Origin of the sequence: Magnetospirillum sp. WYHS-4, from assembly GCA_039908345.1 — a bacterium.
Classification (GTDB): Bacteria; Pseudomonadota; Alphaproteobacteria; order Rhodospirillales; family GLO-3; genus JAMOBD01.
The window spans coordinates 113,005-225,053 of the sequence record JAMOBD010000001.1 but is presented as its reverse complement, the minus strand read 5'-3'; the positions used below and the strand labels follow the sequence as shown (position 1 = coordinate 225,053).

The 112,049-nt window shown below is 65.8% G+C and carries 111 protein-coding genes, 1 tRNA gene and 2 pseudogenes (2 of these 114 only partly in view); 46 read left to right on the top strand and 68 right to left on the bottom strand.

Going from position 1 to position 112,049, the window contains the following annotated elements; translation table 11 throughout:
• The 3 genes in view from cobU to cobN are tightly spaced (at most 34 nt apart) and all read left to right on the top strand, a layout consistent with a single transcriptional unit that may run on beyond the window.
• Positions 1-259, top strand: the final stretch of a protein-coding gene (gene cobU / locus H7841_01105; GenBank protein ID MEO5335480.1) for a bifunctional adenosylcobinamide kinase/adenosylcobinamide-phosphate guanylyltransferase. Its footprint begins 284 nt before the window's first position; 259 of the gene's 543 nt are visible here — the last part of the coding sequence; its start codon lies beyond the left edge, outside the window; it ends in the stop codon at positions 257-259.
• A 34-nt stretch (positions 260-293) separates the two neighbouring features.
• The gene (cobW, locus tag H7841_01100; GenBank protein ID MEO5335479.1) at positions 294-1,295 is read left to right on the top strand and encodes a cobalamin biosynthesis protein CobW; all 1,002 of its coding nucleotides are present in this window, start codon (positions 294-296) and stop codon (positions 1,293-1,295) included.
• Position 1,296: 1 nt separating this feature from the next.
• Complete coding sequence (gene cobN, locus H7841_01095; protein MEO5335478.1) at positions 1,297-5,019, top strand: cobaltochelatase subunit CobN; 3,723 nt, start codon at positions 1,297-1,299, stop codon at positions 5,017-5,019.
• Here cobN and H7841_01090 read toward each other — a convergent pair.
• On the bottom strand, positions 4,992-5,369 hold the full coding sequence (locus tag H7841_01090; protein MEO5335477.1) for a type II toxin-antitoxin system VapC family toxin: 378 nt from the start codon (positions 5,367-5,369) through the stop codon (positions 4,992-4,994). The genes cobN and H7841_01090 overlap by 28 nt on opposite strands.
• Positions 5,366-5,620, bottom strand: a complete 255-nt coding sequence (locus tag H7841_01085) for a type II toxin-antitoxin system prevent-host-death family antitoxin (protein ID MEO5335476.1) — start codon at positions 5,618-5,620, stop codon at positions 5,366-5,368. The genes H7841_01090 and H7841_01085 overlap by 4 nt, the downstream gene beginning before the upstream one ends.
• A gap of 239 nt (positions 5,621-5,859) precedes the next feature.
• Here H7841_01085 and ccmA point away from each other — a divergent pair, with 239 nt between their 5' ends.
• From ccmA to H7841_01060, 5 genes are read left to right on the top strand one after another with little or no spacing between them, the layout of a single operon-like run.
• Positions 5,860-6,498 carry a heme ABC exporter ATP-binding protein CcmA gene (ccmA, locus tag H7841_01080; protein ID MEO5335475.1) on the top strand — a complete coding sequence of 213 codons (639 nt, stop codon included), beginning with the start codon at positions 5,860-5,862 and terminating at the stop codon, positions 6,496-6,498.
• Positions 6,495-7,172 (top strand): heme exporter protein CcmB, encoded by a 678-nt coding sequence (gene ccmB / locus H7841_01075; GenBank protein ID MEO5335474.1) that lies wholly within the window; start codon positions 6,495-6,497, stop codon positions 7,170-7,172. The genes ccmA and ccmB overlap by 4 nt, the downstream gene beginning before the upstream one ends.
• 1 nt (position 7,173) lies before the next feature.
• Entirely contained in the window at positions 7,174-8,367 is a 1,194-nt protein-coding gene (locus H7841_01070) for a glycosyltransferase family 9 protein (GenBank protein MEO5335473.1), read from the top strand.
• Positions 8,364-9,044 carry a class I SAM-dependent methyltransferase gene (locus tag H7841_01065; GenBank protein ID MEO5335472.1) on the top strand — a complete coding sequence of 227 codons (681 nt, stop codon included), beginning with the start codon at positions 8,364-8,366 and terminating at the stop codon, positions 9,042-9,044. The genes H7841_01070 and H7841_01065 overlap by 4 nt, the downstream gene beginning before the upstream one ends.
• Entirely contained in the window at positions 9,041-10,297 is a 1,257-nt protein-coding gene (locus tag H7841_01060) for an AmpG family muropeptide MFS transporter (GenBank protein MEO5335471.1), read from the top strand. The genes H7841_01065 and H7841_01060 overlap by 4 nt, the downstream gene beginning before the upstream one ends.
• 286 nt (positions 10,298-10,583) lie before the next feature.
• On the opposite strand, the gene H7841_01055 is transcribed toward H7841_01060, so the two are convergent.
• Genes H7841_01055 through hisB form a run of 7 tightly spaced genes read right to left on the bottom strand, consistent with a single transcriptional unit; the run spans position 10,584 to position 14,361 of the window.
• Positions 10,584-10,955, bottom strand: a complete 372-nt coding sequence (locus H7841_01055) for a histidine triad nucleotide-binding protein (GenBank protein MEO5335470.1) — start codon at positions 10,953-10,955, stop codon at positions 10,584-10,586.
• Positions 10,952-11,275: a phosphoribosyl-ATP diphosphatase gene (locus tag H7841_01050; GenBank protein MEO5335469.1), complete on the bottom strand. Its 324-nt coding sequence runs from the start codon at positions 11,273-11,275 to the stop codon at positions 10,952-10,954. The genes H7841_01055 and H7841_01050 overlap by 4 nt, the downstream gene beginning before the upstream one ends.
• Before the next feature lie 2 nt (positions 11,276-11,277).
• Complete coding sequence (gene hisF / locus H7841_01045) at positions 11,278-12,039, bottom strand: imidazole glycerol phosphate synthase subunit HisF (protein MEO5335468.1); 762 nt, start codon at positions 12,037-12,039, stop codon at positions 11,278-11,280.
• Positions 12,040-12,042: 3 nt separating this feature from the next.
• Positions 12,043-12,768 (bottom strand): 1-(5-phosphoribosyl)-5-[(5-phosphoribosylamino)methylideneamino]imidazole-4-carboxamide isomerase, encoded by a 726-nt coding sequence (gene hisA / locus H7841_01040; protein MEO5335467.1) that lies wholly within the window; start codon positions 12,766-12,768, stop codon positions 12,043-12,045.
• On the bottom strand, positions 12,765-13,409 hold the full coding sequence (gene hisH, locus H7841_01035; protein MEO5335466.1) for an imidazole glycerol phosphate synthase subunit HisH: 645 nt from the start codon (positions 13,407-13,409) through the stop codon (positions 12,765-12,767). Before hisH (H7841_01035) ends, hisA begins: the two co-directional genes overlap by 4 nt.
• Positions 13,406-13,762 (bottom strand): DUF2628 domain-containing protein, encoded by a 357-nt coding sequence (locus H7841_01030; protein ID MEO5335465.1) that lies wholly within the window; start codon positions 13,760-13,762, stop codon positions 13,406-13,408. The genes hisH (H7841_01035) and H7841_01030 overlap by 4 nt, the downstream gene beginning before the upstream one ends.
• Complete coding sequence (gene hisB / locus H7841_01025) at positions 13,762-14,361, bottom strand: imidazoleglycerol-phosphate dehydratase HisB (GenBank protein MEO5335464.1); 600 nt, start codon at positions 14,359-14,361, stop codon at positions 13,762-13,764. The genes H7841_01030 and hisB overlap by 1 nt, the downstream gene beginning before the upstream one ends.
• A gap of 379 nt (positions 14,362-14,740) precedes the next feature.
• On the opposite strand from hisB, the gene pyrF reads away from it, so the two are divergent.
• From pyrF to hslU, 3 genes are read left to right on the top strand one after another with little or no spacing between them, the layout of a single operon-like run.
• The gene (gene pyrF, locus H7841_01020; GenBank protein MEO5335463.1) at positions 14,741-15,472 is read left to right on the top strand and encodes an orotidine-5'-phosphate decarboxylase; all 732 of its coding nucleotides are present in this window, start codon (positions 14,741-14,743) and stop codon (positions 15,470-15,472) included.
• A 54-nt stretch (positions 15,473-15,526) separates the two neighbouring features.
• Complete coding sequence (gene hslV / locus H7841_01015; GenBank protein MEO5335462.1) at positions 15,527-16,075, top strand: ATP-dependent protease subunit HslV; 549 nt, start codon at positions 15,527-15,529, stop codon at positions 16,073-16,075.
• On the top strand, positions 16,072-17,400 hold the full coding sequence (gene hslU, locus H7841_01010) for an ATP-dependent protease ATPase subunit HslU (GenBank protein MEO5335461.1): 1,329 nt from the start codon (positions 16,072-16,074) through the stop codon (positions 17,398-17,400). Before hslV ends, hslU begins: the two co-directional genes overlap by 4 nt.
• Here hslU and H7841_01005 read toward each other — a convergent pair whose 3' ends face one another.
• Together H7841_01005 and nth are read right to left on the bottom strand one after the other, a co-directional pair.
• Positions 17,401-17,790 carry a helix-turn-helix domain-containing protein gene (locus H7841_01005; GenBank protein MEO5335460.1) on the bottom strand — a complete coding sequence of 130 codons (390 nt, stop codon included), beginning with the start codon at positions 17,788-17,790 and terminating at the stop codon, positions 17,401-17,403. It lies immediately after the preceding gene.
• Positions 17,787-18,419 carry an endonuclease III gene (nth, locus tag H7841_01000; protein ID MEO5335459.1) on the bottom strand — a complete coding sequence of 211 codons (633 nt, stop codon included), beginning with the start codon at positions 18,417-18,419 and terminating at the stop codon, positions 17,787-17,789. The genes H7841_01005 and nth overlap by 4 nt, the downstream gene beginning before the upstream one ends.
• A gap of 32 nt (positions 18,420-18,451) precedes the next feature.
• Here nth and H7841_00995 point away from each other — a divergent pair, with 32 nt between their 5' ends.
• Positions 18,452-19,783, top strand: coding sequence for an HD domain-containing protein (locus tag H7841_00995; protein ID MEO5335458.1), 1,332 nt, complete (start codon positions 18,452-18,454; stop codon positions 19,781-19,783).
• Here the strand turns inward: H7841_00995 and dapB are convergent.
• Positions 19,780-20,577, bottom strand: coding sequence for a 4-hydroxy-tetrahydrodipicolinate reductase (gene dapB / locus H7841_00990; protein ID MEO5335457.1), 798 nt, complete (start codon positions 20,575-20,577; stop codon positions 19,780-19,782). The genes H7841_00995 and dapB overlap by 4 nt on opposite strands.
• A 129-nt stretch (positions 20,578-20,706) precedes the next feature.
• Here dapB and H7841_00985 point away from each other — a divergent pair, with 129 nt between their 5' ends.
• The 3 genes from H7841_00985 to leuB all read left to right on the top strand — a co-directional run bounded on the left by H7841_00985 (position 20,707) and on the right by leuB (position 23,420).
• On the top strand, positions 20,707-21,534 hold the full coding sequence (locus H7841_00985) for a metal-dependent hydrolase (protein MEO5335456.1): 828 nt from the start codon (positions 20,707-20,709) through the stop codon (positions 21,532-21,534).
• Between the two features lie 124 nt (positions 21,535-21,658).
• Positions 21,659-22,270: a 3-isopropylmalate dehydratase small subunit gene (gene leuD / locus H7841_00980; protein MEO5335455.1), complete on the top strand. Its 612-nt coding sequence runs from the start codon at positions 21,659-21,661 to the stop codon at positions 22,268-22,270.
• A 34-nt stretch (positions 22,271-22,304) separates the two neighbouring features.
• Complete coding sequence (gene leuB / locus H7841_00975) at positions 22,305-23,420, top strand: 3-isopropylmalate dehydrogenase (GenBank protein MEO5335454.1); 1,116 nt, start codon at positions 22,305-22,307, stop codon at positions 23,418-23,420.
• Positions 23,421-23,512: 92 nt separating this feature from the next.
• Here leuB and H7841_00970 read toward each other — a convergent pair whose 3' ends face one another.
• Positions 23,513-24,379 (bottom strand): EF-hand domain-containing protein, encoded by an 867-nt coding sequence (locus H7841_00970; GenBank protein ID MEO5335453.1) that lies wholly within the window; start codon positions 24,377-24,379, stop codon positions 23,513-23,515.
• A gap of 186 nt (positions 24,380-24,565) precedes the next feature.
• Here H7841_00970 and H7841_00965 point away from each other — a divergent pair, with 186 nt between their 5' ends.
• Genes H7841_00965 through H7841_00955 form a run of 3 tightly spaced genes read left to right on the top strand, consistent with a single transcriptional unit; the run spans position 24,566 to position 25,934 of the window.
• Entirely contained in the window at positions 24,566-25,141 is a 576-nt protein-coding gene (locus H7841_00965; GenBank protein MEO5335452.1) for an RNA polymerase sigma factor, read from the top strand.
• Positions 25,138-25,467 carry a hypothetical protein gene (locus H7841_00960; protein MEO5335451.1) on the top strand — a complete coding sequence of 110 codons (330 nt, stop codon included), beginning with the start codon at positions 25,138-25,140 and terminating at the stop codon, positions 25,465-25,467. The genes H7841_00965 and H7841_00960 overlap by 4 nt, the downstream gene beginning before the upstream one ends.
• A complete protein-coding gene (locus H7841_00955) occupies positions 25,467-25,934 on the top strand; it encodes a periplasmic heavy metal sensor (GenBank protein MEO5335450.1) in 468 nt (155 codons plus the stop codon). The genes H7841_00960 and H7841_00955 overlap by 1 nt, the downstream gene beginning before the upstream one ends.
• Here the strand turns inward: H7841_00955 and htpG are convergent.
• Positions 25,931-27,799 (bottom strand): molecular chaperone HtpG, encoded by a 1,869-nt coding sequence (gene htpG / locus H7841_00950; GenBank protein MEO5335449.1) that lies wholly within the window; start codon positions 27,797-27,799, stop codon positions 25,931-25,933. The genes H7841_00955 and htpG overlap by 4 nt on opposite strands.
• A 162-nt stretch (positions 27,800-27,961) precedes the next feature.
• A complete protein-coding gene (locus H7841_00945; GenBank protein MEO5335448.1) occupies positions 27,962-28,960 on the bottom strand; it encodes an adenosine kinase in 999 nt (332 codons plus the stop codon).
• Between the two features lie 154 nt (positions 28,961-29,114).
• Here H7841_00945 and H7841_00940 point away from each other — a divergent pair, with 154 nt between their 5' ends.
• From H7841_00940 to H7841_00930, 3 genes are read left to right on the top strand one after another with little or no spacing between them, the layout of a single operon-like run.
• On the top strand, positions 29,115-29,780 hold the full coding sequence (locus H7841_00940; GenBank protein MEO5335447.1) for an EI24 domain-containing protein: 666 nt from the start codon (positions 29,115-29,117) through the stop codon (positions 29,778-29,780).
• 7 nt (positions 29,781-29,787) lie between these two features.
• Positions 29,788-30,381: a polymer-forming cytoskeletal protein gene (locus tag H7841_00935; GenBank protein MEO5335446.1), complete on the top strand. Its 594-nt coding sequence runs from the start codon at positions 29,788-29,790 to the stop codon at positions 30,379-30,381.
• 18 nt (positions 30,382-30,399) lie between these two features.
• Positions 30,400-30,864, top strand: a complete 465-nt coding sequence (locus tag H7841_00930) for a hypothetical protein (protein MEO5335445.1) — start codon at positions 30,400-30,402, stop codon at positions 30,862-30,864.
• On the opposite strand, the gene H7841_00925 is transcribed toward H7841_00930, so the two are convergent.
• From H7841_00925 to H7841_00915, 3 genes are all read right to left on the bottom strand, one after another.
• Positions 30,861-31,436 (bottom strand): Smr/MutS family protein, encoded by a 576-nt coding sequence (locus H7841_00925; protein ID MEO5335444.1) that lies wholly within the window; start codon positions 31,434-31,436, stop codon positions 30,861-30,863. The genes H7841_00930 and H7841_00925 overlap by 4 nt on opposite strands.
• Position 31,437: 1 nt before the next feature.
• Complete coding sequence (locus H7841_00920) at positions 31,438-32,580, bottom strand: murein transglycosylase A (protein ID MEO5335443.1); 1,143 nt, start codon at positions 32,578-32,580, stop codon at positions 31,438-31,440.
• A 64-nt stretch (positions 32,581-32,644) separates the two neighbouring features.
• Positions 32,645-33,343 carry a Tim44/TimA family putative adaptor protein gene (locus H7841_00915; protein MEO5335442.1) on the bottom strand — a complete coding sequence of 233 codons (699 nt, stop codon included), beginning with the start codon at positions 33,341-33,343 and terminating at the stop codon, positions 32,645-32,647.
• Between the two features lie 127 nt (positions 33,344-33,470).
• On the opposite strand from H7841_00915, the gene secB reads away from it, so the two are divergent.
• Positions 33,471-33,962: a protein-export chaperone SecB gene (gene secB / locus H7841_00910; protein ID MEO5335441.1), complete on the top strand. Its 492-nt coding sequence runs from the start codon at positions 33,471-33,473 to the stop codon at positions 33,960-33,962.
• A 1-nt stretch (position 33,963) separates the two neighbouring features.
• On the opposite strand, the gene dnaQ is transcribed toward secB, so the two are convergent.
• From dnaQ to H7841_00885, 5 genes are read right to left on the bottom strand one after another with little or no spacing between them, the layout of a single operon-like run.
• Positions 33,964-34,641, bottom strand: a complete 678-nt coding sequence (gene dnaQ, locus H7841_00905) for a DNA polymerase III subunit epsilon (GenBank protein MEO5335440.1) — start codon at positions 34,639-34,641, stop codon at positions 33,964-33,966.
• A gap of 15 nt (positions 34,642-34,656) precedes the next feature.
• Complete coding sequence (gene coaE, locus H7841_00900) at positions 34,657-35,268, bottom strand: dephospho-CoA kinase (protein ID MEO5335439.1); 612 nt, start codon at positions 35,266-35,268, stop codon at positions 34,657-34,659.
• Entirely contained in the window at positions 35,265-36,113 is an 849-nt protein-coding gene (locus H7841_00895; GenBank protein MEO5335438.1) for a shikimate dehydrogenase, read from the bottom strand. The genes coaE and H7841_00895 overlap by 4 nt, the downstream gene beginning before the upstream one ends.
• On the bottom strand, positions 36,113-36,706 hold the full coding sequence (locus tag H7841_00890; GenBank protein MEO5335437.1) for a Maf family nucleotide pyrophosphatase: 594 nt from the start codon (positions 36,704-36,706) through the stop codon (positions 36,113-36,115). The genes H7841_00895 and H7841_00890 overlap by 1 nt, the downstream gene beginning before the upstream one ends.
• Positions 36,700-37,518 (bottom strand): kinase/pyrophosphorylase, encoded by an 819-nt coding sequence (locus H7841_00885; GenBank protein MEO5335436.1) that lies wholly within the window; start codon positions 37,516-37,518, stop codon positions 36,700-36,702. Before H7841_00885 ends, H7841_00890 begins: the two co-directional genes overlap by 7 nt.
• A 429-nt stretch (positions 37,519-37,947) precedes the next feature.
• Between H7841_00885 and hemE the strand changes: the two genes are divergently transcribed.
• The 4 genes from hemE to rho all read left to right on the top strand — a co-directional run bounded on the left by hemE (position 37,948) and on the right by rho (position 41,882).
• Complete coding sequence (hemE, locus tag H7841_00880; GenBank protein MEO5335435.1) at positions 37,948-38,976, top strand: uroporphyrinogen decarboxylase; 1,029 nt, start codon at positions 37,948-37,950, stop codon at positions 38,974-38,976.
• A gap of 19 nt (positions 38,977-38,995) precedes the next feature.
• Positions 38,996-39,988: a ferrochelatase gene (hemH, locus tag H7841_00875; protein ID MEO5335434.1), complete on the top strand. Its 993-nt coding sequence runs from the start codon at positions 38,996-38,998 to the stop codon at positions 39,986-39,988.
• A 3-nt stretch (positions 39,989-39,991) separates the two neighbouring features.
• Complete coding sequence (gene hemJ / locus H7841_00870; protein MEO5335433.1) at positions 39,992-40,432, top strand: protoporphyrinogen oxidase HemJ; 441 nt, start codon at positions 39,992-39,994, stop codon at positions 40,430-40,432.
• A 193-nt stretch (positions 40,433-40,625) separates the two neighbouring features.
• Positions 40,626-41,882, top strand: coding sequence for a transcription termination factor Rho (rho, locus tag H7841_00865; GenBank protein MEO5335432.1), 1,257 nt, complete (start codon positions 40,626-40,628; stop codon positions 41,880-41,882).
• Positions 41,883-41,889: 7 nt separating this feature from the next.
• On the opposite strand, the gene H7841_00860 is transcribed toward rho, so the two are convergent.
• The 5 genes from H7841_00860 to H7841_00840 all read right to left on the bottom strand — a co-directional run bounded on the left by H7841_00860 (position 41,890) and on the right by H7841_00840 (position 46,219).
• Entirely contained in the window at positions 41,890-42,477 is a 588-nt protein-coding gene (locus H7841_00860) for a hypothetical protein (GenBank protein MEO5335431.1), read from the bottom strand.
• 31 nt (positions 42,478-42,508) lie between these two features.
• Complete coding sequence (locus H7841_00855; GenBank protein MEO5335430.1) at positions 42,509-42,688, bottom strand: hypothetical protein; 180 nt, start codon at positions 42,686-42,688, stop codon at positions 42,509-42,511.
• Positions 42,689-42,785: 97 nt separating this feature from the next.
• Positions 42,786-43,763: a quinone oxidoreductase gene (locus H7841_00850; protein MEO5335429.1), complete on the bottom strand. Its 978-nt coding sequence runs from the start codon at positions 43,761-43,763 to the stop codon at positions 42,786-42,788.
• The gene (locus H7841_00845) at positions 43,760-44,215 is read right to left on the bottom strand and encodes a methylated-DNA--[protein]-cysteine S-methyltransferase (GenBank protein MEO5335428.1); all 456 of its coding nucleotides are present in this window, start codon (positions 44,213-44,215) and stop codon (positions 43,760-43,762) included. Before H7841_00845 ends, H7841_00850 begins: the two co-directional genes overlap by 4 nt.
• Before the next feature lie 15 nt (positions 44,216-44,230).
• Positions 44,231-46,219, bottom strand: coding sequence for a thioredoxin domain-containing protein (locus H7841_00840; protein MEO5335427.1), 1,989 nt, complete (start codon positions 46,217-46,219; stop codon positions 44,231-44,233).
• A 114-nt stretch (positions 46,220-46,333) separates the two neighbouring features.
• Between H7841_00840 and H7841_00835 the strand changes: the two genes are divergently transcribed.
• The 6 genes and pseudogenes from H7841_00835 (at position 46,334) to H7841_00810 (ending at position 52,546) form a co-directional block, all read left to right on the top strand.
• Positions 46,334-46,573: a DUF6489 family protein gene (locus tag H7841_00835; protein MEO5335426.1), complete on the top strand. Its 240-nt coding sequence runs from the start codon at positions 46,334-46,336 to the stop codon at positions 46,571-46,573.
• Between the two features lie 94 nt (positions 46,574-46,667).
• Positions 46,668-47,999: a tRNA uridine-5-carboxymethylaminomethyl(34) synthesis GTPase MnmE gene (mnmE, locus tag H7841_00830; protein MEO5335425.1), complete on the top strand. Its 1,332-nt coding sequence runs from the start codon at positions 46,668-46,670 to the stop codon at positions 47,997-47,999.
• Between the two features lie 307 nt (positions 48,000-48,306).
• Positions 48,307-50,172, top strand: a complete 1,866-nt coding sequence (gene mnmG, locus H7841_00825; protein MEO5335424.1) for a tRNA uridine-5-carboxymethylaminomethyl(34) synthesis enzyme MnmG — start codon at positions 48,307-48,309, stop codon at positions 50,170-50,172.
• An 82-nt stretch (positions 50,173-50,254) separates the two neighbouring features.
• Entirely contained in the window at positions 50,255-50,881 is a 627-nt protein-coding gene (rsmG, locus tag H7841_00820; GenBank protein ID MEO5335423.1) for a 16S rRNA (guanine(527)-N(7))-methyltransferase RsmG, read from the top strand.
• A complete protein-coding gene (locus H7841_00815) occupies positions 50,862-51,677 on the top strand; it encodes a ParA family protein (GenBank protein ID MEO5335422.1) in 816 nt (271 codons plus the stop codon). The genes rsmG and H7841_00815 overlap by 20 nt, the downstream gene beginning before the upstream one ends.
• Positions 51,677-52,546, top strand: a pseudogene (locus H7841_00810) (ParB/RepB/Spo0J family partition protein). Before H7841_00815 ends, H7841_00810 begins: the two are co-directional and overlap by 1 nt.
• A 374-nt stretch (positions 52,547-52,920) precedes the next feature.
• Here H7841_00810 and holA read toward each other — a convergent pair.
• The 4 genes from holA to H7841_00790 all read right to left on the bottom strand — a co-directional run bounded on the left by holA (position 52,921) and on the right by H7841_00790 (position 57,801).
• Complete coding sequence (holA, locus tag H7841_00805; GenBank protein ID MEO5335421.1) at positions 52,921-53,958, bottom strand: DNA polymerase III subunit delta; 1,038 nt, start codon at positions 53,956-53,958, stop codon at positions 52,921-52,923.
• Positions 53,955-54,566, bottom strand: a complete 612-nt coding sequence (gene lptE, locus H7841_00800; protein ID MEO5335420.1) for an LPS assembly lipoprotein LptE — start codon at positions 54,564-54,566, stop codon at positions 53,955-53,957. The genes holA and lptE overlap by 4 nt, the downstream gene beginning before the upstream one ends.
• Positions 54,553-57,156 carry a leucine--tRNA ligase gene (gene leuS, locus H7841_00795; GenBank protein ID MEO5335419.1) on the bottom strand — a complete coding sequence of 868 codons (2,604 nt, stop codon included), beginning with the start codon at positions 57,154-57,156 and terminating at the stop codon, positions 54,553-54,555. Before leuS ends, lptE begins: the two co-directional genes overlap by 14 nt.
• 78 nt (positions 57,157-57,234) lie before the next feature.
• Positions 57,235-57,801, bottom strand: coding sequence for a DUF3576 domain-containing protein (locus H7841_00790; protein MEO5335418.1), 567 nt, complete (start codon positions 57,799-57,801; stop codon positions 57,235-57,237).
• Positions 57,802-57,966: 165 nt separating this feature from the next.
• Between H7841_00790 and H7841_00785 the strand changes: the two genes are divergently transcribed.
• On the top strand, positions 57,967-58,830 hold the full coding sequence (locus H7841_00785) for a sulfotransferase (GenBank protein MEO5335417.1): 864 nt from the start codon (positions 57,967-57,969) through the stop codon (positions 58,828-58,830).
• Positions 58,831-59,006: 176 nt separating this feature from the next.
• A complete protein-coding gene (locus H7841_00780) occupies positions 59,007-60,227 on the top strand; it encodes a porin (protein ID MEO5335416.1) in 1,221 nt (406 codons plus the stop codon).
• An 82-nt stretch (positions 60,228-60,309) separates the two neighbouring features.
• Here H7841_00780 and H7841_00775 read toward each other — a convergent pair whose 3' ends face one another.
• Entirely contained in the window at positions 60,310-60,918 is a 609-nt protein-coding gene (locus tag H7841_00775) for a thiamine phosphate synthase (protein MEO5335415.1), read from the bottom strand.
• 27 nt (positions 60,919-60,945) lie between these two features.
• On the opposite strand from H7841_00775, the gene H7841_00770 reads away from it, so the two are divergent.
• Positions 60,946-61,614, top strand: a complete 669-nt coding sequence (locus H7841_00770) for a YggS family pyridoxal phosphate-dependent enzyme (protein ID MEO5335414.1) — start codon at positions 60,946-60,948, stop codon at positions 61,612-61,614.
• Here the strand turns inward: H7841_00770 and H7841_00765 are convergent.
• The 4 genes from H7841_00765 to ribA form a co-directional block, all read right to left on the bottom strand.
• Complete coding sequence (locus tag H7841_00765; GenBank protein MEO5335413.1) at positions 61,611-62,348, bottom strand: YkgJ family cysteine cluster protein; 738 nt, start codon at positions 62,346-62,348, stop codon at positions 61,611-61,613. The genes H7841_00770 and H7841_00765 overlap by 4 nt on opposite strands.
• Before the next feature lie 40 nt (positions 62,349-62,388).
• Positions 62,389-62,898 carry a L,D-transpeptidase family protein gene (locus tag H7841_00760; protein ID MEO5335412.1) on the bottom strand — a complete coding sequence of 170 codons (510 nt, stop codon included), beginning with the start codon at positions 62,896-62,898 and terminating at the stop codon, positions 62,389-62,391.
• A 6-nt stretch (positions 62,899-62,904) separates the two neighbouring features.
• A complete protein-coding gene (locus tag H7841_00755; GenBank protein MEO5335411.1) occupies positions 62,905-63,870 on the bottom strand; it encodes a hypothetical protein in 966 nt (321 codons plus the stop codon).
• 133 nt (positions 63,871-64,003) lie between these two features.
• Positions 64,004-65,152 (bottom strand): GTP cyclohydrolase II, encoded by a 1,149-nt coding sequence (gene ribA / locus H7841_00750; protein MEO5335410.1) that lies wholly within the window; start codon positions 65,150-65,152, stop codon positions 64,004-64,006.
• Between the two features lie 116 nt (positions 65,153-65,268).
• Here ribA and H7841_00745 point away from each other — a divergent pair, with 116 nt between their 5' ends.
• Positions 65,269-65,958, top strand: a complete 690-nt coding sequence (locus H7841_00745; protein ID MEO5335409.1) for a response regulator transcription factor — start codon at positions 65,269-65,271, stop codon at positions 65,956-65,958.
• On the opposite strand, the gene H7841_00740 is transcribed toward H7841_00745, so the two are convergent.
• Both H7841_00740 and H7841_00735 read right to left on the bottom strand, forming a co-directional pair.
• Positions 65,959-66,771: an exodeoxyribonuclease III gene (locus H7841_00740; protein ID MEO5335408.1), complete on the bottom strand. Its 813-nt coding sequence runs from the start codon at positions 66,769-66,771 to the stop codon at positions 65,959-65,961. It abuts the gene before it with no gap.
• A 5-nt stretch (positions 66,772-66,776) separates the two neighbouring features.
• Positions 66,777-67,547 (bottom strand): hypothetical protein, encoded by a 771-nt coding sequence (locus tag H7841_00735; GenBank protein ID MEO5335407.1) that lies wholly within the window; start codon positions 67,545-67,547, stop codon positions 66,777-66,779.
• A gap of 256 nt (positions 67,548-67,803) precedes the next feature.
• On the opposite strand from H7841_00735, the gene H7841_00730 reads away from it, so the two are divergent.
• Genes H7841_00730 through H7841_00720 form a run of 3 tightly spaced genes read left to right on the top strand, consistent with a single transcriptional unit; the run spans position 67,804 to position 71,999 of the window.
• The gene (locus H7841_00730; protein ID MEO5335406.1) at positions 67,804-68,970 is read left to right on the top strand and encodes an aminotransferase class I/II-fold pyridoxal phosphate-dependent enzyme; all 1,167 of its coding nucleotides are present in this window, start codon (positions 67,804-67,806) and stop codon (positions 68,968-68,970) included.
• Positions 68,971-68,995: 25 nt separating this feature from the next.
• A complete protein-coding gene (locus tag H7841_00725; protein MEO5335405.1) occupies positions 68,996-71,377 on the top strand; it encodes a DNA translocase FtsK 4TM domain-containing protein in 2,382 nt (793 codons plus the stop codon).
• A gap of 13 nt (positions 71,378-71,390) precedes the next feature.
• A complete protein-coding gene (locus H7841_00720; GenBank protein MEO5335404.1) occupies positions 71,391-71,999 on the top strand; it encodes an outer membrane lipoprotein carrier protein LolA in 609 nt (202 codons plus the stop codon).
• A 9-nt stretch (positions 72,000-72,008) separates the two neighbouring features.
• Here the strand turns inward: H7841_00720 and H7841_00715 are convergent, their stop codons facing one another.
• The 7 genes from H7841_00715 to trxA form a co-directional block, all read right to left on the bottom strand.
• Entirely contained in the window at positions 72,009-72,515 is a 507-nt protein-coding gene (locus H7841_00715) for a hypothetical protein (protein ID MEO5335403.1), read from the bottom strand.
• A 4-nt stretch (positions 72,516-72,519) separates the two neighbouring features.
• Entirely contained in the window at positions 72,520-72,678 is a 159-nt protein-coding gene (locus H7841_00710) for a hypothetical protein (protein ID MEO5335402.1), read from the bottom strand.
• A gap of 193 nt (positions 72,679-72,871) precedes the next feature.
• Complete coding sequence (locus H7841_00705; protein ID MEO5335401.1) at positions 72,872-74,152, bottom strand: MFS transporter; 1,281 nt, start codon at positions 74,150-74,152, stop codon at positions 72,872-72,874.
• Between the two features lie 514 nt (positions 74,153-74,666).
• Positions 74,667-75,041: a DUF971 domain-containing protein gene (locus tag H7841_00700; protein MEO5335400.1), complete on the bottom strand. Its 375-nt coding sequence runs from the start codon at positions 75,039-75,041 to the stop codon at positions 74,667-74,669.
• Positions 75,038-75,235 carry a Trm112 family protein gene (locus tag H7841_00695; protein ID MEO5335399.1) on the bottom strand — a complete coding sequence of 66 codons (198 nt, stop codon included), beginning with the start codon at positions 75,233-75,235 and terminating at the stop codon, positions 75,038-75,040. The genes H7841_00700 and H7841_00695 overlap by 4 nt, the downstream gene beginning before the upstream one ends.
• An 11-nt stretch (positions 75,236-75,246) precedes the next feature.
• Positions 75,247-75,894 (bottom strand): LON peptidase substrate-binding domain-containing protein, encoded by a 648-nt coding sequence (locus H7841_00690; protein ID MEO5335398.1) that lies wholly within the window; start codon positions 75,892-75,894, stop codon positions 75,247-75,249.
• Positions 75,891-76,817 (bottom strand): thioredoxin, encoded by a 927-nt coding sequence (trxA, locus tag H7841_00685; GenBank protein ID MEO5335397.1) that lies wholly within the window; start codon positions 76,815-76,817, stop codon positions 75,891-75,893. The genes H7841_00690 and trxA overlap by 4 nt, the downstream gene beginning before the upstream one ends.
• Before the next feature lie 132 nt (positions 76,818-76,949).
• Between trxA and H7841_00680 the strand changes: the two genes are divergently transcribed.
• Positions 76,950-77,024 (top strand) — tRNA-Gly (locus H7841_00680).
• 81 nt (positions 77,025-77,105) lie between these two features.
• Here the strand turns inward: H7841_00680 and H7841_00675 are convergent.
• Positions 77,106-77,471, bottom strand: a complete 366-nt coding sequence (locus H7841_00675; GenBank protein MEO5335396.1) for a hypothetical protein — start codon at positions 77,469-77,471, stop codon at positions 77,106-77,108.
• Positions 77,472-77,668: 197 nt separating this feature from the next.
• Here H7841_00675 and H7841_00670 point away from each other — a divergent pair, with 197 nt between their 5' ends.
• Positions 77,669-82,372: an NAD-glutamate dehydrogenase gene (locus tag H7841_00670; GenBank protein ID MEO5335395.1), complete on the top strand. Its 4,704-nt coding sequence runs from the start codon at positions 77,669-77,671 to the stop codon at positions 82,370-82,372.
• A 5-nt stretch (positions 82,373-82,377) separates the two neighbouring features.
• Here the strand turns inward: H7841_00670 and H7841_00665 are convergent, their stop codons facing one another.
• A complete protein-coding gene (locus H7841_00665) occupies positions 82,378-83,298 on the bottom strand; it encodes an NAD-dependent epimerase/dehydratase family protein (GenBank protein ID MEO5335394.1) in 921 nt (306 codons plus the stop codon).
• A gap of 482 nt (positions 83,299-83,780) precedes the next feature.
• Here H7841_00665 and H7841_00660 point away from each other — a divergent pair, with 482 nt between their 5' ends.
• The 3 genes from H7841_00660 to H7841_00650 all read left to right on the top strand — a co-directional run bounded on the left by H7841_00660 (position 83,781) and on the right by H7841_00650 (position 86,864).
• Entirely contained in the window at positions 83,781-84,119 is a 339-nt protein-coding gene (locus H7841_00660; protein MEO5335393.1) for a P-II family nitrogen regulator, read from the top strand.
• A gap of 47 nt (positions 84,120-84,166) precedes the next feature.
• Positions 84,167-85,432 carry an ammonium transporter gene (locus tag H7841_00655; GenBank protein MEO5335392.1) on the top strand — a complete coding sequence of 422 codons (1,266 nt, stop codon included), beginning with the start codon at positions 84,167-84,169 and terminating at the stop codon, positions 85,430-85,432.
• Positions 85,433-85,640: 208 nt separating this feature from the next.
• Positions 85,641-86,864 (top strand): ammonium transporter, encoded by a 1,224-nt coding sequence (locus H7841_00650; protein ID MEO5335391.1) that lies wholly within the window; start codon positions 85,641-85,643, stop codon positions 86,862-86,864.
• Positions 86,865-86,867: 3 nt separating this feature from the next.
• Here H7841_00650 and hisH (H7841_00645) read toward each other — a convergent pair whose 3' ends face one another.
• From hisH (H7841_00645) to cysC, 4 genes and pseudogenes are all read right to left on the bottom strand, one after another.
• Entirely contained in the window at positions 86,868-87,506 is a 639-nt protein-coding gene (hisH, locus tag H7841_00645; GenBank protein ID MEO5335390.1) for an imidazole glycerol phosphate synthase subunit HisH, read from the bottom strand.
• Positions 87,503-88,291 carry an imidazole glycerol phosphate synthase cyclase subunit gene (locus H7841_00640; GenBank protein MEO5335389.1) on the bottom strand — a complete coding sequence of 263 codons (789 nt, stop codon included), beginning with the start codon at positions 88,289-88,291 and terminating at the stop codon, positions 87,503-87,505. Before H7841_00640 ends, hisH (H7841_00645) begins: the two co-directional genes overlap by 4 nt.
• Positions 88,261-89,577 (bottom strand): N-acetyl sugar amidotransferase, encoded by a 1,317-nt coding sequence (locus tag H7841_00635; GenBank protein ID MEO5335388.1) that lies wholly within the window; start codon positions 89,575-89,577, stop codon positions 88,261-88,263. The genes H7841_00640 and H7841_00635 overlap by 31 nt, the downstream gene beginning before the upstream one ends.
• A gap of 43 nt (positions 89,578-89,620) precedes the next feature.
• Positions 89,621-90,181: pseudogene (gene cysC, locus H7841_00630) on the bottom strand (adenylyl-sulfate kinase).
• 200 nt (positions 90,182-90,381) lie between these two features.
• Between cysC and H7841_00625 the strand changes: the two are divergent.
• Together H7841_00625 and H7841_00620 are read left to right on the top strand one after the other, a co-directional pair.
• Positions 90,382-91,002: an SIS domain-containing protein gene (locus H7841_00625; protein ID MEO5335387.1), complete on the top strand. Its 621-nt coding sequence runs from the start codon at positions 90,382-90,384 to the stop codon at positions 91,000-91,002.
• Positions 91,003-91,018: 16 nt separating this feature from the next.
• The gene (locus H7841_00620; GenBank protein ID MEO5335386.1) at positions 91,019-92,221 is read left to right on the top strand and encodes a hypothetical protein; all 1,203 of its coding nucleotides are present in this window, start codon (positions 91,019-91,021) and stop codon (positions 92,219-92,221) included.
• On the opposite strand, the gene H7841_00615 is transcribed toward H7841_00620, so the two are convergent.
• From H7841_00615 to H7841_00540, 16 genes are all read right to left on the bottom strand, one after another.
• Entirely contained in the window at positions 92,206-93,561 is a 1,356-nt protein-coding gene (locus H7841_00615) for a hypothetical protein (GenBank protein ID MEO5335385.1), read from the bottom strand. The two genes, H7841_00620 and H7841_00615, sit on opposite strands and share 16 nt — an antisense overlap.
• 71 nt (positions 93,562-93,632) lie before the next feature.
• Positions 93,633-95,489, bottom strand: coding sequence for a GGDEF domain-containing protein (locus H7841_00610; GenBank protein ID MEO5335384.1), 1,857 nt, complete (start codon positions 95,487-95,489; stop codon positions 93,633-93,635).
• A gap of 123 nt (positions 95,490-95,612) precedes the next feature.
• Positions 95,613-97,181, bottom strand: coding sequence for a bifunctional phosphoribosylaminoimidazolecarboxamide formyltransferase/IMP cyclohydrolase (gene purH / locus H7841_00605; GenBank protein MEO5335383.1), 1,569 nt, complete (start codon positions 97,179-97,181; stop codon positions 95,613-95,615).
• 136 nt (positions 97,182-97,317) lie between these two features.
• Positions 97,318-99,156 carry a polysaccharide biosynthesis protein gene (locus tag H7841_00600; GenBank protein ID MEO5335382.1) on the bottom strand — a complete coding sequence of 613 codons (1,839 nt, stop codon included), beginning with the start codon at positions 99,154-99,156 and terminating at the stop codon, positions 97,318-97,320.
• Positions 99,157-99,236: 80 nt separating this feature from the next.
• A complete protein-coding gene (locus H7841_00595) occupies positions 99,237-100,202 on the bottom strand; it encodes an NAD-dependent epimerase/dehydratase family protein (protein MEO5335381.1) in 966 nt (321 codons plus the stop codon).
• Complete coding sequence (locus tag H7841_00590; GenBank protein MEO5335380.1) at positions 100,199-101,419, bottom strand: glycosyltransferase family 4 protein; 1,221 nt, start codon at positions 101,417-101,419, stop codon at positions 100,199-100,201. Before H7841_00590 ends, H7841_00595 begins: the two co-directional genes overlap by 4 nt.
• A gap of 25 nt (positions 101,420-101,444) precedes the next feature.
• Positions 101,445-102,419, bottom strand: coding sequence for a glycosyltransferase family 4 protein (locus tag H7841_00585; protein ID MEO5335379.1), 975 nt, complete (start codon positions 102,417-102,419; stop codon positions 101,445-101,447).
• A complete protein-coding gene (asnB, locus tag H7841_00580) occupies positions 102,410-104,257 on the bottom strand; it encodes an asparagine synthase (glutamine-hydrolyzing) (GenBank protein MEO5335378.1) in 1,848 nt (615 codons plus the stop codon). The genes H7841_00585 and asnB overlap by 10 nt, the downstream gene beginning before the upstream one ends.
• Position 104,258: 1 nt before the next feature.
• Positions 104,259-104,984 (bottom strand): class I SAM-dependent methyltransferase, encoded by a 726-nt coding sequence (locus H7841_00575; protein MEO5335377.1) that lies wholly within the window; start codon positions 104,982-104,984, stop codon positions 104,259-104,261.
• A complete protein-coding gene (locus tag H7841_00570) occupies positions 104,981-105,937 on the bottom strand; it encodes a Gfo/Idh/MocA family oxidoreductase (GenBank protein ID MEO5335376.1) in 957 nt (318 codons plus the stop codon). Before H7841_00570 ends, H7841_00575 begins: the two co-directional genes overlap by 4 nt.
• Complete coding sequence (locus tag H7841_00565; protein ID MEO5335375.1) at positions 105,934-106,995, bottom strand: NAD-dependent epimerase/dehydratase family protein; 1,062 nt, start codon at positions 106,993-106,995, stop codon at positions 105,934-105,936. Before H7841_00565 ends, H7841_00570 begins: the two co-directional genes overlap by 4 nt.
• On the bottom strand, positions 106,995-108,239 hold the full coding sequence (locus tag H7841_00560; protein ID MEO5335374.1) for a class I SAM-dependent methyltransferase: 1,245 nt from the start codon (positions 108,237-108,239) through the stop codon (positions 106,995-106,997). Before H7841_00560 ends, H7841_00565 begins: the two co-directional genes overlap by 1 nt.
• Positions 108,236-108,715, bottom strand: coding sequence for a cupin domain-containing protein (locus H7841_00555; GenBank protein ID MEO5335373.1), 480 nt, complete (start codon positions 108,713-108,715; stop codon positions 108,236-108,238). Before H7841_00555 ends, H7841_00560 begins: the two co-directional genes overlap by 4 nt.
• Positions 108,716-108,735: 20 nt before the next feature.
• Entirely contained in the window at positions 108,736-109,431 is a 696-nt protein-coding gene (locus tag H7841_00550; GenBank protein ID MEO5335372.1) for a glycosyltransferase family 2 protein, read from the bottom strand.
• A gap of 68 nt (positions 109,432-109,499) precedes the next feature.
• Entirely contained in the window at positions 109,500-111,281 is a 1,782-nt protein-coding gene (locus tag H7841_00545) for a hypothetical protein (protein MEO5335371.1), read from the bottom strand.
• Between the two features lie 7 nt (positions 111,282-111,288).
• Positions 111,289-112,049: the final stretch of a glycosyltransferase family 39 protein gene (locus tag H7841_00540; GenBank protein ID MEO5335370.1), read on the bottom strand. 1,138 nt of this gene lie beyond the right edge of the window; 761 of the gene's 1,899 nt are visible here — the last part of the coding sequence; its start codon lies beyond the right edge, outside the window — the gene reads right to left on this strand; the stop codon is at positions 111,289-111,291.

Genomic DNA, 112,049 nt, shown 5'->3' with positions numbered 1-112,049 from the left:
GTCCAACCTGATGGAGGCCGGCCGAGACCCCGAAGCCGAGACCCGCTGCCTGATCGCCTGCCTGTCCGACCTCTCGGGGCCGGTGGTGCTGGTTTCCAACGAGGTCGGCCTGGGCGGCATCTCGTCCAACCCCCTGGCGCGGGCCTTCGCCGATTCCCTGGGCCACCTCAACCAGGCGGCGGCCATGGCGGCCGACCGGGTGGTGCTGGTGACCGCCGGCCTTCCCCTGGTCCTGAAGGATGTCGCCCAAAAGGACTGACAAGGACGGCCTCGCCGTGCTAGGGGATGGGGCCATGCAGAAGATTCCCGTCACCGTCGTCACCGGCTTTCTGGGTAGCGGCAAGACCACCCTGATCCGCCACCTGCTGGTCAATTCCGGCCGGAAGATGGCTTTGATCGTCAACGAGTTCGGCGATCTGGGCGTGGATCGCGACCTGCTGCTGGGCGGGCTGAAAAGCGCGTGCTGCGCCGACGACGTGATCGAACTGGCCAACGGCTGCCTCTGCTGCACCGTGGCCGACGAGTTCCTGCCGGCCATGGAGAAGCTGCTCGACCGGCCGCAGCCGCCCGACCACATCCTGATCGAGACCTCGGGCCTAGCGCTGCCCAAGCCGCTGGTCAAGGCCTTCCAGTGGCCGGCCGTGCGGGCGCGGGTTACCGTGGACGGCGTGGTGGCGATGATCGACACCCCGGCGGTGGCGGCCGGCCGCTTCGCAGACGGACCGGGTCCCGATTCGCCGCCCGACCACGACGCGCCGCTGGAGGAACTGTTCGACGACCAGTTGGCCGCCGCCGATCTGGTCATCCTCAACAAGCGCGACCTGATGGACGCCAAGGCCTACCAGGCGACCGGGGCCTTGGTGCGCGCCCGGCTGCGACCGGGCGTCAAGGCGGTGGAGACGGCCAATTCCTGGCTGCACCCCGACCTGGTGCTGGGCCTCGCGGCCAAGGCGGAGGACGCCATCGACGGCCGTCCTTCGCGCCACGACGGCGAGGAAGGCCACGACCACGACGATTTCGAAAGCTTCGTGGTGGACCTGCCGCCCGTCGAAGACCCCGACCGCTTGCGCCAACGGCTGATGGCGGCCGTCGCCAGCCACGACATCTTGCGCGTCAAGGGCTTCCTGGAGGTGCCGGGCAAGCCCATGCGCCACCTGATGCAGGCTGTGGGCCAACGCATCGAACATTACTACGACCGCTTCTGGCTGGAGGGGGAACCCCGGGCCAGCCGCCTGGTGGTGATCGGCCTCAAGGGGCTGGACCGCGTCGCCATCGAGGCGGCGATCCGGGACTGACATGCACCTGCTCGCCGCCAAGCCGGGCGAGATCGCGGACGGCACGGGCGCCGTCGACCTGGGCCAGACGCCGGGCGACATCGTCGTCCTGTCGGCCGCCGATTCGGACCTGTCCTGTCTGGCCACCGCCCGGGCCGCCTGTCCCGACGGCTTTCCCTCCCTGCGCCTCGCCAACCTGATGCGCCTGGGCCATCCGTTGTCGGTGGACCTCTATGTGGAAAAGATCGTCGCCCATGCCCGCTTGGTCGCGGTGCGGGTGCTGGGGGGGCGGGGATACTGGGCCTACGGAGTCGAACAGATTGCCGGTGCTTGCCGCGACGCCGGCATTCCCGTCGCCTTCCTCCCCGGCGACGACCAGCCGGATGCCGAACTGACCGGCTTTTCCAACCTGCCTCACGAGGCCGTCCACCGGCTCTGGCAGTATCTGGTGCAAGGGGGCGTCGACAACGCCCGTGCCTTTCTCGCCTACGCCGCCCACCTCATCGGCCATCCCGTCGATTGGCAAGAGCCCCGGCCCCTGCTGCGCGCCGGTCCGCACGGCGACTTCGTGCCCGACCCCACTCGCCCGGTGGCGGCTCTCGTCTTCTACCGCGCCCTGGTCCAGGCGGGGAACCTGAAGGCGGTCGACGCCTTGATCGAGGGCCTGCGCGACACGGGGCTCAATCCCTTGGCGATTCACGTCGCCAGCCTCCGCGATCCGGTGGCGGCGGCGACCTTGAAGCGCCTGCTGGCCGATCATCCGCCGGCCGTGGTCTTGAACGCCACCGGCTTCGCCGTCGGCATGGCCGGAGCGGAAACGCCGTTCGCCGCCTGCGACTGCCCGGTGTTGCAGGTGGTCTTCGCCGGCACCTCGCGCGAGGATTGGGCGAAGGGTACCCACGGCCTGGCGGCCCGCGACATCGCCATGAACGTCGCCCTGCCCGAGGTGGACGGGCGCATCCTGTCCCGCGCCGTAGCCTTCAAAGGAGTGGAACGGCGGGACGAACTCACCCAGTGCGACCTGACCGCCTTCGAGCCGGAACCGGACCGTATCGCCTTCGTCTGCGCCCTGGCCGCCAACTGGGCGCGGCTGCGCACCACCCCGCCCGCCGAACGGCGCGTCGCCCTGGTGCTCGCCAACTATCCCAACCGCGACGGACGCATCGGCAACGGGGTGGGCCTCGATACTCCGGCGGCGGCGGTGGGCGTTCTTCGCGCCCTGGTGGCGGCGGGCTACGACGTGGCGGGCATCCCGGACGACGGGGACGCCCTGATCCGCCATCTCCAGGAAGGCCCGACCAACGAAGGCCGGTCCTGCCGGCTGGTGCGGGAAAGCCTGTCGATCGCCGATTACCGCCCCGTGCTGGCGGCGTTGCCCGAGGCGGCCATGCGCCAGCTGGTCAAGCGCTGGGGCCCGCCCGAAGCCGGGCCGTCCCTGATGTGCAACCTGAACTTCGCCCTGCCGGTGGCCCGCTTCGGCAAGGTGGCCGTCGCCGTGCAGCCGGCGCGCGGCTACAACGTCGATCCAACCGCCAGCTACCATGACCCCGACCTGCCGCCCACCCACGACTACCTGGCCTTCTACGGCTGGCTGCGCCGCGTCTTCGACGCCCATGCGGTTATCCACCTGGGCAAGCACGGCAATCTGGAATGGCTGCCGGGCAAGGGCGTGGCGCTGTCGGCGGGATGTTATCCGGAAGCCGCCCTGGGCCCGATGCCCCATCTTTATCCCTTCATCGTCAACGATCCGGGCGAGGGGACCCAGGCCAAGCGGCGGGCGGGCGCGGTGATCGTCGACCACCTGACGCCGCCCCTGACGCGGGCGGAAACCTACGGACCCTTGCGCGATCTGGAACGCCTTGCCGACGAATACTACGAGGCGGCAGGGAGCGACATGCGCCGGCTGAAGGTGCTGAGCGAGGAAATCTTCTCGCTGATGCGCGCCACCGGCCTGGACGAGGACCTGGGCATCGGCCGCGAGGAGGCGGGCGAATCGGCACTCGCCAAGCTGGACGCCCATCTCTGCGAATTGAAGGAGATGCAGATCCGCGACGGCCTCCACGTCTTCGGCGAGGCCCCGCGGGGACGCCTGCTCGCCGACCTGCTGGTTGCTCTGGCACGGGTGCCGCGCGGCCGGGGCGAGGGACCGGATGCCTCCTTGCACCGGGCTCTGGCCGCCGACCTGGGGCTCGGCTTCGATCCCCTGGATTGCGCCATGGGCGAAGCCTGGACCGGTCCCCGCCCGGCCCTGCTGGACGATGGCACGGCCGATCCCTGGCGCAGCCACGGCGACACGGTGGAACGCCTGGAACTGCTGGCCGCCCGCCTGGCGGCGGGCGAAGGCCAAGCGCCCGGCCCGGCCTCGCGGATGGTTCTGGACTGGATCGCCAGTACCCTGCGCCCCGCCGTCGAAGCTTGCGGCGCCGCCGAGATGGCGGGCTTGCTCAGGGGCCTGGACGGCCGCTTCGTAGCCCCCGGACCTTCGGGCGCCCCTACCCGCGGCCGGCCCGAGGTCCTGCCCACCGGGCGCAATTTCTATTCCGTCGATACCCGGACCGTGCCGACCCCCGCCGCCTGGACTTTGGGCTGGAAATCGGCGGACCTGTTGATCCGCCGCTACCTTCAGGACCGGGGCGACTGGCCGCGCGCCATGGCGCTCACCGCCTGGGGCACCTCCAACATGCGCACCGGCGGCGACGACATCGCCCAGGGCTTGGCCCTGATGGGGGTGCGGCCCACCTGGGACGCGGCCTCCCGTCGGGTGACCGGATTCGAGATTCTGCCCCTGGACCTGCTGGACCGCCCACGGGTGGATGTCACATTGCGGGTTTCCGGCTTTTTCCGCGACGCTTTCCCCGGCCTGGTCGACCTGTTCGATTCGGCCGTGCGGGCCGTGGCGGCCCTGAACGAGCCGGCGGACCGGAACCCGCTGGCGGCCCGTGTACGGGAGGAACAAGCGAAGCTGGCCGCGGCCGGCATCCCCGAGGCGGAGGCGGGGCGGCGGGCTGGCTTCAGGGTCTTCGGTTCCATGCCCGGCGCCTACGGGGCCGGCCTGCAGGCCCTGATCGACGAAAAGGGCTGGGAAACCGACGCCGACCTCGCCCGCGCCTATGTGGCCTGGGGCGGCTACGCCTATGGGGGCGGAACGGGGGGCGAGGCGGCCCACGGCCTGTTCGAGGCCCGCCTGGGCCGCATCGAGGCGGTGGTGCAGAACCAGGACAACCGCGAGCACGACCTGCTCGATTCCGACGATTACTACCAGTTCGAAGGCGGCCTGGCGGCGGCGGTGCGTAACCTCTCGGGCAGCCAGCCGCAGGTTTTCCACGCCGACCACGCGCGGCCCGAGACTCCCCGCATCCGGACGCTGGAGGAAGAAGTCGCCCGCGTCGTCCGCGCCCGCGCCGCCAATCCCAAATGGATCGCGGGCGTCATGCGCCACGGCTACAAGGGGGCGTTCGAGATGGCGGCGACCGTGGACTACCTGTTCGCTTTCGCCGCCACGGCGCGCTGCGTCAAGGACCACCAGTTCGACGCCCTGTTCCAGGCCTACCTGGAAGACGAGACGGTCCGCGCCTTCCTCGCCGCCCACAACCCGGCCGCGCTCCGCGAGATGGCGGCCCGCTTCCTGGAAGCGCAGGATCGCGGCCTCTGGCGCCCGCGCCTCAACTCGACGCGGGCGTTGCTGGAAAGCTTACGGCACTCGCCCACGGGGTGGGTTCATGTCCATAGAACGGCGACCGAATAGGGCTCCATGCGCCGATCCGCCGTTACCAGAGTCAGGCCCTCGCAGCGGGCCTGGGCGATCAGCATGCGGTCGAACGGGTCCTCGTGATGGGGTGGCAACCGAGCCGCCTCGGCCGCATGACCGAAGCCGATGGGCAGCTTCCCGAATCCCGCCAGGTCGACCTGTTCCTCGACGTCACCGTCCAGGCGTAGTTTGCCGAGTGTCGACTTGATGGCGATCTCCCAGGCCGAGACGGCGCTGACCAAGACCTTCACAGCCGGATCGGCGATCATCCGCCGCGGCGCGCCGCCCAGGCGCGGATCGTCCTGCCACCACCAGACCAGCACATGGGTGTCGAGCAGCAACCTCACGCGGGGTCGTCTCCGCCCCCTTCGAAGGCAACTTGAACGGCGTCCGGCATGGGATCGTCGAAATCGTCGGCGATCCAGATCCTTCCCTTGAGCTGTCCGGGCTGCCGCGCGGCCCCGGCGGTTTCGACCGGCATCAGGCGGACCTTGGGTTTGCCGTTCTTGGCGATCACCACTTCCTCGCCCGCCGCGACCGCGTCGACCAGGCTGGAAAGATGGGTCTTGGCCTCGTAGAGATTGACGATCCTGTTCATGGCTCCATTATCCTACCCGGCGCCTGGTTGGTCAAGTTGGTCAAGCGGCCCGGTCCGTAGTCCCAGGGACCCTTGATGCCCTAATCAAGCCACAATCCGGTGCTTATATGGAGGGTAACAGAGACCCCCTCTCTGTCCCCTCGGCCGGCTCCCAAGCCGGCCCGGCGGCCGGGCTCCCCCCCCTCAGCCCGGCCGCCTTCGCTTTTCAAGGGCCGCTCTTTCGGATAGGGTGCGCGGCCATGAAGGGTTTTTCCGGCACCTCCCTGTCTTGCATCCGCGGCGAACGCGTCGTCTTCACGGGCCTCGACTTCGCCCTCGAGGCGGGGGGGGCGCTGGTCCTGATCGGCCCCAACGGCTCGGGCAAGTCGAGCCTCTTGCGCCTGATGGCGGGGCTGCTGCGCCCGGCGGCCGGCGTGCTGGCCTGGGACGGCGAGGCGGTGGACGAAGATCCGGAAGCCCATGGCGCCCGCCTCCATTACGTCGGCCATCACGATGCGGTGAAACCGGTGCTGTCGGTAGCCGAGAACGTCGCCTTCTGGGCTTCCCTGCGGGGCTTCGGGGCCGAAAGGGTGGAAGCGGCGCTGGCGACCTTCGCCATGAAGCGCCTGGCCGAGGTGCCGGGCCGCTTTCTTTCGGCCGGCCAGAAGCGGCGGGTCAACCTTGCGCGCGTCCTGGCCGCGCCCGCCCCCCTCTGGCTGCTGGACGAACCCACCACGGCGCTGGACAAGGCCTCCATCGCCGTCCTGGAACGAACCATCGCCCGGCACCGGGCCGAAGGCGGCATGGCGGTGTTGTCGACCCATGCGGAAATCCTGCTCGAAGACCCCCAGGTCCTGGATCTCGCCTTCTTCCAGCCCGGTCGGGAGAAGGCGGCATGAGCGGCACCTTCGCCCGCATGGCCGCCATCTTGAAGCGCGACCTGCGCCTGGCGTTGCGCCAGGGCATGGACAGCATGATGGTGGTCACGTTCTTCGTCCTCGCCGTGGTCCTGTTTCCCTTCGGCGTGGGGCCGGAGCCCAACATCCTGGCCCGCATCGCCGCCGGAGTGATCTGGGTGGCGGCGCTCATGGCGTCCATGCTGTCCCTGGAACGCCTGTTCGCCATCGACCACGAGGACGGCAGCCTGGAACTGCTGACCCTGGCGCCTCTGCCGCTGGAAGCCGCCGTGGCCGCCAAGGTTGCCGCCCACTGGCTGACCACCGGCCTGCCGTTGATCGCGGCCGCGCCCCTGCTGGCCCTGCTGCTCAACATGGACCTGGCGGGGTTCGCCATCCTGGTGCTGGCGCTCGCGCTCGGCACCCCCACCCTCAGCCTGATCGGCGCCGTGGGCGCCGCCTTGATCCTGGGCTCGCGTCGGGGGGGGGTGTTGCTGTCGCTGCTGGTGCTGCCGCTTTACATCCCGGTGCTGATCTTCGGCGTCAGCGCCGTGGACGCGGCCATCGCCGGGCTGGCCTTCAAGGCGCAACTGCTGATCCTGGCCGCCCTGCTGGCCGGGGCGGCGGCCCTTTGTCCCTTCGCGGCGGCGGCAGCCGTCCGCCAGGCCGTCGAATAGCATGATCGGGCATCGCCTCGCCGGCCACCGTTTCGAGGCCAACGCCTTCTGGCGCCTGGTGCCGGGCGGCATGCCGCGCCGCTGGTGGCTGTTCCGCCCCTTCGACTGGCTGGCCCGCCACTGGCCGGTGGGGCGTTCGCGCCAGGGGCTGCTGGTGATTCGCATGGACGGCATCGGCGATATGGTGCTGTTCCGGTCCAGCCTCGACCATTACGCCGAGGCCTTCGGCGTTCCCCGCGAGGACATCGTCGTGCTGGGCTGCAAGGCCTGGGGCGAACTGGCCGAAACTGTCTTTTCCGGCTACCGGACGATGGTCATCGACGAGCACCGCTTCGCCAAGCGGCCCTGGTACCGGTTCGGCGTCGCGCTGGCGGTCCGGCGGCTCAATCCGGCCATTACGGTCTGCGACCAGTTCTTCCGCCGGCCCCTGATGGCCGACAGCCTGGCCTGGATCGCCGGGGCGCCGCAAACGGCAATGTCCCTGCCCTACATCAACGAGGCGACGCGATCCACCTTCGCCTGGTACCTGAGCCAGGCGAGCCGGGTGGTCTTCACGGGCCATTATCCCTTGCACGAGGTGGCCCGGCATTACCGCTTCGTTTCCGAGATCCTGGGCCGCGAGGTGCCCGCCGTACCGCCGATGCTGGAATGGCGCGAGCGGGAACCCAAGGTCCCCAAGGGCGCCCCCTACGTGGTAGTCAACCCCGGCAGCAACGCTCCGGGCCGGCGCTGGCCGGTGGACAACTACCTGAAACTGGCCGACCGCCTGCATGCCATGGGTTTTCGCATCGTGGTGGTGGGCACCAGCGGCGAGAAGGCCGATGTGGAGCGCCTGAAGGCCTTCGCGGAAACGTCGGGCGTCATCGACCTGATCGGGCAGACGACCATGGACGAACTGATGGACCTTCTGAAGCATGCCGCCCTGGTGCTGACCAACGATTCCGGGCCCGCCCATCTGGCGGTGGCCTTGGGCGTCCGGACGCTGGTGGTGGTCGGCGGCGGCCATTTCGGCTGCTTCTTCCCCTACCCGGAAGGAATCGCGCCCGCCACGGTCCGCTTCGCCTGGACGGCGATGGACTGTTATCACTGCTTCTGGCGTTGCCCGAAACGGACCGACGACCGCGACGCCTTCCCTTGCGTCGCCGCAGTGACCCCGGAACAGGCCTGGGCCAAGGTTGAGGAGTTGCTGGCATGAGCGAGTTCTACGGCAGCTACGACGCCTTCAAGAACTACCGGCGCCCGGTCCTGAAGGCCAAGCACGTCCGCCGCTACGACCGCGAGTTCTGGGAACCGATGGCCTGCCGAACCCATATGGCGGTGCTCGAGATCGGCTGCGGCACCGGCCTGTTCCTCGCCTACCTGAAGGCCAAGGGCGTGGCGGAATTCCTGGGCATCGACCTGGACCCGGCGCTCGCCCCCCATATTCCGCCCGAGGCGGCCGACCGTTTCCGGGCCGGCGACGTCCGCGATTTTCTTGCTGCCGATGCCGAGGGGCGGCGCTTCGATCGGGTGGCGATGTACGACGTGCTGGAGCATTTCACCCACGAGGACGGCGCCCATTTGCTGCGCTCCCTGGGCGCGGTGCTCAATCCGGGTGCCCGGGTGCTGGTCAAGGTTCCCAACATGGGTTCGCCCTGGGGCGGGCAGTACCAGTTCGGCGACATGACCCACAAGGCGGCCTACAGCCCGTCCAGCCTGCGCCAGCTCGCGCTCGCTTGCGGCTTCGTCTGCACGCGCTGCCTGCCCCACCGGCTCGGCAGCCCCAGCCGGCAAGTCTTCGACCGGATGCTGCACGGGGTCCTGGGGCGGCTGGTCATGACCCCGCCCGAGATATGGTCGGCCAACGTCTTCGCGGTGTTCGACAAGTCATGACCGGCTGGGCCGACGCGTTCCGCATCTATCTCGACCGCCGCATCCTGACGGTCTTCCTTCTGGGCTTTTCCAGCGGCCTGCCCCTGGCGCTGACCGGCGCCACCCTAGCGGTACGCCTGACCGAGGCCGGGGTGAGCCTGGCCGCCGTGGGGCTGTTCGCCCTGGTGGGGCTGCCCTATACCTTCAAGTTCCTCTGGGCGCCTATCATGGACCGGGCGGGCCTGCCCATCCTCACGCCCCTGTTCGGCCGGCGGCGGGGCTGGATGCTGGCGACCCAAGGGGCTCTGATCGCGGCCCTGCTGGCGCTGGGCGGCGTCGATCCGGCCGGCCATCCCTGGGAAACGGCGGCCCTGGCCCTGCTGGTGGCCTTTTGTTCGGCCAGCCAGGACATCGTCGTCGACGCCTACAGGGTGGAAATCCTGGACGAGGCCCAGTATGGCGCCGGGGCGGCGGCGGTGCAGTTCGGCTATCGCCTCGCCATGCTGGCGAGCGGGGCGGGGGCCTTGTGGCTCGCCGATGCCGTGCCCTGGCCCACCGTCTATGCCGCCATGGCGGCGCTGGTGGGCGTCGGGGTGGCGACCGTGCTGGTCAACCGCGAACCGACGACGCCGTTGGCGGCAATCGGGCATCCCCGTTCCTTTCTGGCCTGGACGAAGGACGCCTTCGGCGGGCCCTTCCTCGACATGATCCGCCGCCACGGCAAGGGCGTGGCGCTGATCCTTGTCTTCGTCGTGCTTTACAAGTTCGGCGACGCCATGGCCGGGGTAATGGCCAATCCCTTCTATGTGAAGATCGGCTTCACCAAGTCCGAGATCGCCTCGGTGTCCAAGGTCTTCGGATTCTTCGCCACCATCCTGGGCACCGCCCTGGGCGGGGTGCTGGTGGCGAAGCTAGGCATTTTCCGGAGTCTGCTCGTCTGCGGGGTCCTGCAAGCGGCATCGAATCTGATGTTCGCCGCCCAAGCCGTGGCCGGGGCCGACCTCCAGTTCCTGATCGCCACCATCGGCATCGAGAACCTGTCGGGCGGCATGGGCTCGGCGGCCTTCGTCGCCTACATCTCGCGGCTCTGCAACATCGGCTATACGGGGACGCAGTACGCCCTGTTATCCTCCCTGGCGGCGCTGGGGCGGACGGGGCTCGCGTCCTGGGGCGGGTTCCTCGCGGAAAGCCTGGGCTGGGTCGATTTCTTCCTGCTCAGCACGCTGGCCGCCCTGCCGGGCATCGCGCTGATCTGGTGGGTGAGACGGGTGTAAATCTTCCGGCGCAATAGGCGCAGAAGCGGGGCCCGGAAGGTAGCCCTTCCGTTCTATGTTCCAACACATACGGCCACGGAATCGCCGGTGTTTACCGAATCCGGGGACACATGGGAATCCGGGGACGGAATCCAGGGAATCCAGGGACACAATACTAGTTTTCGATTCCAATCGGCGGACGCTTACGTCGCTACGATCCCCAGGACGTCTTCAAGGTCCTGACTCTCCCGATGCCCCCGGGCAAGGGCGAGAAACGAGAGCCGGCTCCGTCATTCCAGGATCGGCCCTAGACCTGCGATGGCCGGCTGAGCATCGGCCCCAGGCGTTTGCCGCCGAAGATGTGGACGTGCAGGTGGGGGACCTCCTGATGACCGTTGGTGCCCGTGTTGGCAAGGAAGCGGTAGCCTTCCCCGTCCAGCCCCAGGATGCGCGCCGTCTCGCCCACCGCCCGAAAGAAGCCGGCCACCAGTTCGGCCGGGGCATGGGCGGTGAAGTCGTCCATGGAAACATAGGGCCCCTTGGGAATCACCAGCACATGCACCGGCGCTTGGGGGGCGATGTCGTGGAAGGCCAGGGCGAAGTCGTCCTCGTGCACCTTCCTGCAGGGAATTTCCCCCCGCAGGATCTTGGCGAAGACGTTGTTCGGATCGTAGGTCATGGCGTCTCCTTCCGGGCCGCCTTTTCGGCCAGGCCCGAGGTTCCTTCCCGCTTTTCGAGGATCGCCCAGACGTCCTGCGGCCCAACCCCGGCATCGGCCCATAACACCAGCAGGTGATAAAGCAGATCGGCGCTTTCCGATGCCACCTGGGCCGACGTTCCCGCCGTTCCGGCGATCACGGTTTCCACCGCCTCCTCGCCCAGCTTCTGGCAGATCTTGGAGCGGCCGTCGGCGAACAGCTTGGCCGTGTAAGACGCCTTCGGATCGGCGCCCCTGCGGCCGGCGACGATGGCGAACAGGCGGTCCAGCACGTGGTTCATGTTCAGTCGATCCTGACGGCGACGCCCGCCGCCCGCATATGTTCCTTGGCCTGGCGGATGCTGTGGGTGCCGAAGTGGAAGATGGAGGCGGCCAGCACCGCCGAGGCATGGCCTTCGAGCACCCCTTCCACCAGATGGTCCAGGGTCCCCACCCCGCCGGACGCGATCACCGGGATCGTCACGGCGTCCGAGATGGCCCGGGTGAGAGGCAGGTTGAAACCCTGCTTGGTGCCATCACGGTCCATGGAGGTGAGCAGGATTTCGCCCGCCCCGTAGGCCGCCATGCGCTTCGACCATTCCACCGCGTCCAGGTCCGTCGGATTGCGCCCGCCGTGGGTGAAGATCTCGTATTTGCCGGGCGCCACGGTCTTGGCGTCCACCGAGACCACGATGCACTGGCTGCCGAATTTTTCCGCCGCCTCGCGCACGAATTCGGGATTCTTCACCGCCGCCGTGTTGATGGAGACCTTGTCGGCTCCGGCCAGCAGCAGCTTTCGGATATCTTCCACCCGACGCACCCCGCCGCCCACCGTAAGCGGCATGAAGCATTGTTCGGCCGTGCGGGCCACCACGTCGTAGATGGTGTCGCGGCCTTCATGGCTGGCGGTGATGTCGAGGAAGGTCAGTTCGTCGGCGCCTTCCCGGTCGTAGAGCCGGGCCTGTTCCACCGGATCGCCCGCGTCCACCAGATTGACGAAGTTGACGCCCTTGACCACGCGGCCGTTGTTCACGTCCAGGCAGGGGATGATGCGGGTCTTCAGCATGGCTCAGGCCCTCAGGAACGCGACGGCCGCGGCCGGATCGATGCGGCCGTCGTAGACGGCCCGGCCGCTGATCGCCCCTTCCAGGATGTCGCCGCCCGCCGCCTTCAGCGCCGCCAGGTCCGCCATGGACGACACGCCGCCCGAGGCGATGACGGGAATCGAGACCGCGCGGGCCAAGGCCACCGTGGCTTCGGTGTTGGGGCCCTGCATGGCGCCGTCGCGGGCGATATCGGTATAGACGATGGCGGAAACGCCCGCGTCTTCGAACCGGCGGGCCAAGTCGAGAGCGGTCATGGCCGAAACCTCCGCCCAGCCTTCCACGGCGACGAAGCCGTCCTTGGCGTCGATGCCCACCGCGACGCGGCCCGGATGACGGCGGCAGGCTTCCTTCACAAGATCCGGGTCGCGTAGCGCCACGGTGCCCAGGATGACCCGCGCCACTCCCTGGCCGAGCCAGAAATCCACGGTTTCCAGGGTCCGGATGCCGCCGCCCAGTTCGATTTTCATGGCGACGGCGGCCAGGATCGCCAGCACCGCGTCGGCGTTGACCGGCCGGCCGGCGAAGGCGCCGTTCAGGTCGACCACGTGCAGCCACTCGCAGCCGGCGTCCTGGAATTTGCGGGCCTGGGCGGCGGGGTCGTCGCCGAACACGGTGGCCTTGTCCATCTCGCCGCGCAGAAGGCGGACGCACTGGCCGTCCTTGAGGTCGATGGCGGGCAGGAAGATCATGGCGTCCACTTCAGGAAATTGGCGATCAGCTTGAGGCCCACGGCTTGGCTTTTCTCGGGATGGAACTGGGTGCCGACCATGTTGTCGCGCCCCACCACGGCGGTCACCGGGCCGCCGTAGTCGGCGACGGCGAGGATATGAGCCCGATTCTGGGCGCGCAGGGCGTAGGAATGGACGAAATAGACGTGGCTGCCGTCGGCCAGGCCGGCAAACAGCGGATGGTCCGCCGCCTCGAGGCGCAGTTCGTTCCAGCCCATGTGCGGTATCTTGAGGGCGGAATCGGTGGGCTCCAGCGCCTGAACCACGCCGGGAATCCACCCGAGGCCGGGAAAGTTGCCATGCTCCAGGCCACGCGTCGCCATCAACTGCATGCCGACGCAGATGCCGAAGAAGGGCCGGCCCTTGCCCAGGACTTGGCGTTCCAGGGTCTCGATCATGCCGGGCAAGGCTTCCAGGCCCCGTCGGCAGTCGCCGAAAGCCCCGACGCCGGGCAGCACGATACGATCCGCCGCCGCCACCCGGCCGGGATCGGCGGTGACCACCACGGGGACGGACAGGCCCAGGTCGGCCGCCGCCCGCTCGAAGGCCTTGGCGCAGGACCTGAGGTTGCCGGACCCGTAATCGACGATGGCTATGGTCATCGGAAGAGTTCCGGATGCTGGTCCAGGAAGCGGAATTCGGCGGCCTCGCGGTTCCGGCCGGCCACCACGGCGGCGAAGCGCCAGCCCCGGCGTTCCAGCATGTGGCGCAAGAGATCGTTGGCCACCGATCCCAGCAAAGCCGCCAACCCCAGCGACAGCAGGGCCTGGCCGTCGAGGCCGACGGGAACCAGGGTGATGGCGGCGATCAAGGTGGCGATGGCCACCCCCGTCGCCCACATGCCGTGCCACAGGGCCCAGGCGGGCAGGAACAGGAAGGCCGGCCAGGAAAAGCCTTCCTTGATGACGGCCAACGTCCCGGCGCGAGGTTCCAGGTGCACGGTGAACAGCTGCATCACAGGCTTCCGCCCAGCACGCCCTTGGTCGAAGGCACCACGTCCGCGCGCCGGGGATCGATCGAAACCGCTTGGCGCAGCGCCCGGGCCAGGGATTTGAAACAGGATTCGGCGATATGGTGGTTGTTGTCGCCGTAAAGGCATTCCACATGCAGGGTCAGCCCGGCCGCCTGGGCGAAGGCCTGGAACCATTCCTTGAACAGTTCGGTGTCCATCTCGCCCAGCTTGTCGCGGACGAATTCCACCTTCCAGACCAGATAGGGCCGGTTGGAGGCATCGAGCGCCACCCGGGTCAGGGACTCGTCCATCGGGGCATAGGCGGTGCCGTAGCGGGCGATGCCCTTGCGGTCGCCCAAGGCCTTGGCGATGGCCTCGCCGATGACGATGCCCGAATCCTCCACGGTGTGGTGGAAGTCGATGTGCAGGTCGCCGTCCGCCTTGCAGGCGATATCGATCAGGCTGTGGCGCGATAGCTGTTCCAGCATGTGGTCGAGAAACCCGATGCCGGTCCCGATGTCGTAGGTCCCCGTGCCGTCGAGAGCGACGGTGGCGGCGATGCGGGTCTCGCGGGTCTTGCGTTCCACCGTGGCGGTGCGCATGGAAGGCTCCTCGTCTTTTCCTGCAGTGTCTTCTATCAGGAACCTCGGGCGGCTTCCAGCGATCCGATGCCCAACACAGGGGGATGTGTGAGGTCTCCCGATTGGACGCTATTGATAGTTCGCCATAACTATCCTATAGGAACGTCAATCATGTCTCGAAAAAAGAACCCTATCGAAACCATTTCCAACGGCGGAGAGACCGGTATCCCGGGGTATCGAGACGTTGATCCGAGAAGGTTCGTTGCGAGCCCTCGTATAAGGGCGTAGCGATAGGAATTGAGGGTCGGGCATGGTCCCGTTCCGTTTTTCCGGGCCGACATGAAGATGCCAAGTCGGCCATGACATGCCTGACGGCAATGCATTACATCGGGGTACCACGATGACCGGGTCCAAACTGTTGCTTTCCCAGAAGGCTATCGATCCCCGGGATCGGTTGATCCTCGCCCTGGACGTTCCGAGCGTCGAAGATGCCAAGGCATTGGTCGAACGGCTGGGCGATGCCGTATCCTTCTACAAGATCGGCCTGGAACTTTTCATGACGGGAAGTTATTTCGAGCTTCTCGCATGGCTGACCGAGCGCGGCAAGAAAGTCTTCGTCGATCTCAAGTTCTTCGACGTTCCGCAAACCGTGGCTTCGGCGGTTCGCCAGTTGCATGGCCGCGGGGCTACGTTCGCTACCGTACACGGTAACGACGCCATCCTGCGGGCGGCTAGCGAAGCGAAGGGCGACACCAAGATCTTGGCGGTCACCGTACTGACCAGTCTGGACCGGGGCGATCTCGACGCCCTGGGGTTTCGCACCGATGTCCGGACCCTTGTGCTCTCGCGGGCTAAGCGCGCATTGGAAATCGGGTGCGATGGAGTGATTTCTTCCGGCATGGAGGCCGAGTCCCTCCGCCAGGAACTGGGGGATAGATTTATCATCGTCGTTCCCGGCATTCGTCCGGTGGAAAACAAACCCGCGGACGACCAGAAGCGAACCGTCGATGTGGAAGAGGCCCTCGAGAAGGGAGCCGATTATATCGTTGTCGGGCGTCCTATCCGCCAGGCGCCGGACCCACGCGCCGCCGCCGAAGACATCCAGCGGCGTATCGCGGCGCTATTCGGCTGACAAAGGTCGCTTCTGTTTCTTTCGTTGGTCGACGCTGGACGCTATAGTCCCTCCATGACACAGAATGACACTCCCCTCTGGCACGGCACGACGATCCTGATGGTCCGCAAGGGCGGGCAGGTGGTGATCGCGGGCGACGGGCAGGTCAGCCTGGGCAACACGGTGGTCAAGGCCAACGCCAAGAAGGTCCGGCGCCTGGGCGACGGAGGGGTGATCGGCGGCTTCGCCGGGGCCACCGCCGACGCCTTCACCCTGTTCGAGCGCCTGGAAGGCAAGCTGGAGCAGTATCCGAGACAGCTGGCCCGCGCCTGCGTCGAACTGGCCAAGGATTGGCGCACCGACCGCTATCTGCGGCGCCTGGAAGCCATGATGATCGTCGCCGACAAGGATGTTTCGCTGGTTCTCACCGGCACCGGCGACGTGCTGGAACCGGAAGACGGGGTGACCGCCATCGGTTCGGGCGGCAACTACGCCCTGGCCGCCGCCCGCGCGTTGATGGACCGCGACGATCTGGACGCCCGTTCCGTGGCCGAAAGGGCCATGCGCATCGCTGCCGACATTTGCGTCTTCACCAACACCAATCTTGTCATCGAAACGTTATGACCGTACCGGGAATCGCCTTCACGCCGCGCGAGATCGTTTCCGAGCTTGACCGGTTCATCGTCGGCCAGAACGACGCCAAGCGCGCCGTCGCCGTGGCGCTGCGCAACCGCTGGCGTCGCCAGCAGCTTTCCGATGCGCTTCGCGAAGAGGTGGTGCCCAAGAATATTCTGATGATCGGACCCACCGGCGTCGGCAAGACCGAGATCGCCCGCCGCCTGGCCAAGCTGGCCCAGGCTCCCTTCATCAAGGTGGAAGCCACCAAGTTCACCGAGATCGGCTACGTCGGACGCGACGTGGAGCAGATCGTCCGCGACCTGATCGAGATCGCCATCCACGAAGCGCGCGACCGGCTGCGCAAGGAGGTGCGCGCCAAGGCCGAGCTGCGGGCCGAGGAAAGGGTGCTGGACCTGCTGGTCGGGGAAGCCGCGAGCCCGGAAACCCGTCAGAAATTCCGCAAGATGCTGCGCGAAGGTCAATTGGATGATCGCGAGGTGGAGGTGCCGGTCGAGGAATCCTCGGGCCTGTCCATGCCGACCATCGATCTCCCCGGCATGCCGGGGGCGCAGATGGGCATGCTCAATCTGAACGACATCTTCGGCAAGGCTTTCGGTGCCCGCACCAAGCCCAAGAAGATGACCGTATCCGAATCCTACGAGGTTTTGCTGACCCAGGAAGGCGACAAGCTTCTGGACGAGGACAAGATCGTCAAGGACGCCATCGCCGCGGTGGAAAACAACGGCATCGTCTTCATCGACGAAATCGACAAGATCACGGCCCGTTCCGATGCCAAAACGGTGGGCGCCGACGTGTCGCGCGAAGGTGTGCAGCGGGACCTGCTGCCGCTGATCGAAGGCACCACGGTCTCGACCAAGCGCGGCCCCATCCGCACCGACCATATCCTGTTCATCGCCTCGGGCGCCTTCCATATCGCCAAGCCGTCCGACATGCTGCCCGAACTGCAGGGCCGCTTGCCCATCCGGGTCGAACTGCATCCCCTTTCCCGCGACGATTTCGTCCGCATCCTGACCGAGCCCGAGGCCAGTCTTATCAAGCAGTACAAGGCCCTGATGGCGGTCGAGGACCTGACGCTCGACTTCACCCCCGAAGCCATCGGCGAAATCGCCGACCTGGCCGCCGAGATCAACGCCAGCGTGGAAAACATCGGCGCCCGCCGCTTGCATACGGTGCTGGAAAAGCTGGTGGAGGAAATCAGCTTCACCGCCTCGGAGCGATCCGGAGAGACGGTCGGCCTGACCGCCGAGGACGTGCGCCGCAAGGTCTCCGACCTGGCGAAGAAGGGCGATCTGAAGAAGTTCATTCTCTAATCAGAAACGCGGCCCTTCCGGCCGCTTGCGCCGACCGACGGCGCCTTCGATTTCGGCGACGATCCAATCCAGGGTCTGGTCGTCCAGGCGGCCGATGGTTTCCGACAGCAGGTTGGCCAGTTCGGTCGCCTTGGGCGACAGGCCGGCGGTTTCCACCTTGATGCGGGGATGGGACAGTTCGGCCAGGCGCTTCAGATCTTCCGCCTCGTCCCAGATCAGGCCGAAATAGCCGCAGATCTGCAAGACCATGCCGGGGGCGGGACGGCCCCGGTTGCCGTGTTCCAGGGCGGACAGGTACGCCGCCGAAACGCCCAGGGCCGCCGCCATGTCCTTTTGACGGAGACCTTTGCGGGCCCGAAGATCGCGCAGCCGGTGGCCGAAGGGGGTCATGCCGTTTTCTCCGGAAAGGCGCAGAGATCGGCCACCGGGCAGGCCGGGCAGGCCGGCTTGCGGGCCTTGCAGACATAACGGCCGTGCAGGATCAGCCAGTGGTGGGCGTGGCGCTTGTATTCCGCAGGCGTAACCTTCTCCAGGCCCTGTTCCACCGCCAGGGGGGTCCGGCCGGGCGCCAGGCCGGTGCGGTTGGCCACCCGGAAGATATGGGTATCCACGGCAATCGTGGGTTGGCCGAAGGCCACGTTCAGCACCACGTTGGCGGTTTTCCGCCCGACCCCCGGCAGGGCTTCCAAGGCCTCGCGATCGGCCGGGACCCGCCCGCCGTGCCGTTCCACCAGACGGCGGGACAGGGCGATGATGTTCGCGGCCTTGGCGTTGAACAGCCCGATGGTCTTGATATGCTCCTTCAGCGCCGTTTCCCCCAGCGCCAGTATTCTTTCCGGCGTGTCCGCGACGGGAAACAGGCGCGCCGTCGCCTTGTTCACGCCCTTGTCCGTGGCCTGGGCGGAAAGGACCACGGCAACCAGCAGGGTATACGGACCGACGTAGTCCAGTTCGCTGCGCGGTTCCGGCCGCAGGGCGGCCAGACGGCGGTAGAATTCGGCGACATGGGGCTTTTTCACGACTTGCGGCCTTCGCCGTTCAGGATCAATTCATGGAAGCCAGTCTACACGGGTCCGTCAAGGCCGCCAAATCCGGCAAAAGGTCTTCCATGCACGGCAACATTCATCGACGGCTCGTTCCCCGGCTGGTCATCGCGGCCGTGGCCCTGGCCGGTTTGTTGGGCTTTGGCGTCTTCTACCACCAGCTCGAACAGGTGGACGACAGGTTGGTCGGCTTGGCACGAACCGAATCCGACCACCTGATCCGGCGCATCCTGCCGCATATGCCGCCGCGGTCCGCTCAAGACGCCGCGGCGGTGGAATCGGCCTTGCGGGACTTCGTCATCTCGCCCCGCGCGATCCGGGAAGGCCGTTTCGTCTTCGGCGAAGTCTACGACCCCGACCGCCGTCCGGTGGCCGAGGTGGTCGAGGCGGACAAGCGGCACCTGGAAGCGGAAATGGACAGGGGGGGCCACAAGTTTCCCAAGGTCGACGTCTGGTATCGCAAGATCCGGATCGCCGAAGAACTCTATCTGCAGGCCGTGGTGCCGCTGCGGGCGCCCGACGGCCGGGCGGTCGGGTTCTTCGAGGGCGTCTATCGCGTCGACCCCGACACCCTGGCCGCCATCGGCGGCGCCACCACCGCCAGCGCCATCCTGGTGGTCGTCGCGACGTTGCTGACCGCGGCGTTGCTCTATCCCGTGGTGCTGGGTCTCAACCGCGACCTGATCGCCCGGTCGCAGGATCTCCTGCAGGCCAACCTCAATACGCTGGAAACCCTGGGCGACGCCATCGCCAAGCGCGACAGCGATACCGGCGTCCATAACTACCGGGTAACCCTGTTCGCCATCCGGCTAGGCGAGGCGGTGGGGCTGGGCGAGGCGACGATCCAGGCCCTTATCAAGGGGGCTTTTCTGCACGACCTGGGCAAGATCGGCATCGGCGATGCCATCCTGCTCAAGCCCGGCCGGTTGACCGAGGACGAGTTCGAAGTCATGAAAACCCACGTCGGCCACGGGGTGGACATCGTTTCGCGCTCGGCCTGGCTGGAGGATGCGGCGGATGTGGTGCGCTATCACCATGAAAAGTACGACGGCTCCGGCTATCAGGGCGGTCTGAAGGGGGAAGACATCCCGGTGACGGCCCGGGTCTTCGCGATCGTCGACGTCTTCGACGCCCTGACCTCGCGCCGCCCCTACAAAGCCCCCCTGGGCCTTAAGGAAAGCCTCGATATCCTGCACAAGGGGCGGGGCACCCATTTCGATCCCCGTCTGCTGGACGCCTTCCTGGACTTGGCGCCCGGCCTGCATGCCGCCTATGGGGGGCGCGAGGACGCGGTGGTCGAAAAGGACCTGCAGGCCCTCATGCAACGCTATTTCGGCTAAAGGCCCAGCACGTCTTGCATGGAATAATGGCCGGGATGCCGGTCGGCGCACCAGAGCGCCGCCCGCACCGCGCCGCGAGCGAAGATGGCGCGCGACCCGGCCTTGTGGGTCAGTTCCACCCGTTCGGCCGAACCGGCGAACAGCACCGTATGCTCGCCCACCACGTCGCCGCCGCGCAGGGTGGCGAAGCCGATGTCGCCCGGCTTGCGCTCGCCCGTATGGCCGTCGCGCACTTTCTGCCAGACCGTCTCCAGCGCCACGCCGCGCCCCTCGGCAGCGGCGCGGCCCAGCGCCAGGGCGGTGCCCGACGGGGCGTCCACCTTGTGACGGTGGTGCATCTCGGCCACCTCGATGTCGAAGTCCTCGCCCAGCATGGCCGCCACCTGGCGCGTCAAGCCCAGCAGCAGGTTGACGCCGACGCTGAAGTTGGCCGCCTGGACCACCGGTACCGCCAGGGCCGCCGTCGCGACGGCTTCCTGTTCGAGCACCCCCAGGCCCGTGGTACCCAGCACCAGGCAGGTCTTATGGCGCGCCGCCAGCAAGGCATGCGCGACGGTGGCGCCGGGCAGGGTGAAATCGATCACCGCGTCGGACAGCCGGAACAGGGCTTCGGGGTCTTCGGTCACCGTCAGGCCGCAAGGCTTGTCGCCCGCCAGAACCGCCACGTCCTGCCCGAGGAAGGGGCTGCCTTCCCGTTCCGAACCCCCGGCCAACCCGGCCCCCGGCGTCTCCAGCACGGCCTGCACCAGCATGCGTCCCATGCGGCCGGCGCATCCGACGATTCCGATCTTCATGGCGTCCCCCGGTCGGCGGTTGGCGATTCGGTATCAGGTACCAGTTTCGAGGCGCCGGATGCAAGCGGCCTTGCTCCCATTTTCCCAAGGGGAGTAGGATGGTCGACGCAACAATCGAGAGAGGCTGCCATGCTGTCGTTTCGTTTCCGTCGCGGGCTCGCCGTCCTGGCGACGATGATTCTGGTCGCCGCGGGTGCCGAGGCCACCGAGCTGACCTGGTACGGCCATTCCGCCTTCAAAATCGTCACGCCATCGGGCAAGGTGCTGCTGATCGATCCCTGGGTCGTCAATCCGGCCAACAAGATGGGCAAGGAGGACTTGGCCGGCCTTTCCCGCGTGGATCTGATCCTTGTCACCCACGGGCACAACGACCATATCGGCAATGCGGTCGAAATCGCCAAGACGACGGGGGCCAAGCTGGTGGCCGGCTTCGACCTGTCCAAGGCCCTGGTGCAGTACCGGGGCTATCCCAAGGACCAGGCGACGGCCGCCACGGCCGGGCATTTCGGCGGCGAGATCGCCCTGCTGGACGGGGAGGTCAAGGTGGCTTTCGTGCCCGCGGTGCACGGCTCCGAAGTGGAAACCGGCCCCGGCATGCCGAACGAGGGCTCGCTGCAAACCGGCGGCCCGGCCGGGGCCTTCCTGGTCAGCGTCAAGGACGGGCCCGCCATCTACCACACGGGCGACACCGACGTCTTTTCCGACATGGCTCTGGTCAACCGCTTCCGCAAGGTGGACGTGATGATCGCCTGCATCGGCGACAAGTTCACCATGGGCCCGGAACGGGCCGCCCTGGCGGCCCGCTTCGTCGATCCGGCGAAGATGGTCATCCCCATGCACTATGGCACCTTCCCGGCCCTGACCGGCACCCCGGCGGCCTTCGGAGGGGCCCTGGCCGGGGAAGGGGTCAAGGCGCCGATGCGCGAGATGAAGGTAGGCGAAACCCTCAAGTTCTAAAGACTTCCCGGTTTCATACCCCCGGCACGCCCATGGCGTGCCGGACAGGCGGAATCCGCAAGCCCCGATCCGTTGCGGCTGGTAACAAAATGGTCTAGTACGACCTTCCTGGAGGAATTCCACGATGCAGAAGTTTACCACGCTTACCGGCGTCGCCGCGCCACTGGCCATGATCAACGTCGATACCGACATGATCATTCCCAAGCAGTTCCTGAAGACGATCCAGCGTTCGGGACTGGGCAAGAACCTGTTCGACGAAATGCGCTACACGCCCGACGGCAAGGAAATCCCGGATTTCGTTTTGAACCGGGCGCCCTATCGCGGCGCGGCCATTCTGATCGCCGGCGAGAACTTCGGCTGCGGCTCGTCGCGCGAGCATGCGCCCTGGGCGATCCTTGATTTCGGCATCCGCTGCGTGATCGCGCCCAGCTTCGCCGACATCTTCTTCAACAACTGCTTCAAGAACGGCATCTTGCCGATCCGCCTGCCGGTGGCCACCGTGAACGGCCTGCTGGCCCAGGCGGAGAACGGTGCCAACGCCACCTTCACGGTGGACCTGGAAAGCCGGACCATCGCGGCGCCCGACGGTTCGGTCACGCCGTTCGAGGTCGATCCCTTTCGCCGCCACTGCCTGCTGAACGGCCTGGACGATATCGGCCTGACGCTGCAGAAGGCGGGCGACATCGCGGCTTTCGAGGCTCGCCAGAAGGCCCAGCAGCCTTGGCTTTATGCCTGACCTGCCCCATTCATCCGCCCAGAAAGGTCTCGTCATGTCCACGAAGAAGCCCTTGAAGATCCTCGTCCTGCCCGGCGACGGCATCGGAACCGAGGTGATGAAGCAGTGTCGGCGCGTGATGGACTGGCTGGAAAAGAACAGGGGCTTGATCTTCGACGTTTCGGAAGGCCTGATCGGCGGCGCATCCATCGATGCCCATGGCGTGCCTCTGACCGACGAGACCCTGGCCGCCGCCATGGCGGCCGATGCCGTGTTGCTGGGCGCGGTCGGCGGCCCCAGGTGGGACGACATGCCGTTCGACAAGAAGCCGGAACGGGGCCTGTTGGGCCTGCGCAAGGAAATGGGCCTGTTCGCCAACCTGCGCCCGGCCAGGGTGTTCGACGCCATGGTCGACGCGTCGACCCTGAAGCCGGAAGTGGTCAAGGGCCTGGACATCATGATCGTGCGCGAGCTGACCGGCGGGCTCTATTTCGGCGAGCCGCGCGGCATCGAGGACCTGCCCGGCGGCGGGCGACGCGGCTTCAACGCGCTCAGCTACACCGATACCGAGGTGCGGCGTATCGTCCGGGTCGCCTTCGATCTGGCGCGCAAGCGGAACAAGAAGGTCTGTTCGGTCGACAAGGCCAACGTCCTGGTGTCCATGGTCATGTGGCGCGAGGAGGCCGAGAAGGTCGCCAAGGACTACAAGGACGTGGAACTCAGCCACATGTACGTGGACAACGCCGCCATGCAGCTGGTGCGCAACCCCCGCCAGTTCGACGTCATGGTGACCGAGAACATGTTCGGCGACATCCTTTCCGACGAGGCCTCCATGCTGACCGGCTCGCTCGGCATGCTGCCGTCGGCCAGCATCGGGGAAGCCGACGCCAAGGGCTTCCGCCGCGCCATGTACGAGCCGGTGCACGGGTCCGCCCCGGACATCGCGGGCAAGGACATCGCCAATCCGCTGGCGACCATTCTCAGTCTCGCGATGATGCTGCGTTATTCCTTCGACCTGGGCAAGGAAGCCGACCTGATCGAGACGGCGGTGGAAAACGTGCTGAACGGCGGCTTGCGCACCGCCGACATCATGCAGACCGGCATGGCCCGGGTGTCCACTGCGGTGATGGGCGAATCGGTTACCCGCGGGCTCGACAAGCTGGCCGGCTGAAGAAGCGCCTCCGGTCACCCGCAGGGGTGGGGGCCGGGGGGCTTGGACGGCGGCCGTCCGATGAGGGCGGACGACCGCCGGGGACGCCGGGGTCAGGCGGCGACCGAAGTGGTCGTATTGGCGAGTCCGGCCAGGCCCGACTTTTCGTAGCTCTTGACCGCTTCCAGCAACATGGCGATCAACCGGTTGTCGAGGGAGGGGGCTCCGTCTTCGGTGCCCGCCCCGCCGTCGGATCGTCCCGCGGCCATACCGGCCACGAACTGTTCCTTGGTCAAGGCGCCGGAGCCTTCCCCATCCATCTCTTCGAACATGGCGGTGGCTTCCTCCTCGCCCAGTTCCGGGGGCTGGCCGGCCAGCCATTCCGACAGCGATACGACCCCGTCCTGGTTGGTGTCCAAGTCGTCGAAGAAGGCCGAGGCCTGGCTGTCCTCGTCGTCCCTGCCGCCCGAGGCGCCGCCCGGAGGCGGACCGCCGGCCATGGGAGGCGGCGCGGCATCCTTCATGGCTTCGGTAAACTGCTCCTTGGTCAGGCTGCCGGTTCCTTCGGCGTCCAGTTCGTCGAAGAAGGCGTTGGCGTCCTCCTCGCTCACTCCTTCGGGGCGGCCGGCGACGAATTCCTCGCGGCTGACGTCGCCGTCGCCATCGTCATCCAGGCTGTCGAAGAACCGGGACGGATCGGGCGGTCCCTTGTCTTCCTGCTGCTGGATCAGGGCCGCCTGCATCTGGCTGTGCATCTGCTGGAAGGCGCCAAGAAGGTCGTTCTCGGTCAGCGCGCCCGTACCCTGGGGATCCAGGGTATCGAACAACTGGCCCGCCTTTTCCGAGGAGTCGGCGTCGGGCGCGCCGGAGACGAATTCGTCGCGGGTGACCTTGCCGTCGCCATCGGTGTCGATGCGGCTGAACAGGTTGCGGATCTGCGACGCATCGGGGGCGCCGTAACCGCCAATTCCTTGCATCATGGGGATCTCCTTGTCCGGGGCGCGAGGGCCGGGGGGGCCTCGCATATCCGTTTCACGGGCGGGTATTACCGATCCATGCGCCCTCGCGAAAATTTTTTTCGTCGGCATGGTTAATTTTTCGCAAGGATTTGCCCCGCCGGTCCGTGATAAGGCCGAGAAGGGTAATTCAGGAAGCGGTGGGGCCGGTTGGACCGGAACGACCAGGAAAACGACGACGCGTTGCTGACCGCCATCGCGGCGGGCGACCGGGGAGCCTTCCGGCGGCTGATGGAAAGGCATGCGCGTCCGGCCCTGGCGCTGGCCCAGCGGATTTCCGGCAACGCCCAGGATGCGGACGACGTGGTGCAGGAGGCGTTTCTCAAGGTCTGGGCCGTGGCCGCGGGCTGGCGAAGCGGTGGCGAGGCGCGATTTTCCACTTGGCTCTACCGGGTGGTGGTCAACCTTTGCATCGACCGCCGCCGCCGCAGGCCCCTGGCGCCCCTGGACGAGGCTGGCGATCCCGCCGATCCGGCGCCGGATGGGGCGGATACTGCGGCAGCCGGCCAGCGCCGCCGGCTGCTATTGGAAGCCATGGCCCAATTGCCCTCCCGACAGCGGACCGCCTTGGCGCTATACTATTTCGCCGAGGTCGACGGTCCCGAGTCGGCTTACCACCTGGGTCTTACCGTATCCGCTCTCGAGGCCCTGCTGGTACGGGCCCGCCGGGGACTGAGAGGATATCTGCTGCGTCGAGGATTGAAGAATTTCGGAGACCTGCCATGACCGCTTCCTGGGAACGTGATGAGTCTTTCGCCAAATGGCTGCGGCAGGCCTTGCCGCCCGTGGAAATCGAAGCCGAGCGGACCGATCGCCTGATCGCGGCGGTCTTGAACCGCGTCGAGACCCCCGAGATGGCCGGAACATCGAAGGGAAGTTGGCTGGCCCGGCTCTGCCCGCCCGCCTGCCTTGAGGTCTCGTTGCGCTTCGCCGTCCCCATGGCGGCGGGACTGGCGGTCGGCGTCCTGGCCGGAAGCTGGCTGGAAGCGGCCGAGCCGGCGGGACTGCTACCCCACCTCCTGACGCCGGCGTTCGGGATGGAGATGCGCTGATGCCTCTCAAGACCTGGATCCTGCCCCTGTCGCTGGCGGCCAACGTTTCCCTGGTCACCATCGTCGGCATGCATGCCACCGGATTGGACCAGGCCCCTTACCGCCATCCGCCGCCGGGTCCGCCCGATTTCATCCACATGGCGGAACGCATGGCCGACGACATGCCGGCGGAAGACGGCCGGCGGCTGGTCGCTTCCTTCAAGGCCCGGGCCCGGGAATTCGACCGGGGACACGAAGCGATGCGCAACGCCAGGGACGCCATCAAATCGGCGATCGCCAGACCGGATTTCGATGCCAAGACCTTGAAGACCGCCTTGGACGGCGTGCGGACGGCACGCGACCTGCTGGACGAGACCATTGCCCAGGCCATGGTGGAAGCCGCCGCCGCCATGTCGCCGGCCGGCCGTGAGAAGCTGGGCGCCGGCCCCATGCCGGGCGGCCCGCCGCCCCCGCCGCACAAGCGTTAGTCCAGGCCTTTTTCCATCGCCGCGGCCAGGCGCCGGGCGAAGGCCTGGGGATCGGGTACCGGTTCCCCTTCCAGGATGCGGGCCTGATCGAGCAGCAGGTGCGCGGCATCGGCAAGGGCCGGGCCGGCGGTCTTGGCCTGGATGGCCAGACGGCGGATCAGGGCGTGGCGCGGGTTGATTTCCAGGACGCGCGGGCTCAGGTCGTCCAGGCGCTTGTGCTGCTTGAGGATGCGTTCCAGGTGCATGTCGAGCCCGTCTTCGGCCGCCACCAGGCAGACCGCGCTGTCGGTCAGGCGTTCCGAGATGCGCACGTCCTTCACCGCGCTTCCCAGCGCGTCCTTGAGGGCGACCAGCAGATCGGCCAGGTTCTCGGCCGGGGCCGATTCCTCCTTCTTCTCCTCGGTGGCCGGCTCCGTCCCCGCGACCTTGCCCAGGTCGACGCCACCCCGGGTCACCGACTGGAAGGGCTTGTCGCGAAAATTGGCGATGGCAGGAATCCAGAACTCGTCCACCGGATCGGCCAGCAGCAGCACATCCACGCCCTTCTTGCGGAAGCCTTCCAGTTGCGGGCTGCGCGCCAGTTGGTCGGCATCCTGACCGGTAATGTAGAAGATGGCTTCCTGGCCTTCCTTCATCGCTTCCACATAGGTTTCGAGCGAGATGGCGCCCTCGGCGCCCGTATGGCGGAAACGGGCCAGCGGCAGCAGCTTGTCGCGGTTCTCGAAGTCCTCGTAGAGCCCTTCCTTGAGCACTGGGCCGAAGGACTCCCAGAACGCCGCGTAGTCCTCGGGCGCCGCCTCGGCCTTTTTCTTCAACTCGCCCAGCACCTTCTTGACCAAGCCGGCCTTGATCTTGGCCAGCTTGGGGTCCTTCTGCAGCATCTCGCGGCTGATGTTCAGGGACAAATCCTCGGAATCCACGATGCCGCGCAGGAAGCGCAGGTAGGGCGGCAGCAGGCCCTCGCAGTCCTCGGTGATGAAGACCCGGTTGACGTAGAGCTTGACCTTGGGCTTGCGCTCGGGATCGAACAGGTCGAAGGGCTTGGCGGTCGGCACGAACAACAGGTGGGTGTAGGAAAGCACGCCCTCCGCCCGGCCGTGCAGGGTCATCCAGGGTTCGTCGAAGGCATGGGCCACGTGGTGATAGAATTCCTTGTACTGTTCCGCCGTCACTTCCTTGGCCGGCCGGGTCCAGAGGGCGGAGGCGGTGTTCAAGGTTTCGTCTTCGCCTTCCTTGCCCCCCTTCAACAGGATAGGGATACCGATGTGATCGGAGTAGGTCTTGACGATCCGTTTCAGGCGGTTGTGGTCCAGATATTCCTTGTCGTCCTTGCGCAGGAACAGGGTCACCGTGGTGCCGGCGGTATCGCGGACGGCCTCCTCGATGGTGAATTCGCCCAGACCGTCCGACACCCAAAGCCAGCCTGCCGCCTCGCCCGCCTTGCGAGTCACGACCTCGACCCGTTCCGCGACCATGAAGGAGGAATAGAAGCCGACACCGAAGCGGCCGATCAGGTCCACGTCCTTGCGGGAATCCCCCGACAAGCCGTTGAGAAAGGCTTGGGTTCCCGACCGGGCGATGGTGCCCAGGGTCTCGACCAGGTCGTCGCGGTTCATGCCGATGCCGTTGTCGGCGATGGAGAGCGTCTTCTTCTTGGCATCCGCCGTCAGTTCGATGCGAAACCCGCCTTCGCCCGGTCCCAGGTCCGCCTGGGTGAGCGAGAGGTAGCGCAGCTTGTCGCAGGCGTCGGAAGCGTTGGAGATCAGCTCGCGCAGGAAGATCTCCTTGTGGCTGTAAAGCGAGTGGGCGACGATATCCAGCAAACGGCTGACTTCGGCCTGGAACGTGAATTTTTCCTGCGACATGGCGATCCCCTCCGGTGACGGTCGGGGGTGATCTAGGCCGGAAGGCCGAATTCCGCAAGGGCCCGGCGGTACTGGTCGGCGGAGGCAGCGCCGAAACAGCAGAAAATCAACGTATCGAGCGCGGCCGGGGCCTTGGCCCATGCCGTCGTCACGGCGGCAGCGTCACAGCGGCCCCAGCCGGGCTTCGGCCAAGGGGCGCAGCGGCGTTTCGGGCCGGGCGCCCAGGTGGGAAATGATTTCGGCCGCGGCGATGCCGCCCAGCCGGGCACAGGTCGCCAGATTCTTGCCCGCGGTCAGGCCGAACAGGAAGCCGGCCGCATAGGCATCCCCGGCCCCGGTGGTATCGACCACCCGTATCACCGGCTCGGCGTCGACGACATGAAGTTCCTCGCCGGCCACCACCACCGAACCCTTTTCGCCCCGTGTCAGGGCGGCGATTTCGCAGTGGCCCCGCACCTGCTGCAAGGCCGCGTCGAAGCTTTCGGCCTTGTAGAGGTGCTTGATTTCCGCCTCGTTGGCGAACAGCACGTCGACATGGTCGGCAAGAAGCGTCAGGAAGTCGTCGCGATGGCGGTCGACGCAGAACGGATCGGATAGCGACAGGGCGACCTTGCGACCGGCCTCCTTGGCGATCCGGGCCGCCTTGACGAAGGCGTCCTTGGCGTGCGGCGGGTCCCAAAGGTAGCCCTCCAGATAGGTCACCTGCGAGGCGGCCACCAGGTCGGGGTCGATGTCGTCGGGATAAAGTTGCGTGCAGGCCCCCAGGTAGGTCTGCATGGTGCGCTGGGCATCGGGCGAAACCAGGACCAGGCAGCGGGCGGTGGAGGGACCGCCCGCCAGCGGGGCGCTGCGGAAGGTGACGCCCAGGGCCCGGATGTCGTGGGTGAAGACCTGGCCAAGTTGGTCGGTCGCCACCTTGCCGATGAATGCCCCCGCCCCGCCCAGGGACGCCAGGCCGGCGATGGTGTTGGCGGCGGAGCCGCCGGAGCATTCGATGGCGGGCCCGATCTGGTCGTAGAGCCGGCCGGCCATGGCTTCGTCGATCAGGGCCATGGTCCCCTTGGCCAAGCCGTGGCCCGCCAGGAAGCCGTCGTCGGCATGGGCCACCACGTCGACGATGGCATTGCCGATCCCCAGTACCCCGTAACGAACCTCGACCATCGTATCCTCCCGGTATTGATGAAGGCGGCAGTATAACGGGCCGAAGCAGCCCCGCAAGGTTCGGCTTGCCGACGGGGGCGGGACGGGGTACACCGACGGAGACGTCTGGCAAAACGATTCCGGATTCAACATGATATCTGCTTTCGTTAAGGGAGTGCATCAATTAACCGATCCGGCCACCCGCCAGGTGGTTTGGCTCGCCCTGGGGTTAGCCACCCTCGCCCTGGGGGGATTATGGACCGCCGTGGGCTATCTGTTGGCCCACACCGCCGTCTTCGACGCCGGATGGATCGAGACGGCCGTCGACCTGTTGGGAGGCCTGGCTACCCTGGTCTTGACTTGGCTATTGTTTCCCGCCGTGGTCAGCGGGGTGATCGCGGTGGCTCTCGACGCGCTCGTTACGGCGGTGGAACGGCGGCATTACCCCGATCTGCCGACGGCATCCGGTCTGACCCTGGGGGAGGAACTGGCTGCGGCGGGGATTTTCCTTCTGGTCAAGGTCGTCGTGAACCTGATGCTGTTGCCCTTCCTGTTGCTCGGGCCGGTGTTTCCTTTTGTGTTCGTGGCGGCGAACGGCTATCTTCTCGGGCGGGAGTACTTCGAACTGGTGGCGCTCCGGCGGTTGCCGCGCGAGGAAGCCAGGGCCCTGCGCAAGTCCCGTTCCTGGTCGGTTACGGCCGCCGGGAGCCTTTTGGCCCTGATGATGGCGATTCCGGTGGTCAATCTCGTGGCCCCCGTGATCGGCGCGGCGGCGATGGTGCATCTGTTCGAGACCTGGCGCCGCGCACGCGCGTCCGAACCCACGCTGGCAAAGGGATGAGGTTTCCATGTTCCGCAAGAAGGATGACGCGGGGTCCCCGGGACCGAAGGACGGCGAAGGCGACATGTCCGCGCCGCCCCTGAAGCCTTTTTCCAAGCGCGGCTCCCATACGCCGCCCAAGCTGCCGTCCAAGACGACCTTCACGCCCACCGAAGCGCCGCGTCGCGCCGTCGAGTTGCCCAGTCTTTCGGCGCCCCGGCGCCTGGATCGGCCACGCTTGGGCGACGCCGACAGCAAGCGCCTGACCGTCGGCCGCGAGATCTGCCTGTCGGGCGAGATCACCTGCTGCGACAAGCTGGTGGTCGAGGGCCGGGTCGAGGCGACGCTGTCGGACGCCCGTGCCATCGAGGTGGCGTCCTCCGGCTACTTCAAAGGTCGGGCCGTGGTCAACGAAGCGGACATCAGCGGGCGTTACGAAGGCGACCTGATCGCCCATGACCGCTTGGTCGTGCGGGCCGGGGGGTTGGTGACCGGGTCCATTCGCTATGGCCGGATCATTATCGAGTCCGGGGGCAGGATTTCCGGCGACATGCAGGCGCTGGCCGACGTCGAAGGCGCGGACGAGCCCCCGGTGCCGCAGGGTACGCCTTCCACCTTCTGACTCGGGGGAGAATACCGCATGCCGCGTCGTTTCGGAATGCTGGCGGCGGCGGTCTTGATTCTCGGGGCTTGTTCCGGAATCGTCGCGACCGAGGACGACCCTCCGGCGCGTCCCCAGGAAGAACAGGCGGCACCGGCCACCACTCCGCCGGACGAGAATCAGGCGGCCCTGCCCCCGGCCGCCGACGTCCCGCCCGCCAGATCTTCCGTGGCAAGCCCGGATCATTTCAAAGGCATGACCCAGGGCGAGGTGACCGAGGCGATCGGGACGCCCGATTTCACCCGCAAGGATCGGGCCGCGCGACTCTGGCAATACAACGGCAAGCGCTGCGCGCTGGATCTCTTTCTCTATCCGCAGAAGGACGGCATTCTGCGGGTTACCCATGTGGACGTCCGGGTGCGCAGTCCTGAGATCGTAGACTGGCCAACCTGCGTGGCCGAGATTTCGACTGCCCGCCAGAAATCCAAGACATCAAAGGGTTAGCGTTTTCTCTTCAACAAGACATAGAAGGCGCCACTGCCGCCGTGGCGGGGCTGGGCCGGAGCCACGGCCAGAATTCGGGTGCGCAAGGGCGCCTCGTTCAGCCAGCGCGGGACCATGGCCCGAAGGACGCTGCCTCCCGTCGTTCGCCCCTTGCCCGTGATGACCAGGACACAGCGCCGCCCTGCCGTCTGGGAGCTTAGAAGAAAGATGTCCAGGGCACGGTGGGCCTCGTCCTGGGTATGGCGATGGAGATCGATCGCGCCGTCCAAGGACATTTCGCCCTTGCGGAACCGTTCCGCGGTACGCTTGTCCACTCCGGCCGTGCTGCCGACTGTCAGGTCCGGCGGCAGCTTGGATACGGGCGGTGGCGGCGGTATCACGAGAATCCGGGGTCGTTCCGTGCACGACGAAGTCGCGGTCTCCGGGTCGGGAGCGGAAGTCGCCGCAGGGATCGCCTGGGCCTGGCGGCGGCGGCGGCGCAGAGGTTTGACCGAAGCCACCACGTGAGCCCATAGTTCTTCTTCGTCCGGCGCCAGGACACGGTGGCGGGATTTTCCGGGTTTTACCGTCATTTCAGGAGCTTGGCGGAATAGGCTGCGCAATGGCTTGCGGGCGTTTCGGCAACAGGAGGAAATATCGTCCCTTTTGTTTCATATGGCCCGCCCTGGCCATGGCCTCGGGCCCATGGCCCCAGAAGACATCGCCGCGCACCGGCCCCGTAATGGCCCCGCCGGTATCCTGGGCCACTAGAAGCCGTCTCAGGGGCCGGGATGGGTCCAGAGGATCGGAGGTTTCCAGCCACAGCGGCGCGCCGTAGGGCAAAAACCGCTTGTCCACCGCCAGACTGCGGCCGGGAGTAAGGACCACGCCCTGCGCCCCGATCGGACCGTCGCCCTCCACGGTCCGGAAAAAGACGTAGGAGGGATTGGCGTTCAGCAGGCCGGCAGCCTGAGTCGGGTTGGCGGCAAGCCAGGCCCGGATCGCCGGCATGGTGATGTCTTCCCGCCGCATGACGCCGCGGTCGGCCAGTTCGGCGCCGATGGCCCGGTAGGGATGGCCGTTGCGCCCCGCATAGCCGACGCGGACGGTCCTGCCGTCGTCGAGGGAAATGCGGCCGGAGCCCTGAACATGCAGGAAAAACAGCTCGATCGGATCGTCCACCCAGAAGAGTTCCTGGGCTTTACCGTCCAGGAACCCCGAAACGATTTCGTTCCGGCTGGCGTAGGGTACGAGGTGGCCTCCCTGCAGGCGGCCGTTCAGCTCCTGGCCTTTCCAATCGGACTTGAATCGACCCAGGTCTGCGGTCACCAGATCCTTTGGACGGGCGTGGACGGGATGTCGGTAGGGGCCGTGCTTCTTGCGGGAGCCCTTTAACTCGGCCTCGTAATATCCTGTGAAAAGGCCTTCTTCCCGGTCGTTGTCCGCCACCAGGAAGGGAGAGAACCAGGTTTCGAAAAAGCGCCGTGCCCCGGCGTCGTCGTTAACCGGCTGTCCGGCGGCGGCCTTGCAGGCCGCCTGCCATTCGTCGGCCCGCCCCAGGTCGGGACCGCCGTCCTTCACGGCGCCGCCGTTGTCGAGGGGCCGGCCGGAGGACAAGGCGTCGAGGCGAGGGCAGGAGCGGCGAAATGCCGCCAGGGCCTCGCCATGGCGGTCGGTCTCCCAGCCGGCCAGACGGGAATAGGAGACGGGGGTCAGGGACAAGTGGGGTTCGGGCATCTTGGCGGGCGGCGGCGGCGCTACGGCGCAACCGGCCAGCCCGAGCAGGACCGCGACGAGCCCCCTATTCGGGGCTTTGGGTCGCCACCAGCGTCCAGTTGGGATCGCGCGAGCGGGTATCACGGGCAAATGTCCAGAAATCGACGACATCGACAACCAGGTTTGGATCGCCTTCTACCACCTTGCCGTCGGCATCTCGGGTCACGGTGACTTGTTCGCTGACGAAACGGATGGTTACCTGGGCCATCCGGCCTTCGAGGCTCGCCTCCGTCAGCTCGGCGCCGCGGATGCCCACCAAGGTAGCATCGAGGACATGACCGGCCTTCTGGCGCTCGCGGATGGATTGGGCGAAGTTCTCGAAGACCTCGGGGCTGAGCAAGCCCTTGAGAGTATCCAGATCCGCCGCGGCGAAGGCATTGAGGATCATCTCAAAGGCGACGCGAGCACCCCCCAGCATTCCGGCGGCGCTGAAATCGCCGTCGACGGTACGGATTGCCGCCAAGCCGATTTCGAGGGGCGTACGGGGTTCCGGCTCCGGCCCTTCCTCGACGTCCTCGACACGGGCCGCTTTGCGCCCGGGCAAGGGAATGACATTGTCGGAGCTCGCGCTCTCGTCGTCCCTGGCCGCTTCCGGATTCCGGTCCTTGCGGAAGGGATCGGGAAAGCCGCCTTCGTGGCCATCGCGCTTGCCCAGCACGCTGCGCAGGCGCAAGGCCAGGAAAACCGCGATCAAGGCGAAGAGAATGATGTCGAATGCCTGCAAGGGGCGGTCCTTACTTTTCTGTCCAGGGGGAGAAAGTAATGCCTCCAGCGGCCCGCGTCCAGACAGCGGTTGTAGGAATCGGCGATCCATGGTAGCCAGACCCCGCGATTCAGAGGGGAGCCCCGCCATGTCCGACCGCACCGATACACCCACCGACGTCCAGGCCGCCCAGCCGCCTCTTGCCGTCGCCGGTCAATATATCAAGGATCTGTCCTTCGAGGTCCCCGGCGCACCTGGCATCTTCGGCCAGATGCAAAAGCAGCAGCCCGATATCGCGGTCAATGTGGACGTCAATGCCCACGGACTGCAGGAAAAGCTGTTCGAGGTGGTCCTGAACGTCCGGGCCGAATGCAAGGTGGGCGAGACCGTAGCCTTCATCGCCGAACTTTCCTACGGGGGGCTGTTCACCCTGAACGTCGCCCGCGAACATCTCGAGCCCATGTTGCTCATCGAATGCCCGCGCCTCCTGTTCCCCTTCGCCCGCAACATTCTGGCCGATCTGACCCGTGACGGGGGTTTTCCGCCCCTGATGCTGGGTATGGTCGATTTCGTGGGTATGTACCAGAACCAGCTGCGCGAACGCGAGAAGGCCGTCGGCGAGCCCGTCGGCAACGCTTGATTCAAGCGTCCCAGATCGGCGCCGTCAGCTTCGCGAGAAAAGTCCGATGGGCGGCTTCCTCCTCGGCCAAGGGAGCGAAATGCCGCGCCGGCCGGTCGCCGCGAGCCGCCGTCGGCACCGCTCCGGCGTTCTGTGCCGCCTTGGCCGCCGCCAGGGCCAGACCCGGCTGGCGGCCGCCGATCAGTTCCAGGTAGACCTCGGCCAGCAACAGGGAATCCTTCAGGGCCCCATGCAGGTCACGATCGCCGTTATCGATGCCGAAACGCTTGCAGAGGGCGTCCAGATTCGCCTGGGCGCCGGGAAAGCGTTTGCGGGCCAGGGCCACGGTATCGGTGGCCCGTCCCAGGGGAATGGCGACGCGGTCCAGCCGCGCCAGTTCAGCATTGATGAAGCCCAGGTCGAAGGAAGCGTTGTGGATGACCAGCGGCGCTTCGCCGACGAAATCCAGGAAGTCCTCGGCGATGTCGGCGAAAGTCGGATGGGTGGAGAGAAATTCCGCCGACAGGCCGTGCACGGCGAAGGCCTCGGCCGGCACGTCCCTTTCGGGATTGACGTAGCGATGGAAGTCGCGGCCTGTGGGCAGGTGGTTTTCCAACTCCACGCAGCCGATCTCGACGATGCGGTGGCCGCCCAAAGGGTTCAGACCCGTCGTTTCCGTATCCAAAACGATTTCACGCATTGCCTATATCTCCACCTACAATCCGCGCCTTACACCATATCTTGAAAGCAAGTCCGTAACAATCGCCAATATGGCCTTGCGGCTGAAGGCTTTATCGAGGCCGGTTGGGATGATGTAGTCGGCCCGACGGCGTTTGTCCGCATCCGGCATCTGGCGGTCCAGGATGGCCGCCTGGCGGGCGCGGGTCACGCCCGGGCGCGCCAGGACCCGGGCCAATTGGACCCGCGGGGGGGCCGAAACCACGGCCACCGCATCGCAGCGTCCTTCGGCGCCGGTCTCGTACAGCAGGGGAATGTCGAGCACCGCCAACACCGCGCCCCGCCTGGCCGCCCGGCGAAGAAAGGCGTCTTCCGCCGCCGCCACCATGGGGTGGAGGATGTCCTCCAGGCGCACAAGCGCCGCCGGATCGTCGAAGACCCGCCCGCCCAGAAGCGTCCGGTCGACCGCACCGTCGTGGACGACACCGGGAAAGGCCCCGCCCACCGCCGGCACCGCCGCCCCGCCCTTGCCCAGCAGGCGATGGACGCAAGCATCGGCATCATGGACGGGGATTCCCAAGGAGCGCAGATCGCGGGCCGCCTTGGTCTTGCCCATGCCGACCGATCCTGTGAGGCCCAGGACGATCATGGTTTCGGGGTGGCGAGCACGAAGGCCCGGAGTTCGTCCGTCACTTCGGGTTCCCGGCCGAACCAGGCGGCGAAGCCGGGCCGAGCCTGGTGAAGCAGCATGCCGAGCCCGTCGACCGCCGGATTGCCGCGGGCGCGGGCGGCGGCAAGCAAAGGCGTTTCCAGGGGTGCGTAGACGATGTCGGTGACCAGGGCCTCAGGCGGCAGCACGGCAAGGTCCAGGTCGAGGGGCGGCTGGCCCTTCATTCCCAGAGTGGTGGTATTGACCAGCAGAACCGCGCCATCCAGAGCGGCGGCACGGTCGGCCCAATCGACCACCCGGATGGGCCCGCCCAGGGTGGCGGCCAGGTTTTCCGCCCGGTCCCGGGAACGGTTGACCAGGCGCAGATCCGGCACACCGTCGTCGACAAGGGCGGCGACGACGGCACGGGCCGCGCCGCCGGCACCCAGCACCACGGCGGGACCGGCCGCCGACCTGAAGCCGGGCTGGCCGGCCCGCAGGTTTTCGAGAAAGCCGAAGGCATCGGTGTTGCGACCGAGCAGACCGCCGTCTTCCCGCACCACCAGGGTATTGACGGCCCCGATACGCCGCGCCAGGGGTTCCAGTTCGTCCACCACGGCAAAGGCGGTTTCCTTGTGCGGCACGGTGACGTTGGCACCGGCAAAGCCCAAACGCGGCAGCAGGCGGATGACCACCTCGCAATCCTCGGGCCGCACGGCAAGGGGCAGGTAGGCACCGTCGATTCCGTAACGGTCCAGCCAGAACCCGTGCAGGCGCGGCGACAGGGAATGGCTTACGGGCCATCCCATCACCCCTGCCAGCCGTGCCCTTCCGGTCAAGATCATCAGGACGAGAGAACCCCGTGGCGGCGGAGGAAGTCAAGCAGCGGCAACAAGGGTAGGCCCAGGATCGAGAAGTAATCCCCATCGATACGCGAAAAAAGTTGCACGCCGATCCCTTCCAGGCGATAGGCACCGACCGAATCCAGGACGTCCGGCCCCGCCCGGTCCAGATAGGCGTTCAGGAACTCATCCGAGAAGGAGCGCATGGTCAAGACCGGTTCGGCCCGATGTTCCCAGAGCAACTCATCGTCCCTTGCCGCACAGACGGCGCTGACCAAGCGGTGATCGCGACCGCGCAGGAATTCCAGGTGGCGGCGGGCTTCGGTGCGATCTCGGGGCTTGTCGAAACGCCGCCCGCCGCAATCGAGGATCTGGTCGGCACCGATCACCAGGGCGCCAGGATGGCGTTCCGCCGTCCGGCGGGCCTTGGTTTCCGCCAGCCGGGCGGCGAGGTCGGAGGTGGACCGCTCCGCCAAATCGGCTTTGATCGCCGCTTCGTCGACATCGGCCGGCCGGATTTCGAATTCCAGACCGGCATGGCGGAGGATCGTGGCGCGGACCGCGCTCGCCGAAGCCAGGACGAGAGGCGTCACCAGCCGGTCTCCACCCGATCCTTCAGGTGCTGCAGGATAAGGGTCGCCGTTTCCTCGATGGACTTGCCCGAGACATCGATGAGCGGCCAGCCATGCTTGTTGCAGAGCCGCTTCGCCTCCTCGACCTCGCGGTTCACCGTGGCGACATCCACGTAGTCCGAGGTCGGGTCCTGGTGCATGAGTTCGAGGCGATGCTTGCGCACCTTGACCAGTTGACGCGGGTCCTTGGTCAGGCCGACGACAAGGGGACGGGTGAGCTTGAACAGTTCCTGGGGCAGCGGACAGCCGGGAACGACCGGAACGTTCGCCGCCTTGATGCCGCGATTGGCCAGGTAGATGCAGGTCGGGGTCTTGGAGGTGCGCGACACGCCGACCAGCACCACGTCGGCCCGGTTGAGGGTTGCCGCCGCTTGGCCATCGTCGTGGATCAAGGAAAAGTTGATAGCCTCGATGCGTTCGAAATCGGCGGCCCCCAGGGCGTGCTGATAACCCGGCCGCAGATGGGCTTCGGCCTTCAGGTAAGTACCCAGGGCGGCCAGGACCGGGTCGAGCACGCAGAGGTAGGGCACCTTCAGATCCTCAAGGCCATCCTCCAATATCTTGCGCAAATCCGAATCGACCATGGTGAAAAGGACCAAGCCCGGCGCCTTGCGGATCGCGGCAAGCACCTTGTCGATCTGGGCCCCCTCCCGGACCAGGGGCCAAGAATGCTGGCGCATCTTGATCTCGTCGAACTGGGCGACGCAAGCCCGGGCCAGCATGGCCACGGTTTCGCCGGTGGAATCGGAAACCAAATGCAGATTATGGCTGCTCATCTAAAGTGTCCCCGCGCCCCTGTGGATTGGTTGGGGATAAGCCCGGTGGCGGGGTGGCTGGGCCAAATACTCCCCGCTTCCGTTTTTCCCATCCGTCCTGTTGTTTATCGTGGATGGGATTATACAAGGACTGTTGGAAAGGACGCCAGGGGTCCCTTGACCGCGAGTCATCCACCGGACTTTCGAAAGATATCCAAGCCGAAACGGGGTTGGCGGGTCCAGGGTGGAACGCGATGCGGAAGGATACTATCCCCGTTTTTCCATCGACCCCCGGCACGACAGTGGTAAGACTGGGGAAAAGCCTGGGATGAAATCTAATCCCCAGGTTCCACCGCGCTACAACCTCAACCACCTTTTTTTCATCTTTGAAAATAAGGGTAGATTGGGGTTTGATAAGTGCCGATCCCGCCAAGCCATCCAGGGGAACCAATGACCATCAGGAAACCATTTCTCGCCGCGATGAATGGCGAGGTCCAGGCCAGGCCGCCGTTCTGGCTCATGCGGCAGGCGGGCCGGTATCTTCCGGAATACCGCGAGGTTCGCAAGCGAGCGCCGACCTTCCTGGATTTCTGTTATTCGCCGGATTTGGCGGTGGAAGTCACCCTTCAGCCGCTGCGGCGCTATGGCATGGATGCGGCGATCCTGTTCAGCGATATTCTCGTGGTACCGGATGCCCTGGGCCAGAAGGTGGAATTTCATGAGGGACGCGGACCGGTTCTGGAGCCGGTGCGTTCGGTGGCCGAATTGGGCCGACTGGGTATGGATCGTTTCCACGAGCATCTGGCGCCGGTCTACGAGACGGTCAGACGCCTGACGAAGGCGATTCCCGAGACCACCGCCCTGATCGGCTTTGCCGGGGCGCCCTGGACCGTCGCCACCTACATGGTGGAGGGACACGGCAGTAAGGACTACCTGGCGACTCGCGGCTGGGCTTATCGCGATCCGGAAGGCTTCGGCAAGTTGATCGATCTGCTGGTGGAAGCCACCGGTTCCTATCTGGAAGCCCAAATCCGCAATGGCGCGGAGACGGTGCAGATCTTCGACAGTTGGGCTGGAGTTCTGAGCGAATCCGAATTCAAGCGCTGGGTAACCGATCCAACGGCCAAGCTGGTGCGCCGCCTTAAGGCGACATGCCCCGCTGTCCCGGTGATCGGTTTTCCGCGTGGAGCCGGAATTCTTTACGACACCTATGTTCGCGATACCGGTGTCGATGGCGTCAGTCTGGATTCGACGATCCCGGCAAGCTGGGCGGCGCAAATTCTTCAGCCTCGGTGTACGGTGCAAGGCAATCTGGACAATTTGGCGCTGGTGGCAGGCGGCGAGGCGTTGGAGCGGGAAACCCGGCATATCCTGGAAACGCTGGGCAGGGGTCCGTTCATCTTCAACCTGGGACACGGTATTCTGCCCGAAACGCCGCCCGAACATGTTGCTCGCCTGGTGGAGTTGATTCGTGGCTGAACGCTTGGCTGTGGTCGTGATGACCATGGGCGGCCCGGATTCTCCGGAAGCGGTTCAGCCGTTCCTGTTCAACCTGTTCAACGATCCGGCGATCATCGCCGCGCCGGGTCCCATCCGTTGGCTGTTGGCCAAGTTCATTTCCACCCGGCGGGCCCCGGTGGCCCGCGATATCTACAAGCTGCTGGGTGGCCGATCGCCCATCCTGCAGGAAACGCGGGACCAGGCTGCGGCATTGGAAGCCGTTCTTACGGAAACGGGCCCGGCTAAAGTCGTGGTGGCAATGCGCTATTGGCATCCCTTTGCCGACGAGGCGGCGCGGGAAATCGCGGCCTTCGCTCCCGACCGCATTGTCGCCCTGCCGCTCTATCCCCAGTATTCGACCACCACCAGTGCTTCTTCCCTGAAGGATTTCGCCGAGGCGGCCCGCCGGGCTGGCATCGTGGCACCTATAGTCGAGGTATGCTGCTATCCGACCGAACCGGGTTTCGTCGCCGCCGAGGCGGAGATGATCGGTGCCGCTCTGACGGAGGCCGGAACGGCAGGCAGGATTCGCCTGCTTTTTTCCGCCCACGGCCTGCCGAAGAAGATCGTCGCCAAGGGAGACCCCTATTCCTGGCAGGTGGAGCGGTCGGCGGAAGCCATCGTCGCCCGGTTGGGCATTGCGGATCTGGATTGGCGGGTCTGCTATCAGAGCCGCGTCGGTCCTCTCGAATGGATCGGACCGGCGACCGACGACGAGATCCGCCAAGCCGGACGTGAGGGCCTGTCCTTGGTCGTGGTTCCCATCGCGTTCGTATCCGAACATTCGGAAACCCGGGTCGAGCTGGATATCGAATACGGCCATCTGGCCAGGGAAGCCGGAGTACCCAAATACCTGCGGGTTCCCACCGTGAGCAGCCATCCCGCTTTCATCCGGGGTCTGGCCGCGGTGACGCGGTCCGCCCTGGCGGGAGGGCGGGAACGGCTTTGCGGCCGGGATACGGACCATCGTTGCTGTCCAACGGAGAAGTAGCCCATGTCGGGAGAGGCCTATCTTTGGATCAAGGCTTGGCATTTGATCGCCGTGATGGCCTGGATGGCCGGGTTGTTCTACCTGCCGCGTCTATTCGTCTACCATAGTGTGGTCGAGGTGGGCTCCGAGGTCTCGGAAACTTTCAAGGTGATGGAGCGCCGTCTGCTGCGTGCCATCATGAATCCGGCCATGGTGGTGACAGTCGCCCTGGGAGTGGCGATGCTGGTCGACCTTGGCTGGGAAGCGGTTCGGAGCCAGGTTTGGCTTCACGTCAAGCTGACCTGCGCCGCCGGAATGCTGGTCATGCATTGGCGGATGGCCCGCTGGCGCGAGGACTTCGCCGCCGACCGCAATACCCGTCCACAGAGGTTCTACCGGATCGTCAACGAAGTGCCGACCATCCTGATGATCGCGATCGTCGTCATGGCGATCGTCAAGCCATGATTATCTTCATTTGACAGGTGGGGCGGGTTGGACTAATGCTTGGGCCATCCACCCTCTAAGGCCCCGCGAGCGGCCTGTTTCCCTTTCCATCGCCCCTCCGTGGCCGCCGTCGCCGACGAAGACTCGTCGCAAGCCGCCACTCCCGGTTTTCCGCCGTTTTCCCCTCCCCCGAGACAGATCGTCGAGTTTTCCCATGCATCTCAAGGAATTGAAGACCAAGAGCCCGGCCGACCTCCTGAGCTATGCGGAGGAGCTGGAAATCGAAAATGCCAGCAACCTGCGCAAGCAGGATATGATGTTCGCCATCCTCAAGCGGCTGGCCGACAACGAAGTGTCGATCTTCGGCGATGGCGTGCTGGAAGTGCTGCAGGACGGGTTTGGCTTCCTGCGATCGCCCGAGGCCAACTATCTGCCGGGTCCCGACGACATCTACGTCTCGCCCAGCCAGATGCGGCGTTTCGGCCTGCGTACCGGCGACACGGTGGAAGGTGAAATCCGCGCGCCCAAGGACGGGGAACGCTACTTCGCCCTTCTGAAGGTGAACAAGATCAACTTCGGCGATCCGCAGGCGGTACGCCATCGCATCAACTTCGACAATCTGACGCCGCTCTATCCCGACCAGCGGTTCAAGATGGAAATCGACGATCCGAAGAACAAGGATTTCACCAGCCGGGTCATCGATCTCATCACGCCCATCGGCAAGGGCCAGCGCGGCCTGATCGTCGCGCCGCCACGCACCGGCAAGACGGTGATGCTGCAGAATATCGCCCATTCCATCGCCACCAACCATCCGGAATGCTATCTGATCGTGCTGCTGATCGACGAGCGGCCGGAAGAAGTGACCGACATGGCCCGCTCGGTGCGGGGCGAAGTGGTGAGTTCCACCTTCGACGAACCGGCCACCCGTCACGTGGCGGTCACCGAGATGGTGATGGCCAAGGCCAAGCGGCTGGTCGAGCACAAGATGGACGTGGTGATCCTGCTGGATTCGATCACCCGTTTGGCACGCGCCTACAACACCGTGGTGCCGTCGTCCGGCAAGGTTTTGACCGGCGGCGTGGACGCCAACGCCCTGCAGCGCCCCAAGCGCTTCTTCGGCGCAGCGCGCAATATCGAGGAAGGTGGCTCGTTGACGATCATCGCCACGGCGCTGATCGACACCGGCTCGCGCATGGACGAAGTGATCTTCGAAGAATTCAAGGGCACCGGCAATTCGGAAATCATCCTGGATCGCAAGATCTCCGACAAGCGCACCTGGCCCTCCATCGACATCACCAAGTCGGGCACCCGCAAGGAAGAACTTCTGGTCGACAAGGGCACGCTCAGCAAGATGTGGGTCCTGCGCCGCATCCTGATGCCCATGGGCGTGGTGGATGCCATGGAGTTCCTGCTGGACAAGCTCAAGTCCTCCAAGAACAACGCCGACTTCTTCGATGCGATGAATACGTGATGCGGGATCAGGGACGAAGGAATTCGTCCCTGACCTTGAACAGGCCGATGATGCATTCGGGGTTTCGGACGCAAATCTGCACGTGGGTCCGATCCAGGAACCCCGCTTCCGGATAGAGCGGCTCGCCCTCGGGAAACAGGCCCCGAACGGAATCGAACGGGGCAAGGCTTAGTTCGGTCCGTATTTGATGGAGATGTTCCATCACCGCGCAATCGAGCCTGCGCAAGGGTGGGTTGGCTTTGTTCCCGGGTAGCTGGTTTCCCGCGGCTTCCGACATGGTTACAAGGCTGCGATGGGCCTCGGTGACCAACTGGGTACCCTGGGACGTCGTCAAATCCAGGCAATGACCGAGATTGATGACCGCACCGACCACGGTCGGGTTCTTGACCTTGCGGCCCGAAATGGCGCCCGAGGCAAGGAAGCGGGCCCATTCCAGCCCGCGCAAGGGATTGGACTCCCAGCAATACCGGCCCTGCCCTAACCGGTCGTAGTCGTTGGTACTGGCGCGGAACTCACCACCGTCCAATAAATCCTTGGCAACGGACTCGTCACAGCCATGGTAACCGAGGACAAAGGAGGTGGCGGGAGGTTGCACGATCAGTCCCCCACAAGGGACAGCGGAAAAATCAACCGCCGTAACGCTTGGTCAACTTGCCCGATTTTGTGATCAGGCCTTCCTTTTGGAGGATCTTGAGGGCGGAGGCCTTGGTCTTGGTGTGTTTGGCGGTGAATTTGCGCGCGGCTTCGGCGAAGGCGTCCACGTCCGCCTGGGTAAGCTGGGTGAAGGCAAGCCGTTTCGTGGTCATGACCGGAGGTTCGGGATGTGGCGATACCCCAGTCTAACATTGGACTCCGGCGGATGCTACCCCAAGGGACAGGCCGTCGGCATGGAGAGAAAGGAAGTCAAGGCACCAGCACCGTCGAGCCGGTGGTCCTGCGGGCTTCCAGGTCGCGGTGGGCCTGGGCGGCGTCCTTCAGGGCATAGGTCTGGTTGACCTCCACCCTGAGCTTGCCGGACTGGACCATCTCGAACAGTTCCGCCGCACAAGACCGCAGGTCGTCCGCCTTGGCCGTGTAATGCAAAAGGGACGGGCGGGTGAAGAACAGCGATCCCCGCTGGGCCAGGAGGGCCGGGTCGAAGGCCTCCAGCGGCCCCGACGAATTGCCGAAGCTGACCATCATGCCGAGCGGCCGGAGCGAATCGAGGGAAGCCATGAAGGTGGCCTTGCCTACCGAATCGTAGACCACGGCCACGCCCTCGCCGTCCGTGATCTCCCGGACCCGTGCCGGGACATCTTCCCGGTCGTAGAGAATCGTATGGTGGCATCCGTGCGCCTTGGCGAGTTCCGCCTTGGCCTCGCTGCCTACGGTACCGATGACGGTGGCCCCCAGGTGGGCGGCCCATTGGCAGAGCGGCAATCCGACCCCGCCAGCAGCGGCATGGACCAGCACCGCGTCGCCTGCCTGCACCGGATAGGTGCGGCGCAAAAGGTATTGGGCGGTCATGCCCTTCAGCATCATCGCCGCGGCCCGGCGATCATCGATGCCGTTAGGCAACGGGACCAGACGGTCGGCCGGCATCAGGCGGGTTTCGGCGTAGGCGCCTACCGGGAGGCTCGCGTAGGCGACGCGCTGGCCGACCTGCAAGGCGGTGACACCGGGCCCCAGGGCCGCGACGACGCCCGCGCCTTCCATGCCAAGGACGGCGGGCAGGACGGGCAGGGGATAGAGGCCGCTGCGGTGGTAGATGTCGATGTAGTTCAGCCCCACCGCGGTCTGGCGCAACAGCACCTCGCCCGGTCCAGGCTCGCCCACCGGGATCTCTTCCCAGACCAGGGCGTCGGGACCGCCGGGGGCGTGGAGACGGATGGCGTGGGTCACGGCAGGGCTCCTTCCAGGCGCAACAGGGCTTCCTTGGTCGCCAGGCCCCCGCCGCCGGAGTAGCCGGTCATCCGGCCGTTCGCTCCGACAACCCGGTGACAGGGGACGATCAACGGCAGGGGATTGGCGCCGCAGGCTCCGCCTACGGCGCGCGGCGCGGAGCCGAGCCGACGGGCCAACTCGCCGTAGGTCAGGACCTTGCCGTAGGGGATGTCCTGCAGGGCGTGGCGGATCTTGGTCTGGAACCGGGTTGCGGCGGGCGCCAGGGGCAGGTCGAAAATCGTCAGGCGACCTTCGAAATAGGCGTCGAGTTGATCCTTGGCCGTCTTCAGGAGCAAGGTCGGAGCCTGGGCCGCGACGGGGGCGCGGCCCCAGTCGAGGGAGACCAGAAGGCCATCCTCCTCGAAAACCGTGAGGGGACCGAGAGGGCTGTTGAGGGACAGGTGGGACATACCTTTCAGTTTAGCTCAGTCGTTCACGCGGGGCCAGCGGGCGGCGAGGCGATGGCGTAACAGCGCCGGGTCGGTAATGGAGGGCTCGCAGACCTGGCCGGTGCAGACCCCGGCGCCCGGCGCACCGGCGCCGCGCATGAGGACGGCAGCCGGCGGAGCGCACTCGACGGCGGTCCGCCAGAGGGCCTGGGCCGCCGGATCGTCCACCGGACCGGCCACCACGATCCGCAAGGGATCGTCCAGCAGGTCGAAGGCTGCCAGCAGGGTTGGTTGGTTGAGCATCTGGGCCGCCGTGGCGTCGCCGAATAGCGTGAACAGGGGCCGCGCCCGCTCCAGATAGCAGGCCTCGCCGGTCAGGTGATGGAGGCGGAGCAGCACCTCGGCCATGACGGCGCCGCCCGACGGACAGGCCGTATCGGCCATGGGCTTGGTGCGGGCGATGACGTCGGTGACATCGGCGGCGGCAAGGAAGTAACCGCCTTCCGGGTCGGCGAACAGCCGGTCGGCTTCGGCGGCCCAGGCGCGGGCCTGTTCCAGATATACGGTCTCGCCGGTCGCTTGGTGCAGGGCCAAGGCGGCGCGGATCATCTGGGCCTGGTCGTCCAGCATGGCCACCGGGCCCGGGCGCCCGGCGCACCAGGAATGGTGCAGCCGCCCGCCCGCCACCAGGCGGGAACAGACGAAGGAGAAAACTTGGCACGCCATCTCGATCCAGGCCGGACGGTCGAAGATGCCGCCGGCGTTGGCCAGGGCGGCGATCATCAGACCGTTCCAGTCGGCGAGGACCTTGTCGTCGCGCAAGGGCGGCACCCGGCGATCGCGGATCTCCAACAGGCGGCGGCGCGCCTCGGCCAGGTGGGCCTCGACGGGCGGGATGCCGAAGGAGCGGTCGCGGCTGCGATTCAGGATGGTGGTACCTTCCCAATTGCCCCGTACCGAGACGTCGTAGGAGGCCTTGAATACGGGTGAATCGGCGCCGAGCGCGGCGTCGATCTCCGCTTCGGTCCAGACGTAGTACTTACCCTCGCGGCCCTCGCTGTCGGCATCCAGGGCACCGGCGAAGGCGAAAGCCTCGCCGTCGACGACCGTCATGTCGCGCAAGGCCCAATCGACGATCTCCGCACAGCGGGTGGCGTAGAGCGGGCTGCGGGTTTCCTTCCAGACCTCGGCCATCAGGTCGAGGAGCTGGGCGTTGTCATAGAGCATCTTTTCGAAATGGGGCACCAGCCATATGTCGTCGGTGGCGTAGCGGGCGAAGCCGCCGCCCAGGTGATCGTAGATGCCGCCCTGGGCCATCCGGTCGAGGGTCACGGCGACCGCATCGCGGAACAGGCGGTTGCCGCGTCGCCGGGCGGTCTGCCAGAGGAAGCGGAACAGGCTGGGCTGCGGGAACTTGGGCGCCCCTTCGGTCCCCCCGTGAATGGGGTCGACCAGCCGCAGCGCGGCGGTGGCGGCCTCGTCCACCAGGTCGCGGGTGAGTTCCGGCCCGCGTGCGGGCTGGCCAAGCTGGCCGAGAGCATCGCGCATGACCTGGGAACTGCGCAGCACGTCGGGACGTCGTACGCGGAAGGCGTGGGCGACGCTCCGGAGCACGTCGGGAAAGGCCGGACGCCCATAGCGCGGCGTGGGCGGGAAGTAGGTGCCGCCCCAGAAGGGATCGGCCTCGGGGGTCAGGAACATGGTAAGCGGCCAGCCGCCCGCCTCGCCCATCAGGGCCAGCGCCGTCTGATAGAGGGAGTCCAGGTCCGGACGTTCCTCACGGTCCAGCTTGACGTTGACGAACAGCCGGTTCATCAGCTCGGCCACTTGCGCATCTTCGAAGCTCTCGTGGGCCATCACATGACACCAATGGCATGCCGCGTAACCCACCGATAGCAGAACAGGCTTGTCCTCGCGCCGGGCGATCTCGAAGGCCTCGGGGCACCAGGGGTGCCAGGCGACGGGATTGTCCCGGTGCTGGAGAAGGTAGGGACTGGTTTCGTGGGCAAGGAGATTGCGGGGCATGGAAGTCTCCGGTGGACGGGCGGCGTTGCGCAACGGCCCGCGGCTGGCGTACCCTTCACGTTGGAATTGGCGGCCTTCCTTGCAACGGCCGCCTTGGCGGGGAGACGAGGTTTCATGAAGGTCACCATCGATATCGACTGTACGCCCGAGGAGGCTCGCCAATTCTTCGGCCTGCCCGACGTGCGGCCCATGCAGGAAGCCCTGATGGCGGAGGTGGAACAGCGCATGAAGGCCAACCTGGCCGCGATGGACCCGGAAACACTGGTCAAGACTTGGTTGCCGGCCGGTATCCAGGGCTGGGAACAGCTGCAGAAGATGTTCTGGTCCCAGATGGGGCCCAAGGATAAGAAGTGACGCTAGCGGAAAAATCAGGCCGCTAAGCCTTTCAATATCTAGTGGGCAGATATAACCAGATCCCGAGATTTAGAGAGGTTTCGGCATGGCAACGATGGGCGATACTATCTTCGCTCTCGCCAGCGGCGGCCTGCCTGCGGCGGTGGCGATCATTCGGGTCTCCGGTCCCCAGGCGGCTCCGATTCTGCAACGGCTGACGGGAAAGCCGTTGCCGACGCCCAGACGGGCGATACGTAGCCGAATCGAGGACCCGGCGACAGGGGAGACCCTGGATGATGGCTTGGTTCTCTGGTTCCCTGGGCCAGCCAGCTTTACCGGTGAGGACGTCGTCGAGTTCCAGCTTCATGGGGGGCGGGCGGTAGTGGCCGGGGTGCTGGAAGTCCTGGGCAGGGAGGGGTTGCGCCCGGCCGAGGCGGGAGAATTCGCCCGCCGCGCCTTCGGCAGCGGTCGGCTGGACTTGACCGAGGTCGAGGGTCTGGCCGACCTGGTGAATGCGGAGACGGCGGCTCAGAGGCGTCAGGCGCTACGGCAGATGGAAGGGGCATTGGGTCGGCAATACGATGCGTGGCGGGAAGAGCTGCTGCGAGCTCAGGCCTATCTGGAGGCGGCCATCGACTTTTCCGAGGAGGATTTGCCGGCGGATCTGGAAGCGGAAGTGACGAGTCTCGTTGCGTCGGCGAATCGTGGGATTGGCGATCATCTGGCTGACGGACGGCGCGGGGAGATCCTTCGGGACGGATTCCGTATCGCCATCGTCGGCGCGCCCAATTCAGGTAAGTCCAGCCTGTTGAACGCTCTGGCGAGAAGGGAGGCAGCCATCGTATCGGAACGCGCGGGAACCACACGGGACGTCATCGAGGTGCGCATGGACTTGGCGGGATATCCCGTGATCTTGGCGGACACGGCCGGTTTGAGGGATAGTGACGACGAGATCGAGCAGGAGGGTATCCGACGGGCAAAGGCCCATGCGGCAGGAGCCGACCTGCGGCTGGCCATCTTCTCAGCGGAAGTTTGGCCGGACCAGGATGCTGCGACGTTGGCTCTGGTTGGACCGGACACCCTTTCCGTCCTGAATAAGGTCGATCTGATGGACAAAGAAGAAGAATGCCAGGCGCCAACCCGGGGCCTGATCCCGATTTCCGCGCGAGGCGGCCGGGGTGTCGATCTGCTCTTGGCTCGGATCGCGGAAGAAGTACGAACACGAACGACAGGAAATGGGGACGGTGCCGCCATGACCCGAACCCGCCACCGACGGGCATTGGAGTCCTGCCAATCGGCCCTGGCCCGCTTCGTCTCGGCCGAAGGTGTGGAATTGCGGGCGGAGGAATTGCGTACCGCGGCGCAAGCGCTGGGCACCCTCACCGGGCGGGTTGGCGTGGAGGAGCTATTGGACGTGATCTTCCGTGATTTCTGCATTGGCAAATGAACCACGGGATGTTGTGAAGGGAGCCCGTGTGGCCCACTACATCTGGGGCTCAGGACGAGTGACTCCGGTGATGTGAACAAAACGGAATCCCCATTATGTTTCACGTGAAACAACGAGCGGGCCGGGGCGAGCGCTAAGCGGATTCGGCTTGGCAATGTTTCACGTGAAACACGGGGCTGGGAGAGTGGCAAACCGGTACGAGGGACGACAAAGAAACCGGGAATTCACCGATGATTCACCGTTACTAGCCCATAGCCAAATGAAGGCATAGTTTGACTCTCGGAAGACCTGGGAATACAAGGACGGCATGAGTACTTCGGAAGTCATCGTCATCGGAGGGGGACACGCGGGGGCGGAGGCCGCGGCGGCTTCGGCGCGCCTGGGAGCGCGTACGGTCTTGCTAACGCAACGGCTGGCGACCATCGGCGAGATGTCTTGCAACCCGGCCATCGGGGGATTGGCAAAGGGGCAATTGGTGCGTGAGATCGACGCCCTGGACGGACTGATGGGCCGGATAGCCGATGCGGGCGGCATTCAATTCCGGGTTCTGAACCGAAGCAAGGGCCCGGCAGTCTGGGGCCCTCGTGCCCAGGCGGACCGTAGCCGCTATCGCGCGGCGATGCAAAATGCCTTGTCTGAGGTTGACGGTCTGACCTTGATGGAGGGGACGGCCGAGGACCTTGTCATTGACCCCCGAGGCGCGGTGGCCGGGGTCCGGCTGGCCGATGGTCGAACTCTGCCCTGCGGTGCCGTGGTGATAACCACGGGCACATTCCTGCGGGGCCTGATCCATGTGGGTGAAATCCGTTATCCCGCCGGCCGGTACGGGGATCGGCCGGCGGTTGGCTTGGCGTACACGCTCCGGCGCCTGGGCTTCCGAATGGGGCGATTGAAGACGGGGACGCCACCGCGGCTGGATGGCCGTACCATTCGTTGGGAGGACCTGGAACCCCAGAATGGCGATGACCCGCCCGAACCGTTTTCCTACTTGAACGATCATGTGACCTTGCCCCAGGTGCCATGCCATGTCACGGCGACGACGCCGGAGTGCCACGATCTGATCCGGAAGAACTTGCACCGGGCTCCCATGTATTCCGGCCAGATCGGCAGTGTCGGTCCCCGTTACTGCCCGTCGATCGAGGACAAGGTGGTTCGCTTCGCCGACAAGGCGCGTCATCAGATCTTTCTGGAACCCGAGGGCCTGGACGATGCCACGGTTTATCCGAACGGAATCTCGACTTCGCTGCCGAAGGATGTTCAGCGGGAACTGATCCGGTGCATTCCGGGCCTGGAGCAGGCGCGGATGATTCGGCCAGGCTACGCGATTGAATACGACTTCATCGATCCGCGGGAACTCGATCCGACCCTGGGAACGCGCCGGGTGCCAGGGCTCTATCTGGCGGGACAGATCAACGGAACGACCGGCTACGAAGAAGCCGCGGCCCAGGGGCTAATCGCCGGAGTCAATGCCGCGCTCCATGCCGGCGGCGGCGGAGCCTTTACCATCGACCGGGCCGAGGGCTATCTCGGCGTGATGGTCGATGACCTGGTTACCCTGGGGACCGAAGAGCCCTACAGGATGTTTACCTCGCGGGCTGAATATCGTCTTCTCTTGCGCGCCGACAATGCGGATCGGCGCTTGACCGCAAAGGGGCGGTCCATTGGTTGCGTGGCGACTTCACGATGGTCGGTCTATTCGGCGAAAGTCGAGGCGCTGTCCAGCGCCAAGGCCTTATTGGAAGGTGTGAGCGCCACGCCGAACGAGTTAGTGGGCCGGGGGATTGCCGTGAACCAAGACGGAGTTCGTCGGTCCGCTTGGCAGTTGTTGGCCCATTCGGGGATGTCCCTGCAACGCCTTGTCGGGCTATGGCCGACGCTCGGCGCAATTCCAGCGGCGATTGCCCGCCAGTTGGAAATTGACGCGCTTTACGCCGGCTATCTGGACCGGCAAAATGCCGACATCGCGGCCTATCGCCGGGACGAGGCCCTCGAACTTCCCCCCGATCTGGACCTTCTGGCCATCGGGGGCCTTTCCGCCGAGGTCCGCCAGAAGTTGGAACGGGCCCGCCCGGCCACCTTGGGGGCGGCGTCGCGCATTCCTGGGGTGACCCCGGCAGCCCTGGTGGCGCTATTAGCTCATGTCAGGAAGCGAACGCGGGGTGCCTTCGCTTGAAGTTGGTCGAATCGGGTCCCCAACGTTTCACGTGAAACAAGGATTTCCGCGAGGTTATGATATGTCGAAGATCCCGCGACCCATGTCACCTGAGGAATTCCTACGGACGATCCCCGATGCGGGCCCCAATCTTAATCGCTTGCGGACCTATGCCGATTTGCTGGTCAAATGGCAGAAGCGGATCAACCTCGTCGGTGCGTCGACCCTGGACGATCTCTGGCGGCGGCATATGTTGGATTCGGCGCAGCTTCTGAGCTATTTGCCGCCAACGACCCAAGCCATCCTCGATATCGGGAGCGGAGCAGGCTTTCCGGGGCTCGTTCTGGCAATTCTGGGCCCGGCCATGGTTCACTTGGTGGACTCGGATACACGAAAGTGCGCCTTCTTGCGCGAGGCCATTCGTCTTACCGGGGCTAAAGCCACGGTTCACCACGGGCGAATCGAGACCCTCGGTCTGCCGGGCCCCATTGATGTCGTGACCGCCCGGGCCCTCGCCCCCCTATCGATTCTGCTTCAATACGGTCAGCCATTCCTGCGGCCGACGACGATTTGCCTGTTCCTGAAGGGGCGTTCTGTACAAGATGAATTGACGGAATCGCGAAAAACATGGAATATGACGGCGAACCAGTACCCGAGCCTCACGGACGCTTCGGGGGTCATCCTGAGTTTGGAGAGGATTTCGCGTCATCATGGTATCGCAGATTGCTGAAGGCCTGACCCTGCGCGGCAGGTCCCGCATCTTGGCCATCGTCAACCAAAAAGGTGGCGTCGGCAAGACTACCACGGCCATCAACCTGGGCACCGCCCTGGCCGCGGTCAAAAAGAAGGTCCTGGTCATCGACCTGGACCCTCAAGGCAACGCGAGTACGGGCCTTGGAGTCCAGCGCAAGGACCGCGGCTTGAACTCCTATCATGTGCTGATGGGCGAGGCCGCGGTGACTCAGGCCATCATGGAAACTTCGATCCCCAATCTGCATATCGTTCCCTCGGGAGTCGACCTCTCGGGCGCCGAGATCGAGTTGGTGGATGTCGGCCGGCGGGAGTACCGTCTCAAGACGGCGCTGGAAATCGAGGCCGGGGACTATGACTACGTCTTGATCGACTGCCCGCCCGCTCTCGGTCTCTTGACCGTCAATGCTCTCGTCGCCTCGCAGGCGGTATTGGTTCCCCTCCAGTGCGAGTTCTTCGCCTTGGAAGGTGTCAGCCACCTGGTTAAGACCATCGAACGGGTCAAGAAGGCGCTCAATCCGGCCTTGGAAATCCAGGGTGTGGTTCTGACCATGTTCGACAAGCGCAATAACCTGTCGGATGCCGTTGCCTCGGATGTACGGGGTTTCTTTGGGGACAAAGTGTACAATACGATCATCCCCCGCAACGTCCGGGTCTCCGAGGCCCCGTCTCACGGCCGTCCGGTTCTCATTTACGATATGCAGTGCGCCGGCTCCAAGGCCTATCTCAGCTTGGCCAGCGAAGTGCTGCGCCGTGAACGTCAGGTGGCCGCGTGATGAATGCTGAAGTCGCCAAGCGGAAAAATCTAGGCCGCGGTCTCTCCGCCCTGCTCGGGGAGGACGAGACAGATTATGCTCAACTTGATAAGCTTCGGGCGTCTAAGACCGTTCCGGTGGAGTTCCTGCATCCCGGTCGGTATCAGCCACGTCATCGCATCGATCCCGATCAAATAAAAGATCTAGCGGAATCGATCCGGACGAAGGGCATCCTCCAGCCGATCCTAGTCCGGCGTCACCCAAATGAACCTAACGCATTCGAAATTATTGCGGGAGAGAGACGGTGGCGGGCGGCGCAGCTCGTTGGGCTGCACGAAGTTCCGGTCGTGGTCAAGGAGCTATCAGATCAGGATGCAATGGAAATTGCCCTGGTGGAAAACCTTCAGCGCCAGGACCTTTCGGCCCTGGAAGAAGCGGAGGGCTACCAGCGCCTGATGGACGAGTTCAGCCATACCCAGGAACAACTGGCCCAGGCGGTCGGGAAGAGCCGTAGCCATGTGGCCAACATGCTGCGGCTCCTCGCTCTTCCCGGCGAAGTGAAGTCGTTGCTTGACGACGGCCAACTGACGGCGGGCCACGCCCGTGCCTTGCTCGGGGCGCCCGGCAACGTCATCGAGTTGGCCCAGCACGTCGTCAAGAAAGGCTTGAATGTCCGCCAGACCGAGAAGCTGGCGAAGAAGAAAGATACCGGCCACGCCATGGCCCGCATCGCCGCCGCGGTCGAGAAGGACGCCGATACCTTGGCCCTGGAGCGGGACTTGGCCAACGTTCTGGGTTTGAAGGTGGAAATCCGGGTCAACGGTGGTGCGGGGAGCCTGGTGCTGCACTACTCGACCCTGGAGCAGCTCGACGATCTCCTCCATCGCCTGACCCATGGCGGTGGGGGAAGCGGCCCGGATCGGACCGTGCTCGACCCGATTCTACCGGCGGGCGACGGCGGCAACGATCCGGACGCGAATCTGGTTCTTGACGACGTTCCCACCCCGAGACCGCCCGCGCGGAAGAACGAGGCCGTGGCGGATGACGGCGCCTTCCCCACGCCCGGCCTGGCCGATCCGGCCGGCAAGCCGAAGCCGGCACCGAAACTCCGGGCGGCCGGCGGCGGGTCGCCGACGCCCGCGGCCGGCGACTGGGTCAGCGAGGCGGTCAAGGGCGAGATCGATTTTTCCAAGGACGACTGACGGCCCCTGGCCGGCGGCGACTGACGGGATGGGCCGGGGAGCGATCCCCGGCTTTTCCTCGTTCAGGCCCGGCGTCGCTCTCCGGCGCCCGCGGCCTGGGCGAGCCGCATGAGCGCGCGGGCGCAGACGGCGTCGTCGGGCATGCCGGTTGTCTTGCAGTCGATTTCCGCCTCGGTCAGGATCTCAAGGGCGCGGGCCAGCCCGATGCCGGTCCAGAGCCTCAACTGCGCCCGAAACGCGTCGGCAGTCTTGAAGAACAGAGGCGGACGCAATTTTTGCACAGCGGCATCGGGTGCCATGCCCCGATCCACCAAGCCCCTTACGAGATGGAGACGATGAAAATGGCGGCCGGCGGCGCGCAGAATTCCGACCGCGGCCACCCCCTCCGCTAGCGCCCGCTGCAGGGCCAAGTCGAGTTCGTCCGGCTTTCCCCCGGCGGCGGCACCGACCAGGGCATCGAGGGAACTGGCCGCGCTGTCGCCGACGCAGGCCCGCGCATCCTCCAGCGTGACCATCCCCTTGCCGCAATAGAGCGCGAGCTTTTCCAATTCCTGGCGGGTGACGAGCCGGTCGGACCCGAGATTCTCGGCCAGGAAAGCGAGGGCGTCGGGCGCCAGGGTCAGGCCACGGGCCTGGAGGGTTTCGCGTATGACGCCGGGTAGAGACCGGGCATCGTCGGCATAACAGGCGACGGCGGCACCGTTCTTGGCCTGCTCGAACACCTTGCGGAGGGGTGATCGGCTTGCCAGATCGCCGCCTTCCACCAAGACCATCGCCGCGCCGCCCGGAGCGCTGGCGAGAAACTCCTCCAGAATGGGGCCGGCCGCATCACCGGCCTGCCGAATTCGCACGACCCGCTTGCCGCCGCCGAAGGACAGGGCCCGGGCTTCGTCGGACAGTCGCGCCGGATCTCTCTTCAGGCCTGCGGCATCCAGTTCAACCAGGCGAAAGGGGTCCTGCAGATTGCCGACGACGCTTCGCGCCAAGGCGTCGAGACGCTCCTTGACCAGCCCCGAGTCGGGCCCATAGACGAGAATGGCGGCCAAGTTCACCGGGGGCTGGCGGAGGAAGGACTCGACGTCGCCCCCCTGGATCTTCACCGGCTCGGACCCTTGTGGGACATCTTCGCCCTCTGGGCGAAATGGACGGAAATTTGGGAGTGGATATCGCGAGCGGCTTCGAGGAGCCCCCGCTCCAGCGCGTCCTGCCGGGCCCTCACCGTCGAAAAATCGTTGGCGAGGATGTTGTAGCTTGCGACGACATGCCGACTACCCTGGACCAGGGTTCCGGGTGAAACGATATCCTCGGCGTCTTCTCGCGCGCGCCCCTCGTCCTCGGGAATTGGGGATCCCTTTCCGGCGGCTGGGTCCTTCAGCGAAAAGCTGCTGTCGATCCAGAGATTGGCGCGCGTCGCCGTCGCCGATGCCGTTACGCCCAATCTCTGCTCGGATATCCGTAGCCTGACCACGAGCTTGTAGGCGGGCTTCGCCGGCCGCCCCTTCGGAGTCAGGAGATCGAACAGATGATTGCGAAGGATCTGGCCTTCACGATCCTTGATGGCGGCGACATCGATCCGCGCCAGTTCCGTCTCGACCGTCGGATCGCCGGACCCGCCCTTGGTCCCGTATACGGACTCGAATCCGCATCCCGACAGGCCTATCGCCACCGCCAGAAGGACCCCGCTGCGCAAGCGTTCAGACCACCACATTGACGATCCTGTTCGGAACCAGGATGACCTTGCGGACCGACTTGCCCTCCATCGCCTTTTCCACGGTATGGAGGGCCAAGGCCGCCGCCTCGACGACGGTACGGTCGGCATCCCTGGGCACCTCGATGGTGCCTCGGGTCTTGCCGTTGACCTGGACGGCGACGGTGACGGTCTCGTCGGCGAGCAACGCCGGATCGGCCACCGGCCAGGATGCGTCGGCGAGAAGAAGTTCCCGGTGCCCCAGGGCCTGCCACATCTCTTCGGCCAAGTGGGGCATCATGGGGCCGATCAGACGAACCGCCACCTCCAGGCCCTCCCGCATCACGGTGGGCCCTCCGGCCTCCCCCGGCTTGATTTCCTCGAGGGCGTTGGTCAACTCGCGGATGCGGGCCACGGCCTTGTTGAAATGGAACCGGCTCAAATCGTCGGTCACCAAGGCGATGGTCTTGTGGACTTGGCGCCGACATTTCTCCACCGCCGCGGACGGACACCCGGTAGCGACTTCCCCGGCCGCCCCTTCGAGAATCGCATTTTCGGCGACCATGCGCCACAGACGGTTGACGTAGCGCCAGGCGCCGTCGATGCCCGCTTCCGTCCAATCGAGATCGCGGTCCGGCGGACTGTCGGACAGCATGAACAGGCGGGCCGTGTCGGCGCCGTAGGTGTCGATGATATGGACCGGATCGACCACATTCTTCTTGGACTTGCTCATCTTCTCGGAGCGTCCGACCACGACGGCCGTCCCGGCCTTCGCATGGATCGCCGTCCCGCCGTCGCCCTTGACCACGTCGGTGGGGTAGAGCCACGCACCTCCTTGGTCCTTGTAGGTCTCGTGGCAGATCATGCCCTGGGTCAGCAGGCCGGCGAAGGGCTCCTTGATCCCCAGGTAGCCGCATTCCCTGAGCGCCCGGGTGAAGAACCGCGAATAAAGCAGGTGCAGGACGGCATGCTCGATTCCACCGATGTACTGGTCGACCGGAAGCCAATAATCGACGGCTTGACGCGCGAAGGCCTCGGCGCCGTCCCTGGGATCGCAGAACCGGGCGAAATACCAGGACGACTCGAAAAAAGTGTCGAAGGTATCGGTTTCCCGCCGTGCCGCCGCGCCGCACCGCGGGCAGGACACGTCCTTCCAGGAGGAATGGCGGTCCAGCGGATTGCCGGCCTTGTCGAAAGTCACGTCCTCGGGCAGCCGGACCGGCAGGTCCTTCTCGGGAACCGGTACGATCCCACAGGTCTCGCAATGAACGACAGGTATGGGACAACCCCAATAACGTTGGCGGGACACGCCCCAATCGCGCAGGCGATACTGGACGGCGCCTTCGCCTTGCCCCAACGCGCCCAGCCGTGCGATGGCCGCTTGCTTGGCCTGCGCCACCGCCATCCCGTCCATGAAGCCCGAATTCACCGCGACTCCGTCGCCGTCATAGGCCTCGCCGGCGGTTTCCGTCAACTCGCGCAGGAAGGTCTCGGCCTCCGGGGTGCCCTGCAGCCGGGCCGGCAGGACGACCGGCCGGACCGGCAGGCCGTACTTGCGGGCGAAGTCCATGTCGCGCTGGTCATGGGCCGGGCAGCCGAAGATGGCCCCGGTCCCGTAGTCCATCAGCACGAAGTTGGCCACGTAGACCGGGATTTCCAGCCCTTCGACGAAAGGATGCAGAACCCTGAGGCCCGTATCGAAGCCCATCTTCTCGGCGGTTTCGATGGCCGCCTCGCTGGTGCCGATGCGATTGCACTCGCCGACGAAGGCGGCCAGGGTGGGGTTGTCGGTCGCCAGCTCCTCCGTCAAGGGATGGTTGGCGGCGATGGCGCAGAACGATGCCCCGAACAGGGTATCGGGACGGGTGGTATAGACCTCGAGCCGATCCGCCCGCCCCTTGAGCGCGAAGAAGACGCGTGCGCCTTCCGACCGGCCGATCCAGTTCTCCTGCATCAGGCGGACCCGCTCGGGCCACCGGTCCAGGGCCTGCAGCTCCGCGAGCAGATCGTCGGCGAAGGCGGTGATCTTCAGGAACCATTGGGAAAGGCGCCGCTTTTCCACCGGTGCGCCGGATCGCCAGCCCCGGCCGTCCACCACCTGCTCGTTGGCCAGAACCGTATTTTCCACCGGGTCCCAGTTGACCCACGATTCCTTGCGATAGACCAGGCCCGCCTTGAGGAAATCGAGGAACATCTTCTGTTCGTGGCGATAGTATTCGGGCTCGCAGGTGGCGACTTCCCGGTCCCAGTCGTAGGAGAATCCCATCGACTGCAACTGCCCGCGCATGGTGGCGATGTTCTCGCGGGTCCATTTGGCCGGATGGACCTCGTTTTCGATGGCGGCGTTTTCCGCCGGCAGGCCGAAGGCGTCCCACCCCATGGGATGCAGCACGTTGAATCCCTGCGCCCGTTTGAACCGGGCCACGACGTCGCCCAGGGTGTAGTTGCGCACATGGCCCATGTGGATGCGGCCCGACGGGTAGGGAAACATCTCCAGCACGTAGTACTTGGGCCGCGCCGGATCGACTTCGACGCGGAACGTGCCCCGCTCGCGCCAGACGGCCTGCCACTTGGCCTCGGTTTCCTTGACGTTATAGCGCGCAACGATCATGGGGTCCCCCGCCCGGAATCACGGCCGCGACGACCCCGCCCGGAGCCGCCGCCACGATCCCTTATATAGAAAGGTATCCTACTTGTTGAGCGTTTCGTTGCGCATCTGCCGGGCGCGGGTGAGGATGGCGTCCTCGATCCGGGTGGCGGTCTCGCCGGGCACCGGGGCGTCGGCCCAGCTTCCCCCGGCCGCCACTTGGCGAAATACCGAGACCCTGACGCCGTCGGCCCGCAGGCTGCGTCCCATGATGTAGACGTTCAGCTTGAACCGTTCGGAAGGCGATTCCGGCTGGGTATGCCAGTCGGTGATGATGACGCCGCCGAAGGGATCGGCGGAAGCCACGGGCATGAAGGCGATGGTGTCCAGGCTGGCGCGCCACAGGAAACTGTTGACGCCGATCCCGCTGCCCTCGCCGCCTTCCTCGCCCTTGCGCTTCTTCTCGCCGCCGAAGATCAGGCCGTCGCCCAGAATGCTGCCCTGGGCCTTGCCTTCGTCCTTGAACACGGGCCCGGTCTGCGGCTTGCCCTTGGCCGGGTCTTCCATCTCGCGGTAGCGGGCTTCTTCGCACCCGCCGAGGACGCCACCGGCCAGCAGCGCCGCGAAACACGCCGCGCCCAAGCTCCGAAGCCCGAATTTCACCGCCACGACCGTCATCCTTCCGTCTGCCCAGGTTCGATGCCGCGCATTATAGATACCCGGACGCCACGCCCGTCAACAGCCCTCCGCTTTTCCGGATTGACGCCGGCTCCGCGGGGGGAAATCCTGTACCCTGTTCCGGGCACTTCCAGACCCACCGGGAGAAATGACGCCATGAAGATTATTTTCGTCGGTGGCTACCTACGCACCGGCACCACGATGCTGCAAACCATCCTCTGCGCCAGCCCGGACTGCCATCCCATGGTCGGCGAATCCGTCTTTCTCAGGGGGACCGTCGAAGGCTACTGGCGCACGGCCCGCATGTTCGACGAACACGCCAGGTATTTCTTCACCGATCGCGACCATATGCGCGCCACCTTCGCCCGTCATCTGACCGAGCTTCTGGAAATCGCCGCCGACCGCCTGGGCCATCCCAGGGTCCTGGTGATGAAGCATCCTCAGCTGACGGAACGCTTTCCGCAGATCCACGAGTTGCTGCCCGAGGCCCGCTTCGTCGTGATCCTGCGCAATCCCCTGGACACGGTGGCTTCCGCGCTGACCGCCAAGCGCAAGGGTGCGAAGGAATTCGGCAAGAGCGAGGCGGGCGACCTCGCGACGACCATCGCCCGCTATTACGGGGAATGCATGACCTGCCCCTCGCCCTTGTTCCAGGAGCGGACCCTGTACGTCCGCTACGAGGCGCTGGTGGCCGATCCCGCACCCCTGGTCGCCCATATCGGCGCCTTTACCGGCATCGACCTTTCCGGATTCACTCCCGACATGGCCAACCTCCGCTCGCTTCGTCCCTTCGACCAGGCGGCGGCGGCGGCAAGCGTCTTCCACTCCGAGAACTACGGCAAAGCCATCGTCGCCAACCGGGTTTCTCGCTATCGCGAGGTTCTTAGCGAGGGCGACATCCGCCTGGTCAGGAAAAAGGCCGGGTGGCTGATCGAGATGAGCCAGCTGGAACTCGGAACCTTCCTCGTCCACGGAACCAAGGACGGCCAAGTGGATATTCGCGCCTACGCCCCGGATTGATCCGGCCGCGGGGGTCGGACAATCCGTTGCAAGAATGTCACACCACCGCTTCCTTGTCGTTGCCCCCTGTCGTTCACACTTGCGTCCCGGCTCCGACAATGGCTGTATGGGCCGGTCAGTTCACCGTTTCGGCGGGCCGGGTGGTCCGTCGCACCAGAGCAGAGAAGGGGAAGTCAATGAAGAAGGTTCTTTTGGGTACTACCGCCCTGGTCGCCGCCACCTTGGTCGCGGCTCCGGGCGCCCAGGCCTCGGAGAAGATCAAGCTGCAGTTGGGCGGCTTCTTCGGTCAGGTCATCGGATGGGCCGACCAGGACGACGATTTCGAGAACAAGCTCGTGGTCGGCGGCACCGCGGCCGGTGCCAATGTCAACACCGGTTCCTACAAGTCCTTTGACCAGAAGTCGGCCTCCGAAATCCACGTCAAGGGCGAGACCAAGCTGGACAACGGCATCACCGTCGGCATGCGGGTCGAGTTCGAAACCGACAGCTTCAACGGCGACAACGGCACCAACGGCGGCCGGGCCTTCGACGAAAGCTTCATGTACCTGTCTTCCGCCACCCTGGGCAGACTCGATCTGGGCGCCACCAAGGGTCCGGCGTGGTCCATGGGCCACCGCGCTCCCAACGCCTCCATCATCGGCCTGAACGCCGGCGACATCTCGGTCAGCACCGTGTATCTGGCTCTGCCCGGCCAGCACTCGGCCCGCGGCGACATGGCCACGACCGGCGCCAACGATGCCAGCGATTTCAACCGCATCAACTACATCTCGCCCCGTTTCATGGGCGTAGGCATCGGCCTGTCCTATGTTCCGGACTCGGGCTACGCCAACAACGCGGCTGTCGACAAGACCGTTGCCGGCTTCAGCGGTTCGTACTATTCGGCCGCCCTTGCCTATGACGACACGCTGTTCGGCGTGAAGGTCGGTGCGGACTTCAACATGGCCCGCCGCGGCGCCGACAATGTGGCGATTGCCGCCGGCACCATCATGCCCAACAGCACCACTTGGTACGGTGGCGGTCTGAACTTCGGCTACGCCGGCTTCACCCTGGGCGGCAGCTTCTCTCGCCAGATCCAGGACTCCGAAAAGGCTGGCAATACCGCCAACGTCCGCACCATCGACGGCCACAAGTGGGATACCGGCCTGACCTACGAAACCGGTCCCTACAAGGTTGGCCTCACCTACACCAAGGGTGAAACCGCCGGGCGTATCGACCAGGGCGGCGAAGACACCTATTCCGAATGGGTGCTCGGCTTCAACTACAACCTCGGGCCCGGCGTCGACTTCAATGCCGCCCTGTTCCGTGGCAACTACGATAACGAGGTCGGCGGTGGCTCTGCCGCTGGCAACGAGAACGATGGCTACGGCCTGCAGGCCGGCGTGCTCCTGACCTTCTAATCGGTCGGCTGACACGAGCCCAAGAGAACCGGGGGAGCGGCCTTAGGGCCGCTCCCTTCGTTTTGGCTGCAAGCCGGCCGCGTCAAACGATTCCCGATATCCCCGCGAATCCGGCCAAAGGCAGGTTTCGCAAGCGGGCCGCGCCGACGGCATCGATGCCCCCCAAGGCGTAGACCGGACCCTTGCCCCTTCCCAGAATCCGCGCCAAACCCCGGACCCCCAGGACCCTCGCCGCCGGATGGCTGACGGTGGCATAGACGGGAGAAACCAGCGTCGCGTCGACGCCCAGGATCTTCGCCCGTCTGGCCGCCGCCGGCCCATGGGCGGCGGCCGTCACCAGGAAACCGGGCCAGGGCCGGCGCAAACGTCCGCGGCCGCCTAAGCGCCGCACCAAGGGCTCGGGCAGATGAACGCCATCCGCATGCAGGCGAACGGCCAGGGCGAAATCGCCGGCGACCAGAAACCGCAGGCCCAGCCGACGGCACTCCGCCCGCCACAGTCTTCCGATCCGCTCCCGGCCCTCGATTCCGTAATGCCGGAAGATCACCGCACCCTCATGGGCCGGCAGCCGGCGAAGCGCCGGGAGGGCATCGGGCAGGCGCACCGCGTCGGTCATCAGGATCAATCGCGGCAGGCCGGCGGCGGCGGCGGGCCGTTTGAGCCGGCGGGCCAGGTCTGCTAGGGTCGCCACGGACAATCTCCAACGAGGCCCAAGGACATGGATGATCCTATCGCCCGGAACCTGGCCGAGGTAAAGGCGCGAATCGTTGCCGCCGCCGCCGATTCGGGACGGCCCGCCGATTCGGCCTCCCTGGTGGCGGTCAGCAAGACGGTGGCGCCGGAGGGCATCCTGTCGGCCCTGCGGGCGGGCCACCGCCTGTTCGGCGAGAACAGGGTCCAGGAGGCGGAAGCCAAGTGGCCGGCCCTCAAGGCGGCCTATCCCGACGCCGTCCTCCACCTGATCGGTCCCTTGCAGCGCAACAAGCTGCGCAAGGCCCTGGCGCTGTTCGACGTCATCGAAACCCTCGATCGCCCACGCCTGGCCGTGGCCCTGGCCGAGGAGATGGGCGCCGGCGGACGCCGGGTTCCCTGCTTCATCCAGATCAACACGGGCGAAGAAGCGCAGAAGGCCGGCGTTCCGCCTGCCGATGCCGACGCCTTCATCAGGACTTGCCGCGACGATTTGGCCCTGCCCATCGCCGGTCTGATGTGCATCCCGCCGGCGGCGGAAGAACCGGCCCCCCATTTTGCCCTGCTGGCCAAGATCGCCGCCCGCAACGGGCTGGATTCCCTCAGCATGGGCATGAGCCACGATTTCGAGATCGCCATCCGCTTCGGGGCGACCCTGGTCCGGGTGGGAACGGCGATCTTCGGGGTCCGAAGTTAGCGGGGCGCGGGAAACCAGTCCAGCCGCAGGGCTTCGGGTAGCTGGATGCGGCCCCGCCACCAGGCTTCCGCCGTCAGGCGGCCATCAAGGACCAAGCGCAAGGTGGGCGCGAACTCTACCCCCGGACAATCCCGGCCCTTGCGGATCAGGGTCAGGGCCAAGCCCTTGAGAGCCCCGTCGAACAGGTCCTTGGGCTCCGGCAGCAGGACGCCGGCCAAAGGCGGGGCGGCGGTCGGCGCCACGATTCCGGCATAGGTCCGCATGCACCAGGCGGCGTCCCGGACGTAAAGGCCGCGGCACTTCAAGGGCCGCAAGGCATAGATCGTACAGCCGCCTTCTTCCAGGAAAGGGCAGGCCTTGCCGCCCTTGCTTCCCGACAGGCGGGCGAGGGCCTCGTCCCGTCGCCCTTCGTCCCCGATTCGCCGGGCGATCCAGAACACCTCCGGCAGCAGGGCCCCCACCCGCTGGTGGCAACACCAGCCGCAGCCGGCCCGGCAGGCCGCTTTCCCGGTGGCCTCGGGCGCTCCCGACCGCATGCCTTCCCACAGTTGGCCGGCCTGGGCGACGATTCGGCCGGTGGCGGCGAGCAGGCCGTCGAGCCCCTCGCGGAGTCCGCCTTCGGCTTCGGCGCGCGCCGATTCGTAGCCGGCGCATTCGGCGACCGACAGGCGGTTGACGCTACGCCCGATGCGGTCGATGGCGGCGTCGGAATCGAGGGCGGGAGATAGACTCATGAGACAAAGGCTACGCGATTCGGGGACCGGGCGGAAGCGTTCAGCCTCCCCGTATCCGCATCAGCGTCCTGGGCCCGCAATCCGCCAGGACTTCCAGGAGGTCGGTCCGGGCGAGGGCCACGCAGCCTTCGGTCGGCTCGTAGCCGGGCCGCGCCACGTGCAGAAAGATGGCGCTGCCCCGCCCGGCGACGGGGGGATCGTCGTTCCAGCCCAGCACCGCGACCACGTCGTAGACCCCATCCTCCCGCCATAGTCTTTCGTGGCGACCGGGATAGGGCAGGGGAACCAAGCAATTATAGGCAGGATCGTCGGGATCGTCGCACCAGCCGTCCCCGGGATGGAGCATGGCCAGCGGCAGCCCGGTGGCCACCATGACCAATCGATCCGGCCGATAGAGCACCCGGCGCAACGGATGTACGCCGATCGGGGTGCCTCCATCGCCTTCCCGCTTGTCGACGACTATTCCGCCGCGCCCGAGGGCGCAACGGTAGCGCCGTCCCTGCCATTCCAGCATATCGGGGGCCCGGACTTCGATCACGTCGCCCGCCATGAAGGCTTATCCCTGTGCGGAAAGTACCGGCCGGATACCCGCCGCCTCGGCCAGGCGTTCGGCGCGCAGATACTGGCTCAGGCCGGACATGGCCTCCAGCATGCCGGCCACCTGTTCGGCGGCCCGGTCGACGCGCCCTTCGCGGCCCAGGTCCTGGGATTGCCGCAAACCGGCCGCGGCGGAATCCGTCTCCCGTCCCACGAGTTGCAAAGCGGCCAGAATGCCGGGGTCGGGGGTCGGGCCGGCGAGTTCCTTGGGGTCGCGTGCCATCTGCTCGGCCAAGGGATCGGGGTTGCGTCCGGCGGTCGGCGGCGTGTCGCGCTTGACGGCGGCCGTGCGAATGCGATGTTCCTGCCGTGCCCAGAGAGTCACCGGGTCCTCGCCCTCGGCGGCGGTCATGGCGACCGTCTGGTCGTCGCGGGACTCCAGCGCGTCGCGGGCCCAGGCGGCAATCGGGTCGCCATCCTTCGTCGGCTGCGCCAGGGCCGCCATTTCCGGCGGTGGCGGCGGCAGGTCTTCGCGGGTCACGGCGGCGACTTTCAGGCTGCCCGGCGCCGGCGCCTCGAAGGCCTGTTCGGCCAAATCGGTGCCTTCGGTCCCATCGCCGTCCTTCAGCAGGGCCATCATGTGTTCGCCGGCATCCTTGCCGGTTACGCCTTCCAGCGCCAGGTTGGCCACCGAGGTGGCGATGCCGATCGGCCCGCCCAACAGGCCACCGTAAAGAATACTGCCCAGGGCATGCGGAGCGCCCTGCACCTTGTCGCCGGTCATTTCCTTGTAGAGCGTGGAAATCACCGGCAGGTGCTGCAGGGGATTGATGATGTTGACGATATCCTGGAAACTGAAGCTGTCGTCCTCGGTCGCCGAGAAGGCCGCCTTGGCGCCCTCGCGGGATTCCTTGAGGAATTCTCCCTTGGTCCCTTGAGTGACCGGGGCGTTCCGCGTTTCCATCGCCTTGATGAAGTCGTCCATGACCGGCGCTCCTGGTTGCCGCTCATCATGAAGCAAGGCGTATGCCATTATGGGAATCGCGGGATTTCAAGGCCTTGTCCGGTCACATGCCCGGTCGGCGCCGTCCATCGGCGGCAGAATCTACCGGGCCGGGTCAGAAAAGATGGCCGCCCTTGGCCGCCTTGGTGCGCAGGTAGGCCTCGTTGTGCCGATTGGCGGGAAAGGCATGAGCCACCCGCTCCGTCACCGTGATGCCGAACCGGGCCAGGGCCCCGACCTTGTCCGGGTTGTTGGTCATCAGCCGCACCTGGCCGTACCCCAATTGCCGCAGCATCTGCACCGCCGGCAGATAGACCCGCTCGTCGGCATCGAAGCCCAGTTGCTCGTTGGCGTCCAGGGTGTCGAAGCCCCGATCCTGCAATTCGTAGGCGCGCAGCTTGTTGACCAGCCCGATCCCCCTCCCTTCCTGGGCGAGGTAGAGCAATACGCCGCCTCCAGCCGCGGCGATCTCGCGAATCGCACCGCGCAACTGGTCGCCGCAGTCGCAGCGCAAGCTGCCCAGCAGGTCGCCGGTGAAGCATTCGGAATGCAGGCGGGTGAGAACGGCCCGACCTGCCGGCGGATCGCCGATCACGATGGCCAAATGCTCCAGCCCTCCGTCCAGCGGCCGGAAGGCGAGAACGCGGGTCGCCTCGGCATCGGCCAGGGGCACCCGGGCCTCGCTGACTTTCCGCAGGGTGCGGGCCGCGGTCTGTTCGTATTGGAAGACGTCGCCGGCATCGACCACCAGCAGATCGCGCCGCGCCGCCCAAAGGACCAGATCGTCGGCTTCGCGGTTGGCCGCCAGGTCGCAGACCAGCGCGGAAGGCAGCAAGCGCGCCAACTTGACCAGGCCCACGGCAGCACTTTCGCAACCGTATGGGGCGGCCGGCACCGCCAGAAGGTCTCCTGGCTGCCCTGCGGGCGTGGCCAACGGGTCGGAAAGATCGATGATGCGTCCCGCAGTGAAGCCTGCCGAATCGGTCAGCGTCACGACCTTGGACCCACCGTCCGGCAGTCCCAGGGCTCCGGCACGCCGGGCCGTCACGGCCAGGCGTACCGTGGCGCCCGCCATGCGGGCCATCTCGATCAGGCTTTCCGCCGTGGCCGCTTCGGCGGCCCGCACCAGGGCGGCGCCGCCCCCACCCGCCCGCACGGCCACCGGCCGGCCGCGCCGCAGGTCGGACGATGCCCGGTCGACGGCGAGCAAGGATACCGGCTCACGCGACGCTGGCATGGGGATGAGGACCGATCGGTGCGGCATGGACCATCCGGGATTTCCGCGAAGGGGCCGGACGATAGCGCCTTTCCGCTTCCAGGGAAAGCGCTTCGGCATTTATACTGCACGGGACCGCATCGGTCGTGGGGAGGCGGGGGCGCATGACGACAGGCAAGAAGATCCTGCTCGCGGATGACGATACGGCTCTGCTCGATCTGCTGAGCGAACAGCTTCAACTGCACGAGGAATTCTCCACCGCCAAGGCCGAGACGGCCGCAAGGGCGCTGGAACTCGCCAAGACCGAACACTTCGACATCGTCATCCTGGACGTCGGCCTGCCCGACATGGACGGGCGCGAGGTCTGCCGGCTCATGCGTCGCAACGGGGTGAAGGCGCCGATCATCATGTTGACCGGCGCCGATACCGACGCCGACACCATCCTGGGTCTGGACGCCGGGGCCAACGACTACATCATCAAGCCCTTCCGCCTGGGCATCCTGCTGGCCCGCCTGCGCGCCCATATCCGTCAGCACGAACTCAGCGACGACGCGGTCTTCGTCATCGGGCCCTACACCTTCCACCCCGGCAACAAGCTTCTGGTGGAGAACCGGACCCACAAGAAGGTACGTCTCACCGACAAGGAGGCGGCGATCCTGAAATACCTCTACCGGTCCGGCGACCACGTGGTCAGCCGCGAGACCCTGCTGGGCGAGGTCTGGGGTTACAACGCCGGGGTCACCACCCATACCCTGGAGACCCACGTCTACCGCCTGCGCCAGAAGATCGAACAAGACCCGTCGAACGCCGTCCTGCTGCTTACCGAGCCCGGCGGCTATCGTCTGGCGCCCTGATTACCATTCGAGGGCCACCGCCACCGGGACGTGGTCGGAAGGATCGGACCAGCCGCGCGCCTCGCGCAGGACGTGGACATCGGCCAAGGCGGGTTCAAGGTCGGGCGACAACCAGATGTGATCGAGGCGCCGGCCGCGATTCGGCCCCTCCCAGTCCTTGGCCCGGTAACTCCACCAAGTGTAGACCCGTTCCGCGGCCGGAAGGCGGTGTCGAACCGAATCGATCCAACCGCCGGCCGCCAGCGCTTCGGTCAACAGCCGCACCTCGCCTTCGGTATGGGTCACCACGTTCCTCAGCTTTTCGTGGGACCAGACGTCGGTGGGCAGGGGCGCCACGTTCAGGTCGCCGGCCAGCACCGTCGGCCGTCCCGCCCCCCGCCGTTCGCCCGACCAGGCGATCAGGTCTTCCAGGAAGCGCAGCTTGTGGGCGAATTTGGGGTTGTCGTCAGCGTCGGGAACGTCGCCGCCCGCCGGTAGATAGAGCGAATGCACCTCGCAGGACCGGCCGGTTTCCGGCTCGTGGACCGTTGCCCAGACATGCCGACAATCGGCGCGCCCGCACCAGTCGCGGCTTCCCGCATCCGTCAGCGGCAGCCGCGAGATCACCGCCACGCCGTTGTAGCTTTTCATGCCCTTGAAGACTTGGTGGGGATAGCCCAGCGCCGCCAGGTCGTCGGCGGGGAACAACTCGTCGGTCACCTTGGTTTCCTGGAGACAGACGACATCCGGCGCCAGCCAAGCCGACAACCGCTGCAGGCCATCGAGCCGGCGGCGCAGGGAATTGACGTTCCAGGTGGCGATACGCAAGGCCATGCCGACTATGCGCCGCCCCGCTTCAGCCAGGCTTCCTTTTCCTCCGGGCTGAGGCGGCCGGCATAATAGCCCTGGTTGGGGTAGACGAAGGGCGCGTCGCGGGCTTTTCGCACCAGGGCCATCAGGGACGATTCCCGGGGCAGGCGGTCGTTCAGTGCCGCCTCGAGAAGTTCCTTGGGATCACGTATCTGAGTGATGGACGGGGGATTGTTCTGGCAGAGAAAGAATCCTTCGACGCGGTAATCGTTGGTGACCACCAGATCGACGAACAGCGTCGGCTGGAGATTATAGAAGCCATGATTGAACCAGCCGGTGAACGGCGCCGCATGAACCATCAATCCGCCCGCCGCCGTATGGTCGTGCATGGTCTTGAAGAACTGGCCGATGTTGAAGATGTGCTCGGCAGTGCCGTTGTTGACCGTCAATTCGAACCGGCGCCCGAGATCCTGCGGATGGTTCAGGTCCAGTCGCTGGGCCATGGCGGTACCGCTGGGATCGATGGCCTCGATCCGGCTCGGATTGACGAACAGGCCATAGAAGACCTTGGCGACATCGAACATGTAGGTCGGGCTGTCGGTCCGCCCCAGGGGGGCGAGAAGCCGCTGGCGCAGGATGGGGTCCTTGACCAGCGTCTCGATGTCGCGCTTGAGAACGGCAACCGGCAGATCGCCGTACCAGTTGGCTTCGCCGAACTCCAGAATCGCTCCGCCTACCGGCAGGATCTTCTGGGCCGCCGCTTCCTTGAAGATGTGATAGATGACCTGGGTGATGGCCATGACCCCTCCGCACCTGTTCGTATCCTTATAGGCAAAGGTCCCAGGCCGCGTCCATGGCGGCGCACGGAAAAGCGCCCGGCTCCGGGGGGTTGGAGTCGGGCGCCGCTTCCCCTTGGGAAGCCGGGATGGCCGGGGGAAGCCATCCCCGGGGGCGCACACGCCCCTTCTATCCCTCACTTGGGCGGCCGTGGCCCCGGAATCAAGGCGCTGCGCAAGCCCGTTGATCCCGGCCGCCGGGTGGGTAGACTGCGGCGTCATGCACAATCCTCGCCTCGACCTGTTGACCGACTACCCCTTCGACCGCCTGCGGGCCCTGCTGGGCGATTCCATGCCGCCCCGGGAACTGGCGCCGCTGACCCTGTCCATCGGCGAGCCCCAGCATACCCCGCCCGCCCTGATCGCCGAGACCCTGGCGGCCAACGCCCACCTTTGGGGCAAGTACCCTCCCGTCGACGGTACGCCCGAATTCCGAGCTGCCGTGGATGCCTGGCTGATGCGCCGCTACGGGGTTTCCGGCGTTCCCAGCCTGCCCCTTTCCGGCACTCGCGAGGGCCTGTTCATGGCGGCGGCCCTGGCGGTGGGCGAAGCCAAGGGTGGTGGCCGGCCGTTGGTGCTGGTGCCCAATCCCTTCTACCAAGTCTATTCGGGGGCGGCGGTCATGTGGGGGGCGGAACCGGTCTTCCTGCCGGCCACCAAGGCCACCGGCTTCCTGCCCGAACTGGAAGCGCTCGACGGCGACACTTTCCGGCGCACGACCGCCCTGTTCCTTTGCTCGCCGGCCAACCCGCAGGGCACCATGGCGGACCTGGACTACCTGAAAAGAGCCATTGTCCAGGCGCGCCGCCACGACTTCCTGCTGATCGTCGACGAATGCTACGCGGAGATCTACGACCGCGACCCGCCGTCGGGCGCCTTGCAGGCCTGCCGGGAACTGGGCGAGGGCTTCGGCAAGGTCCTGTCCTTCCATTCCCTGTCCAAGCGCTCCAGCGCCGCCGGTCTGCGTTCCGGCTTCGTCGCCGGCGATCCCGAGTTTATCGGGCTGTTCCGGCGCCTGCGCTCCTACGGAGGGGCGACCTTGCCGCTGCCGGTACTGGCGGCCTCGGCGGCTCTCTGGAACGACGAGGTCCATGTGGTCGCGAATCGCGATCTCTATCGCCACAAGTTCGATCTGGCCGACGCGATTCTCGGCCCCCGGGTCGAACGTCCGCCCGGAGGCTTCTTCCTTTGGCTGGCCGTGGACGATGGCGAGCGGGCCGCCTTTCGCCTCTGGACCGAGGCCGGTCTGCGGGTCCTTCCGGGAGCCTATCTGGCTCGCGACGGGGCGGACGGGCACAATCCCGGGGCCGGCTATATCCGGGTGGCCCTGGTCCACGACTTGGCTACGACCGAGGAGGCTTTGCGGCGTCTCGTTAACGTCTTGTAAAGCGGCCTCCGGGCAAACTTTCGCCATGGCAAGGACAATCACCAATTCCGGCAAGGGGCCCATCTTTCCCGATGGAACGGGGGACTTCGTCAAGCGGCGCCTGTTCGACGCCGCCGGGTTGACTCTGATGACCGCCGCCGTGGCCGGACTGGCGGCGCTGACGAGCTTTTCGCCGGGCGATCCTTCCCTCAACAATGCGACTGACCTGCCGGCGTCCAACCTGTTGGGTTCGGCCGGTTCCTACATCGCCGATGCACTGCTGCAAAGCGTCGGCCTGGCCGGGATTCTGCCCATCGCCGTTCTCGCCGCCTGGGGCTGGCAACTCATGTATCGCCAGAAGGTGCCGGCTCTCTGGGCCCGCTTCGTCATGATGCTGAGTGCCGTCGCCCTGATCGCCGTCGCCCTGGGGACTGTGCCGCCACCGACCGGCTGGCCGCTTAATTCGGGCATCGGCGGGGCGGCCGGCGAACTGCTACTCCATTATCTGTCGCGCCTGCTGGTACCCATTTTCGGTCCGGCCTCCCTGGCCGTCGTGGTCGGGGCGGCGGCAGGCTTGGGCCTCGGCACCTTGGTGGTGGCATTGGGCCTTACCCTCGCCGACTGGAAGGCCGCCGGCCAAGGGTTGGCGGTCGCCGGAACCCTGGCGGCCCGCCTGGCTCGCCTTGGCCTCGACAAGCTGCGCCGTGGTCCGGCGGAAGAGAATGGCGCCGGCTCTACGACCCGGCTCGAGCGCCGTGAGCCCACCCTGGGCGGTCCGGCCTCCGCTTTCCAGAGTCCCGAGAGGATCGAGCGCAAGGTGGTGGCCAAGGCGCCCCGCCCCAAGGCCGGCAAGCAGGCCGCCGCCGAGCGCCAGCCGGTCTTCGATCTGGGGATCGGGAAAACGGAAGGCTATCAGGCACCACCTCTGGATATTCTGGCCGCACCGCCGGCTGCCGGCCGTGGCGAAGCGATCAGCAAGACCGCCCTGGAACAGAACGCTCGCCTGCTGGAAGGGGTGCTGGAGGATTTCGGGGTCAAGGGCCAGATCACTCATGTCCGTCCCGGTCCGGTGGTCACCCTCTACGAACTGGAACCGGCGCCGGGGACCAAGACCTCGCGGGTCATCGGCCTGGCCGACGATATCGCCCGGTCCATGAGCGCGGTCAGCGTGCGCGTCGCCGTGGTGCCGGGGCGCAATGTGATCGGCATCGAGATGCCGAACACCCGGCGCGAGACCGTGCACCTGCGCGAACTGCTCGCTTCCGAGGACATGGAACGGGCCGGTACGCCCGGCCGTTTGATCCTGGCGCTCGGCAAGGACATCGGCGGCGGTCCGGTGATGGTCGATCTGGCCCGCATGCCCCACCTGCTGATCGCCGGCACCACCGGTTCCGGCAAGTCGGTGGCCATCAACACCATGATTCTGTCCCTGCTTTACCGACTGCCGCCGGAGGCCTGCCGGCTGATCATGGTCGATCCGAAGATGCTGGAACTGTCCGTCTACGACGGCATTCCCCATCTGCTTGCCCCGGTGGTGACCGATCCCTCCAAGGCCGTGGTCGCCCTCAAATGGGCGGTGCGCGAGATGGAAGACCGCTACCGGCTGATGTCGCAGCTGGGGGTGCGCAACATCGCCGGCTACAACCAGCGCATCGCCGAGGCGGCGCGCAAGGGCGAATCGCTCACCCGCCGGGTGCAGACCGGCTTCGACGACCAGGGCAAGCCCCAGTTCGAGGACCTGCCGCTCGCCAGCGAGCCCCTGCCCTTCATCGTGGTGGTGGTCGACGAGATGGCCGATTTGATGCTGGTCGCCGGCAAGGACATCGAAGCCGCCGTGCAGCGCCTGGCCCAGATGGCCCGCGCCGCCGGCATCCACCTCATCATGGCCACCCAGAGGCCGTCGGTCGACGTCATTACCGGCACCATCAAGGCCAACTTCCCCACCCGGGTCAGCTTCCAGGTCACCTCCAAGATCGACAGCCGCACCATCCTTGGCGAACAGGGGGCGGAACAGCTTCTGGGCCAGGGCGACATGCTCTACATGGCGGGCGGCGGGCGCATCTCGCGCGTTCACGGACCCTTCGTTTCCGACGCCGAGGTCGAATCCGTGGTCAACCACCTGAAAGCCCAGGGCGAGCCGGCTTATGTGGAGGCGGTGACCGAGGAAGACGACACGCCGGTCTTCGGCATGGGCGGGGCCATGGGCGGCGAGGGCGAGGGCGGCGAATCGGACGGCCTCTACGACCAAGCGGTGGCCATCGTCACCCGCGAAGGCAAGGCCTCCACGAGTTTCGTGCAAAGACACCTGCAGATCGGCTATAACCGCGCCGCGCGCATCGTCGAACGGATGGAGGCGGAAGGTGTCGTCAGCAAAGCGGACCGCGTGGGCCGGCGCGAAGTCCTGGCTCCAGGCGTGGCGGCCGAGTAGGCTGGCGGCCGGATTGCTCGCGGCGTTCCTGGTCGCGGGCGGAGCCCAGGCGGCCGAAAAGTCCAGGGTCAAGCCGATCCAGCTCGACGGCCCGAACAGGGCCCTGGTGGCCGAACTCGAAGGCTATCTCAACGGCATGAAGACCCTGGAGGCGCGCTTTCTCCAGGTTGCCTCCACCGGCGACGTCGCGGAGGGGCGCATCTACCTCTCGCGCCCCGGCAGGCTGCGCATCGAATACGATCCTCCCAAGACGGATCTGATCGTCTCGGACGGCCTCATGCTGATGCATTACGATCGCGAACTCCAGCAGGCCAGCCATGTGTTCCTCGATTCCACCCCGGCCGGCATCCTGGTGGACGAAAAGGTCGCCCTGAATTCCGACAAGTTGACCCTGATCGGTCTGGAAAGGGAATCCGGGGCCATCCGGGCCGGCGTGGTGCGCAGCAAGGACCCGGGCGAGGGCACGGTGACCTTGATATTCAGCGAGAAGCCGCTGGCACTTCGTAAATGGATCGTGGTCGATGCCCAAGGCATCGTCACCACGGTCACCTTGCAGAACCCGGTCTTCGGTCAGCCGCTGGACAAGAAGCTGTTCTACCTGGAAGCCCCGCCGGGCAAGTAGGGCGGACGTTCAGCGACGGGTGTTCGTGACGGTGCCATGGCGGTGGCAAAGCGCGTGCATGGTCAGGCAGAGCCACTCCAGGCTGTTGGGCGGCTCCTTGAGCAGGCAGTATTCCAGATCTTCGTGAAGCTGTTCGGTGATATCCGCCGGATCGATTTCCAGCAACCCGTAAATCACCGTATACATGTAGGCTACGAGCACCGCCCGACGGGCATTGGAAGGCGTTTCACCTGCGAACTCGAAAAGATGTTCAGGTTTGGTCTCGGTTAAGATCAAGGTCCAGATAGCGGCCACTTTGTGATTGGCGAGCAGGGAATCCTTGATTCCGTGGCGGGCGACAAATTCGGATCGTACCTGCTTGTAAGCTCTGACGATCTTCGCCAGGACGTCGCTTCCTTCGCGAAATTGCGGCCGTGCCGGATCGTCCGCGAATATCTCGGCGGTCTTCCGACCGCAATTCAGGAGATAGCCTCTTCTCTTTTCGTCAAGGGTGGGAACCTCGGGAGACTTCGCCATCGCCTTACGTGCCGCGCGCCCGCTTCATGATCTTGCGGCCTCGCTCACGCAAATGTTCGGTCCCCGCTTCAACCCGTTGCGATGCCACGTCATAGTCGATCCGGTCGCTGTCGTTGCGCATGTGGACATGATCGAGATGGTCGGTATCCGGAAGCACCCGCATCCTTTTCCGTCGCATCGACATGACGTTCCTCGCTACTCGTTCCCCTCAAGGCCGTTCCGGATAGCGGCTGCGTGACAATAATGCAAGCCGTTTTCGAGACCGAATCTCACTTCTTTATATTGCCTCTTCGGCACCGTCAAACAATGTCCGCTACCATATTGGAATCCCGTGGATTCCCAATATTCGCGGTTCCCTAGGAAGCATCGCCGCCAAGCCCGATTCGCATTGTGCGCACCGGCAGCAGCAGCAACAGCCCCACGGCGAAAAAGACGAGGATGGTCGCCATGCCGGCTCTCTGGCTGGCGAAGGCGGTGGTCACCATCCCCAGCAAGGCCGGTCCCAGGAAGGCCGTGGCCTTGCCGGAAAAGGCGTAGAGCCCGAACATCTCGGCCCGGATTTCCGCAGGCGCCAGGCGGGCCATCAGGGACCGGCTGGCCGCCTGGGCCGGTCCGACGAAGATGCCCAAAGGCAGGCCGAAGGCCCAGAACAGGGCCTTGGATTCGACCGCCAGCAGCGCCCCGCCCAGCAGGATCAAGGCTGCTACCGATACGACGATCACCACCTTGGGCCCGAAGCGGTCGTCGGCGAAGGCGAACAGGGCGGCGCCGATCCCGGCGGTGACGTTGAGCGCGATGCCGAATAGGATCAGCTCCTGGAAATCCATGCCGAAGGTGCCGGCAGCATAGACCCCTCCGAAGGCGAACAGGGTGTTGAGTCCGTCGGTGTAGATCATGTGGGCGAGCAGGAAGCGCAACGCCGTCCGGTATTCGCGGGCCCGCTTCAAGGTGGCGGCCAGGGAGGAAATGCCGCGCCGGGTTGCCTCGGCCACCGACAAGCCGGTGCCGGCGCGGTCGGGGGTCAGCAGGAACAGGGGCAGGGAAAACAGCCCGAACCAAAGCGCGGCCAGAAGCGCGGTGGCGCGTACCGGCTCCGCCTGGGCCTTGTCGAGACCGAACCAGGGCGTTTCCGCCTGCACCAAGCCGACCAGGGCCAGGGCCAGGCAGGCGAGCCCGCCCCCGTAGCCAAGACCCCAACCCCAGCCGGACCAGCGGCCGATCCGTTCGGGTGGGGCCAAGTCGGGCAGCATGGCGTTGTAGAAGACCATGCCCATCTCGAAGGCCACGTTGGCCAGCCCCACCAGCACCAGAGCCCAGAGCACGTCGGCCGGATCGGGCCGGGTTAACCACAACAGCGCCGTCATTCCGACGCACAGCAGGGTGAAGACGGCCAGCCAGGGCTTGCGGCGCCCGCCATGGTCGGCCACCGCGCCCAGAAGGGGGGCTAGCAGGGCGACGGCCAAGCCCGAGGCGCTCATGGCATAGCCCCACTGGGCGGTGCCGGCGATGGAATCTGTCGCCACCGCCTGGGTGAAGTAGGCGGCGAAGACGAAGGTGGCGATCACCGTGGGAAAGGCCGAATTGGCCCAGTCGTAGAATGCCCAGGCGACCAGTCCGGAAGGACGGGCCCCCATCATGGCGCCCGCATCGCGCCGGCGGCCAGGAGAACGACCGCCACCGCCGATCCATGCCCCCGTTCCGCCATTATTCGTGCTCCTTTCCCCATCCGCCAGCCACTATACAGGCTCACCGGCCCATGGCTACCGTCCGTCCCCAAAAACAGAACGGGTTCCGCGAGCGGAATTCTGCTATAATGGAACTCCTGAGAATATGGGGATTATCATGGGACGGGAAACCCTGATCGGCCGCGTGACGGAGGCTTTGTTCGGCACGGAGGAACCTTCTCCGGAGATGTCCGAGGAGACCCCGGCCCCTCCGTCGGTCCCGAATACCCGCAATCCCGGCGACCCCGGCTGGGCCGAGCGAAAGCACGAGCGTCGGCATTTCAAGGCGACCTTCCTCGACCACCCCGACCGTCGCGACGGCCAGCCCCGCCGGGCCACGGACATCGCTTCGGGGTTTGGGACCGTTTCTGCTTCCTCTCGGTCTTAGCCGGCGACCTCCCGCTTTTCGGACGGAGCCTGAATCGTGCTAGGGATCGCGGCTGAGGCCCTTTTCCTCCAGCGCCGCAAGATAGGCACGCCAGGTTTCGTCCTGGCTCGCGCCCAGTTCGTAGAGGGTGTCCCACGAATAGATGCCGCTGTCGTGCAGGTCGTCGAACTTGATCCGGATGGCGTAATTGCCCACCGGCTCGACGGCCATGATGCCGACGTGGCGCCGGCCGGCCACGGTCTTGCGTTCGCTGGGCGAATGGCCCTGGACCTCTGCCGAGGGACTCTCGACCCTCAGGTACTCGGCGGGCAGACGGAAGGTCTTGCCGTCGTCGAAGTCCACTTCCAGAATCTTCTCGTCGCGCTTCACGCGAATTTCGACGGCCTGATGGCGGGTTCCGAATTGGGTGGTCATGCCTTGGCGGCTCCTTCGTCCAAGGACCGGGCTTCGTCGGCCAGCATCACGGGAATGCCGTCCCGGATGGGATAGGCCAATCCGGCCTTGCGGCTGATCAGTTCCTGCTTCTCGACGTCGTATTCGAGGGGCCCCTTGGTCAAGGGGCACACCAGGATTTCCAGCAGTTTGGGATCGACCTTGCGCTCGCTCATGGATTTTTCCTTCAGTGGCGGACGGCGGGAGTATCGGGGTCGGGCCGGGCGCGGGCCCCCATTTCCAGCAGGGCCAGCAGCAATTCGGCTCTTTCGGCGAGGCTGCATTCCAGCAGGGCTTGCTTTTCGCGGGCCTCGAGGGGGCAAGCCATGGCCAGCGAGGTCACCAGGAGGGAATCGGGGGCCCGCTTCAGGGCCTCCCAGTCGGCTTCCAGGCCGCGGGGCCGCAGATAGGCCCCGGCGGTATCGAGGAGCCGCGCACGGTCGATCGGAAAGGGCAGATCCGGCATCGTGTCCTCGGAGAAATCCCCGTAGGCGACGCGCATGCGGCGATAGCCCCGGCAGGGCTCGCTTTCGGCCACCACCGTGAAACGATTGATTCCGGTAAGGGTAATCAGGAAGGCCCCGTCCTGGGTTTCCATGAAGGCGGAAACCCGGCCCAGGCAGCCCACCGGGTAGACCGGGGCGCCCTCCGGAACCGGATGGGATTCATCCCGGCGGGTCTGGATCAGCCCCATCAGGCGGCCTTCTCCCAGGCAGTCGAGCAGCAGATTGACGTAGCGCGGCTCGAAGATCTTCAGCGGCAGTTCGCCCTGGGGCAGCAACAGCACCCCCGGCAAAGGAAAGACGGGAATGGTATCGGGCAACGGGGCCGTCATGAGAACAGCACCGACGACAGCTGCCGGCGGCCCACCACCGTCAGGGGATGGGCATGGCCGAGGGCTTCGAAAACCTTGACCAGTTGACGGCGGGCCGCGTCTTCGTTCCAGGTGCGGTTGCGCCGTACCAGTTCCACCAGTTCCCGGATCGCCTCCTCCGGCCGCCCTGCGCCGTAAAGCGCGACGCCCAGGTCATAGCGGGCCTGGAGATCGCCCGGGTCCTTGGCCAGCCGGTCCGTCAGCACTTGCAGTTCGGCGGCGCTTCCCCCCTGTTCCGCCAACTCCAGCGCCGCGGCGGCGCTGGCGACTTCGGATTGAGTCCGCATCGCCGGCGGTAGGTCGTCAAGAAAGCGCCGCGCCCGTTCCAACTCGCCCAGGGCGATACAGGCCTTGAGAGCTCCACCGGCCGCGGCCGGATTGTCGGGCGCCTGCGCGAGCAGGGCGCCGAAGACCTCCAGGGCTTCCCGGAAAGCGCCCGCCGCGAGCAGGGCGCGGGCTTCCTCCAGGACCTGATCGGTCGGTGACTTGGCGTCGCCGGTCAAGCGCTTGATGAAGGCCCGCAACTGGCTCTCCGGCAGGGCTCCGGCGAAACCGTCCACCGGCCGGCCGTCCTTGAAGGCGAAGACGGCCGGGATCGATTGAACACGCAATTGCTGGGCCAACTGCTGGTTTTCGTCCACGTTCACCTTGACCATCCGCACCAAGCCGGCGGCTTCCACCACCAGCTTTTCCAGCATCGGGCCCAATTGCTTGCAGGGCCCGCACCAGGGAGCCCAGAGGTCGACGATCACCGGCACCGTCTTCGACGCTTCGATGACGTCCTTGGCGAACGAGGCGCCTGTCGCGTCCGCGATCAGATCCTCGCGCCGGGGTTTGGCGCCCCCCGCCGGAAGATCATTGCCATCCAGGATCAATGGTGCCATCGCCGTCTCGCCCCTTCGCCGCTCATCTCCCTCAGAAGATGGCCGGTTCCGTCCCATCCCGCAAGTCCTGCGGCAAACATCAAAAAGGGGCTTGCGTCGGACGCCGCTTTCCTTATTATCCGCGTCCTCCGAGCGGGCGTAGCTCAGGGGTAGAGCGCAACCTTGCCAAGGTTGATGTCGTGAGTTCGAATCTCATCGCCCGCTCCATTTTCTCCCTTTGACCCCAAAGGGATACGAGATAGGCCGGGCTCAAGCCCGGCCTTTCGTCTTTGGGGCGCAATCGGCCGATCAGAATTCCAGGATGGCGCTGTGGACGGCAAGGCCGATCAGGGCGACCATGTAGAACAGCGTCGCCAAACCGATGAAGAAGAACACGTTGGCCACGGTGCGCAGGGGATAACGGTGCCGTTCGTGCGTGAGGCGGGTGAAGCTGCGCTTTTCCTCGCCGGCCAGGACCGTGACGTAGTACCGGTGGGAGAGAACCGGCAAGGTCATGCGGATGTTGACCGGCGGCGGTACCGTCGCGGAATCCAGGATGGCGCTGTGGATGGCTTCCTTCTGTTCGCTGGTCATGGTGTCGATGACCCAGGGTGGCAACCTAGCGAACAGCCAGTTGGCGTGCAGAACCTGCGAAATCGTATCTTCGTGACCCATCCTGATACCTCCCACGCCCCGCTTCTTGGTTTCGGGCGGCTTCCCCGCGGCAGTGTAGCCGCAAGCCGTCCGCTTGCCCATCCTTAAGTCGTGGCTCGCCTCAAAAAAATCCTTCGAACCGATTTGTATTTTGCCCTGAATGCACTAGAATCAAAATGTGATTCTAGGCACATGGGGTCTGGAAATGGGGGACAGACGTGGAGGTTCCTAACCACGCCCGCAAGGCGGAACTCGTCTTGCGTCTGGCCGAAGCGGCGCGCCGCCGCCTGCGACCGGAGCAGGTACCCGACTTCGAGGAATTCCTGAGGCGTTACCACGAGTTCACCCCTTGGGAGGACATCGCCGGCCAATCGCCGGAGAGCCTGTTCGGCGCCGCGCTCGCCCACTGGAAACTGGGGGTCGACCGACCGACCGGAACCTGCCGGGTACGGGTCTACAATCCCACTTCGGACGAGCAGGGCTGGAAGTCCGACCTGACGGTCGTCGACGTGGTGACCGACGACATGCGGTTTCTGGTGGAATCGGTTGGAGCGGAATTGGCCCGGCGCGAACTGGCGGTCCATCTGCTGGTCCATCCCGTGCTGGGCCCCGTGTCCTACATGCATTTCCGCGTTACCGGCCAGCCGGCCGACCGGCTGGAGGCGATCCGGGCCGGGGTGGCGTCGGTCCTGGACGACGTGCGGGCCGCCGTCGAGGACTGGCGGCCGGGACGCGAGCGCCTGGCTGAAACCCTGCAAGACCTCGCGGCCGCCCGCGGCCCCGAGGACAACGAGGCTCGCGAGTTCCTCGAATGGCTTCATGCCGACAACTTCACCTTCCTGGGGTGCCGGGACTACGACGCGGCGGGGCGGGCCATTTCCGGCCTGGGGCTGCTGCGCGACCCGGCGCGCCGTCTGTTCGGCGAGATCGACGAGGCCACGGTTCTCGCCGCCCGGCCGGGTAGGCTATCGGTAACCAAGACCAGCCGGCCGTCCACGGTGCGGCGCTCCGTCTTCATGGATGCCCTGGCGGTCAAGCGGAACGGGGAAGGCGGCCCGAGACTGTTCGTCGGCCTGTTCACCGCCACCGCCTACAATCTCAGCGTCATGGATATTCCCTTGCTGCGGCGGAAGGTGCGGCGCGTCCTGGAGGCGGCCGGATTCCGCTCCGATTCCCACGACGGACGGGTGCTGCTCAATATCCTGGAGACCTACCCCCGCGACGAGTTGTTCCAGGCAGCGGAGGACCATCTGCTCCACACGGCGCTGGGTATCAAGCATTTGCAGGAAAGGCCTCGGGTGGCGCTGTTCGTCCGCCGCGACGATTTCGAACGCTTCGTCTCCTGCCTGGTCTACCTGCCGCGCGACACCTTCACCACCGACCTGCGCCGCCGCATCCAGGATATCCTCGAAACGGCCTTCGGCGGGCCCACCCTTACCTACTACACCCAACTGGGCGATTCGCCCCTGGCCCGCCTGCAGGTGCTGATCGCCACCCCGCCGAGCCAAGCGCCGGCCTGCGACCCGCGCGCGGTGGAAGTACGCATCGTCGAGATCGCCCGCTCCTGGACCGACGTCCTGCGCGAGGCCCTGGTGGCGGCGCATGGCGAACAGGAGGGGCTGCGGCTCGTCCGACGCTACCGACGGGCCTTCCGTTCCGGCTACTGCGAACGCTTCGCCGCCGAGGTGGCGGTGGGCGATATCGAGCGCATCGAGGATATCCTGACCCGGGGCGGGCTGGGAATGAACCTCTATCGCCCTCCCGAGGCCGGCGGGCATCAGGTACGCCTCAAGGTCTACCAACTGGGCGATCCCATCGCGCTGTCCGACGTGCTCCCGATGCTCGAACACATGGGCTTCCGGGTCCTGGACGAGATTCCCTTCCGGGCGACGCCCGAAGAGGACGGCGGTCGCCAGGTGATGATTCACGACTTCGGCCTGGAAAGCCGGGACGGCGCGGCCATCGACCTGGGTGGCGCGCGCGACTTGTTCCAGGAGGCCTTCCGGCGCGTCTGGTTCGGCGACATGGAAAGCGACGGCTTCAACGCCCTGGTGCTGAAGGCCGGCCTCGCCTGGCGCGAGGTCGGAGTGCTGCGCGCCTACAGCCGCTTCCTGCGCCAAGCCGGCATCGCCTTTTCCTCCGCCTACATGGAAGCCACCCTGGTCCGCCATGCCGGCATCGTCCGCAAGCTGGTCGACTTGTTCCTTGCCTTGTTCGATCCGGCGGCCGGGGATGGGGCGGGGCGTCTGGAAGGCGAAATCGCCACCGCCCTGGAATCCATCGCCAGCGCCGACGAGGACCGCATCCTGCGCCGGTTCCTCAACGCCGTGACCAGCACGTTGCGCACCAATTTCTTCCAGACCGGACCGGACGGCGGGCCCAAGCCATGGCTATCCTGCAAGCTGGACAGCCGTAAGCTCGACGACCTGCCCTTGCCACGCCCGCTGGTGGAAATCTTCGTCTATAGCCCCCGTGTCGAAGGGGTGCATCTGCGCTTCGGCAAGGTGGCGCGGGGTGGCCTGCGGTGGTCGGACCGGCGCGAAGACTTCCGCACCGAGGTTCTGGGCTTGGTCAAGGCCCAGGTGGTCAAGAACGCCATCATCGTGCCGGTGGGGTCCAAGGGCGGCTTCGTCGTCAAGCGACCGCCGCCGGCCGGAGACCGCGACGCTTTTCTGGCCGAGGGCATCGCTTGCTACCGGACTTTCGTGCGGGGTTTGCTCGACCTTACCGACAACCTGAAGGGCGATGGCGTCGTACCGCCCCCGGCGGTGGTGCGGCGCGACGGCGACGATCCCTACCTGGTGGTGGCCGCGGACAAGGGCACGGCGACGTTCTCCGACATCGCCAACGCCATCTCGGCCGAATACGGCTTCTGGCTGGGCGACGCCTTCGCCTCGGGCGGCAGCCGGGGCTACGACCACAAGAAGATGGGCATCACCGCCAAGGGCGCCTGGGAATGCGTCAAACGCCATTTCCGCGAACTGGATTTGGACATCCAGACCCAGGACTTCACGGTGGTGGGGGTGGGCGACATGTCGGGGGACGTGTTCGGCAACGGCATGCTGCTGTCGCCACACATCCGGCTTTTGGCCGCCTTCGACCATCGCCACATCTTTGTCGATCCAGCCCCCGATCCGGTGGCCACCCTTGTGGAGCGAAAACGGCTTTTCGCCCTGCCCCGGTCCTCCTGGATGGATTTCGACGCCAAGCTCATCTCCAAGGGCGGCGGGGTTTTCGACCGCAAGGCCAAGACCATCGTCCTTTCCCCCGAAATCAAGGCCGCCTTCGGCATCAAGTCCGACCGCCTGGCACCCAACGACCTCATCAAGGTCCTCCTGCGGGCGCCGGTGGATCTGCTGTGGTTCGGCGGCATCGGGACCTACGTCAAAGCTTCGGCGGAGACCCATGCCGACGTCGGCGACAAGGCCAACGACGGGCTACGCGTCGACGGTGCCGAAGTCAGGGCCCGCGTGGTAGGCGAGGGCGCCAACCTCGGCTTCACCCAGCGAGGTCGCATCGAGTACGCCTTGAAGGGCGGGCGATTGAATGCCGACTTCGTCGACAATTCCGGCGGGGTCGACTGTTCGGACCATGAGGTCAACATCAAGATCCTGCTGGACGCCTCGGTGGCGGCCGGCAACTTGACGGAAAGGCGGCGCAACGCCCTGCTGGTCCGGATGACCGACGAGGTGGGCGCCCTGGTGATGCGCGACAACTATCGCCAGAGCCAGGCCATCTCGCTGTTGGAGGCAGGCGGGGTCGAGGGACTGGAGGACCAGGCCCGCCTGATGCGGCGGCTGGAGAAGTCGGGACGGCTGGACCGCCGTGTCGAGTTCCTGCCCGGCGACGAGGCCCTGGCGGAAAGGGCGGCCATCCGCCAAGGCCTGACGCGGCCCGAGATCGGCATCCTGGTTTCCTACGCCAAGATCTGGCTGTTCGACGAATTGCTGATCTCGCCTCTGCCGGACGATCCGGAACTTGCCCAGGACTTGGTCGAGTACTTCCCCCATCCCCTGCGCCGCAAGCTGCGCAAGGAGATCGAGGGCCACCGCCTGCGCCGCGAGATCGTCGCCACCCGAGTGACCAACGACCTGATCGACCGCGTGGGCGGGGCCTTCGTGCTGCGCCTTATGGAACGCACGGGCATGACGCCCAGCGATATCGCCCGCGCCTTCACCATCGCCCAGCGGGTCTTTGGTCTGGACCGGCTCTGGGAGGAGATCGAGGCCCTCGACGGGCAGGTGCCCGCCACCGTCCAGACCGCCATGCTGGGCCGAATCGACGCGTTGCTGGAACGGACGACCCTTTGGTTCCTGCGCCACGGTTCGCGGCCTCTCGATATCGGACGCCATGTGGCTGCCTACCGGGCCGGCATCCAGGCCCTGGCCGAAGCCTTGGAGGAAGTCCTGCCAGTCCATTACCTGGACGATCTGCAAGAGCGCGCCCAACCCCTGGTCGCCGAGGGCGTGCCCGAGGCCCTGGCGCTGCGCGTCGCCGGATTGGTCAACCTGATCCCCGGCGGCGACATCGTGCGCTTGGCCGCGGCGCGGGGACGGAAGGTTCCCGACGTGGCGCGGCTCTACTTCGCCATGGGGGCGCGGTTCCGGCTGGGCAACCTGCGGGCTTCGGCCGAGGCCCTGCCGGCCACCACTCACTGGCAGCGATTGGCGGTGGCAGCGATGATCGAGGAAATCTACGGCCATCAGATCGCGCTCACCGCCCAGGTACTCGACTGCGCCGGGCCGGAGACCCGCACGGGCCCGGCCCTGAAGGCCTGGATCGAGCGCAACCGCGTGCTGATCGAACGCACCGAGACCCTGCTGTCGGAGATCTGGGCCACCGACCTCAACGACTCCGCCCAGATCGCCGTCGCCAGCCGCCAACTTCGCGCCCTGGTCGAGGCGCCGCCGACGGTGGGATGAGGAGACTATTCCGGTATCGCCGCGAGAAGGCGGCTGAGTCCCTCCCGAAGCCCGGTGGCCGCCGATAGGCCAAACCAAGCGCGCGCCAAGGACGGGTCCCCCAGCGACTTCCGGATATCGCCCGGACGTTCCGGTCCCATGGCGACGTCCGGCCGGACACCCAGGATGTCCGCCATAATGTCCGCCAGCCCCAGGATGGTGGTGGGGGTTCCGGTGCAAACGTTGTAGATTCGCGCGCCCTCGCGGCAGTTGTCCATCGCCGTTTCCAAGTGGGCGACGACATCGTTCACGAACACGAAATCCCGCACTTGCGACCCGTCGCCGTGGATTTCCAACGCTTCGCCCCGCTTCAGCCGATCAACGAAGATGGAAACGACCCCCGAATAAGGGGAGCTGGGATCCTGCCGGGGACCGTAGACATTGAAAAAGCGCAGCCCGACGGTCGGAACACGATGAACGGTCCAGGCGACGCTGGCATGGAGCTCCGAACCTAGCTTGTCGGCGCCATAGGCGGTCAATGGAAAAGTCGGCGCGCCTTCGGATAGGGGCATAGTGTTGCCGTGCCCGTATACGGCGGCGGACGAGGCAAAGACGACAGGAATCCGGCCTTGCTTTGCCGCCCTGTCCAGAACGGCGACCGTTGCCGTCTGATTGGCACGATGCGTCGGAAGCCACTCGGCGATCGAACGCGCGACCGAGGCGATGGCGGCCAAATGGAAACATCCCTGGGCACCGGAAAGGGCTTCCGCCACCGCCCCCGGATCCGCGGCATCGCCGACCAGCAGCTTCGCTCCGGCGGGAAGATTTTCGCGCTTCCCTCCCGAGAGATCGTCCAGCACGACAACCTCGTGACCCTTGTCCAGCAGGGCGTCGCAGAGATGGGAGCCGATGAAGCCGGCGCCACCGGTGACCGTATATCTTGCCATGTCGTCCCTGTCGCCGACCAACCATCGGCCGGATTTTCATGAGCGCATTGCCCGACCCGGAGCCCGTTTCCGATTCGGAAGGCCGATAATGTGCCATTTGTCGTCGGAGAACAACCTGTCCCGAAGACGGTTCCCCGACTGGCATGGCTCACCGGGCGATGCCGGTCGGCTCCGACACCTGGGCACGGGCCTCCTCGGGCTCGGCTCATCGCACCCGCCATGAATAGGCCAAATATTATGCATATATATGATAACGCCTAAATATTAGGCGACGTGCCCTGGGCCCATTGTTCACTCATGCCATTAATGTCGCGTTATAACATATTGTTATTACCCGCTGATCAACTGTTAGCGAATTTCGGCACGGTTCTTGAACCTCCCCTTCCAGCGGAGGGCCTTTCCCTGGGATGGGCGCTCCGGTCAACCCTCGGCGGGCGGCGCTGGCCGCGATCGCCGGATCCTAAGGAAGGGATGCGAACGCGATGAAACTGATCATGGCAATCGTCAAGCCGTTCAAGTTGGACGAGGTGCGGGAAGCCCTCATCCAGTTGGGCGTGCAGGGCATGACCGCTACCGAGGTCAAGGGCTTCGGGCGGCAGAAGGGACAGGCGGAAATCTACCGGGGCGCCGAATACCTGGTCAGCTTCCTGCCCAAGGTGAAGCTGGAAATCGCCGTCAATTCGGAACTGGCCGAACAGGTGGTCGAGACCATCCAGAAGGCCGCCCATACGGGCAAGATCGGCGACGGCAAGATCTTTGTCGTCGACCTCGACAAGGTGGTCCGCATCCGGACCGGCGAGAAGGACCAGGAGGCCCTGTGATGCACAATCATGTCCGATACTTCAAGACGGCCGGCTTGGCTTCCTTGATGACCTTGGCGAACGTCGCGCTTGCCTTCGCCGAGGACGACAAGCCCGCCCCCGTGATGAACTCCGGCGACACCGCCTGGATGCTCACCTCCACCGCCCTGGTCCTGATGATGACCATCCCGGGTCTCGCCCTCTTCTACGGGGGCATGGTGCGCAAGAAGAACGTGCTGGCCACCGTGATGCAGAGCTTCGCCGTCACCTGCCTGATGACGGTGCTCTGGATGATTATCGGCTACTCCCTGGCCTTCGGCGACGGCGGCGGCCTGAACGCCTTCATCGGCGGCCTGGACAAGATGTTCCTGGCTTCGTTGACCAAGGACGGCCTGACCGGCACCATCCCGGAAACGGTCTTCATGACCTTCCAGATGACCTTCGCCATCATCACTCCGGCGCTCATCACCGGGGCCTTCGCCGACCGCATGAAGTTCTCGTCCATGCTGGTCTTCCTGGGCGCCTGGATGCTGATCGTCTACGCCCCGGTGGCCCACTGGGTCTGGGGCGGCGGCTTCATGAGCAAGGACGGCGTGCTCGACTTCGCCGGCGGTACCGTGGTGCACATCAACGCCGGCGTCGCCGGCCTGGTGACCGCCCTGGTGCTCGGCAAGCGCCGCCACTACGGCATGGAGAACATGGCGCCCCACAACCTGGTGCTCAGCGTCATCGGTGCCTCGCTGCTGTGGGTGGGCTGGTTCGGCTTCAATGCCGGCTCCGCCGCCGCGGCCAACGGTTCGGCCGGCATGGCCATGGCCGTGACCCAGATCGCCGCCGCCGCCGCCGCCCTGTCCTGGATGATCGTGGAATGGGCGCTGCGCGGCAAGCCCAGCGTGCTGGGCATCGTGTCCGGCGCCGTGGCCGGCTTGGTGGCCGTCACCCCGGCGTCCGGCTTCATCGCTCCCATGGGCGGCCTGCTCATCGGCCTGACCGCCGGCGTGGTCTGCTATTGGGGCGCCGTCGTTCTCAAGCCCATGCTGGGCTACGACGACTCCCTGGACGCCTTCGGCGTGCACGGCATCGGCGGCATCGTCGGCGCCCTGCTGACCGGCGTCTTCGCCGTCGAAGCCATCGGCAACACCAAAGGGGCCCTGGAAGGCAACTTCGGCCAAGTCCTGATCCAGCTGGAAGGCATCGTCGGCACCGTCGTCTACTGCGCCGTCGCCACCTTCGTCATCCTCAAGATCGTGCAGGCCGTCATGGGCCTCCGGGTCGACGAGGAAGTCGAGGTCGCCGGCCTCGACAGCAGCCTGCACGGCGAAACCGTGCAGTAACCTACCCTCTCTCCTGGCGACTCCCCGCCACACCTCGGGCTGGAAGGCAACCCCTTCCAGCCCAATTTTTTTGCAGAATCGACAAAGCTGCCGATCGAATGTGCATTTGTCACGCTGGCTTCACGGGAATCCGCCGGTTTGCGGCTGGCACGGAACTTGATCTGTCCGCGGCCATCAAGCCTACAACAAAGTGGCGGGAGAGAGTTCCATGGAAGCGGTAAAGACGGGTGCGAACGTCCTGTTCGTACTGATGGGGGCCGTCATGGTCCTGGCCATGCACGCCGGATTCGCCTTCCTCGAGGCGGGTACGGTGCGGCGCAAGAACCAAGTCAACGCCCTCATCAAGATCCTGGTGGATTTCGCGGTATCCACCCTGGCCTATTTCTTCATCGGCTACGCCATCGCCTACGGCGTGGGATTCTTGGCCGGTGCCAAGACCCTTGCCGGCGCGGAAGGCACCCTGTTCCAGGCGAGCGGCTACGACTTGGTGAAGTTCTTCTTCCTGCTGACCTTCGCGGCGGCCATTCCGGCCATCATCTCGGGCGGAATCGCCGAACGGGCCCGCTTCTGGCCCCAGTTGGGCGCCACCGCCCTTCTGGTCGGCCTGGTCTATCCCTTGTTCGAGGGCATGGTCTGGGGCACCCGTTTCGGCTTCCAGGATTTCATGAAGGAGACCTTCGGCGTTCCCTTCCACGACTTCGCCGGTTCGGTGGTGGTCCATGCCATGGGCGGTTGGGTCGCGGTCGGCGCCGTCCTCATGCTGGGCGCCCGCATGGGGCGTTACCGCAAGGATGGCTCCGTGGCCGGCATTCCTCCGTCCAACATCCCCTTCCTGGCGCTGGGCTCCTGGATCCTGGCGGTGGGCTGGTTCGGCTTCAACGTGATGAGTGCCCAGACCCTCGAAGCGGTCACCGGCCTGGTGGCGCTGAATTCCCTGATGGCCATGGTGGGCGGTATCCTGACCGCCCTGCTGGTGGGCCGCAACGATCCCGGTTTCGTCCATAACGGCGCCCTGGCCGGCTTGGTTGCGGTCTGCGCGGGCTCCGACGTCATGCATCCGGTGGGCGCCTTGCTGACCGGCGGCGCGGCCGGCGCGCTGTTCGTCTGGGGATTCAACCACTGCCAGGTGCAGTGGAAGGTCGACGACGTGCTGGGCGTCTGGCCGCTGCACGGCTTTTGCGGCGCCCTGGGCGGCATCGCCTGCGGCGTCTTCGGCCAGGAAGCCCTGGGCGGCATGGGTGGGGTATCGCTAGGCGCCCAGGTGGCGGGAACGCTGCTGGGGGTTGCCATCGCCGGCGTGGCGGGCTTCGTCGTCTACGGCGGGCTCAAGGCGACGGTCGGCATCCGCATGTCTCAGGAAGAGGAATTCCAGGGCGCGGACCTCTCCTACCACCATATCGGCGCTTATCCGGAAGAGGACCTGCGCGGCTGAGGTCTACATCGCGAGAAAGCGGCGCAGAATGGTCAAGCCGACCGCGCCGCTTTTCTCGGGATGGAACTGGGTGCCGAACAGGCCGCCGCGCCGCACGGCGGCCGGGAATATCCGGCCGTCGTAGTCGGTGTCGGCCAGCCGATGCGTCGGATCGACGGGATTTCCGGCGAACGAGTGGACGAAATAGGCCCAGGCGCCGGGCGCGAGGTCTTTCAGGATGCTCTCCGTCCAGACGCCTCCTTCGGGGACCAGAAGGCGGTTCCAGCCGATGTGGGGAATCTTGTGGGGATGGCCGTCGGCGCCGGTCGCCGGTATGGCCGTCACCCGTCCGGGCAGCAGCCCCAGCCCCGGATGCTCGCCGAATTCCTCGCTGGCCTCGAACATCATCTGCATGCCGACGCAGATCCCGAGGAAGGGCCGATCGCGCCCGCAGAATTCCAGGATCGGTTCCACCAGTCCGCGCCGCCGCAATCCCCCCATGCAGTCGCCGAAGGCCCCGACCCCGGGAACCACGAGACGGTCGGCGACGGCCACGGCCGCCGGCCCGTCGGCGAGGACGACCTGGGCCCCCACATGCTGGAAGGCCCGGCAGACGCTGAGCAGGTTGCCCGCTCCGTAATCGACCACCACCACCCTGTTCATGCGATTTCCCTTACCCGAAAGCCCCGTGCCAGGGCCTGGGCGCGGATCGCGCCGACGGTGGTCTGCCCGTAGTGCAGCATATGGGCCATGGCGACCGCATCGACACCCGCCCGGTCGACCGCTTCGGCCAGGTGGTCGAAGCTGCCCATGCCGCCGGACACGATCACCGGAATGGTCACCGCTGCGGCGATCTTTTGCGTCAACGAAAGGTCGAAGCCCTTGCGGGTGCCTTCCCGGTCGATGGCGGTCAGCAAGATCTCGCCCGCCCCCAGCTCCTGGCCCCGCCGGGCCCAGGCCACGGCGTCGAAGCCCGTATGTTCGCGCCCGCCGTCCCGGTAAGCCTCCCAGCCGCCCCGGCCGTCGCTTTTCGCGTCGATCTGCAACACCACGCATTGCGACCCGAAGGTCCTGGACAGTTCGGTGACGAAGTCGGGACGCAGGGTGGCGGCCGAGTTGATCGCCACCTTGTCGGCCCCGGCCCGCAGCATGGCCCGCACCTCGTCCAGGCTGCGCAGGCCGCCGCCCACCGTGATGGGGATGAAGACCTCCTCGGCGGTGCGGCGCACGATGTCGTAAAGCACGTCACGCTCGTAGAGGCTGGCCACGAAGTCCATGTACAGGATTTCGTCGGCGCCCTGTTCGTAGTAACGCCGGGCGAACTCGCGGGGGTCGCCGACCTTGCGCACGCCTTCCAACTGCACGGGCTTGATGAGGTGCGGTCCCTTGATGTCCAGCCGGGCGATCAGGCGCAACATCACTCCCAGACCTTCCGGCGCAAGAGCCATTGGCCGTTCTCGCGCTTCCAGACGTGCGGCGAGCGGAAGCGGTCGGCCAGCTGCATGAAATAGTCGCGATCCATGATCGGCTGCTCGAACATCGTCGATGCCACCGGGAACTGTTCGGGCGGCAGGCTCAGGTAGCGGAAGATCTCGTCGGCGAAGCGTTCCGGGAATTCGCCGTCGTAGCGCTTGACCAGGGCGACGGCTTCCTCGCGCGTGATGTCGCCCGAGCGGGTTTCCTGCGCGGCGTCGTAAGTGGCCCGGCCGATGCCGAATTTGATGAAGGTGGTGTAGTAGTGGAAGTCGTCGATCCGGTCGTCGATGGAGTTGTATTTGGAATAGGTGCCGGGGGTGCGCTCCGGCGAGGGGATGAAGCCCCCGTGTTCGACGGCGTAATAGTATGCCGCCTGGGGGTGCCATTTGACGTAGTAGCCCAGGTAGTGGACCTGGGTACCCACCCGCTTCAGGTCTTCCGGATTGGCCGGCAGGTAGGGCTGCAACTCGTATTCGTGGACGCCGAAGCGTTCGATCAGGTCGGCGAAGGACGTCCCGCCCAGATAAATCCGCGACTTGTCGGCGGCGGTGAAGTAGGTCCAATCCCGCTGGGCGGAAGCGCTGTCGCCGATGGGGTTGCCGTATTCGGCCTCGTTCTCGCCGAAGAAAACCAGCGGAATATCGAACAGCGCCGACATCTTGGGCGCCAGGTTCTTCTGGCCCAGGATGAAGGGCTGGAAGGGATGGAAGAGGTTTTCCACCGCCAGCCGGGTCAGCAGACGGTGGGTCCTGCCGTCCGGGGTCATCAGGTAGTTGTCGAAGCCCGCGTGGATCCAGGACTGGAAGTTTTTCCAGCCCCATTCCGTATAAACATGAGGGGCCCAGGTCACGGTCAGCGGATGCATGCCGTACCTGTATTTCAGCAGGTGGGCGGCATAGAAGCTGTCCTTGCCGCCCGATCCCGGAACCACGCAGTCGTAGCGCCCGTCGGTGCGGCGGTAGCGGTCGCAAAGCTCCTTCAGTTGCCGGTCGCGTTCCGCCCAGTCGATTTCCTTCTTCTGCTTGGCCAGCCGGCAGGCGTCGCATTCGCCGCTCTCGTCGAAGCCGATGGTGGTCTTCAGGCTGTCCTTGTTATGGGCGAATTCGACGGCCGAATTCGGACGCTGGTTGGAAATCACGCAGGACCGGCAATAGCGGATGTCGGCGGGCAGTCCGTATTTCCGGGGCGGATCGTTGCGGCCGGGGGCGAAGTCCCCCGGATCGACGGTCTGATGGCGCGGGAATCGAACGTCGGTCATGGACCCTGGCCCCTTCTGCGGCTTGTCCCGGAACGATCCTATGTCAGGCCGACTCCGTCGGAAAGGAGAAGTTGGTCCGCACGTACTCGACGAGACGGTCCAGACTTTCGGCGACCGGCAGGATTCCGGTATCGATGACCAGTTCCGGGGCCTCGGGCGCCTCGTAGGGGGCGGAGATGCCAGTGAATTCGGGAATCTGGCCTTGCCGGGCCTTGCGGTAGAGACCCTTCGGGTCGCGCCGTTCGCAAGCCTCCAGACCGGCGGCCAGATAGATCTCGTGGAAGGCGCCCTGGGCCGCCTGGCGGGCCGTCGCCCGGTCGCTGCGATAAGGCGAGATGAAGGCGGTCAGCACGATCAGACCGGCGTCGGCGAACAGGGCCGCCACCTCGCCGATGCGCCGGATGTTTTCCGTCCGGTCGGCGGGCGAGAATCCAAGGTCGCGGTTCAACCCGTGGCGCACGTTGTCCCCGTCCAGCACGTAGACCTGGAATCCCTTGGCGAACAGGGCCTGTTCCAGTTCGAAGGCGAGCGTGCTCTTGCCCGATCCCGACAGGCCCGTGAACCACAGCACGCCGCCCCGATGCCCGTGCACCCGCCACCGGGCTTCCGGGGTCATGCGGTGTTCGACCTGGGTGATGTTGGTGGACTTGATGGCCATGGCCGAAAAGCTCCCTCCCGAAGGCCTGGCTCCGGATTAGGCCATGCCCGGTGCGTCCTCAAGGGAAATCTTCTTGTCGTTGAAATGTCGAACGATCTGTCCCACACTCCCCGCGCCGCACCGCAACCGTCTTTTTGGGACCGCCCATGACCTTTCCCGACAGCAAGTTCGATTCGGTCGCCCGCTACGCCGACGCCTATTTCGACCGGGTGGCCAAAGCCGCCGCTTCGGTGGATCGGGACAGGCTGGCGGCGACGGCGGCCCTGCTGGATGCCGCCTACCGGCGCGGCGCGACCCTGTTCGTCTGCGGCAACGGCGGTTCGGCCGCCATCGCCAACTCCTTCGTCTGCGACCACGCCAAGCTGATCCAGACCGATACCGACGTGGTGCCGCGCGTCTATTCGCTGTCGGCGAACATTCCCATGATGACGGCGATCGCCAACGATCTGTCCTACGGCGAGGTTTTCGTCTACCAGCTCCGCACCAGCGCGAGGGCGGGCGACGTGCTGCTGACGGTGAGCGCCTCGGGCGATTCGGAGAACGTGGTCAAGGCCGCCGAATGGGCCAAGGCCAACGGCCTGGAACTAATCGCCTTTACCGGCTTTTCCGGTGGCCGGACGGGAAATCTGGCCGATATCCACCTGCATGCCGAGGCCGACAACTACGGGGTCATCGAAGACGTGCACCAGTCGCTGATGCATATCCTGGCCCAGTATATCCGCCTGTCCCTGATGACCCCGGACCTCATCAAGGCCCGCAAGTTCTGACGAAAGGCACCGGGCGATGCATCATCCCCGAGGCTACCTGACCCGGTTCGGCATGACGCTTGGCCTGCTGATGCTGCTTCCCGTCGCGGCGGCCTGGAACAGCGCCAGCTTTCGCGGTTCCGAGGCGGTCCCGCTGGAAACCCTGGCACCCAACGAAGTCTTCGTGACCCTGGGCGCCAGCCAGAAGCAGAATGTCGCCATCAAGATCGGCTACGCGGAGAAGATGCCGGCGCCCAAGGTCGGTTTGTTCGGCGGCCACCAGGGCCAGAACTGGGAGGCGTCGTTCCTCGGCCCCGATGAAGGCGAGTTCTTCAACTACTTCTACCTCATCAAGCCCAGTCTGTTCGAACTCCGCGACCTCCTTTATTACCTGGCATCCGTCGGCAAACTGCCGACGGAAACCGTGATCGTCCATGTCTTTACCCCGGCTACCGAATGGGGAAGACGGTTCGTAGCCTACCAGGACGCCAATCCGCTGGATGTCACCCTCCATGCGTCCAGCCTCTATGCCGGCGCCGTCGGGAAGGTTCGGCACGGCCTGTTGGTCCTGGATGCGGTGGTGCGCTGGGTCCAGGGGCTGTTCAGCTACCAGAGCGTCCTTTCCGGTGCCTTGGGCGGCGGCGGGCAGCTCGTCCGTCTCGACATGGAAGCCTGCACCCGCGCCATTCGCCACGAGGCCACGCCCCTGGCCGGCTGGCGATGGGCGATCTTCAAGATGATCCCGGTCTCCGTGCTGGTGAAGCTCGGGCTTCTCGAGGTGCGGGATTTCTGCCGTCATCCCGAGTTGCACACCTACCTGGACTACGCCATCTACCGGGACGGCACCACGGTCTACGCGCCCTTCCTGCTTGGCGTGCCGCCCACGCCTTACCGTCCGCTCGACAGACGGGATCGCCTGCGGTTCGGCGACGAAGACGACATTGCCCAGGCGCTACGGGAGATGGACGGCATCGTCGCCGGTGCCGGCCGGCGGCTGGTATTCTACATCCCCCCGCTCTACCGGTCCGGGCCCTACGTTCCGGGACCGGTCGACGATATCGTGGATCGCGCCATGGCGATGGTTCCGGGGATTTCCGTCATCGACCACCGGCCCTTGATGCCGGGTGCCCATCTGGCCCTCGACCGCATGCACTTCAAGGCCGAATACTACCACGCCTTGATTGCCGAGATGCGCCAGCGTGGCCTGCTGGGTCCCGTCGCCGGTCAGAATCGGAAATAGATGAAGGTCCGGCTCCAGGCGAAGAACAGCGTCGCTCCGAACAACATGACCGCATGGACGACCGGCCAATCCACCACCGGCCAGGGCTTCGCGTTGTAGAGCCAACGCGCCTCGCGGACCAGGAAGGTCCAGCCCCCGACCGCGGCGATAAAGGCCAGGTGCCGCAGGCCGAAGGCGGTCATGGAATAATCGAAGCCCAGGAAGATGCGCTCCAGCAGTTGCAACCAGGCGCCGAAATCCAGGTAGAACAGCGGCCAGCCCAGGGTGACGATCAGGAAGGTGGCCGCGATCTGCAAAGCCTTGGGCAAGGGGTCCCACCACGGCCGCAGGTAGTGGTACAGGATGACGAAAAAAGCGTGGTAGAGCCCCCAGGCGAGGAAATTCCACCCCGCCCCGTGCCAGATGCCGCAGGCGGCGAACACGATGGCGATGTTGCGGACGTAATTCCGGTTGCCGCCCAGGCGAAGATAGACGTAATCGCGCAGCCAGGTCGACAGCGACAGGTGCCAGCGACGCCAGAAATCGCGAGGGCTGCGGGCGATATAGGGCTCGTTGAAATTGATGGGAATCCTGAGCCCCAGCATTTCGCCCAGGCCGATGGCGATCACCGAATAGGCCCAGAAGTCGTAGTAGATGCGAAAGGAATAGAGCAGCACCGAAATAAAGGCGTCCAGCGACGACGGGTTGGTGGCGAGGTCGAAGCGTTCGCTCATCACCGCCGCCAGATCCGAAACCGCCACCTTCATGAACAGGCCGATGGACAGGAACTTGATGGCTTTCGGCCAATTGATCCCCAGGTCCTTGACCTGCCCCAGCCGGTCGAGCTGGCTCGACAGATCGTCGAAACGCAAGATCGGCCCGGCAATGAGCTGCGGATAGGCCGAGATATAGGTGGTCAGCTTCAGCAGGCTGCGTTCCGGCCGATCCTTGCCGTCGTGGACGTCGTAGGAATAGGACGCGATCTGGAACGAAAAGAAGCTGATGCCGGCCGGCAAAACGACGTTCAGGAAGAAGTAGAAGGTCTGCCGCGTTTCCGGTCCCGCCCCGACTTCCGTCAGGGTGAAATCCAGGTAGCGGAACATGAACAGCACCCAAAGGGGAAAGAAGACCGCCGCCCCCAGCACCCACGGGCTACGCCAGCGTTGCGACAGGAAGGCGAAGCCATAGGCCCAGACTACCGACAGGACCATGAAAGCCAGGGGAATCCAGTCCGCCCAGCCGTAGAAGACCAGGGAGGCCAGGCAAAGCACCGCCATCCGCCAGCGAATCGGGACCAAATGGAAGGCCAGCAGGGTAAGCGGCAGAAACAGGATGACGAATTCGACGGAATTGAACAACATTGCCCGCGATTCCACCCTTCCGGCGCCTGAGGTGGGCAGGAAACCACGCGCCTTCCGGCACGTCAACCTCGCTAGACGGCGGCTGCCGCCGCCAGGCCGCAGGGGCTCGCCTTCGCTTCCTTCTTGAGCTGGGCGAAGAGGGCGATCAGGTCGTCGGCGCTGGCCATGAGGGGACCCTCGCGGACCTCGATCACGGCGGCGCTGCAGGACAGGAAGGCAAAGGTCCGCAGCACGCCTTCCCGGTCCTTGGCGACGATGCCGCCGGCCGCCAGGGCCTCGGGATCGTAGAAGCTTTCCACGTCCTTGCCGAAGGTGGCGAGCAGGTCGCGGACGGCTTCCCGCACCACCGGGAAATCCTGGTCGCGGAAGCCGGCGAAAAAGTCGTCGCCTCCCACATGGCCGATGAAATCGGCGAGCGGCCTCAGCTTCTTGCGCATCAAGTCGGCGAACAGCAAAATGGCCCGGTCGCCCTGGCGGAAGCCGTAATGGTCGTTGAAGGGCTTGAAGCTGTTGAAGTCGAAGTAGACCAGCGCCCGGTAGGCGTCCCGGGCTTCCAGCGCGGCCGCCACGTAATCGTTGATGCTGCCGTTTCCGGGCAGTTTGGACAGGGGGTTCTGGTCGCGTGCCTGGGCCAGGTTCTTGGCGTTGACCACCCGCAGCAGGGAGGCGGCCGACAGGAAACCGACATAGGAAAAGCCTTCGACGATGATGATGCCTTCCGGGTTTTCGCCCAGGGCGAAGATCTCCAGGATTTGCTCGGCTTCCGCCTTGGCGTCGGCGACCGGGCATTTGACCACGAAATCCTGGAGCGACCGCTTGAGTCCGCGGTTGGAGGCCAGATCGTACCCGAAGGGGGAATAGGCCAGGCTCTTCAGGTCGGATTCGCGGACGATGCCCAGCGGTTGGCCATGGCGGTCGACCACGGGAAAGAAGGATTGATCCTTGTTGCTGCGAAAGGCATCGAACACGGCAGCCAGCGGCTCGTCGACCCTGAGCGGCGGAATGCTCTGGATCTGCTCGGCGACGATGTCCTTGTCCGATTTCTCGGCCCGGCGGTCGCGACGGTTGGTTTCGACCACCACCTCGTAGCGCGACCGGAGGTCGGTGAAGTCCTCCACCGCGCGTCCCACGAACCAGCCCTGCATCAGATCGCAGCCGATGCGCTTGCAGGCCAGGAATTCGGCTTCGGTCTCCACGCCCTCGGCGATCACCGAGATGCCGAGGACGTGGGCCAGATTGACGATGGAGGACACGAACAGCTTGCGCTTGTTGTCACGCCCGATGTCCGAGATGAAATAACGGTCGATCTTGATGAAATCGGGCTGGCGGTCATAAAGCAGCTTCAACCCCGAAAAGCCGGTGCCGAAATCGTCCAGCGCCAGCTTGTAGCGCCGGCGCCGGTAAAGATCGATGACCCGCGCCGATTGCGAGTCGGTTGCGGCGTGGCGTTCCGTGAGCTCCAGGCACAGGGCTTCGGGGGGAATGCCGTAGACCTCCAGCAGGCCGGAGGTTCGCTTCGGTTGGTAGTCGGGGGACGCCAGGGTCCGTGGCTCCAGATTGAAGAAGAGCTTCGCCTCCGGCAGGCGGTCGATACGGGCGAAGCCGGCGAAGGCCTTGGCGCGGAGCGCCACGTCCAGCCGGTGCAGGCAGCCCAGTTGCCACGCCTTCTCGAAAACATCGGCAATCGCCGAAAAGCCCAGGGCGTCGCTACCCCGCAACAGGGCCTCGTAGCCCCAGCAGGCACCGGTATGGATATCCACGATGGGCTGGAAGGCATAACGGGACCCCTGGGACACCCGCTCCAGGAAGGCCTCGGGAGTCTCGGGCATCGCGTCCTGGCTCCCGGAACGCAAGGAATCGGCCCAGACCCTCTCGTACCAGGGAGGTGCGGCGGGCCCGGTCTCCGTGGCCAGGAATTCCTTCGGCATGATGCATCCATCCTCTTCCAGCCGCCGATTGTGGCCGGGGAAAGGAAGGACGATCAAGTCCGGTTCGCCGCTGTCACGAAAAATTCACGCGTATTTTCAAAGCGTTGACAGAACAATGACGAATCAGTGCCGAAAATGACGCATACCGGTGAAGACCATGGCCAAACCCTTTTCGTCCGCGGCCCTGATGACCTCCTCGTCGCGCATGGACCCACCCGGCTGGATCACCGCCGTGGCCCCAGCCTCGGCGGCGGCCAGCAGGCCGTCGGCGAAGGGGAAGAAGGCGTCCGAAGCGACCACCGAGCCATGGGCCCAGCTGTCCTCGTCGCCCGCCACGCGGGCCGCGTCGGCGGCCTTCCAGGCGGCGATGCGCGACGAGTTCACCCGGCTCATCTGGCCGGCGCCGACGCCCACCGTGGCCTGGTTCTTCACGTAGACGATGGCGTTGGACTTGACGTGCTTGCAGACCGTGAAGGCGAAGCGCAGGTCGCGCATCTCGGCCTCGGTGGGGGCGCGCTTGGTCACCACCTTCAGGTCGTCGGCGGTCACCCGGTTGTCGCGGCCCTGCAACAGGTAGCCGCCGGACAGCGCCTTGACCATCATGCCGGCCGCCTTCGGATCGGGCAGGCCGCCGGTTTCCAGAACCCGCAGGTTCTTCTTGGCGCCCAACACCTCGCGCGCCGCCGCGTCGATCTCCGGAGCGATGACGACTTCCAGGAAGATCTTCGCCAGTTCCTCGGCCGTGGAGGCGTCGAGTGGCCGGTTGAAGGCCACGATGCCGCCGAACGCGCTTTCGGTGTCGCAGGCATAGGCCCGCAGGTAGGCGTCCCGCAGGCTGTCGGCCAAGGCTACGCCACAGGGGTTGGCATGTTTGACGATGACGCATGCCGGTGTGTCGAATTCGGCCACCAGCTCGAAGGCGGCGTCGGTGTCGTTGAGATTGTTATAGCTGAGTTCCTTGCCCTGCAACTGGCCGGCGCTGGCGACTCCGGGACGCTTCTCTCCGGTGATGTAGAAAGCGGCCTCCTGGTGGGGATTCTCGCCGTAGCGCATGGACTGCCTGAGGTTGCCGCCCAGGGCCAGATGGCGGGGGAAGGTCTCACCCACCCGCTCGTTGAACCAGCCGGAAATGGCGGCGTCGTAGGCGCCGGTTCGGGAATAGGCGGCGGCGGCCAGCCGCTTGCGGGTTTCCGGTGTCGTCGCCCCGCCGTGGGCGCGCATTTCCTCCATCACCGCGCCGTAGTCGGCGGGATCGACCAACACCGTCACGAAGGCGTGGTTCTTGGCCGCGGCCCGGATCAGGGCCGGACCGCCGATGTCGATGTTCTCGATGCAGGTTTCGAAATCGGCGCCCTTGGCGACCGTCGCCTCGAAGGGATAGAGGTTCACCGCCAGCAGATCGATGGGTTTGATGTGATGGGCGACCATGGCCCGTTCGTGCTCGGCATTGCCGCGGATCGCCAGCAGGCCGCCGTGGATCGCCGGCTGCAGGGTCTTGACCCGTCCGTCCATCATTTCCGGGAAACCGGTGTAGTCGGAAACCTCGATCACCGGGATGCCCGCGTCGCGCAAGGCCTTGGCCGAACCGCCGGTCGACAGGATCTCGACCCCATGCTCCGTCAGGAAACGGCCGAATTCGGCCAGTCCGGTCTTGTCGGAAACGGAAATCAAGGCGCGGCGGATCTTGGACATGATGGCCTCCCTGGCGATGGATGGGGGAGCTATAGCAGACGAGCCCCGTTCCCGCCAAGGAACCCTTGCAGGCGATTTCCCTTGCAACCCCCCGAAGCGAAGATATCGTGGGCCGTCTCCCCTGCCAACGGCTTTGTCAGTCGGGCGGCGCATACTCGGGCACCAGGCCGCGCAGGATGGCCATGGCGGCCCCGGTGTCGTTCGTCCGGCAGGATCTCTCCAGATTCCCCAACGCATTGGCGATGGTTTCCAGTTCGACTCCCCGCGGTGCCGCGAGCAGCAGGCCGGCGAAGGGGGTCGGCACGGGCGATTCGGAATCGTGGAAGATCTCCTCGAACAGCTTCTCCCCGGGGCGGAGCCCGGTAACTTCGATACGGATGTCCTCTTCCGGACGGAAGCCGGCCAGGCGGATCATCTGGCGCGCCAGATCGATGATCCTGACCGGCTCGCCCATGTCGAGAACGAAGATCTTGCCTTCCTGCTCGTGGCCGCGGCTGCCGATGGCGGAGGCCTCGAGGATCAGTTCCACCGCCTCGCGGATGGTCATGAAGTAGCGCTTCATCTCCGGGTGGGTGACGGTCAGCGGGCCCCCCGCGGCCAGTTGCTTCTGGAACAGCGGCACCACCGAACCGGTCGATCCCAGGACGTTGCCGAAACGGACGGTCACGAATCGCGTTCCGTCGTTCTCGTGCCCGGCCAGGTCGAGGGCCTGACAGTAGATCTCGGCGATGCGCTTCGACGCTCCCATCACGTTGGTCGGATTGACCGCCTTGTCGGTGGAGATCAGAACCATGGCCCGTGTCCCCGCCTCCCGGCAGGCGTCGGCGACGTTGCGGGTGCCGACGGCGTTGGTGAACAGGCCTTCGCAGATATTGGCCTCCACCATGGGGACGTGCTTGAGCGCCGCCGCGTGGAAAACCAGCTCGGGCTTTACCTCGGCGAAGATGGCGCGCATGCGGTCGCGGTCGCGCACGTCGGCGATCAGGGCTCGGCGCGGCAGGGCGGGAAAGCGATTCGCCATCTCCAGGTCGATGGTATAGAGCGCGAACTCGGAGTTCTCGACCAGGGCGAGATCGGCCGGCCGGAATCCGGCGATCTGGCGCACCAGTTCCGAACCGATGCTGCCGCCGGCCCCGGTGATGAGCACCCGGCGGCCCTCGATCAGCACCCGCATGGCTTCGCGATCGAGCGGCGTCTGGGGCCGGCCCAACAGGTCTTCCAGGGCGACCGGCCGTGGCTCCACCTTGTCGGTGGAGCCCGGTTTGAAGTCGGTCAGACGCGGCAAGCGGGCCAGGGTCATACCCAGGCGGCCGGCGGCCTCCACCAACTCGCGCAGCCGCCGACCGTCGATGGCGGGATCGGTCAGCACCAGACGCTGCGGCCGGTCGCCGCGGCGATGCAGGCCTTCGATCACGGCGGGCAACCCGTCGAGGGTTCCCAATACCTCGACGCCATGAATCTGGCGGCCGACCCGTCCGGCGGTCTCGGCCACCATGCCGACGATACGGTAGTGGGACTCGCGGGGCTGGCGTAGCGAGCGGATGAACAGGTCCGCCTCGTCCCCGGCCCCGGCCAGCAGCACCGGAATGCGCGGATGGTCCGAGTTCTCGAAGGTCAGGTCGAGCCGACGATCCTTGAACAGCCGGTAAAGGAACCGGGGCCCGCCCAGCAGAGCCGCCAGGATGAACCAGGCGATCACCGGCACCGAACGCGGCAGGTCCTCCAGGCGCGTCGAGACGAACATCACGGCGGCGAAGACCAGCATGGTCAAGGTCGCCGCCTTTGCGATGGCCAGCAGGTCGTTCAGCGAGGCATAGCGCCAGACGCCCCGGTAAAGATCCATGAATAGGAAGACCGTGGCGGCGATGGCGACGAAGGAGGCCGTCCACTGCGCCAGCATGGCCGGCGTGTAGAGATCGTCGATCAGGTCGCCGACCCGCAGGTAGAGCGCCAGCAGAAACGCCGCGCCAGCCATGACCAAATCATGGGCGAAGACGATATAGCCGCGGGGCGGGATGGCGGGCAGCAAGGCGAGGGTTCCTCCCGGAGCCTACTTTAGCGGAGATGGCGGCGATGAAACCACTCGGCAGTTTGACCGAGGCCTTCGTCGACCGAAAACGGTGGGGTCCAGTCGAGGACGGCCCGGGTCTCGGTGTCGTCGATCACCAGGGATTCGGTCAAACGGGCGATGGAATCGGCACGCCCGGTCAAGGCTCCGGCCAGTCGGAGGAATCCGGCGGGAACCGGGAGCAAATGGGCCTTGCGACCCAGGGCGCGGGCGGTACGGCGAATCAGCTCGGGGGTCGAGAGGTCCTCGCCGTCGCGGGCCAGGAATACATGGCCCGCGGCATCGGGTTTCAGCAGACACCGGACCAGCAGGTCCGCCAGATTGCCGGCCGAGATCAGGCTGCGGGCGTTGCGGACGGCGCCCAAGGGCAGCCAGGGATTACGGTCGCAGCTTTCCAGCAGGGTCAGGAAATTGCCCTTCACATGGGGGCCGTAGACCAGGGGCGGACGGACCACCACGGCATCCATGCCGCCTTGGGCGGCGAGGTCCCGAAAAATGGTTTCCGCCTCCAGCTTGGATACCGCGTAAGGGTCGATGGGGGCCGGTTCGTCGTCGGCGCGGAAGGCCCGGCCGGGCGCCGTGGCCTCGCCGTTCACCTTGATGGTGCTGACGTAGACGAAGCGCGCCACCCCCAGGGCGATGGCGTCCTGGACCAAGCGCTGGGTGCCTTCGGTGTTGACCCGGCGGAATTCGGACAGGGGATCGGCGGCGTTATCTCTCATCACATGGACCCGCGCCGCCAAATGAATCACGGCATCCACGTCGCGCAACGCCGCCGACCAGTCGGTGCCCAGCCCGACGCCGGGAATGGAGCGCACGTCGACGCCCCGCAGCTTCTCGGCATCGCGGGGATGGCGGGTCGCCACCGCCACGTCGAGCCCGGCCGCCTGAAGAGCCGGGCAAAGGGCATGGCCGATGAAGCCGGCGCCGCCGGTGACCAGGACGCGGCTCATATCGCGACCTTCTCGAAAACCTGGATCATCTCGCGGGCCTGCCGCTCCCGGCTGTGGGTCGGTGCCGCCGCCAAGCTGGCCGCCGCCAGTTCGCTCAGCAGGTCCCGATCGCCCGCCAGGCGGAGGACGGCCTCGGCGAAGGGCGCGGGTTGGGCCGCCGGCACGTGCAGACCGGCCTTGTCGCCCAGCACGATGCGGCTGGCTTCGCCTTCGGGCGCGACGAGCAGGATCGGCAGGCCCATGCCCATGGCCTCGAAGATCTTGGACGGGATGACTCCGGCGAAGGTCGGCGAATCCTTCAGATGCACCAGGGCCACGTCGCAGAGACTCCAGACGCCCGGCATGCGATCCTTGGGCTGGGGCGGCATGAAGACGACGTTGCCGAGGCCCCGCCGGGCGGCGTCGGCCATCAGGGCTTCCCGTTCCGCCCCGGCCCCGGCCATCAGGAAACGGATGTCCGCCGCGTCCCGCAGCAGGTCCGCCGCGTCCAGCACGTTGGCGAGTTGGTGCGCCATGCCGTGGGTGCCCACGTAGCCGACGACGAACTTGCCTTCCAGGCCCCACTCGCGGGCCAGGGCTCCGTCGCGCGGGCGGGGGGCATAGCGGGAAACATCGACTCCGTTGACCACCACGTCGATCTTGTCGGCCGATATGCCGCGCCGCACCAGATTGTCCTTGAAGGACTGGGTGAGGGCCGCCACGGCCGCCGAACGCCGGTAGAGAAACAGTTCCACCATTTCGAACAGGCGGATCAGGACCCCCCGGCGCAGGACGCCCACGGCGCCGATGGATTCGGGCCACAGATCGCCCAGTTCGAAGACGAAGGGCACCCGCCGGAACGCCCCGATGGTCCAACCGGCCACGGCGGCGAAGAACTGGGGTGAGGTGGCGGCCACCACGTCGGGACGCTTCTCGAACAGGCCGAACAGGGTGCCGGCGACACCGAAGCTGACGAAGTCGAGGGCTCGGCGCCACTTGCCGCGATTGGCGGCGATGTAGGTCTTCACCCGGACCACCCGTATCCCTTCCATGGTCTCCACTTGGCGCCAGCGGTTCTCGTAGCCGTCGAACAGGCGACCGTGGGGGAAGTTGGGGGCACAGGTCACCACGGTCACCCGATGGCCGTCCCGGACCCAGAAGCAGGCGCGCTCGAACACGCGGGTGGCGGCCGCGTTGGTTTCGGGCGGAAAATTCTCGGTCAGGAAGAGGATGTCCATCGGGCCCGCTGTTGTTTTTTCCGTTTTAGGCCCGGCCCCGCCGCCTCGCAAGGTCCAAGAGAAGCGCCGCCGTCACCGCCAAGCCACCGACGAGGGCTTCCCAAGAAAAACCGACCGCCGCCCAGCCGGCCAGCAAGGCCAGCGCCAGGCCTCCCCCCAGGACGGACAAGGAGACGCTGGCGTGAGACCGGCCGCGCAGCCGGATGGCCTTTTGGTAGAAATGCTCGCGATGGGCCTCCCAGACCTTCTCGCGCCGCCAAGCCCGGCGGGTCAGGGTGATGGTGGCATCGGCCAGGTAGTAGGCGGGCAGGACCAGGGCCGCCACCGGCTGGCCTCGGGACGCCAGGTACAGCAGTAGCCAGCCCACCAGGAAGCCCAGGGGCACACTGCCCACGTCGCCCAAAAAGACCTTGGCCGGATGCCAGTTCCACCACAGAAAGCCCATGGCGACGGCGGCCAGGGTGGTGGCGCAGAGGAAAACCTCCACGTTCAGCCCGGCCAGAACGGCCACCAGGGCGGCACCGGTGCCGATGGAAAGCGTTTCGACCCCGGTAATACCGTCGATACCGTCCATGAAATTATAGAGATTGACGAACCAGATCCAGAGCAGGCCGGCAGCCAGCGTATCCAGGAAACCCGGCAGCAGGCCTCCGAAGAAGTAGCCGCGTTCCGCCGGCCATAGCGCCAAAACGGCCGCGACGGCGAGAACCTGGGCCAGCAGGCGCCAGCGCGCCGCCAAGGTCCACAGATCGTCCGCCCACGAAACGGCCGCCAGCAGCATGGCCGGCAGCAGGACCATGGCGATGCCCGGAGGCCCAACCCAGGCCCAGGCACCCACCAGGACGGCGGTCACCGCCAGGCCGCCGCCGCGCGGGGTGGGCAGTGCGTGGCTACTCCGTTCATTGGGGTGATCCATGATTTGGCGATGGCGCAGCCAAGCCAGAACCAGGCGGGTTCCCACCAGGCTGGCGAGAAAGGCGACACCCAGGATCAAGAGCATGATCGAAGACTCCGCTGCCAGGCATCCAGGACCAGCAAGGCCCAGATCTTCAAGGAATTATCCCGCCGTCCATCGGCCAGCAGGGCGGCAACCGGCTCCCAGGCAAGGCCCAGGCCGGCCAAGGTCTCCGGGCGCAGACGTTCGGCGACCAGGCCCTTGAGGTCCGTCTTCAGCCAGACGCCCATGGGGGGGTTGAAGCCCCGCTTGGGCCGCTCGACGATCTCGGCCGGCAAGAGACGGCGGGCGACGGCCTTCAGCAGGGTTTTCATTCCGCCCTGGAAACGCAGTTCGGGCGACAGCCGGCCCACCGCCTCGACCAGGCGATGGTCGATGAGCGGCAGGCGCAGTTCCAGGGCGTGGGCCATGCTCATGGCGTCGCCGTAGGCGAGAAGGTTGCCCGGCAGGAACGATTCCAGGTCGGTCTGCTGCATGGCGTCCAAAGGATGGGGGGAAGGAACCGTGCGATAGAGCGCGGCGACGGGCCGGTCGGGCGCCGTCGGAAGGTCGAGGAGGGCTCGCCGCTCCTCGGGACCGAAATATTCCACCCAGGCGGCATACATCTCGGCATCGGGCAGGTTGGCGCCCTCGAGAAACTCGCGCAGGCGGCGGAAGGCGTGATGGCCCCTGCTGCTTTCCGGGATCAGGCCGGCGGCGGGGGCGATCAGGCCCTCGCGCAGCCAGCCGGGCAGACGGCGGTAACGCCCGGCCAGCAGTCCCCCCTGGTGGCGGGGATAGCCGGCGAAGACCTCGTCGCCGCCGTCGCCCACCAGGGCGACGGTGACATGTTCGCGGGCCTTGCGCGACAAGTCGTCGATCAACAGGGCCGTGGGATTGCCGAAGGGCTCGCCGAAGGCCACGACCATGCGGTCCAACAGTCCCGCCAGTTCGGACGATGCGGGCAGTTCCGTATGACGGGCCCCCACGTGGCGGGCCACCCGGGCGGCGCCATCCCGCTCGTCGTAGGTTCGTTCCGTGAACGTCATGGTGAAGCTGCGGATCGGCTCGCCCGCCGCTTCCGCCATCAGGGCGGCGATCACCGAGCTGTCGATGCCTCCCGACAGGAAGCAGCCTACCGGGACATCGGCCACCATGCGGTCGCGCACGGCTTGGCGCAGCAGGGGGAACAGTTCCTCGACCGCTTCGTCAAGGGAGGGCGACCGGTCTCCGGTATAGGCGGGGCGCCAGTAGCGGGCTACCTCCGCCTTGCCGTTCCGCCAGCGCAGCAGGTGGCCGGGCGGCAATTTGCGGATGCCGGCGTGGATGGTGCGGGGCGCCGGCACATAAAGGCAGGCGAGAAATTCGGATAGGGCCTGCGGATCGAGACCCAAGTCGATGCCGGAATGAGCCCGCAAGGCGTGGATCTCGGAGGCGAAGGCCAGACCGCCGCCGGGGAGGTCCGCGTAGACAAGGGGCTTCTTGCCCAGCCGGTCGCGGGCCAGCAGCAGGCGCCGTTCGTTGCGGTCCCAAAAGGCAAAGGCGAACATGCCGGTCAGACGGGCCAGCACCGCCTCCCCGTCGCGACGCAGCAGCGCCAGCAGGACCTCGGTATCGCTTTGGGAGCGGAACGTCTCGCCCGATGCCTCAAGCTCGGCCCGCAACGCCTTGTAATTGTAGATTTCCCCGTTAAAGGCCAGGACGTAGCGGCCGCAATCGGAGGCCATGGGCTGGGCGCCGCCGGGCGTCAGGTCGATGACCGCCAGGCGGGTATGGACCAAGCCCATATCGCCTTCGGCTTCCTGCCAGAGGCCATCGCCATCGGGCCCCCGATGGCGCAGGCGGTCTCGCATGGCCTCCAGGGCGCCTCGGGTGGACCGGGTACTGCCGGCGATACCGCACATGTCAGCCGGGCTTGCGGGCGACCAGGACGACGTTCTTGCCGAACGGCGGCGCCACCAGGGTCTCGAGGCGGCGGGTGATCGGCACGAAGATGCGGTCGTAGAGCGAGGCCATGCCGGGCTTGAATTCGGTGAAGCCCAGAATCCGGTTGAGGATCAGCCAGGGCAGGACGCCCATGACGTCGAAATAGCGGGCCCGCACTACGGCAAGCCCGGCCTGGTCGACTCGGGCCGCCAACTCGGGCAGGTGATAGCGGCGATGGTGGCCGACCAACGCGTCAAGGCGGCTGTAGAGAAGTTGCAAGGCTGGAACCAGCAGGAACAGGTGCCCGCCCGGCTTCAGGATGCGGTAGATTTCGGCCAACGCCGCCGCGTCGTCCTCGATATGCTCGAGGACATTGACCAGTACCACCGAATCGTAGTGGCCAGCCGGAGCGCCGGCGATCCAGGCCTCGAGGAATTCGGCATGGATGGCGACCCGTTCGTTACCGGCGAAACGGTCCTCCATGGCCTTGCAAAGCCGGGGCGTGGGCTCGATCAGGTCGAGACGGGAGGCATGGGGCAACAACTCGTCGGCGAAATTGCCGATTCCCGCGCCGATCTCGACCGTCGCGCCTTTCAACTCGGGGCGAAACGAATCGACGATCCAGCGGCGATAGCGGTGCAGGGTGGAAAGGGCTTCCAGATCGCCGCCTTCGTAGAAGTCGGGACCATCCGCCGGCTTGGTCATCTTCCGAGTCCCTCTCCCAGGGCTGCTTCGCAGCGGGCCAGAACCTCGACCACCCGAACCCCCAGGCGAAGACTGTCCAGGCTATTCGTTCCGCCTGCGATTCCGGTCGCGAATTCCTTCAACGCCACATCCAAGGGCGGCGTCGGGTCGAGCCGGAAGTGGCCGGTGATGTCGCAGGCGGCGCGGGGTTCGTCGTGGGGCCGGTCGAGCTTCAGCTTTTCCGGGGCCACGTCGTCGTAGACCAGGATGGCATGTTCAGCCGTGACCGCGAAGGAACGACGCTTGGAACTCATGATGTTGCTGAGCTTGATCTCCGCCTTGACTCCGGAGGGAAAGCCGAGCCGGATGGCGAATGTCTCGCCAGGTCCCGCAGGTGTATCGCGGCGGTCGATGCTTTCCGCGGCCACCGTTTCGGGCATTTCCCCCAACAGGTCGAGGCACATGGAAAGATCGTGCGGTCCGTAGTCCCAGAGCGGCGAGGCGTCCTTGCGAAAGGGCCCCTTGTTGGCGCCCAGCGACCGGATGGACCGGATCGGGCCCTCGGCCGCCACCCGGCGCTTCAATTCGCGGTAGGCGGCGCTGAACAGGTGGATATGGTCCACCAGGACATAGCCTTGCCTTTGCGTCGCGAAGTCGAGTAGCGCACGGGCCTCGCCGGCATCCTGGGTCAGGGGCTTTTCGACGAAGACCGCCTTGCCCGCGGCGACGGCGGCCCAGGCCATTTCGGCATGCAAGGCCGGCGGCGTGGTGATAATCACCCCGTCGAGATCGGACGCGTCCACGATCCGGCGCCAGTCGGTCACCACCTCGCAGGCGGGGCCGACTTCGCGGCTCGTTTCCGGGTTGCCGCTGGCCACCCGGACCAGGGTCATGCCTTCGGGCTCCAGCCGCCGCAAGGTGGCGATGACCTTTCGGCCCCAGGGGCCGGCGCCGATGAGGCCTAAGCGGATCACTGTTCGCCGGTATAGACGCCGTCGGACCAGTCGAGAAACCGCTTGAGGCCCTCGTCCAGGTCCACCGAGGGGTCGTACCCGAGTTGCAGGCGGGCCTTGCGGATCTCGGGGGCGCGGCGGTTGGGCTCGTCGGCCGGATAGCTGTCGGGATATTCCACGACATCGTAGGCGACCTTGTGCTTCGACACCTTCTCGATGCGTTTGACCAGGTCGACCATGGAGATTTCCGGCTTCGGGTTGCCGATGTTGTAGGCCTCGCCCGGCACGCCCTTCAGCACCACCAGCAGGAAGCCCACCATGGCGTCGGTGATGTAGCAGAAGGTCCGGGTCTGGTTGCCCGTGCCGTAAACCTGCAAGGGCTTGCCGGCCTTGATGCGGCTGGCGAAGTTGGGCAGCACCCGGTAGTCGGTTTCCTGCATGCCGGGCCCGAAGACGTTGAACGGCCGGATGGTGTTGGTATGGGTGCCGTTCTTGGTGTGGAAGATATGGCAGAGCGTCTCGCCCACCCGCTTCGATTCGTCGTAGCAGGCGCGCGGCCCCTGGCAGGACACGTTGCCGCGATAGCTTTCGGCCATCGGCACGTGCTTGGGATCGGGATCGCCGTAGATTTCGGACGAGGAGAAGAAGGAGAAGCGCGCCTTGTGGGCGTCGGCCAGTTCCAGCATGCGCCGGGTTCCGGTGATCGCCACCTCCAGGGTCTCCAGCGGATAGGCCCGGTAGTAGAAGGGGCTGGCGATGCCGGCGGCGTGAATCACGTAGTGCAGCGGCCCTTTCCACTTGAAGGGCTGGATCACGTCGTGCTGGACGAAGGAAATGTTGTCGTATTGGGGGACCTGGGCGCCCTCCTTGCCCGCCGTGATCATGTTGTCGAGCGCCACCAGCTTCACCGGCTTTTTCAGGTGCTTCTGGTTCAGGGTATGGAAGATTTCCATGAAATAGCGCCCCAGGAAGCCGCGGCCGCCGGTCAGCAGCACGGTCTTGCCGGCGAAATCCTGGGCCGGGCCGGCCAAGCGCTGGGCGATCTCGTCGATGTCGGATTGGAGAAGGAACTCGGCCATCAGAAGACCTCGACTGTCGGCAGGGGAACGATGAAATGCCCGCCGTCCTGCCGGTAGGCGGCGTGCTTGTCCATGATCGGGGTGGCGAAGTTCCAGGCCAGGATCACCACGTAATCGGGCTTCCTGTCATAGATCGCCTGCGACGGCAAGACCGGGATGTGCATTCCCGGCGAAAACAGGCCCTGCTTCAGGGGGCTGTCGTCGACGATGAAGTCGACCAGATCGGGCCCGATGCCGAAATGGTACATCAGGGTGGTGGCCTTGGCCGGCGCGCCGAAAGCGGCGATGACCTTGCCTTGGGACTTCAAGCGCTTGAGCCGGCCGGCCAGATCGTCGCGAATCCGGTCGATCTTGGTGGCGAAACCCCGAAGGGTTTCGGCCCGGTGCAGGCCCAGCCTTTCTTCCAGCGCGATCAGGTCCGCCACCGACGCGTCGACGGGCCGGGGCCCGCCGGCCAATTGAGCGACGCCCCGCAAGGAGCCGCCGTGGCTGTCGACCCTGAGGGCCTGGATCAGTTCGAGACCGTTGCGCTTCAAAAAGCCCACCAGGGGCTTCACCGAATGATAGGCCACGTGTTCGTGGTAGATGGTGTCGAACAAGGTCTTTTCGTAGACGTCCACCAGGTAGGAGACCTCGAAGACGAAGACGCCGTCCGGGGCCAGCAGTCCGCGGATGCCTTGGACGATAGCCGCCAGGTCGTCGGCGTGGGCGAAGACGTTGTTGGCGGTGACGATGGCGGCCGGGCCCCGTTCGGCGCGAATTTTTTCTGCCAGGTCGGGGGTGAAGAAGCCGGCGATGGTCTCGATGCCCGATTCGGTGGCCCGGTTGGCGATTTCCTTGGCCGGATCGACACCCAGGACGGTAAAGCCCCGATCCTTGAAGATGCGCAGCAGCGTTCCGTCGTTGGAACCCACATCGAGCACCTGGCCGCCCGGCGCGGGGTGGAAGCGGCCGACGATGTCGGTGGCATAGTCCTCGAAATGCCTCACGAAAACCGGCGAAGTCCCGGAGACGTAGACGTAATTCTCGAACAGCACCCGGGGGTCGACCACGTCGAGCAACTGCACATGGGCGCAATCGTCGCAGAAGAAGACGTCCAGCGGGAAGGTCTCCTGCGCCTTGCCTCTTTCGGCGGCGGTCACGAAGGCGTTGGCAGGCGGGGTCGGCGCGAGTTCCAGGACCAGCGACAGGCTGGCGCCGCCGCACAGGCGGCAGGTCGCGCGGCGATGGCAGGAGGAACTCACTTGTCCCCCGGCTTCCATGTGGTCAGGCCCGCGGTCGACAGGAAGTCGATGCGCACCACGTCCGCCTCGTAGGCCTTCTGGTCGCGGGAATTGCGCGACAGGGTAAGAAACGTGGTGTCCACCGGGAATACCATGCCGTGGTCCACCATGGGCGGGGTGAAGACCATTTCGCCGGCCTTGACGTCCATCTTCTCGGGTTCGGCGGTGCTGCCGGTTGGGCGGTGCCAGTACTCGATGCGGCCCGAGATGACGTAGCAATAGTGCCAGTCCGTCTTGTGGTAGTGGTTGGCGCGCAGGGTGCCGGCCTTCGATTCGATCATCACCGCGCTCTTCATCAGGCGGTCGACCAAGGGCTGGATGGACCCGCGCCCGTCCACGTAGGGCTTTTCCAGCTTGACCACCCGGTCGAAGGGCGGCCAGGAAAGCTTCTCTTCCTCGGTGACGGGCTCGATGGCGTGGTAGTGCTTGTCGCACATGGGCGGGAGACTCCGGAATCTCAGGAAAACAGGCGCTTGCGCAGGATGGTCCAGATCACCGCGATGGCGTGGTGAGCACGGATCTTCTTGCCCTCCTCGTAGGTGCGGCCGTGGTAGCTGATGGGCACTTCATACATGTTGCGGGCATTGTGCACCGCGATCGACAGGATCTCGGCATGCTGTTCCCAGCCGAAGGTGGTCAGCCGGTCGGGATCGACCAGGTCCCGCTTGTACATCAGGTAGCAGGTATAGATGTCGGTGAAGGTGGTGTTGTTGATCACGTTGAAGCAGAGCGTGATGACCTGATTGCCGACCTTGTGCCAGAAGTAGGACACCCGGGTATAAAGCGGCGCCACCATGCGGCTGCCCATGACGATATCGGCGCCGAATTCCCTAACCGGCAGCAGCATCCGGCCGTAGTCGGCGGGGTCGTATTCGAGATCCGCATCCTGGAACAGGATGTAGTCCCCCGACGCCTCTTTCAGTCCGGCCAGTACCGCCGCACCCTTGCCGCCGTTCCGCGGCTGGCGGATCAGGCGGGTATAGAGGTGGGGGTTGGCTTCCAGCAGCGCGACCGTGCGATCCTTCGAGCCGTCGTCGACGACCAGGACCTCGAATTCGAAGCCCTCCACCCTTTGGGCGGCCACCTTGCCGAGGATTTCGAGGATCGTGGCTTCCTCGTTGTAGGCGGGAATGAGAATGGAAATCTTGGTCATGGATTCCGCCGGGATGTTGAAGCGATCTTTCTATACAGTCCGGCGGGACGTGACAAGCCATTGGCCGCTCAGGGGCGGAACAGGCGGTAGCCGTCCAGATCGGTGGGCTCGCCATAGCCCTCCAGGCCCGCGGCGGCCGAATCGGGCACCAGGATCCAGACCCCCCTTTCCGCCAGATCCCGTCGCAAGGACTCGGGGACGGGCCGGCCGGCCTTCAGGCTGGCCAGAAGCGCCTCTTCCATTTCGAGCCTGCGGTCGACCTCTGCGAAGAACGTCCGTTCCGGTGGCATACGCAACCCCTGACATCCCGCCGCGACGAACCGGGCCTTGCGGGCGAAGGTGGTTCCGGAACGGCTGAAGGCATAACCTCCTTCGGGAAGCTGAAAAACCGTCAGCATCGGCCCACCGCCGGCCATTCCGCGAATCCGGCGCAAGGCCTCCCAGCCCGCACGGTCGATTCGGTCGATTACCGCGAAGCGGCCCGAGTATTCGAAAGCCAGCCGGTTCACGGCGGTCCCATAGACACCGCCACTGTAGGCCTGCCAGGACCCATAGGCGACAAAGACTGCCACACACCAGGCGTACCAGGGCAACGCCGCTGCGCGTCCCGCCAAAGGCCGCAGGGCGGAGATCCGCTCCAGCAGGCGAGGCAGGCCGATTCCCAGGACCAGGACCAGCACCGGCCCCGCTGCCCCCTTCCAGCTCTCGCCATGGACCAGGAAAAGTGACAGCATGGCCATGGCCTTTTCGTAGGATCGCAGGGGGGCCTTGAAGGCCAGGATGCCCAGCGCCGCCAGGAAGGCCAGGAAGATCAGGAAACGGCTGTTGCGCACCGCGCCCAGCAGGATGGGCTGAGGGTCCGGTCTGTAGGGCCAGAGCACCGTCAGATAAAGCACGTTGGCCAACCACATCGCCAAGGTGGCCCAGGCCACGGCACGCAGCAATAGCCCCAGGTCCCGGTTCAGCAGCCGGGACAGGGGAAAACTGGCAGCAACGACGCCCAGTAACAGCAAATTGGCCGCCGGGGTGTGGGCCAGGAAGCTGCCATCCCGCCCTTCGATCTCCAGATTCACCCGAAAAGCCGCGATCATATCGTCATAAGGATAGCCCTGGCCGATCACCGACCAGGACCGGAAGGCAAGCCAGCCCACGGGAATCAGGACAAAAACGCCCCTCCACCAATATTCCCGACCCAGACTGGCGACAAAAAACAGGGCGGCGGGAATCAATAGCGTGTTTTCCTTCACCTGGAACAGAAAGACCCCCATCATCGCCAGTGCCGCCAGTGCTATCCTTCCGTCCAACAGCCACAAGAGAGTCAGCAGGGCGAATGAATTGCCGAACATACTGGGCGATCCCGGGTGGGCAGCGAACATCAAGGACCAGGCATTGGTATTGAGCTTGCGGTCAACGAAGGTCAGCAGCAGGACCAGAGTCAGGGCCGCCAGGCGATCGGCGGTCAGATGGCGTCGGACGATGGTGAAGACCAGACCGATGTTGAGAGCTGAAATCGCCACGTAGATGGCGAGCAGCAGGACTTCTCTTTCCTCGATCCGAAGGTAGCGGTTGATATCGTAGAATATGGACGATTTCAGAAGGATGTTGTTATTCATGACGCTATCGAACGGCAGCAGCGCCGGGTCGTTGGCCAGCATGTAGGCATACATGTAATGGTCCGGCGCCCCGCCGTAGCGGGCGATGGCGACTAGGCCGAACAGGAACAGAAGAAACGCGATCCACGCCCGATCCCGGCGACCTTGACGCCCGTCCACCGCCATGGTTCCCGGCGCGTCCCCGGCTGTCGAGGGGCCTGATCGCGACATGCTGCCCAATTCCACGGAATTCATCATACCCTTCCTACCGCAAGCATTCGGGTCCCTTTAACTGGAAGACGATTTCCCGGATGGGTCTGCTGTCCTCTTCGGACCCCAGGGTCCGCGACCCGAAGCTCGTGCCTGCGATGACCTTCTTCTCCGCGAGGCATCCCTTTTCCCGAAGCCCTCGCCAGAGATCCAGGCTGCGAGGGGGGGATCGGTCATCCCGGTCGATCACTAGAAGATGGGTCGTGCCGACCGCGGCGAGTTGGTGATAAAACCGGATCGGGTCCGCCGCCTCGGCGCGTAGATCGACCTGAGCAGCTTGGGTCGAATGCCCGTAATGGACTGGAACGTCGATCAGGTAGTTGAGCCAGCGAAGATACACGAAAATCCGGCTCGCCGGTTCCAGGTTTTCGTTGACCCAGCGGGCGCCAGCATAACCGATGACATTGCGCTCTAGAAAAGTGTCCCGCGGCTCGCTCCTCAGGACATGGATGGCGAATTTCAGGGAAAAGACGCCCTGGCCACCCAATTGCAGTCCCAACGCCAAGGTCAGCGCCGCAGCCAACGGTCGGAAAAGCCCTCGCCTCCCTGCCCATCGTTCGGCGGCCACCATGACGCAAAGCAGCAGCAAAGGAAAAACGGGAATCAGGTGCCGGATTCTCTGGGACGACCCCACCAGAAACCAAACGACGTAGAACAGGCCGGTGACGGCGGCGACGGTCGACAGTCGACGCCCTTTCAGCCGTTCCCGGAACCGCCAGAGCCCGGCCAGGGCGAAGGGCAGGACCATCAGGATCA

Excerpts from the sequence above, each read along its gene's own strand:
- cobW (MEO5335479.1), top strand. The coding sequence starts at position 294 with ATGCAGAAGATTCCCGTCACCGTCGTCACCGGCTTTCTGGGTAGCGGC.
- cobN (MEO5335478.1), top strand. The coding sequence starts at position 1,297 with ATGCACCTGCTCGCCGCCAAGCCGGGCGAGATCGCGGACGGCACGGGC.
- H7841_01085 (MEO5335476.1), bottom strand. The coding sequence starts at position 5,620 with ATGAACAGGATCGTCAATCTCTACGAGGCCAAGACCCATCTTTCCAGC.
- ccmA (MEO5335475.1), top strand. The coding sequence starts at position 5,860 with ATGAAGGGTTTTTCCGGCACCTCCCTGTCTTGCATCCGCGGCGAACGC.
- ccmB (MEO5335474.1), top strand. The coding sequence starts at position 6,495 with ATGAGCGGCACCTTCGCCCGCATGGCCGCCATCTTGAAGCGCGACCTG.
- H7841_01070 (MEO5335473.1), top strand. The coding sequence starts at position 7,174 with ATGATCGGGCATCGCCTCGCCGGCCACCGTTTCGAGGCCAACGCCTTC.
- H7841_01065 (MEO5335472.1), top strand. The coding sequence starts at position 8,364 with ATGAGCGAGTTCTACGGCAGCTACGACGCCTTCAAGAACTACCGGCGC.
- H7841_01060 (MEO5335471.1), top strand. The coding sequence starts at position 9,041 with ATGACCGGCTGGGCCGACGCGTTCCGCATCTATCTCGACCGCCGCATC.
- H7841_01055 (MEO5335470.1), bottom strand. The coding sequence starts at position 10,955 with ATGACCTACGATCCGAACAACGTCTTCGCCAAGATCCTGCGGGGGGAA.
- H7841_01050 (MEO5335469.1), bottom strand. The coding sequence starts at position 11,275 with ATGAACCACGTGCTGGACCGCCTGTTCGCCATCGTCGCCGGCCGCAGG.
- hisF (MEO5335468.1), bottom strand. The coding sequence starts at position 12,039 with ATGCTGAAGACCCGCATCATCCCCTGCCTGGACGTGAACAACGGCCGC.
- hisA (MEO5335467.1), bottom strand. The coding sequence starts at position 12,768 with ATGATCTTCCTGCCCGCCATCGACCTCAAGGACGGCCAGTGCGTCCGC.
- hisH (MEO5335466.1), bottom strand. The coding sequence starts at position 13,409 with ATGACCATAGCCATCGTCGATTACGGGTCCGGCAACCTCAGGTCCTGC.
- H7841_01030 (MEO5335465.1), bottom strand. The coding sequence starts at position 13,762 with ATGCAGCTGTTCACCGTGCACCTGGAACCTCGCGCCGGGACGTTGGCC.
- hisB (MEO5335464.1), bottom strand. The coding sequence starts at position 14,361 with ATGCGCACCGCCACGGTGGAACGCAAGACCCGCGAGACCCGCATCGCC.
- pyrF (MEO5335463.1), top strand. The coding sequence starts at position 14,741 with ATGACCGGGTCCAAACTGTTGCTTTCCCAGAAGGCTATCGATCCCCGG.
- hslV (MEO5335462.1), top strand. The coding sequence starts at position 15,527 with ATGACACAGAATGACACTCCCCTCTGGCACGGCACGACGATCCTGATG.
- hslU (MEO5335461.1), top strand. The coding sequence starts at position 16,072 with ATGACCGTACCGGGAATCGCCTTCACGCCGCGCGAGATCGTTTCCGAG.
- H7841_01005 (MEO5335460.1), bottom strand. The coding sequence starts at position 17,790 with ATGACCCCCTTCGGCCACCGGCTGCGCGATCTTCGGGCCCGCAAAGGT.
- H7841_00995 (MEO5335458.1), top strand. The coding sequence starts at position 18,452 with ATGGAAGCCAGTCTACACGGGTCCGTCAAGGCCGCCAAATCCGGCAAA.
- dapB (MEO5335457.1), bottom strand. The coding sequence starts at position 20,577 with ATGAAGATCGGAATCGTCGGATGCGCCGGCCGCATGGGACGCATGCTG.
- H7841_00985 (MEO5335456.1), top strand. The coding sequence starts at position 20,707 with ATGCTGTCGTTTCGTTTCCGTCGCGGGCTCGCCGTCCTGGCGACGATG.
- leuD (MEO5335455.1), top strand. The coding sequence starts at position 21,659 with ATGCAGAAGTTTACCACGCTTACCGGCGTCGCCGCGCCACTGGCCATG.
- leuB (MEO5335454.1), top strand. The coding sequence starts at position 22,305 with ATGTCCACGAAGAAGCCCTTGAAGATCCTCGTCCTGCCCGGCGACGGC.
- H7841_00970 (MEO5335453.1), bottom strand. The coding sequence starts at position 24,379 with ATGATGCAAGGAATTGGCGGTTACGGCGCCCCCGATGCGTCGCAGATC.
- H7841_00960 (MEO5335451.1), top strand. The coding sequence starts at position 25,138 with ATGACCGCTTCCTGGGAACGTGATGAGTCTTTCGCCAAATGGCTGCGG.
- H7841_00955 (MEO5335450.1), top strand. The coding sequence starts at position 25,467 with ATGCCTCTCAAGACCTGGATCCTGCCCCTGTCGCTGGCGGCCAACGTT.
- htpG (MEO5335449.1), bottom strand. The coding sequence starts at position 27,799 with ATGTCGCAGGAAAAATTCACGTTCCAGGCCGAAGTCAGCCGTTTGCTG.
- H7841_00945 (MEO5335448.1), bottom strand. The coding sequence starts at position 28,960 with ATGGTCGAGGTTCGTTACGGGGTACTGGGGATCGGCAATGCCATCGTC.
- H7841_00935 (MEO5335446.1), top strand. The coding sequence starts at position 29,788 with ATGTTCCGCAAGAAGGATGACGCGGGGTCCCCGGGACCGAAGGACGGC.
- H7841_00930 (MEO5335445.1), top strand. The coding sequence starts at position 30,400 with ATGCCGCGTCGTTTCGGAATGCTGGCGGCGGCGGTCTTGATTCTCGGG.
- H7841_00925 (MEO5335444.1), bottom strand. The coding sequence starts at position 31,436 with ATGACGGTAAAACCCGGAAAATCCCGCCACCGTGTCCTGGCGCCGGAC.
- H7841_00920 (MEO5335443.1), bottom strand. The coding sequence starts at position 32,580 with ATGCCCGAACCCCACTTGTCCCTGACCCCCGTCTCCTATTCCCGTCTG.
- secB (MEO5335441.1), top strand. The coding sequence starts at position 33,471 with ATGTCCGACCGCACCGATACACCCACCGACGTCCAGGCCGCCCAGCCG.
- dnaQ (MEO5335440.1), bottom strand. The coding sequence starts at position 34,641 with ATGCGTGAAATCGTTTTGGATACGGAAACGACGGGTCTGAACCCTTTG.
- coaE (MEO5335439.1), bottom strand. The coding sequence starts at position 35,268 with ATGATCGTCCTGGGCCTCACAGGATCGGTCGGCATGGGCAAGACCAAG.
- H7841_00895 (MEO5335438.1), bottom strand. The coding sequence starts at position 36,113 with ATGATCTTGACCGGAAGGGCACGGCTGGCAGGGGTGATGGGATGGCCC.
- H7841_00885 (MEO5335436.1), bottom strand. The coding sequence starts at position 37,518 with ATGAGCAGCCATAATCTGCATTTGGTTTCCGATTCCACCGGCGAAACC.
- hemE (MEO5335435.1), top strand. The coding sequence starts at position 37,948 with ATGACCATCAGGAAACCATTTCTCGCCGCGATGAATGGCGAGGTCCAG.
- hemH (MEO5335434.1), top strand. The coding sequence starts at position 38,996 with ATGACCATGGGCGGCCCGGATTCTCCGGAAGCGGTTCAGCCGTTCCTG.
- hemJ (MEO5335433.1), top strand. The coding sequence starts at position 39,992 with ATGTCGGGAGAGGCCTATCTTTGGATCAAGGCTTGGCATTTGATCGCC.
- rho (MEO5335432.1), top strand. The coding sequence starts at position 40,626 with ATGCATCTCAAGGAATTGAAGACCAAGAGCCCGGCCGACCTCCTGAGC.
- H7841_00855 (MEO5335430.1), bottom strand. The coding sequence starts at position 42,688 with ATGACCACGAAACGGCTTGCCTTCACCCAGCTTACCCAGGCGGACGTG.
- H7841_00845 (MEO5335428.1), bottom strand. The coding sequence starts at position 44,215 with ATGTCCCACCTGTCCCTCAACAGCCCTCTCGGTCCCCTCACGGTTTTC.
- H7841_00840 (MEO5335427.1), bottom strand. The coding sequence starts at position 46,219 with ATGCCCCGCAATCTCCTTGCCCACGAAACCAGTCCCTACCTTCTCCAG.
- H7841_00835 (MEO5335426.1), top strand. The coding sequence starts at position 46,334 with ATGAAGGTCACCATCGATATCGACTGTACGCCCGAGGAGGCTCGCCAA.
- mnmE (MEO5335425.1), top strand. The coding sequence starts at position 46,668 with ATGGGCGATACTATCTTCGCTCTCGCCAGCGGCGGCCTGCCTGCGGCG.
- mnmG (MEO5335424.1), top strand. The coding sequence starts at position 48,307 with ATGAGTACTTCGGAAGTCATCGTCATCGGAGGGGGACACGCGGGGGCG.
- rsmG (MEO5335423.1), top strand. The coding sequence starts at position 50,255 with ATGTCACCTGAGGAATTCCTACGGACGATCCCCGATGCGGGCCCCAAT.
- H7841_00815 (MEO5335422.1), top strand. The coding sequence starts at position 50,862 with ATGGTATCGCAGATTGCTGAAGGCCTGACCCTGCGCGGCAGGTCCCGC.
- lptE (MEO5335420.1), bottom strand. The coding sequence starts at position 54,566 with ATGTGGTGGTCTGAACGCTTGCGCAGCGGGGTCCTTCTGGCGGTGGCG.
- leuS (MEO5335419.1), bottom strand. The coding sequence starts at position 57,156 with ATGATCGTTGCGCGCTATAACGTCAAGGAAACCGAGGCCAAGTGGCAG.
- H7841_00785 (MEO5335417.1), top strand. The coding sequence starts at position 57,967 with ATGAAGATTATTTTCGTCGGTGGCTACCTACGCACCGGCACCACGATG.
- H7841_00780 (MEO5335416.1), top strand. The coding sequence starts at position 59,007 with ATGAAGAAGGTTCTTTTGGGTACTACCGCCCTGGTCGCCGCCACCTTG.
- H7841_00770 (MEO5335414.1), top strand. The coding sequence starts at position 60,946 with ATGGATGATCCTATCGCCCGGAACCTGGCCGAGGTAAAGGCGCGAATC.
- H7841_00765 (MEO5335413.1), bottom strand. The coding sequence starts at position 62,348 with ATGAGTCTATCTCCCGCCCTCGATTCCGACGCCGCCATCGACCGCATC.
- H7841_00760 (MEO5335412.1), bottom strand. The coding sequence starts at position 62,898 with ATGGCGGGCGACGTGATCGAAGTCCGGGCCCCCGATATGCTGGAATGG.
- H7841_00755 (MEO5335411.1), bottom strand. The coding sequence starts at position 63,870 with ATGGACGACTTCATCAAGGCGATGGAAACGCGGAACGCCCCGGTCACT.
- ribA (MEO5335410.1), bottom strand. The coding sequence starts at position 65,152 with ATGCCGCACCGATCGGTCCTCATCCCCATGCCAGCGTCGCGTGAGCCG.
- H7841_00745 (MEO5335409.1), top strand. The coding sequence starts at position 65,269 with ATGACGACAGGCAAGAAGATCCTGCTCGCGGATGACGATACGGCTCTG.
- H7841_00740 (MEO5335408.1), bottom strand. The coding sequence starts at position 66,771 with ATGGCCTTGCGTATCGCCACCTGGAACGTCAATTCCCTGCGCCGCCGG.
- H7841_00735 (MEO5335407.1), bottom strand. The coding sequence starts at position 67,547 with ATGGCCATCACCCAGGTCATCTATCACATCTTCAAGGAAGCGGCGGCC.
- H7841_00730 (MEO5335406.1), top strand. The coding sequence starts at position 67,804 with ATGCACAATCCTCGCCTCGACCTGTTGACCGACTACCCCTTCGACCGC.
- H7841_00725 (MEO5335405.1), top strand. The coding sequence starts at position 68,996 with ATGGCAAGGACAATCACCAATTCCGGCAAGGGGCCCATCTTTCCCGAT.
- H7841_00715 (MEO5335403.1), bottom strand. The coding sequence starts at position 72,515 with ATGGCGAAGTCTCCCGAGGTTCCCACCCTTGACGAAAAGAGAAGAGGC.
- H7841_00710 (MEO5335402.1), bottom strand. The coding sequence starts at position 72,678 with ATGCGGGTGCTTCCGGATACCGACCATCTCGATCATGTCCACATGCGC.
- H7841_00705 (MEO5335401.1), bottom strand. The coding sequence starts at position 74,152 with ATGATGGGGGCCCGTCCTTCCGGACTGGTCGCCTGGGCATTCTACGAC.
- H7841_00700 (MEO5335400.1), bottom strand. The coding sequence starts at position 75,041 with ATGACCACCCAATTCGGAACCCGCCATCAGGCCGTCGAAATTCGCGTG.
- H7841_00695 (MEO5335399.1), bottom strand. The coding sequence starts at position 75,235 with ATGAGCGAGCGCAAGGTCGATCCCAAACTGCTGGAAATCCTGGTGTGC.
- H7841_00690 (MEO5335398.1), bottom strand. The coding sequence starts at position 75,894 with ATGACGGCCCCGTTGCCCGATACCATTCCCGTCTTTCCTTTGCCGGGG.
- trxA (MEO5335397.1), bottom strand. The coding sequence starts at position 76,817 with ATGGCACCATTGATCCTGGATGGCAATGATCTTCCGGCGGGGGGCGCC.
- H7841_00675 (MEO5335396.1), bottom strand. The coding sequence starts at position 77,471 with ATGGGTCACGAAGATACGATTTCGCAGGTTCTGCACGCCAACTGGCTG.
- H7841_00665 (MEO5335394.1), bottom strand. The coding sequence starts at position 83,298 with ATGGCAAGATATACGGTCACCGGTGGCGCCGGCTTCATCGGCTCCCAT.
- H7841_00660 (MEO5335393.1), top strand. The coding sequence starts at position 83,781 with ATGAAACTGATCATGGCAATCGTCAAGCCGTTCAAGTTGGACGAGGTG.
- H7841_00655 (MEO5335392.1), top strand. The coding sequence starts at position 84,167 with ATGACCTTGGCGAACGTCGCGCTTGCCTTCGCCGAGGACGACAAGCCC.
- H7841_00650 (MEO5335391.1), top strand. The coding sequence starts at position 85,641 with ATGGAAGCGGTAAAGACGGGTGCGAACGTCCTGTTCGTACTGATGGGG.
- hisH (MEO5335390.1), bottom strand. The coding sequence starts at position 87,506 with ATGAACAGGGTGGTGGTGGTCGATTACGGAGCGGGCAACCTGCTCAGC.
- H7841_00640 (MEO5335389.1), bottom strand. The coding sequence starts at position 88,291 with ATGGCTCTTGCGCCGGAAGGTCTGGGAGTGATGTTGCGCCTGATCGCC.
- H7841_00635 (MEO5335388.1), bottom strand. The coding sequence starts at position 89,577 with ATGACCGACGTTCGATTCCCGCGCCATCAGACCGTCGATCCGGGGGAC.
- H7841_00625 (MEO5335387.1), top strand. The coding sequence starts at position 90,382 with ATGACCTTTCCCGACAGCAAGTTCGATTCGGTCGCCCGCTACGCCGAC.
- H7841_00620 (MEO5335386.1), top strand. The coding sequence starts at position 91,019 with ATGCATCATCCCCGAGGCTACCTGACCCGGTTCGGCATGACGCTTGGC.
- H7841_00615 (MEO5335385.1), bottom strand. The coding sequence starts at position 93,561 with ATGTTGTTCAATTCCGTCGAATTCGTCATCCTGTTTCTGCCGCTTACC.
- H7841_00610 (MEO5335384.1), bottom strand. The coding sequence starts at position 95,489 with ATGCCGAAGGAATTCCTGGCCACGGAGACCGGGCCCGCCGCACCTCCC.
- purH (MEO5335383.1), bottom strand. The coding sequence starts at position 97,181 with ATGTCCAAGATCCGCCGCGCCTTGATTTCCGTTTCCGACAAGACCGGA.
- H7841_00600 (MEO5335382.1), bottom strand. The coding sequence starts at position 99,156 with ATGGCTGGCGCGGCGTTTCTGCTGGCGCTCTACCTGCGGGTCGGCGAC.
- H7841_00595 (MEO5335381.1), bottom strand. The coding sequence starts at position 100,202 with ATGAGCCGCGTCCTGGTCACCGGCGGCGCCGGCTTCATCGGCCATGCC.
- H7841_00590 (MEO5335380.1), bottom strand. The coding sequence starts at position 101,419 with ATGGACATCCTCTTCCTGACCGAGAATTTTCCGCCCGAAACCAACGCG.
- H7841_00585 (MEO5335379.1), bottom strand. The coding sequence starts at position 102,419 with ATGCTCTTGATCCTGGGTGTCGCCTTTCTCGCCAGCCTGGTGGGAACC.
- asnB (MEO5335378.1), bottom strand. The coding sequence starts at position 104,257 with ATGTGCGGTATCGCCGGCAGTACCCGGTCCACCCGAGGCGCCCTGGAG.
- H7841_00575 (MEO5335377.1), bottom strand. The coding sequence starts at position 104,984 with ATGACCAAGCCGGCGGATGGTCCCGACTTCTACGAAGGCGGCGATCTG.
- H7841_00565 (MEO5335375.1), bottom strand. The coding sequence starts at position 106,995 with ATGGCCGAGTTCCTTCTCCAATCCGACATCGACGAGATCGCCCAGCGC.
- H7841_00555 (MEO5335373.1), bottom strand. The coding sequence starts at position 108,715 with ATGTGCGACAAGCACTACCACGCCATCGAGCCCGTCACCGAGGAAGAG.
- H7841_00550 (MEO5335372.1), bottom strand. The coding sequence starts at position 109,431 with ATGACCAAGATTTCCATTCTCATTCCCGCCTACAACGAGGAAGCCACG.
- H7841_00545 (MEO5335371.1), bottom strand. The coding sequence starts at position 111,281 with ATGATGAATTCCGTGGAATTGGGCAGCATGTCGCGATCAGGCCCCTCG.